Origin of the sequence: Dysgonomonas sp. UBA7710 (assembly GCF_002482385.1) — a bacterium.
Taxonomy (GTDB): Bacteria; Bacteroidota; Bacteroidia; order Bacteroidales; family Dysgonomonadaceae; genus Dysgonomonas.
In genome coordinates this window covers 115,344-230,686 of the sequence record NZ_DLFW01000002.1, presented here as the reverse complement: position 1 = coordinate 230,686, position 115,343 = coordinate 115,344, and the positions used below count along the sequence as shown (strand labels likewise).

107 protein-coding genes and 1 pseudogene (1 of these 108 only partly in view) are annotated in these 115,343 nt (G+C 38.5%); 48 read left to right on the top strand and 60 right to left on the bottom strand.

Annotated elements, in window-relative coordinates; genetic code table 11:
* Positions 1–82 carry the 5' portion of a hypothetical protein gene (locus tag B3317_RS01325; protein WP_291107733.1) on the bottom strand. 926 nt of this gene lie to the left of the window's left edge, so 82 of the gene's 1,008 nt are visible here — the first part of the coding sequence; the start codon lies at positions 80–82; its stop codon lies off the left edge, out of view.
* Positions 83–1,354, bottom strand: coding sequence for a phosphoribosylamine--glycine ligase (gene purD, locus B3317_RS01320; protein ID WP_291107729.1), 1,272 nt, complete (start codon positions 1,352–1,354; stop codon positions 83–85).
* Positions 1,355–1,489: 135 nt separating this feature from the next.
* On the opposite strand from purD, the gene B3317_RS01315 reads away from it, so the two are divergent.
* The 5 genes from B3317_RS01315 (at position 1,490) to B3317_RS01295 (ending at position 8,494) form a co-directional block, all read left to right on the top strand.
* Positions 1,490–2,254 carry a tRNA threonylcarbamoyladenosine dehydratase gene (locus B3317_RS01315; RefSeq protein WP_291107726.1) on the top strand — a complete coding sequence of 255 codons (765 nt, stop codon included), beginning with the start codon at positions 1,490–1,492 and terminating at the stop codon, positions 2,252–2,254.
* Between the two features lie 58 nt (positions 2,255–2,312).
* A complete protein-coding gene (locus tag B3317_RS01310) occupies positions 2,313–2,768 on the top strand; it encodes a hypothetical protein (protein WP_291107724.1) in 456 nt (151 codons plus the stop codon).
* Positions 2,769–3,184: 416 nt separating this feature from the next.
* On the top strand, positions 3,185–5,188 hold the full coding sequence (locus B3317_RS01305) for an OPT family oligopeptide transporter (RefSeq protein ID WP_291107720.1): 2,004 nt from the start codon (positions 3,185–3,187) through the stop codon (positions 5,186–5,188).
* Positions 5,189–5,491: 303 nt separating this feature from the next.
* Positions 5,492–7,456, top strand: coding sequence for a carbohydrate-binding domain-containing protein (locus B3317_RS01300; RefSeq protein WP_291107716.1), 1,965 nt, complete (start codon positions 5,492–5,494; stop codon positions 7,454–7,456).
* 213 nt (positions 7,457–7,669) lie between these two features.
* A complete protein-coding gene (locus B3317_RS01295) occupies positions 7,670–8,494 on the top strand; it encodes a hypothetical protein (RefSeq protein ID WP_291107713.1) in 825 nt (274 codons plus the stop codon).
* 4 nt (positions 8,495–8,498) lie between these two features.
* Here B3317_RS01295 and B3317_RS01290 read toward each other — a convergent pair whose 3' ends face one another.
* From B3317_RS01290 to B3317_RS01280, 3 genes are all read right to left on the bottom strand, one after another.
* Positions 8,499–9,803 carry an NAD(P)-dependent oxidoreductase gene (locus tag B3317_RS01290; protein WP_291107710.1) on the bottom strand — a complete coding sequence of 435 codons (1,305 nt, stop codon included), beginning with the start codon at positions 9,801–9,803 and terminating at the stop codon, positions 8,499–8,501.
* Between the two features lie 453 nt (positions 9,804–10,256).
* Positions 10,257–10,802 (bottom strand): RsmD family RNA methyltransferase, encoded by a 546-nt coding sequence (locus B3317_RS01285; protein WP_291107707.1) that lies wholly within the window; start codon positions 10,800–10,802, stop codon positions 10,257–10,259.
* Positions 10,799–11,608, bottom strand: coding sequence for a DUF3822 family protein (locus B3317_RS01280; RefSeq protein WP_291107704.1), 810 nt, complete (start codon positions 11,606–11,608; stop codon positions 10,799–10,801). Before B3317_RS01280 ends, B3317_RS01285 begins: the two co-directional genes overlap by 4 nt.
* A gap of 196 nt (positions 11,609–11,804) precedes the next feature.
* Between B3317_RS01280 and B3317_RS01275 the strand changes: the two genes are divergently transcribed.
* Positions 11,805–13,217, top strand: coding sequence for an ATP-dependent DNA helicase (locus B3317_RS01275; protein ID WP_291107701.1), 1,413 nt, complete (start codon positions 11,805–11,807; stop codon positions 13,215–13,217).
* Positions 13,218–13,401: 184 nt separating this feature from the next.
* Positions 13,402–14,397: a family 43 glycosylhydrolase gene (locus B3317_RS01270; RefSeq protein WP_291107698.1), complete on the top strand. Its 996-nt coding sequence runs from the start codon at positions 13,402–13,404 to the stop codon at positions 14,395–14,397.
* A gap of 29 nt (positions 14,398–14,426) precedes the next feature.
* On the opposite strand, the gene B3317_RS01265 is transcribed toward B3317_RS01270, so the two are convergent.
* Genes B3317_RS01265 through B3317_RS01255 form a run of 3 tightly spaced genes read right to left on the bottom strand, consistent with a single transcriptional unit; the run spans position 14,427 to position 17,160 of the window.
* Positions 14,427–15,368, bottom strand: coding sequence for an alpha/beta hydrolase family protein (locus B3317_RS01265; RefSeq protein WP_291107695.1), 942 nt, complete (start codon positions 15,366–15,368; stop codon positions 14,427–14,429).
* An 8-nt stretch (positions 15,369–15,376) separates the two neighbouring features.
* Positions 15,377–16,381 carry a DNA polymerase III subunit delta gene (gene holA / locus B3317_RS01260; protein WP_291107692.1) on the bottom strand — a complete coding sequence of 335 codons (1,005 nt, stop codon included), beginning with the start codon at positions 16,379–16,381 and terminating at the stop codon, positions 15,377–15,379.
* 5 nt (positions 16,382–16,386) lie between these two features.
* Complete coding sequence (locus tag B3317_RS01255; protein WP_291107690.1) at positions 16,387–17,160, bottom strand: AMP nucleosidase; 774 nt, start codon at positions 17,158–17,160, stop codon at positions 16,387–16,389.
* A 75-nt stretch (positions 17,161–17,235) separates the two neighbouring features.
* Here B3317_RS01255 and B3317_RS01250 point away from each other — a divergent pair, with 75 nt between their 5' ends.
* Entirely contained in the window at positions 17,236–17,685 is a 450-nt protein-coding gene (locus tag B3317_RS01250; protein WP_291107687.1) for a type I restriction enzyme HsdR N-terminal domain-containing protein, read from the top strand.
* Positions 17,686–18,033: 348 nt separating this feature from the next.
* Here B3317_RS01250 and secG read toward each other — a convergent pair whose 3' ends face one another.
* The 4 genes from secG to B3317_RS01230 all read right to left on the bottom strand — a co-directional run bounded on the left by secG (position 18,034) and on the right by B3317_RS01230 (position 21,072).
* Positions 18,034–18,402, bottom strand: coding sequence for a preprotein translocase subunit SecG (gene secG, locus B3317_RS01245; RefSeq protein ID WP_291107684.1), 369 nt, complete (start codon positions 18,400–18,402; stop codon positions 18,034–18,036).
* Entirely contained in the window at positions 18,399–19,175 is a 777-nt protein-coding gene (locus B3317_RS01240) for a hypothetical protein (RefSeq protein ID WP_291107681.1), read from the bottom strand. The genes secG and B3317_RS01240 overlap by 4 nt, the downstream gene beginning before the upstream one ends.
* A gap of 119 nt (positions 19,176–19,294) precedes the next feature.
* A complete protein-coding gene (lptE, locus tag B3317_RS01235; protein ID WP_291107678.1) occupies positions 19,295–19,801 on the bottom strand; it encodes an LPS assembly lipoprotein LptE in 507 nt (168 codons plus the stop codon).
* Positions 19,798–21,072, bottom strand: coding sequence for a sigma-54 interaction domain-containing protein (locus B3317_RS01230; RefSeq protein ID WP_291107675.1), 1,275 nt, complete (start codon positions 21,070–21,072; stop codon positions 19,798–19,800). Before B3317_RS01230 ends, lptE begins: the two co-directional genes overlap by 4 nt.
* A 403-nt stretch (positions 21,073–21,475) precedes the next feature.
* On the opposite strand from B3317_RS01230, the gene B3317_RS01225 reads away from it, so the two are divergent.
* Positions 21,476–23,305, top strand: coding sequence for an SLC13 family permease (locus tag B3317_RS01225; RefSeq protein ID WP_291108468.1), 1,830 nt, complete (start codon positions 21,476–21,478; stop codon positions 23,303–23,305).
* 15 nt (positions 23,306–23,320) lie between these two features.
* On the opposite strand, the gene B3317_RS01220 is transcribed toward B3317_RS01225, so the two are convergent.
* From B3317_RS01220 to B3317_RS01115, 22 genes are all read right to left on the bottom strand, one after another.
* Positions 23,321–23,797, bottom strand: a complete 477-nt coding sequence (locus B3317_RS01220; RefSeq protein WP_291107672.1) for a GAF domain-containing protein — start codon at positions 23,795–23,797, stop codon at positions 23,321–23,323.
* A gap of 21 nt (positions 23,798–23,818) precedes the next feature.
* Positions 23,819–24,883 carry a dTDP-glucose 4,6-dehydratase gene (gene rfbB / locus B3317_RS01215; protein WP_291107669.1) on the bottom strand — a complete coding sequence of 355 codons (1,065 nt, stop codon included), beginning with the start codon at positions 24,881–24,883 and terminating at the stop codon, positions 23,819–23,821.
* Entirely contained in the window at positions 24,873–25,742 is an 870-nt protein-coding gene (gene rfbD / locus B3317_RS01210) for a dTDP-4-dehydrorhamnose reductase (RefSeq protein WP_291108466.1), read from the bottom strand. Before rfbD ends, rfbB begins: the two co-directional genes overlap by 11 nt.
* Positions 25,743–25,744: 2 nt before the next feature.
* On the bottom strand, positions 25,745–26,314 hold the full coding sequence (rfbC, locus tag B3317_RS01205) for a dTDP-4-dehydrorhamnose 3,5-epimerase (protein ID WP_291107666.1): 570 nt from the start codon (positions 26,312–26,314) through the stop codon (positions 25,745–25,747).
* A complete protein-coding gene (gene rfbA, locus B3317_RS01200) occupies positions 26,311–27,192 on the bottom strand; it encodes a glucose-1-phosphate thymidylyltransferase RfbA (RefSeq protein ID WP_291107663.1) in 882 nt (293 codons plus the stop codon). The genes rfbC and rfbA overlap by 4 nt, the downstream gene beginning before the upstream one ends.
* A gap of 2 nt (positions 27,193–27,194) precedes the next feature.
* Complete coding sequence (locus tag B3317_RS01195) at positions 27,195–28,010, bottom strand: glycosyltransferase family 2 protein (protein WP_291107660.1); 816 nt, start codon at positions 28,008–28,010, stop codon at positions 27,195–27,197.
* Entirely contained in the window at positions 28,003–29,130 is a 1,128-nt protein-coding gene (locus tag B3317_RS01190) for a glycosyltransferase family 4 protein (protein WP_291107657.1), read from the bottom strand. Before B3317_RS01190 ends, B3317_RS01195 begins: the two co-directional genes overlap by 8 nt.
* Before the next feature lie 56 nt (positions 29,131–29,186).
* Positions 29,187–30,425, bottom strand: a complete 1,239-nt coding sequence (locus B3317_RS01185; RefSeq protein WP_291107654.1) for a WcaI family glycosyltransferase — start codon at positions 30,423–30,425, stop codon at positions 29,187–29,189.
* Positions 30,410–31,363: an NAD-dependent epimerase/dehydratase family protein gene (locus B3317_RS01180; RefSeq protein ID WP_291107651.1), complete on the bottom strand. Its 954-nt coding sequence runs from the start codon at positions 31,361–31,363 to the stop codon at positions 30,410–30,412. Before B3317_RS01180 ends, B3317_RS01185 begins: the two co-directional genes overlap by 16 nt.
* Complete coding sequence (locus B3317_RS01175; protein WP_291107648.1) at positions 31,356–32,492, bottom strand: glycosyltransferase family 4 protein; 1,137 nt, start codon at positions 32,490–32,492, stop codon at positions 31,356–31,358. The genes B3317_RS01180 and B3317_RS01175 overlap by 8 nt, the downstream gene beginning before the upstream one ends.
* Position 32,493: 1 nt before the next feature.
* Positions 32,494–33,660 (bottom strand): hypothetical protein, encoded by a 1,167-nt coding sequence (locus tag B3317_RS01170; protein ID WP_291107645.1) that lies wholly within the window; start codon positions 33,658–33,660, stop codon positions 32,494–32,496.
* 14 nt (positions 33,661–33,674) lie between these two features.
* Positions 33,675–34,517, bottom strand: coding sequence for a glycosyltransferase family 2 protein (locus tag B3317_RS01165; protein ID WP_291107642.1), 843 nt, complete (start codon positions 34,515–34,517; stop codon positions 33,675–33,677).
* Positions 34,518–34,590: 73 nt separating this feature from the next.
* Positions 34,591–35,355, bottom strand: coding sequence for a hypothetical protein (locus tag B3317_RS01160; protein WP_291107640.1), 765 nt, complete (start codon positions 35,353–35,355; stop codon positions 34,591–34,593).
* A 23-nt stretch (positions 35,356–35,378) separates the two neighbouring features.
* Complete coding sequence (locus B3317_RS01155; RefSeq protein WP_291107637.1) at positions 35,379–35,993, bottom strand: CatB-related O-acetyltransferase; 615 nt, start codon at positions 35,991–35,993, stop codon at positions 35,379–35,381.
* Positions 35,986–37,257, bottom strand: a complete 1,272-nt coding sequence (locus B3317_RS01150) for a hypothetical protein (protein ID WP_291107634.1) — start codon at positions 37,255–37,257, stop codon at positions 35,986–35,988. Before B3317_RS01150 ends, B3317_RS01155 begins: the two co-directional genes overlap by 8 nt.
* Positions 37,250–38,560, bottom strand: a complete 1,311-nt coding sequence (locus tag B3317_RS01145; RefSeq protein ID WP_291107631.1) for a lipopolysaccharide biosynthesis protein — start codon at positions 38,558–38,560, stop codon at positions 37,250–37,252. Before B3317_RS01145 ends, B3317_RS01150 begins: the two co-directional genes overlap by 8 nt.
* A gap of 4 nt (positions 38,561–38,564) precedes the next feature.
* Positions 38,565–39,749: a hypothetical protein gene (locus tag B3317_RS01140; RefSeq protein ID WP_291107628.1), complete on the bottom strand. Its 1,185-nt coding sequence runs from the start codon at positions 39,747–39,749 to the stop codon at positions 38,565–38,567.
* A 79-nt stretch (positions 39,750–39,828) separates the two neighbouring features.
* Positions 39,829–40,566 (bottom strand): 3-deoxy-manno-octulosonate cytidylyltransferase, encoded by a 738-nt coding sequence (locus tag B3317_RS01135; RefSeq protein ID WP_291107625.1) that lies wholly within the window; start codon positions 40,564–40,566, stop codon positions 39,829–39,831.
* A 4-nt stretch (positions 40,567–40,570) separates the two neighbouring features.
* A complete protein-coding gene (locus B3317_RS01130; protein WP_291107622.1) occupies positions 40,571–42,106 on the bottom strand; it encodes an aldolase catalytic domain-containing protein in 1,536 nt (511 codons plus the stop codon).
* A 4-nt stretch (positions 42,107–42,110) separates the two neighbouring features.
* Complete coding sequence (locus B3317_RS01125; RefSeq protein ID WP_291107619.1) at positions 42,111–43,184, bottom strand: Wzz/FepE/Etk N-terminal domain-containing protein; 1,074 nt, start codon at positions 43,182–43,184, stop codon at positions 42,111–42,113.
* A 3-nt stretch (positions 43,185–43,187) separates the two neighbouring features.
* On the bottom strand, positions 43,188–45,587 hold the full coding sequence (locus tag B3317_RS01120) for an SLBB domain-containing protein (protein WP_291107616.1): 2,400 nt from the start codon (positions 45,585–45,587) through the stop codon (positions 43,188–43,190).
* A 301-nt stretch (positions 45,588–45,888) separates the two neighbouring features.
* Complete coding sequence (locus tag B3317_RS01115; protein WP_291107613.1) at positions 45,889–46,485, bottom strand: D-sedoheptulose 7-phosphate isomerase; 597 nt, start codon at positions 46,483–46,485, stop codon at positions 45,889–45,891.
* 196 nt (positions 46,486–46,681) lie between these two features.
* Between B3317_RS01115 and B3317_RS01110 the strand changes: the two genes are divergently transcribed.
* Positions 46,682–47,617, top strand: coding sequence for an SPOR domain-containing protein (locus B3317_RS01110; protein WP_291107610.1), 936 nt, complete (start codon positions 46,682–46,684; stop codon positions 47,615–47,617).
* Between the two features lie 67 nt (positions 47,618–47,684).
* On the opposite strand, the gene upp is transcribed toward B3317_RS01110, so the two are convergent.
* The 3 genes from upp to B3317_RS01095 form a co-directional block, all read right to left on the bottom strand.
* Positions 47,685–48,341, bottom strand: a complete 657-nt coding sequence (gene upp, locus B3317_RS01105; RefSeq protein ID WP_291107607.1) for a uracil phosphoribosyltransferase — start codon at positions 48,339–48,341, stop codon at positions 47,685–47,687.
* Positions 48,342–48,403: 62 nt separating this feature from the next.
* Positions 48,404–49,147 (bottom strand): shikimate dehydrogenase family protein, encoded by a 744-nt coding sequence (locus tag B3317_RS01100; protein ID WP_291107604.1) that lies wholly within the window; start codon positions 49,145–49,147, stop codon positions 48,404–48,406.
* 94 nt (positions 49,148–49,241) lie between these two features.
* Positions 49,242–49,859: an OmpH family outer membrane protein gene (locus B3317_RS01095; RefSeq protein ID WP_291107602.1), complete on the bottom strand. Its 618-nt coding sequence runs from the start codon at positions 49,857–49,859 to the stop codon at positions 49,242–49,244.
* A gap of 230 nt (positions 49,860–50,089) precedes the next feature.
* Here B3317_RS01095 and B3317_RS01090 point away from each other — a divergent pair, with 230 nt between their 5' ends.
* The 7 genes from B3317_RS01090 (at position 50,090) to B3317_RS01060 (ending at position 57,669) form a co-directional block, all read left to right on the top strand.
* Entirely contained in the window at positions 50,090–51,547 is a 1,458-nt protein-coding gene (locus tag B3317_RS01090; RefSeq protein ID WP_291107598.1) for an aminoacyl-histidine dipeptidase, read from the top strand.
* 573 nt (positions 51,548–52,120) lie between these two features.
* Entirely contained in the window at positions 52,121–52,837 is a 717-nt protein-coding gene (locus tag B3317_RS01085) for a DsbA family oxidoreductase (RefSeq protein ID WP_291107595.1), read from the top strand.
* Between the two features lie 171 nt (positions 52,838–53,008).
* Entirely contained in the window at positions 53,009–53,422 is a 414-nt protein-coding gene (locus B3317_RS01080) for an EamA family transporter (RefSeq protein WP_291107592.1), read from the top strand.
* Between the two features lie 36 nt (positions 53,423–53,458).
* Positions 53,459–54,214, top strand: coding sequence for a methyltransferase family protein (locus tag B3317_RS01075; RefSeq protein WP_291107589.1), 756 nt, complete (start codon positions 53,459–53,461; stop codon positions 54,212–54,214).
* 72 nt (positions 54,215–54,286) lie between these two features.
* On the top strand, positions 54,287–55,744 hold the full coding sequence (locus B3317_RS01070) for a choice-of-anchor Q domain-containing protein (RefSeq protein ID WP_291107586.1): 1,458 nt from the start codon (positions 54,287–54,289) through the stop codon (positions 55,742–55,744).
* A complete protein-coding gene (locus tag B3317_RS01065; protein ID WP_291107583.1) occupies positions 55,728–56,777 on the top strand; it encodes a hypothetical protein in 1,050 nt (349 codons plus the stop codon). Before B3317_RS01070 ends, B3317_RS01065 begins: the two co-directional genes overlap by 17 nt.
* 4 nt (positions 56,778–56,781) lie before the next feature.
* Positions 56,782–57,669, top strand: a complete 888-nt coding sequence (locus tag B3317_RS01060) for a beta-1,6-N-acetylglucosaminyltransferase (protein ID WP_291107580.1) — start codon at positions 56,782–56,784, stop codon at positions 57,667–57,669.
* On the opposite strand, the gene B3317_RS01055 is transcribed toward B3317_RS01060, so the two are convergent.
* A complete protein-coding gene (locus B3317_RS01055) occupies positions 57,656–58,138 on the bottom strand; it encodes a MarR family winged helix-turn-helix transcriptional regulator (protein WP_291107577.1) in 483 nt (160 codons plus the stop codon). The genes B3317_RS01060 and B3317_RS01055 overlap by 14 nt on opposite strands.
* A 153-nt stretch (positions 58,139–58,291) precedes the next feature.
* Between B3317_RS01055 and rpsF the strand changes: the two genes are divergently transcribed.
* From rpsF to pgl, 7 genes are all read left to right on the top strand, one after another.
* The gene (gene rpsF, locus B3317_RS01050) at positions 58,292–58,648 is read left to right on the top strand and encodes a 30S ribosomal protein S6 (protein WP_006798739.1); all 357 of its coding nucleotides are present in this window, start codon (positions 58,292–58,294) and stop codon (positions 58,646–58,648) included.
* On the top strand, positions 58,649–58,918 hold the full coding sequence (rpsR, locus tag B3317_RS01045) for a 30S ribosomal protein S18 (protein WP_183305946.1): 270 nt from the start codon (positions 58,649–58,651) through the stop codon (positions 58,916–58,918).
* Positions 58,919–58,937: 19 nt separating this feature from the next.
* The gene (gene rplI / locus B3317_RS01040; protein WP_291107574.1) at positions 58,938–59,381 is read left to right on the top strand and encodes a 50S ribosomal protein L9; all 444 of its coding nucleotides are present in this window, start codon (positions 58,938–58,940) and stop codon (positions 59,379–59,381) included.
* Positions 59,382–59,513: 132 nt separating this feature from the next.
* Complete coding sequence (locus B3317_RS01035) at positions 59,514–59,912, top strand: hypothetical protein (RefSeq protein ID WP_291107571.1); 399 nt, start codon at positions 59,514–59,516, stop codon at positions 59,910–59,912.
* Between the two features lie 494 nt (positions 59,913–60,406).
* Positions 60,407–61,330 carry a phosphogluconate dehydrogenase (NAD(+)-dependent, decarboxylating) gene (gnd, locus tag B3317_RS01030; RefSeq protein ID WP_349680488.1) on the top strand — a complete coding sequence of 308 codons (924 nt, stop codon included), beginning with the start codon at positions 60,407–60,409 and terminating at the stop codon, positions 61,328–61,330.
* Between the two features lie 113 nt (positions 61,331–61,443).
* Positions 61,444–62,979 carry a glucose-6-phosphate dehydrogenase gene (gene zwf / locus B3317_RS01025; protein WP_291107568.1) on the top strand — a complete coding sequence of 512 codons (1,536 nt, stop codon included), beginning with the start codon at positions 61,444–61,446 and terminating at the stop codon, positions 62,977–62,979.
* On the top strand, positions 62,976–63,701 hold the full coding sequence (pgl, locus tag B3317_RS01020) for a 6-phosphogluconolactonase (RefSeq protein WP_291107565.1): 726 nt from the start codon (positions 62,976–62,978) through the stop codon (positions 63,699–63,701). Before zwf ends, pgl begins: the two co-directional genes overlap by 4 nt.
* Positions 63,702–63,750: 49 nt before the next feature.
* Here the strand turns inward: pgl and B3317_RS01015 are convergent, their stop codons facing one another.
* Both B3317_RS01015 and B3317_RS01010 read right to left on the bottom strand, forming a co-directional pair.
* A complete protein-coding gene (locus B3317_RS01015) occupies positions 63,751–65,262 on the bottom strand; it encodes a GH3 auxin-responsive promoter family protein (RefSeq protein ID WP_291107563.1) in 1,512 nt (503 codons plus the stop codon).
* A complete protein-coding gene (locus B3317_RS01010; protein ID WP_291107561.1) occupies positions 65,259–65,960 on the bottom strand; it encodes a Crp/Fnr family transcriptional regulator in 702 nt (233 codons plus the stop codon). The genes B3317_RS01015 and B3317_RS01010 overlap by 4 nt, the downstream gene beginning before the upstream one ends.
* A gap of 270 nt (positions 65,961–66,230) precedes the next feature.
* Here B3317_RS01010 and tig point away from each other — a divergent pair, with 270 nt between their 5' ends.
* The 6 genes from tig (at position 66,231) to B3317_RS00980 (ending at position 74,237) form a co-directional block, all read left to right on the top strand.
* Positions 66,231–67,613, top strand: a complete 1,383-nt coding sequence (tig, locus tag B3317_RS01005; RefSeq protein WP_291107559.1) for a trigger factor — start codon at positions 66,231–66,233, stop codon at positions 67,611–67,613.
* Between the two features lie 236 nt (positions 67,614–67,849).
* On the top strand, positions 67,850–68,518 hold the full coding sequence (clpP, locus tag B3317_RS01000) for an ATP-dependent Clp endopeptidase proteolytic subunit ClpP (RefSeq protein WP_291107557.1): 669 nt from the start codon (positions 67,850–67,852) through the stop codon (positions 68,516–68,518).
* Between the two features lie 54 nt (positions 68,519–68,572).
* A complete protein-coding gene (clpX, locus tag B3317_RS00995; protein WP_291107555.1) occupies positions 68,573–69,808 on the top strand; it encodes an ATP-dependent Clp protease ATP-binding subunit ClpX in 1,236 nt (411 codons plus the stop codon).
* 97 nt (positions 69,809–69,905) lie between these two features.
* Positions 69,906–72,101, top strand: coding sequence for a DNA helicase RecQ (gene recQ, locus B3317_RS00990; RefSeq protein ID WP_291107553.1), 2,196 nt, complete (start codon positions 69,906–69,908; stop codon positions 72,099–72,101).
* A gap of 4 nt (positions 72,102–72,105) precedes the next feature.
* Positions 72,106–72,573 (top strand): pantetheine-phosphate adenylyltransferase, encoded by a 468-nt coding sequence (gene coaD / locus B3317_RS00985; RefSeq protein WP_291107551.1) that lies wholly within the window; start codon positions 72,106–72,108, stop codon positions 72,571–72,573.
* Between the two features lie 65 nt (positions 72,574–72,638).
* Complete coding sequence (locus tag B3317_RS00980) at positions 72,639–74,237, top strand: S41 family peptidase (RefSeq protein ID WP_291107549.1); 1,599 nt, start codon at positions 72,639–72,641, stop codon at positions 74,235–74,237.
* A 65-nt stretch (positions 74,238–74,302) separates the two neighbouring features.
* Here B3317_RS00980 and B3317_RS00975 read toward each other — a convergent pair whose 3' ends face one another.
* The 7 genes from B3317_RS00975 to lon form a co-directional block, all read right to left on the bottom strand.
* Positions 74,303–75,325, bottom strand: a complete 1,023-nt coding sequence (locus tag B3317_RS00975) for a galactofuranosyltransferase (RefSeq protein ID WP_291107547.1) — start codon at positions 75,323–75,325, stop codon at positions 74,303–74,305.
* Between the two features lie 157 nt (positions 75,326–75,482).
* Positions 75,483–75,743: a DUF4834 family protein gene (locus B3317_RS00970; protein ID WP_291107545.1), complete on the bottom strand. Its 261-nt coding sequence runs from the start codon at positions 75,741–75,743 to the stop codon at positions 75,483–75,485.
* A gap of 218 nt (positions 75,744–75,961) precedes the next feature.
* Positions 75,962–76,537 carry a manganese efflux pump MntP family protein gene (locus B3317_RS00965; RefSeq protein WP_291107543.1) on the bottom strand — a complete coding sequence of 192 codons (576 nt, stop codon included), beginning with the start codon at positions 76,535–76,537 and terminating at the stop codon, positions 75,962–75,964.
* Complete coding sequence (locus tag B3317_RS00960; RefSeq protein WP_291107541.1) at positions 76,534–77,052, bottom strand: nitroreductase family protein; 519 nt, start codon at positions 77,050–77,052, stop codon at positions 76,534–76,536. Before B3317_RS00960 ends, B3317_RS00965 begins: the two co-directional genes overlap by 4 nt.
* A gap of 54 nt (positions 77,053–77,106) precedes the next feature.
* Positions 77,107–78,057 (bottom strand): glycosyltransferase family 2 protein, encoded by a 951-nt coding sequence (locus B3317_RS00955; RefSeq protein ID WP_291107538.1) that lies wholly within the window; start codon positions 78,055–78,057, stop codon positions 77,107–77,109.
* Between the two features lie 27 nt (positions 78,058–78,084).
* The gene (locus B3317_RS00950; protein ID WP_291107536.1) at positions 78,085–78,633 is read right to left on the bottom strand and encodes a DUF4199 domain-containing protein; all 549 of its coding nucleotides are present in this window, start codon (positions 78,631–78,633) and stop codon (positions 78,085–78,087) included.
* Between the two features lie 72 nt (positions 78,634–78,705).
* Positions 78,706–81,186 (bottom strand): endopeptidase La, encoded by a 2,481-nt coding sequence (lon, locus tag B3317_RS00945; RefSeq protein ID WP_291107534.1) that lies wholly within the window; start codon positions 81,184–81,186, stop codon positions 78,706–78,708.
* A gap of 158 nt (positions 81,187–81,344) precedes the next feature.
* Here lon and B3317_RS00940 point away from each other — a divergent pair, with 158 nt between their 5' ends.
* Positions 81,345–82,055: a tRNA1(Val) (adenine(37)-N6)-methyltransferase gene (locus tag B3317_RS00940; RefSeq protein WP_291107532.1), complete on the top strand. Its 711-nt coding sequence runs from the start codon at positions 81,345–81,347 to the stop codon at positions 82,053–82,055.
* 24 nt (positions 82,056–82,079) lie between these two features.
* Here the strand turns inward: B3317_RS00940 and B3317_RS00935 are convergent, their stop codons facing one another.
* The 3 genes from B3317_RS00935 to panC are packed head-to-tail and all read right to left on the bottom strand — an operon-like array spanning position 82,080 to position 84,683.
* A complete protein-coding gene (locus tag B3317_RS00935) occupies positions 82,080–83,405 on the bottom strand; it encodes an MATE family efflux transporter (protein ID WP_291107530.1) in 1,326 nt (441 codons plus the stop codon).
* 55 nt (positions 83,406–83,460) lie between these two features.
* Positions 83,461–83,814 (bottom strand): aspartate 1-decarboxylase, encoded by a 354-nt coding sequence (gene panD, locus B3317_RS00930; RefSeq protein WP_291107527.1) that lies wholly within the window; start codon positions 83,812–83,814, stop codon positions 83,461–83,463.
* An 11-nt stretch (positions 83,815–83,825) separates the two neighbouring features.
* A complete protein-coding gene (panC, locus tag B3317_RS00925; protein WP_291107523.1) occupies positions 83,826–84,683 on the bottom strand; it encodes a pantoate--beta-alanine ligase in 858 nt (285 codons plus the stop codon).
* A gap of 225 nt (positions 84,684–84,908) precedes the next feature.
* Between panC and B3317_RS00920 the strand changes: the two genes are divergently transcribed.
* The 5 genes from B3317_RS00920 (at position 84,909) to B3317_RS00900 (ending at position 91,074) form a co-directional block, all read left to right on the top strand.
* A complete protein-coding gene (locus B3317_RS00920) occupies positions 84,909–85,715 on the top strand; it encodes a glycogen/starch synthase (RefSeq protein WP_291107520.1) in 807 nt (268 codons plus the stop codon).
* Between the two features lie 97 nt (positions 85,716–85,812).
* Entirely contained in the window at positions 85,813–87,234 is a 1,422-nt protein-coding gene (locus B3317_RS00915) for a DUF4270 domain-containing protein (protein ID WP_291107517.1), read from the top strand.
* Positions 87,235–87,263: 29 nt separating this feature from the next.
* Positions 87,264–87,644: a hypothetical protein gene (locus tag B3317_RS00910; RefSeq protein ID WP_291107514.1), complete on the top strand. Its 381-nt coding sequence runs from the start codon at positions 87,264–87,266 to the stop codon at positions 87,642–87,644.
* A gap of 313 nt (positions 87,645–87,957) precedes the next feature.
* Positions 87,958–90,246: a TonB-dependent receptor gene (locus B3317_RS00905; RefSeq protein WP_291107512.1), complete on the top strand. Its 2,289-nt coding sequence runs from the start codon at positions 87,958–87,960 to the stop codon at positions 90,244–90,246.
* A 180-nt stretch (positions 90,247–90,426) separates the two neighbouring features.
* Positions 90,427–91,074 carry a LysE family translocator gene (locus tag B3317_RS00900; protein WP_291107509.1) on the top strand — a complete coding sequence of 216 codons (648 nt, stop codon included), beginning with the start codon at positions 90,427–90,429 and terminating at the stop codon, positions 91,072–91,074.
* Here B3317_RS00900 and B3317_RS00895 read toward each other — a convergent pair.
* The gene (locus tag B3317_RS00895) at positions 91,071–92,456 is read right to left on the bottom strand and encodes a DUF3329 domain-containing protein (protein WP_291107506.1); all 1,386 of its coding nucleotides are present in this window, start codon (positions 92,454–92,456) and stop codon (positions 91,071–91,073) included. The two genes, B3317_RS00900 and B3317_RS00895, sit on opposite strands and share 4 nt — an antisense overlap.
* A 697-nt stretch (positions 92,457–93,153) precedes the next feature.
* Between B3317_RS00895 and B3317_RS00890 the strand changes: the two genes are divergently transcribed.
* Complete coding sequence (locus tag B3317_RS00890) at positions 93,154–94,134, top strand: Gfo/Idh/MocA family protein (RefSeq protein WP_291107503.1); 981 nt, start codon at positions 93,154–93,156, stop codon at positions 94,132–94,134.
* Positions 94,135–94,145: 11 nt separating this feature from the next.
* Here the strand turns inward: B3317_RS00890 and B3317_RS00885 are convergent, their stop codons facing one another.
* The 9 genes from B3317_RS00885 to B3317_RS00845 form a co-directional block, all read right to left on the bottom strand.
* Positions 94,146–95,327, bottom strand: coding sequence for an MFS transporter (locus B3317_RS00885; protein WP_291107500.1), 1,182 nt, complete (start codon positions 95,325–95,327; stop codon positions 94,146–94,148).
* A gap of 12 nt (positions 95,328–95,339) precedes the next feature.
* Positions 95,340–97,217, bottom strand: coding sequence for an ABC-F family ATP-binding cassette domain-containing protein (locus tag B3317_RS00880; protein ID WP_291107497.1), 1,878 nt, complete (start codon positions 97,215–97,217; stop codon positions 95,340–95,342).
* A gap of 173 nt (positions 97,218–97,390) precedes the next feature.
* Positions 97,391–98,083, bottom strand: a complete 693-nt coding sequence (locus B3317_RS00875) for an LrgB family protein (protein ID WP_291107494.1) — start codon at positions 98,081–98,083, stop codon at positions 97,391–97,393.
* Complete coding sequence (locus B3317_RS00870) at positions 98,080–98,427, bottom strand: CidA/LrgA family protein (RefSeq protein WP_291107491.1); 348 nt, start codon at positions 98,425–98,427, stop codon at positions 98,080–98,082. Before B3317_RS00870 ends, B3317_RS00875 begins: the two co-directional genes overlap by 4 nt.
* Positions 98,428–98,514: 87 nt before the next feature.
* Positions 98,515–99,333: a UDP-2,3-diacylglucosamine diphosphatase gene (locus tag B3317_RS00865; protein WP_291107489.1), complete on the bottom strand. Its 819-nt coding sequence runs from the start codon at positions 99,331–99,333 to the stop codon at positions 98,515–98,517.
* Positions 99,334–99,343: 10 nt separating this feature from the next.
* Positions 99,344–99,658, bottom strand: coding sequence for a metal-sulfur cluster assembly factor (locus tag B3317_RS00860; protein ID WP_291107487.1), 315 nt, complete (start codon positions 99,656–99,658; stop codon positions 99,344–99,346).
* A gap of 316 nt (positions 99,659–99,974) precedes the next feature.
* Positions 99,975–100,673 (bottom strand): RadC family protein, encoded by a 699-nt coding sequence (gene radC, locus B3317_RS00855; RefSeq protein WP_291107484.1) that lies wholly within the window; start codon positions 100,671–100,673, stop codon positions 99,975–99,977.
* A gap of 424 nt (positions 100,674–101,097) precedes the next feature.
* Positions 101,098–101,664 carry an elongation factor P gene (efp, locus tag B3317_RS00850; RefSeq protein ID WP_291107481.1) on the bottom strand — a complete coding sequence of 189 codons (567 nt, stop codon included), beginning with the start codon at positions 101,662–101,664 and terminating at the stop codon, positions 101,098–101,100.
* A gap of 136 nt (positions 101,665–101,800) precedes the next feature.
* Positions 101,801–103,942, bottom strand: coding sequence for a M3 family metallopeptidase (locus B3317_RS00845; protein ID WP_291107478.1), 2,142 nt, complete (start codon positions 103,940–103,942; stop codon positions 101,801–101,803).
* A 157-nt stretch (positions 103,943–104,099) separates the two neighbouring features.
* On the opposite strand from B3317_RS00845, the gene B3317_RS00840 reads away from it, so the two are divergent.
* The 11 genes and pseudogenes from B3317_RS00840 to B3317_RS00790 form a co-directional block, all read left to right on the top strand.
* Positions 104,100–104,501 (top strand): hypothetical protein, encoded by a 402-nt coding sequence (locus B3317_RS00840; protein WP_291107475.1) that lies wholly within the window; start codon positions 104,100–104,102, stop codon positions 104,499–104,501.
* A 30-nt stretch (positions 104,502–104,531) separates the two neighbouring features.
* Positions 104,532–104,927, top strand: a complete 396-nt coding sequence (locus B3317_RS00835; protein WP_291107472.1) for a DUF805 domain-containing protein — start codon at positions 104,532–104,534, stop codon at positions 104,925–104,927.
* 15 nt (positions 104,928–104,942) lie between these two features.
* Positions 104,943–105,389, top strand: a complete 447-nt coding sequence (locus B3317_RS00830) for a YhcH/YjgK/YiaL family protein (RefSeq protein WP_291107469.1) — start codon at positions 104,943–104,945, stop codon at positions 105,387–105,389.
* A gap of 67 nt (positions 105,390–105,456) precedes the next feature.
* Positions 105,457–107,463 carry an alpha amylase C-terminal domain-containing protein gene (locus B3317_RS00825; RefSeq protein WP_291107466.1) on the top strand — a complete coding sequence of 669 codons (2,007 nt, stop codon included), beginning with the start codon at positions 105,457–105,459 and terminating at the stop codon, positions 107,461–107,463.
* Between the two features lie 183 nt (positions 107,464–107,646).
* On the top strand, positions 107,647–108,621 hold the full coding sequence (locus B3317_RS00820; RefSeq protein WP_291107463.1) for a type I phosphomannose isomerase catalytic subunit: 975 nt from the start codon (positions 107,647–107,649) through the stop codon (positions 108,619–108,621).
* Positions 108,622–108,704: 83 nt separating this feature from the next.
* Positions 108,705–109,664, top strand: a complete 960-nt coding sequence (hemH, locus tag B3317_RS00815) for a ferrochelatase (protein WP_291107460.1) — start codon at positions 108,705–108,707, stop codon at positions 109,662–109,664.
* Positions 109,665–109,685: 21 nt separating this feature from the next.
* Positions 109,686–110,840: a glycosyltransferase gene (locus tag B3317_RS00810; RefSeq protein ID WP_291107457.1), complete on the top strand. Its 1,155-nt coding sequence runs from the start codon at positions 109,686–109,688 to the stop codon at positions 110,838–110,840.
* A gap of 176 nt (positions 110,841–111,016) precedes the next feature.
* Positions 111,017–111,781: a ParA family protein gene (locus tag B3317_RS00805; RefSeq protein ID WP_291107454.1), complete on the top strand. Its 765-nt coding sequence runs from the start codon at positions 111,017–111,019 to the stop codon at positions 111,779–111,781.
* 35 nt (positions 111,782–111,816) lie between these two features.
* On the top strand, positions 111,817–112,725 hold the full coding sequence (locus B3317_RS00800; protein ID WP_291107452.1) for a ParB/RepB/Spo0J family partition protein: 909 nt from the start codon (positions 111,817–111,819) through the stop codon (positions 112,723–112,725).
* Between the two features lie 27 nt (positions 112,726–112,752).
* The gene (locus B3317_RS00795) at positions 112,753–113,436 is read left to right on the top strand and encodes a DUF5683 domain-containing protein (RefSeq protein ID WP_291107450.1); all 684 of its coding nucleotides are present in this window, start codon (positions 112,753–112,755) and stop codon (positions 113,434–113,436) included.
* 58 nt (positions 113,437–113,494) lie between these two features.
* Positions 113,495–114,748 (top strand): annotated as a pseudogene (locus B3317_RS00790) (transglycosylase SLT domain-containing protein); the annotation flags it as partial.
* Between the last annotated feature and the right edge of the window lie 595 nt (positions 114,749–115,343).

The following is a 115,343-nucleotide window of genomic DNA, read 5'->3' as shown; positions in this document are numbered from 1 at the left end:
TAATAGCAAATACGATGGAAAAAATAAGCATTCCATTCCCCTCTGCAACATTCCTTTTATATGATTTGGGTACTGTCGCCATTTATTTTAAGTCAAAACCTATATCTTTTCTATAATATTTTTTGTCGAAAGCTACTTTCTCAGCATTGTTGTATGATTTAGCCAGTGCCTCATCTTTCGTATCCCCATATGAACTGACGGCAATAACCCGTCCGCCACTGGTCAGTACTTTATCACCTGCTGATTTTGTCCCTGCATGAAAGAGGATACTATCCGAAACAGATTCTAACCCTGTCATTTCTTTGTTCTTCTCATAATCTCCGGGATATCCGCCCGAAACAAGCATAACTGTGACAGCATAACGACTGTCTATCTCCAGTGTCTTTTCTCCGAGTGTGTTTGTAGCCACGCCTTCCAGCAATGATACAAAATCCGATTTGATGCGTAACATCACGGCTTCCGTCTCAGGATCTCCCATACGCACATTGTATTCAATGACCACCGGTTCGCCTTTTACTTCTATTAGTCCGAGAAATATGAACCCTTTGTAAACGATATTATCCTTCTTCAATCCCTCAACCGTAGGGATGACAATACGCTCTTCAACCTTCTTCATAAAAACGTCGTCGGCAAAAGAAACAGGAGAAACTGCACCCATACCACCTGTATTCAATCCGGTATCTCCTTCTCCAATACGTTTGTAATCTTTAGCCACAGGGAGTATCTTGTATGAATCTCCATCTGTAAGAACAAATACCGAACATTCTATACCCGACAGGAATTCTTCGATAACAACCGTTTTACTGGCCTCACCGAACATACCTCCAAGCATTTCTTTCAGTTCCTTCTTAGCTTCACCCAGATCATTGAGAATAAGAACACCTTTGCCGGCGGCCAGCCCGTCAGCTTTCAGTACATAAGGAGCTTCCAGTTCTTCCAGAAAAGAATAAGCTTCATCGAGCTGCTCCAATGTAAAACTCCAGTAGCGGGCGGTAGGGATATTGTGGCGCATCATAAACTGCTTTCCGAAATCCTTACTACCTTCGAGTTTAGCGCCTTCTTCCGAAGGGCCGATTACAGGGATGTGCCTGATCCCGGCATCGCTTACAAAGTAATCATAGATCCCGCGCACCAAAGGTTCTTCCGGTCCTACCACAACCATATCTATATTATTATCCAACACGAACTGCTTTATTGCCGGGAAATCGGTAATAGACATATCTACATTTTTTGCAATCAGATGTGTGCCCGCATTACCGGGTGCTACATACAGATTGTCGACTTTTGTACTTTGTACTATCTTCCATGCAAGTGCATTTTCGCGTCCTCCGCTCCCTAACAATAAAATGTTCATAGTTGTTATTAATAAGTGGTATCTCAAAACTTTGGACTGCAAAGATACATGATTATTTTCTTAACAGAATAATCAGAAATAATTATTGTAAATTTGCACGCTGAAAAATTAAGGAAAAACTAGTAGCTAAGATATATGCAAGAGGAAAAAGGAATATTTAAAAGAGCCGAATTACTACTCGGTGATGCATTGATGAACCAGATTGCCGATACCCGGATTATATTATTCGGAATAGGCGGAGTCGGTAGCTGGTGTGCCGAAAGTCTCATACGCACCGGAGTAAAGCACCTAACGATAGTAGATTCGGATTTTGTCTGTGAAACGAATATCAACCGCCAGCTAATGGCCACGACCAAAACCGTAGGACTAAGAAAAGTAGATGTACTGAAAGCCCGCCTGCTCGACATAAATCCCGATGCTGAAATAACAACAATCGCGGGAGTATACAGTGAGGAAACTTCGCCCTCCTTCGATCTTGAAAGCTATGATTATATTATCGACGCCATAGACAGTCTCAAACACAAAGTAAACTTAATACTGACCGCCACCCGTACCAGAGCTAAAGTCTTTTCGTCGATGGGAGCCGCCCTGAAAATGGACCCTTCCCGCATAAAAACTGCTGAATTCTGGAAAGTGAAGGGCTGCCCGTTGGCTGCCGCCATCCGACGGAAGATGAAACAAAGTGGAAAGCCTTCTAAAAAAGTAATGTGCGTTTATAGTGATGAAGTTCTCGACAATAAAGGGTTGAAATATGAGAATGACGAATCGAAAAGTTCTCAGTTACTTAAACAGAATAACCCCAGTGTAAAAGCACAGACAAATGGTACATTGGTACACATAACGGCTATATTCGGGTTTACGCTTGCCGGATTGATAATAAAAGATATTTGCAAAGATTAAAGCTGTCTTCAGTTTTATTTTGCATTTTTGTATTAACAAATTAAACAATATAAAAATTATGAACGAGCTGAATATCAATTACGAAGGAATATCGTCAACCAAAAAGATCGCGAATATAGTCACAGGTGTATATCTAGCTGCTTTTACGCTGTATTTTACAGTTACAGAAGGAATTGCAGGCCGATTCGGGCTGTTCTTCTTTTGCGCTATCATCGGGTTTATACTGGCGGCTATATTAATTTTAAGCAATACTGTGTGGTTACAGGGTTCAATTCTAAAGATTGATACCGGTTCCATTATATCCGCTTTACCCAAACAAAGTAAAGTGACAATTGACTGGACGAGTGTAAGCCGTGTAAATATCGGTATGAGCTATATCGTTTTTCTGATAAACGGGGAGAAAAAACAAAGAAGGCTCGACCTTGTTACACTCCGGTATGAAGATGTACTGGCCACTAAAGCTAAAATAGTGGAAATATGCGAATACAAAAATATCCCATATCAGAATGATTAATTGAAATTAAATTTATCTATATAAAGAGCCTTTAGCTTTTAGCTCTTTGGAGTATTGATATGAGGATTTAGAGATTGAGAAAAAGTGTCAAGTTTGTAAAGTTTTTGAAAAAAGTTGCGAGTAAACAAGATACGAAAAACAAGTTGTTAACTGCTCGCCGACGGGATGCTTCGCTTCTCTCTATATGACAAGCCGCGATATTGTTAATTGTTAACTGCTAACTGTTTACTGTTAACTGAAAAGTTGTCAGATATGTCAGATTTTAACAAGTAGTAAGTTGAGAAAGTTGTATTTCTGTTCACTGAAAGATATCCGCTTCCGCTTTTTTCTTTCCGAGAAAAAAATGTAGTTTTGTATTGTCCAAAATTTAAGACGTTCTGTCTTGAATCTTTTGTAACCGATAAAACAGCTAACGCGTGAAAACAGAACATGAAGAGAAGGTGACCGGGCTACCTGAAAATGCCTTCCGAGAACTGAAATCCGGCGAAGAATACAGACCGGTAATGTCTCCCGACAAACAGTATAAAGAAGTAACTCCATGGTCGGTACTATGGGGGTTGGTAATGGCTGTACTCTTTAGTGCCGCCGCTGCTTACCTCGGCCTGAAGGTGGGACAGGTCTTTGAAGCAGCTATCCCGATAGCGATTATTGCTGTGGGGTTGTCGACAGCTACCAAGAGAAAGAATGCTCTGGGTGAAAATATAATTATCCAATCCATTGGAGCCAGCAGTGGGGTTATTGTGGCAGGTGCGATATTTACGCTTCCGGCTTTATACATACTGCAATCCAAATACCCCGAAATTAGTGTCGACTTTTTTCAGGTATTCCTTAGTTCCTTACTGGGTGGTATACTGGGTATTCTCTTCCTGATTCCGTTCCGTAAATATTTTGTATCCGATATGCATGGAAAATATCCTTTCCCCGAAGCTACAGCAACTACACAGGTGCTTGTATCGGGTGAAAAAGGTGGCAGTCAGGCCAAACCGCTTATATTCGCCGGAATTATCGGTGGTGTTTACGATTTTGTCATTGCCACATTCGGCGCATGGTCAGAAACATTCACGACGCGTGTTTTACCTTTTGGCGAAGAAATTGCCGATAAAGCCAAAGTGGTCTTCAAAGTAAATATAGGCGCCGCCGTTTTAGGGCTGGGCTATATAATAGGATTAAAATACGCCGCAATAATCTGTGCCGGTTCTGCATTAGTATGGTTCGTTATCGTTCCGCTTCTTCCGTTCCTGGGAGATACTATGCTGACGACTTTGAATCCTACCTTTGCAGGAGTTATTTCTACTATGACGCCGGAAGCAATATTTACTACTTTTGCGCGCCATATTGGTATCGGTGGTATTGCAATGGCCGGAGTTATCGGTATTATAAAATCGTGGGGAATTATAAAGAGCGCCGTCGGTCTGGCATCCAAAGAGCTTAAAGGAGGAGCATCCGAGACAAAACAGATAGACAAACGCACACAACGAGACCTGCCGATGAAAATTATCTCTATCGGTATCATTATTGCGCTGATTGTGACATTCCTTTTCTTCTATTTCGGAGTGATTCACAATCTATTGTATGCAATAGTAGGTATTCTTGTTGTTGCCATTATAGCTTTCTTGTTTACCACGGTTGCTGCTAACGCGATCGCGATTGTAGGCACAAATCCGGTTTCGGGTATGACGTTGATGACTCTTATCTTGGCCTCAGTGGTTATGGTAGCGGTAGGATTGAAAGGAACATCGGGTATGGTTGCCGCTCTTATTATAGGGGGTGTGGTTTGTACCGCGTTGTCTATGGCCGGAGGTTTCATTACCGACCTGAAAATAGGTTACTGGCTGGGATCAACACCCGCGAAGCAACAGTCATGGAAGTTTTTAGGCACACTGGTTTCCGCAGCAACAGTAGGCGGTGTAATACTGATATTGAATAAAACATATGGATTTACAGGAGCTAATGCTCTGGTAGCACCGCAGGCTAATGCCATGGCTGCAGTTATAGAGCCGCTGATGATGGGAGCCGGGGCACCGTGGGTATTATACGCCGTAGGTGCTTTGATCGCCATTTTACTCACTTTATTACGGGTACCTGCTCTGGCATTTGCTTTGGGGATGTTTATTCCGATGGAACTGAACGCTCCTCTCTTAATCGGTGGCGCAGTCAACTGGTACGTTGGCAGCCGTAGTAAGGATGAAGCCCTGAATGCCGCACGGCTGGAGAAAGGTACATTATTAGCCTCCGGATTTATAGCGGGAGGTGCATTGATGGGTGTAGTCAGCGCTGCTATGCGTTTCGGAGGAGTGAATCTGGTTAATGAAGAATGGTTGGCAAACAGCGGTTCCGAATTACTGGCTCTGGCTATGTATCTGGTTATAATCGGTTATCTGGGATATTCTTCCATGAAGGCAAAGAAAGAAATGTTGTAATAATCTGTATTCTTAAATATAGGGAAAAGGATGGGGCAATTGTTCCATCCTTTTCTTTTATTAAAACAAAGCCGTTATGTTTTGTAGAAAACTTTATCTATGTTATAGATTATCTATAAATAAGCATTCTTTGACTTTCTGGAGAAACTTATTTGTTTCTGTTTGCAATTAAATGGAATTTGACAAAAAAAATTATCAGACAAACCAAACTATTCGTCGATAAAATTATCCCATCTGTCGAACATTCTTGCCGGATTCTTTGAATGGTAGTAATATTGAATGCTTAAATAAACCTATCGAAGTATGAGGATTAGTAAATTCGTTTTTAGTTTATTCTGTAGTATATGTTTGTTTATCGTTTCATCATGCAGCGATAGTACGGACGATATTATTACTGATGAAGATGGGGTTGACGATAATACTGAAGTTGTTATTGATGACGATTTTGAGACCAACTCCCGGGATTCTGTGTTTTCGAATGCAGTAACTATTACCTTTTCTGATAATACAGCTATAATTACGAACCCATATGAAAATGATGGAGTAAGTATTACCCAAAGCAATGGCAATGTGGTTGTTACCTCTACAAATCTGGTAACAGAAATTAATTACGTCTTGTCAGGGAGCATACAAAGCGGTTCATTTAAGATTTATAGCGATTATAAATTCGGACTTATGATGAACGGGGTGGATATTACCAGTGGCGATGGCCCTGCTCTCAATGTTCAATCCGGGAAAAAAGTGACTGTAACTCTCGTAAACGGAACAAACAGCAGACTTATCGACAGTAGTACTTATACGGCTTACGCTGATGAAGATATGAAAGGTACATTCTTTAGTGAAGGACAATTGAACTTCGAAGGAGAAGGAAGCCTGCTTGTTTATGGAAGATATAAACATGCTATTTGCAGTGATGATTATATAAGAGTGAAAACAGGAAATATCACAATAGCCACGGCCGTCAGTGATGGTATCCACGCCAAAGATTATTTCCGTATGGATGGCGGAACCCTGAATATTAAAGCTTTAAGCGATGGCATCGATTGCGACGAAGGATATATTCGGATAGATGCCGGAGATATTACAATAAACAGTAGTGATGATGGCATTGTAGCTTCATATGAAGATGCCGATACGACCATCGATCCATATATAACTATCGGTAATGCGACCATAAATATTACTACCACAGGCCAAAAGGCTCAGGGTATAAAAAGTGACTTAGGCTCTTTATCGGTTACTGCCGGAACAATCAACATAACCACTAAAGGGACTGCTGCCAAGGCCTTCAAGACAGGGGGCGATATGAACATAAGCGGAGGCAATATGACATTGATTACAACCGGAGATGCTTTTTATGATACGGATGATAAAGATATATCATCTGCGGCAGGTATAAAGTGTGACGGCAATCTGACCATTGATAAAGGAACAATCACTATAGAAAGTTCCGGCGCAGGAGGGAAAGGTATCAGTGTAGACGGCGAACTTGTCGTTAATGGAGGAACTATAAAGGTCACAACAACAGGAGGCCAGTTTAAATACGGTTCGGACGATACTGCCGCCAAAGCTATAAAAAGCGATGGAAACCTGACTGTCAATAGTGGAAACATCACGATCAAGACCTCCGGCGTGGAAGCTGAAGGACTGGAAAGTAAAAAGACCCTGACTATCAATGACGGCACAATAGAGATAGAGGCATATGATGACTGTATCAATGCATCCAATCACATAGGAATCAATGGCGGAAATATATACTGTTATAGTGAAAGTAATGACGGGATCGACTCTAACGGTACATTGACCGTTACGGGGGGAGTTGTCGTTTCGTCGGGTACAAAATCTCCCGAAGAGGGTTTCGACTGTGATAACAACACGTTCAAGATTACTGGCGGAATACTTGTAGGTACCGGCGGGGCAACCAGCAACCCAACAGCGAGTGTCAGTACCCAACGGTCGGTTGTTTATGGAACCACAGGTACAGCCAACCAGATTATACATATAGAATCTGCGGACGGAAAGAGTGTACTGACTTATAAAATACCACGTACATATTCACCGCTGACGCTATTGTTCAGTAGCCCCGATCTGGCAGCAAATACAAGTTACACCATATATACAGGCGGAAGCGTTTCGGGCGGAAGCGATTTCCACGGACTATATACAGGAACGACATATACAAAAGGTACGGCAGCTACGACTTTTACAACAAGTTCTATGCTGACAACTATCGGAACATCTTCAGGAGGGCCGGGAGGACGGCCCTGATTAATACGTTTTTTAGGTTAATTGTAGAGAGCTATTCCGGGATGGAATGGCTCTTTATCTTTTTCAGATAACTTTATCTATATATAAAAACAGTACTATATACTGATTTCCGGAGAGAATTATTACTGAGATTAATCTAAAATGATAATTTGTATATATCGGATTTTAATAATATACTTGTATAAGAATAAACCGTTTATAAAATTTAGCTGTATGAAACAAGCTATTTGTTATATCTTGATTTTATTGACTGCCACATCCTGCAGTTCTACTTACTTCTTTTCTACATTGAATACGAATAATGAATATGTAGAAAAAGTAGACAACGGAGATTTTCTTCTTGAAACGGATAGTTTATGGATTGCCTATTGTTTCAAGGGAGAAAGCGCTCCCATACAGATTACGGTTTTCAACAAGCTGTCTGTTCCGTTGTATGTAGATTGGCTACGCTCTGCTCTTATATTGGATGGCACAGCATATTCATATGCCAAAGACAAACTTAATTTCTCAGGAAATGCTGAAGTATTCATGGATAATTACAATCTTTCGCCTGATAAGACATACAGTTTTGCAGACGGAAGTTTTGCCGGAGATATAGAATCGCCTCAAAATATCAGTTTCATACCTCCCAAGACCATGATTAGCTATATTCCGTTAAGGCTGAATATGAATTTCGATAAATTGGACAAGAAGCTTTATCGAAATTCTTATCTGGGAGATAAAGACAGTAATGCTATAAAAGTAAAGAGGATAGATTACTCCGAATCTGACAGCCCATTACACTTCGAAAGTTATCTGACTGTTTATGCCCGGCCTGAACATCCTATGACATTCCAGCAAAGCTTCTATATGTCGAATTTAATTAAAACCCAGTCTATAAAGCCATCTAACCTTCCGGGAGATATGGCTGAGAGAGGAGATTTCTTTTATATAGAAAAACCTGCTAACAATACTTTCTGGGAGATACTGTTGGGCACAACCCTCGTTGTTGGAGCAGTCGCAATTGAAGTTGCTGTTGACGCAAATACCAGATATTAGAAAATCACCCCTCCAACAGTTTAACAGCATCAATGTAGCGGGCTATTCCCCGCGCCACTTGCTTAGCTTCACGCATAGCTAAAACAACAGTCTGTGGCGTATGCACGACATCCCCTCCGGCAAAGACTCCTTTACGGGTGGTCATACCGTATGGATGTTCTTTAGTTATTACATAGCCGCTATCATTCACTTCAATACCCAAGGATGTAGACACTATACGGTTGGCTGGCTTTGAGCCGATAGCAATGAAAACACGTTCCATAGGCATTATCTTTTCCCCTTTTGGAGTTTCAACACGGATAGCTTTTAATGTATTATTCTCACCAATACACTCCACAGTTCTGCTCTCCCATAAGAACTTCACACCCTCTTCCACCGCTTCGTTATATTCGGTCTTTAGCGCAGGCAATTCATCTTCTGTCTTGCGATAAATGATATTTACCGAATTCGCTCCCATCCTCAAGGCCGTGCGGGCAGCATCCATAGCTACATTTCCGGCGCCGATAATCGCCACATTCTCTCCCTCTACCAAAGGAACTGCATTTCTGCTTATATCGCCGTTATTATATAGATTGACCATCCTGAGAAAATAAGAAGACTGCAATACCTTATACAGATTAATTCCGGGGATATTCAGTCTATTGGGGACAGAGGTTCCCGAGCCTATAAAAACAGCATCAAATTCATGTGACAGCATTTCATCGACAGTCATTTTTTCTCCAACAAGGAAGTCATTTATGAAAGTAACACCTAAAGCCTCTATTTTCTTGATCTCTCTTCGAACAATATCCTTAGGGAGCCGGTATTCCGGTATGCCATACATCAATACTCCTCCGGGTTCCTTTTGTCCTTCAAACACAACTACATTAAATCCTTCCCGGGCCAGGTCTCCGGCAACAGTCAGTCCTGCCGGTCCGGAACCTATCACTGCCACTTTCCCTCTTGTCTTGGGTTTCAAACGCTCTTTTATGAGATTCATGTCACTGTCGAAGTCTGCGATAAACCGCTCCAATTTGCCTACTCTTACGGGATTGTCTTTTTTATTAAGGATACAATGACCTTCGCATTGTTTCTCATGAGGACATACCCTCCCGCATATAGCCGGAAGATTGCTCTTCTCATTTATTATTTGCATTGCCGCACCAATATTTCCCATTGACAGCTGATTCACAAAACCCGGAATATTATGTTCTATAGGGCAACCCTGTATGCATAACGGATTTTTACAGTTAAGGCATCGTTTGGCCTCATCAATAGCTTCCTTAGCTGTATAACTTACATTTATTTCAGCAAATTTATTACTTCTCATTTTCTCTTATATTATCAATTTAATCTATTTTGCAATATATACATTACAAATATATATACTTTTTTGTCATGCATAGATTGCAAAATAAACTTTTTTTTTAAAAAAAAGGAATAATAAAAGAGAATTACGGAGATAGAATTTTACTTATTAAAAAGTAAAATCCGGAATCAGTCATTCCTACATCCTTCATCCTTTCTATACAGATAATTTTTTTAGAAAAAAATAATAAATGAGAGTGGTAAAGTTGGTAAAATATTAATTTCAAGGCTTAAATCGGTCAACTTAACTAAGGCCTACATCGAAAAAAGGTTAAACAAAGTTAACAAACATAAGAAAAACACCAAAACATGTTTTATAACATAAAAATCGATTATCTTTGTACTGTGTTTTTCATGGTATTAGATTTAAGGTTAACAATGAAGATTGGTTGTCGGGATGACAACCTTTTCTTTTTTATGGAAGTTCCTTTCTGAAAATACTGAAATTCACGCTTCCATATACTCTCTTTTCCTCAAATAATGGTAACCCGGAAAAATCATAATCTTTCGGATGCTCCAGTATAAATATGCCTCCCGGCTTTATTAAATCCTTTTCAAACACAATACGCGGAACATCCAAAAAGTTTTTCATATCATAAGGAGGGTCTGCAAAAATAAGATCGAATTGCTCCCTGCATCTTTCCAAATAACTGAAAACATCCATTTTAAGCAATAACAATTCTGATTTTATCTTCAATTCCTCTTTTGTTTTTTCGACGAATGATGCGTGGTTGAAGTTTTTTTCAACACATGTGACCTGCGGGCATCCTCTCGATACCAATTCGAAACTTATCCCTCCTGTCCCTCCGAATAAATCGAGAGCAATGGTATCTTCCCAATCTACCGTATTATTCAGCACATTAAAAAGATTCTCTTTTGCAAAGTCCGTCGTAGGCCGCGCTTTAAAACTCTTAGGCGGGTCGAATCTACGCCCCTTATATTTTCCGCTGATGATTCTCATAATGCTAATGCCAATAAATCGAGTGGAGCCTTTTGAGCATCCTCATTCCATAAATATATTTCGCTTGGAGCATTTATCCTTTCTATATTCTTAATATACTCCTGTAGCCGGATAACAACCAGTTCGTCAGGTTTCCCGCTGATATATATATAATCTTCCTGTTGATTAAAACCACAATTTTCCCATAATTTAAGAATATAATATACCTGATTGGCTGCCGGTTCGTTTTCATAAGTCAAACAATGGACAAGCTTTGAGCCTGAAAAACAAATAATATCCATAAAGTTACCGTGAAAATTCAAATACACCCTCGACCTTAAGTTTATTACTCCCCCCCTGCCCTCTAATAGATTAATAAGCAGATTGGAATGATGAAAAAAGTGAGGATTCCATAAATTACGCGAAAGAAACTCAAAAATATCTTTCTCTACATTAAACAAGCTTATAACATCCTGTTTTTCAATCAATCCTGACATCAATTGTCCGGCTTCCTGATTATGTGTAAAATTATATAATCGATCTTTCTCCTTTATGTTGAAATAAGATGCAGGAACCAGTTCATAGTCAGGAGAAACAATAATAACATTTGACTGTTTAAATTCCTGAGTAAGAAAATTCAGATCAAAAATAATCCGCTGAATATTACCTAATAATTCATCATTAGCCGAAAATGTAGTTTCACGAAGACAATATCCTTTCCCATTCTCCGGATCGGAAATAGAAAACATAAATTCATCCGTTTTTATACGGATGGATAAAACGTATTTTTCTGACTGTCCAAGATCTATATTTTCCGGTAAAAACATATTTTAATTTTATATTGCAAAGTAAACAGAATAATATTCATTCATACATATTACCCAATACTTATTACTCTTTCTCCAATCTATAGATAAATCTTTTTATAAAGATTGATATATTTCCCTGATTTAATATGTACAAAGTTAGAAAAAGAAATTTTTATCCACTATTTTTGAACTTCAATTCACTTAACCCTCCATTATGATCAATAGATTCTTTCTGGATAAGATAAAGCAGAATTTTCCATTCGAACCTACTTCCGAACAAGCTACCGCTTTGGTAAAGATCGTGGATTTTCTTTTTTTACAAAAAGAAGAATCTTTATTCTTATTGAGAGGTTACGCGGGTACGGGTAAATCTTCCCTTTTAGGAGCATTGGTAAAAACAATGACCGAATTTAAGCAAAAAACCGTCTTACTCGCCCCTACGGGACGTGCAGCCAAAGTTTTCTCCTCATACTCCAGCCACCCTGCATTCACTATTCATAAGAAAATATACCGCCAACAAAAGTATTCCGGTGACTTCGGCAGTTTCGGAATAATGGACAATCTGCATAAAGATACTTTATTTATTGTCGATGAAGCTTCTATGATAAGCAACAATGGGCTTGATTCATCCGTTTTCGGTACGGGGCGATTACTCGATGATCTGATTCATTACATTTATTCGGGAGAAAATTGCCGGTTATTATTGATTGGCGACTCTGCCCAGCTACCGCCTGTAGGAGAAGACGGCAGCCCGGCATTACAAACCGATGTACTTACCGGATACGGACTGGAAGTGCGTGAAGCTATGTTATCACAAATCGTCCGTCAGGCCGAAAGTTCCGGTATATTATATAATGCTACCAATATCCGGAATGCGCTTAACAAAGGGAAAACAGAAGCTTATCCTAAGCTAAAGCTAAAAAAGTTCACAGACATTGTCCGTATATCGGGGGAAGACCTTATAGATGAAATATCGGCGGCCTATGATCGTGACGGATTGGAGAATACTATGATTATTTCCCGTTCTAATAAACGTTCCAACATCTACAATCAAGGTGTAAGAAACCGCATACTCTACCGGGAAGAAGAACTCTCTGCTGGCGATATGCTGATGATTACCAAGAACAATTACTTCTGGACTGAGAACACTGAAGGCATAGACTTTCTTGCCAATGGCGAAATAGTAGAAGTATTGCGTGTCCGCGGCGAACAGGAGTTGTATGGTTTCCGTTTCCGGGATGTATTGGTAAAGAGCATTGATTACGATATAGAACTGGAGCTAAAAATACTGATGGATACGCTTCATTCCGATGTGGCAGGACTTACACGCGAACGTTCCGAAGAACTATTCGTGAATGTAATGGAAGACTATGCCGATATATCTACCCGTGCAGGCAAGATGAAGAAGCTGAAAGTAGATCCCTATTATAATGCGGTACAGGTTAAATTTGCTTACGCCGTAACCTGTCATAAAGCTCAAGGGGGAGAATGGTCTAATGTATTTCTCGACTTAGGCTATATCTCGGAAGAGCATCTTGGTGTAAACTTTTACCGGTGGCTATATACTGCAATTACCCGGGCCAGCGCAAAATTATATCTGGTTAATCTGCCCGATGAATTTGTATAGGATAAAATGATATGAGTAGCCATTTATAGCAAATTTCAGCCAGCGAAAGGTAATTTCCGGTCAATCTTAATCACTCATATTCATTTGTGCACAGATGGCTTCTATTCTTCAAAATATATGCATTATATTTGAAACGTCCGGAACATTTATCCGTTCCTATCTGAAGAAATCCAATTTATATATTATGAAGAAAACAGAACCATTATTGCTTTCCATTATCCTTTTTCTAATACAGTCTATCTGTATTAATATATCAGCTCAGAACCCCAATACATATCAGAATCCGGTAATCAATACCAGCTTACCCGATCCTACTATCATCAAGACTAAAGATGGTAGCTTTTACTTATATGCAACCGAAAATACCCGCAATATACCTATCTACAAGTCAGATAATCTCACCGACTGGACATTCACCGGCACTGCCTTTACAAATGATACCCGCCCTAATTTCGAACCGAAAGGCGGATTATGGGCACCCGATATCAACTACATCAAAGGGAAATATGTCCTATACTATTCCATGTCGGTATGGGGCGGCGAATGGACATGCGGCATCGGTGTTGCCGTATCCGATAAACCGGAAGGGCCGTTCCTCGATAAAGGAAAGCTTTTCCAAAGTAAGGATATAGACGTCCAGAACTCCATCGACCAGTTCTATATAGAAGACAAAGGCAAGAAATACCTTTTCTGGGGCAGCTTCAGAGGTATTTATGCCATTGAACTTGACAAGGATGGCCTCAACCTGAAACCGGACGCCACCAAAAAGCGGATAGCGGGAACTGCTTTCGAAGGAACATATATTTACAAGAAAGGAAAGTACTATTATATGTTCGCGTCCATTGGCAGTTGTTGCGAAGGAATAAAGAGTACCTATCAACTTGTTGTAGGACGATCCAAATCTCTATTTGGCCCATATGTGGATAAATCGGGAAAAGACATGATGGACAACGGATATTCAGTTGTCATAGGCTCCAATTCCCGGTTCGTAGGCAATGGCCATTGTTCCGAGATAGTACAGGACAAGAAAGGAAACGACTGGATTTTCTATCATGGAGTAGATGTGGAAAATCCTAAAGGCCGTGTATTATTGCTGGACCAGGTAAAATGGGATAAAGAAGGATGGCCATATATAGAAGGTGGCAGTCCATCACTATCTGCCGACAAGCCTGTATTTTAAAAGAGAAGCTCCTTTAGAAAAGGGATCTGTCACTTAAAATTGGTCTTTATATAGTCTGTCATCTCAAAGTCTTTCTTCATTTCCGGTTTACCGATCTGCTGTACTTCCGTATGAATCATAAGTGGCTGCCTGCCAGCCACATATTTTTCCAGGAAGCTGTCTATTTCCTGTAAGTTGGAAGTCATCGGACTCTCTGATATTTCGTGCGCCGCATTTTTCACATCAAAGAAATAATAAGGCGAAGCTATCTTATTTAGCTGTCCTGCAATATATTTCGATCCGTAAAAGCCGTAGTTATAGAGCTCTATCTTATCATAAGGTACATTACTATCGGCATCGCCATGGAATAACTGTATCGGAGCCGGAGGCGTCTGCCACTGCAACTCCCCGTCGATACTGAATATTGCGCCGGCAAAAGAGATAATCCCGGCATAATTAAACCCAACAGGAAGTTTCCCTGTTACTTTTGCCCGGGTACAGATAGCATATTCGCCGTGTAAAACAGATACGGCACCTGCGCTGGAACCATTGGCAACAATCATATCCTTATCAATATTCCAATCTCCGGCATTATCCACTACAAAAGCCGTGGCATCGAAGAGGTCTTCCACTGCCATAGATATACTTTTATTAAGAGCGGCTACGATACGCATCGGGTCCTGGGTATTCAGGCTCTTCATTCCCAGCCTGTAATCAATAGAAACTACGGTAAAGCCTTTATTCGCCAAATGATTGAAATACCCAATGTAATTCTTATTATCACGAACCCCTCCGACAAAACCTCCTCCAAACATAAAAACAATGCATGGCTTTTCTTTTTCCGGCCCGGGCAAATCATATTTATCGAGACGAAGGGTGTCTGTCCCTTTTATGGAATAGATATATGTCTCCTTCCTTAGCGGGTCATTTGCTCTAATAGTAATACTTAGTAATAATAAAGCCGACAAAATGGATATAAGGCTCTTTCTCATAAGGCTGACTAATGTGTTATTTTATACAGTAACTCTTTTAGCAATTCCCCATCGGGCGTAGATACATTATCCACCCCTTTGCATTTAGCGTCGTATGTTCTCAGCAGGCTAAGTATCTCCATACATTTAAAAGCATTGTAGTTGCGTATTGCCGCAACATAATCTTTTGCCTGATATGGATTCCTGAATCCCAGTTCGGCGGCGATACCCTGCTCTGTTTTATTCTTTGCCCAGTAGCATATCATCAGGTTGCTGAAGAAGTTGAAAAGAACTACCAATGTCACAATCAAAGGATTGTTCTTGGGATTCTTTTCAAAATAATCCGCTATCTGGTTTACTTTGAACGTATTCTTTTCTATAACAGCCTTTAGCAACTCGAAGTTGTTAAAATCCTTACTTATACCAATATTCTCTTCTATCAGATTAGGAGTAACCTGTGTCTGGCCTCCCGGTATGGCAATCAGCAACTTCGCTATCTCATTTGTCAGTTTGCTCAGATCGTTTCCCAGATAATCGGATAGCATCTGTGCCGATTTCGCATCTATAGCCAGCCCTTTTTGTTGCATGTAAGAAGAAATGAAGGCCGGTATTTTATATTCCGGTATCTTCTTCGACTCGAACACTATACCGTTCTTATCTATTTCCGCATACAGCTTCTTACGTTTATCCAGCGTCCCGTTCTTGTAGTTGAGTACAAGGACGGTTGTATGAAGCGGATTCTTTGCATAAACCTCCAGTTCCTCTATTTTAGTCAGATTTTGAGCTTCTTTTATAACAATCAACTGATAATCGGACATCATCGGAAAACTACGCGCCATAGTAATAACAGAAGCCACATCGGTCTCCATTCCATAGCGGATAGTTTGGTTAAAGTCCTTTTCTTCCTCGGGCAGTACCGTACTTACCAGCATATCTGTTATCTCGTCGATGTAATACGGCTCGTCACCCATCAATAAGTAAACAGGCTTAAATTTACGGGCTTTTATATCGGCTATAATTTGCTCAAAAGTCATAGTCCTTATTCAAATTTCAGGTGTTTAACGGTTTGCCCGTTGTTTATCAGTGTTGTAAGAGATTCTATGCCTATAAGGACATGTTCATCCACAAAACTTTTAGTGACCAGGCTGTCACTTTTTTCAGTTTTCACACCATCCGAAATCATTGGCTGGTCAGATACCAACAGCAACGCTCCGGTCGGAATCTGGTTAGCAAACCCGCAGGTAAACAATGTCGCCGTTTCCATATCCACAGCCATTGTACGAATCCGCCTTAGATAGTCTTTGAATACATCGTCATATTCCCACACCCGGCGATTGGTGGTATATACTGTCCCCGTCCAGTAATCGCGGTTGTGATTACGGATAGTGGACGATACCGACCTCAACAGGCTGAAAGCGGGTAAAGACGGCACTTCGGGCGGAAAATAATCGTTCGATGTCCCTTCTCCCCGGATAGCCGCGATGGGCAATATATAATCTCCCAGATTGTTATGTTTCTTTATCCCTCCGCATTTGCCTAAAAACAATACGGCTTCGGGCTCAACGGCACTTAGTAAGTCCATTATGGTGGCCGCATTGGCGCTTCCCATACCAAAATTAATAATGGTAATACCATTAGCCGATGCATTCGGCATATTGCCGTCGAGCCCTACAATAGGCACGTTGAAATGACCGGCAAACACCTCTACATACTTTGCAAAATTGGTTAGTAATATATGTTTGGTAAACTGTTCTAACGGCCTTTTGGTATACCTTGGAAGCCAATTGTCTACAATTTCTTGTTTTGTTTTCATATTAACTTTACTTTTGTTTTAAGATACAACAAGTATCTTTTATTTTTTGTTGTACAGGATTAACAAAGGTAACAAATGTTGGATTTAAATCTGCCCCCTTTCAATATAAATGTAAAAAAAACGGACGGAAGACTTAGCGTTTTCGACAGGCTACGTCGTAAGTTTGTGACACTTACACCTGAAGAATGGGTACGCCAGCACTTCATTAATTACCTGATAACGGAGAAGGGGTATCCGCAGGCCTTAATAGCTAACGAGATACAAATCAACCTGAACAATCAGAAACGCAGGTGTGATTCCATCGTTTACGATAAAACTATTTCCCCTCTGGTCATAGTCGAATATAAATCACCGGATGTGGAAATCACTCAGGCTGTTTTCGACCAGATAGTAAGATACAACATCGTACTGAAAGTAAAATACCTGATTGTATCCAACGGGCTTAGCCATTACTGTTGCCGGATGGATTACAGCACACAAACATTCGAATATCTTGCCGATATACCAACATATACAGAATTATAGCTTTCCGGAAAATTACATATTTTAACCATATATAGTTAAAAAGTAACAAAGGTAACAGAAATATCAGTTAACAGTTAGCAGTAAACAGTATTTCACGCAGAGACGCTAAGGCGCAAAAGGTTACAAAGGTTACAGGTTTTATAGCTATTTCGCCCCTACAGTTTCCCAAAAAGTAACAAAGGTTACACCTTTTCATTCATTTGCTAATTTACCAATCTGCCAATCAATCTTTCAAAGAACTCACAAAACATATAGATAAATATATCCGGCAAATACGCGCAATTACACCACAAAAAAGGCTTCTCATACGAGAAGCCTTCACATATCTTAATTATATTTAGTCCGAGATTATTCAGCAGGAGGTGTCGCCGGCTGCTCTGTAGCAGGTGCAGGTGCACTATTGCTTGGTATAGCAGGCAGTGTTGTCGACATATCAGGAGCACCTGTATTAACAGGAGCAGGAGCGCCTACTTCCGGTTGAAGAGTAGTTGTCGCTTTCGGTCTAATCATAACACAAACGATACTCATCACCATGATGAAACCAGCTAGTCCCCAAGTTGCTTTTTCAAGGAAATCGGTAGTTTTACGAACACCCATAATGGCGTTTGATGATGAGAAACCTGATGAAAGGCCACCACCTTTAGAATTTTGAACAAGAACTATCAGTACTAAGGCAATCGCTGCAATTACAATTAATACAGTAATAAGTGTAATCATTTTGTATCTTTAAATTTCGAATTTATAATCAGTTTTTCCAAAAAACTCAATTGGTCTGCAAAGTAAATATTTTTTTTCGGATAATTCAAGCTTAAGTGTTTAATAATTTTGTATGCTTTCTCATACTTCTTCTGTTTTATATAGATTTTCGCCAATGTCTCGGTAAAAAATACATCTTCGTCCAGTTCATCATCTTTTTCTTCGGCTTTTTCCACATCATCCGATAGGGGCTCGTCGTCTCCGCTTATTTGTATGCGGATACCTCCTTCCATCTCCGAACGGGTAATAAATGTATCTATGATGTTCTGATGTTTCAGACCTGAAGATTCTTCCTGAACCGGAATATCTTCATCCGGCACAGAAGTCACCTGCATATAAGTAAAATAATCTGTAGTAGCGAGACTTGAATGCGAAATGCTATACTCCAGATCAGCATCCGTATCATTATTTCCTTTCAATTCAAAAAAAGCATTCAATAACAGACTGGTTTTATCTTCACTCACCTCATTTTTTCCCGTCTGACGGAAAAACGAGTCGTACTCATCGCTCAAAATATAATAAAATAAAGCCTTGCGGTCGTTTACGAAAATACTGAACTTACCAAGTTCTTCCTGAAAATTTTCAGGCTCGAATAGATACACTGACTTCAGATAAGTAAATATACCCGTCTGTGAATATGGATATTCTTCAATAAAAGCCTTTAGGGGCTGTATATCCTCTTGCGAAGGATTTACGCCTTTTCCGGTCAGTTTATAGAATTGTTGAATATCCACTTTTATTAAATTAATTAGCTAATATGCCGATATGCCAATGTGTAATATATAAATAATGACCTATTTATCGCTTCGCGCCAATTAGCATATTTCCTCATTGACATATTGGCACATTGTTTTTACCAATTAGACATTGTCGCGTTAAAAATCTGGTCTACAATATCTTTCGTCAACTCGTCAATTAATCCGTCCTGTACATCGGTAAGCATCAGGCTACTGGAGAAATCACGGTAAGCGGTAATAGTTTCCTCTTTATCTTCATTCGGATTTTTATTGTTCCTGAAGCGCATCTTCACTCCTAATGTCAAACGGGTTTCGGCGGAGAAGTTATCTTCCTTTACAGACAAAGGTGTCAATTCATATGTAACAATCTCCCCTTCAATCTCAAGCGATGGATTGATAGAGGTGAATTGCAGTTTCGTATTACGGGTAAATACGTCCTTCATTCGCTCGTTGAATACCTGGGTCAATGGAGGATATACATAAGGGGCCTGATTCTGGAAATCGCGTATATCGATCGTAGGTGTCTCGGCGTAATTGATAGATGCCCCATTGAATTTATAAGACACCGTACAGCCGGCAAACAATACGATAAAGAATAGTGATAATAATATTATCTTTTTCATAAATTTTCCAGATTATATTCTTTTATTTTTCTATACAATGTACGTTCCGATATTTTTAGATCCTGAGCTGCATTTTTACGTTTTCCATTATGCCGCTCAAGGGCTTTTATAATCATATCTTTCTCTACATCCTGTAATGATAGTGTCTCTTCCTCATATTCAGGTGCATCGATCACATCGGCATCGGCAATCGTAGATGCAGGTATTATCGTATGACCGTCATCTTTAATAGGCAAAGCGGATGCTCTGTCCGCCTGATTTACAACCATTGGCGTAAGGGGCTTCTCACTGCTGTTTACTACAGGAGAAGATATAATGTCTCCGGGCTTCATATTTCCGGCTACGATATCATGAACTATCTTCTTGAGCTCATTCATATCTTTCTTCATATCGAACAATACCTGATATAATATTTCACGCTCGTTATTGAAATTCTTCTGTTCACCGGCGCTTATTATTCCTACAGGTATAAGTCCGACCTCATTAGCCGGAAGATATAATTTCAGTATATCAGGAGTTATATCCCTCGTCTGCTCAATTATCGAAATCTGTTCTGTAATATTCTTTAACTGGCGGATATTGCCGGGCCAGTAATATTCTTTTAGCATCTGCCTTGCAGAATCGGTCAGCACGATCGGAGGCATACTGTACTTTTCGGCACAATCGCTTGCAAACTTTCTGAATAATAACGGTATATCATCTTTCCGGTCCCTAAGTGCCGGAATACGGATAGGTACCGTGTTAAGGCGATAGTATAAATCTTCACGAAAACGTCCGTTGCGGGTAGCGGTCACCATATCCAGATTGGTAGCGGCAACAACACGTACATCGGTTTTCTCAACTTTCGACGAACCTACTTTTATAAATTCGCCTGTTTCCAGTACACGTAATAAGCGCGCCTGAGTAGACAAAGGCAGCTCCCCTACCTCATCGAGAAACAGAGTACCTCCGTTAGCTACTTCGAAATATCCTTTTCGCTCGCCTGTCGCCCCCGTAAAAGATCCTTTTTCGTGTCCGAAGAGTTCGGAATCGATTGTTCCTTCGGGAATAGAGCCGCAATTGACTGCGATATATGTCCCGTGTTTACGATGGCTGAACTGATGAATAATCTGAGGAAAATTCTCTTTCCCCACCCCGCTCTCCCCGGTCACCAATACCGACATATCGGTAGGAGCCACCTGGAGGGCAATATCTATAGCCCGGTTCAGGTCGGGACTATTCCCGATGATACCGAAGCGTTGCTTTACTTGTTGAATGTCCGGTTTTGCCATTATAATTACAAGTTAATAGATTATATATCATAAGTATCCAACACATTAGTCCATAAATACGGCTAATAGTTGCCTGCTATCAACTGTTAAACAGTAAATAAAACCTGACAAAATTACATATTAATTCCCATTTTGTCAGTCTTTTTTAGTGAAGATTTGCAAAGAATAAAAATTAGAAGCCATATCCATAAGGCATATTCCAAATTGGTTTCCCGAAAAAATAATAGCCTGATTAACGAACGTGAAAAAAGATAAACAATTCTTATCTTTTTAATGTTCTTATTTAAAAGTATTCGCTTTGAACTAAAGGTTTCTTTATCTTTGTGTACATTCGAGAAAACAAGCTGCTTATATATCATATAATATATATTTAAATATGGAATTATCCACCTTGCTATCCCCTATCAATATCACATTAGCAATTCTTATTACGGCATCCATTTTCTTTATGCAGGGAAAGGTCCGCTCCGATCTCGTAGCTATATGTGCCCTACTGGCATTGGTTCTTTTCGGAATACTGGATACATCGGAAGCATTAGCCGGATTTTCGAATCCTGTCGTCATAATGATGATCGGACTCTTCATTGTAGGCGCCGGAATCTTCCGTACAGGACTGGCCAAGGTAATCAGTAGTAAAATATTGCAGACAGCCGGAAGCAGCGAAAATAAACTTTTCATACTGGTAATGCTCGTTACCGCATCCATCGGCGCATTTGTAAGCAATACCGGAACTGTAGCTGTAATGATGCCTATCATTGTCAGCATGGCTACTAGTGCCAATATCAGCCCCCGGAGATATCTTATGCCACTAGCCTTTGCCAGTAGTATGGGTATGTTTACACTAATCAGTACACCTCCCAATCTGGTAATTAACAATGCTTTGGTAGAAGCGGGATATAAAGCGTTATCGTTCTTTTCTTTTGCTCCTATCGGCTTTGTCGCACTAAGTGTCGGAATCGTCATCCTGTTTTTCCTCAGTAAATTACTTATTTCCAAGAGCGATGCGTCCACTGCAAAAAAGAAACAGGGTAAATCGCTGGTTGAACTGGCCATGGAGTATGAACTGCAAAACCAGTCATACAGGATAGAAGTAAAAAATGACACTCCATTATCCAATAAAACCCTCGCCGAACTAAGAATAGCAACACATTACAACGTCAGCATTAGTAAGATTGTACGAAAAACCGGTAATTCCAGATTCAGAAAGAATGTAATAGAAGAAGTTGCCGGCCCTAAATCGACAATACAGAAAGGTGATATATTGTATTGTCATGGAAGTCTGGAAGATATAGAGAGATTCGTTTCCGAAAATCATCTGCATCTGGAGGAGACAAACGGTGATTATCCCTTTGCCGGTTTTCAGGAATCAGGTATTGCCGAGATATTTATCATGCCTAATTCCAAACTTATAAACCGGACAATCTCGGAGATTCAGTTCAGGGAGGAATATAATGTAAATGTACTGGGTATCCAGCGACAGAACGAGTATCGCATGCATGATATAAAGGATGCGAAATTGCATTCCGGCGACGCGTTATTAATACAAGGTACATGGAAAGACCTCGCAAACCTCGATGACAGGCAGGACGACCTCGTACTAGTGGGACAGCCCCTGAAAGAAGCAGCAAAGGTAACACTGGACCAGAAAGCTCCTATCGCTGCCGGTATTATGATACTGATGGTGATAGCCATGGTATTTGAGCTTGTACCGTCTGTGATAGCAATCTTACTAGCGGCAGTGGCAATGGTGGTTACCGGATGCCTGCGTAATGTGGAGGAAGCTTATACGAGTATCAACTGGGAGAGTGTGGTTCTAATCGGAGCCATGTTGCCCATGGCTACAGCATTTCAAAACACAGGAGTAGATACATTGATTTCCGGCGGACTGGTTAGTAAACTGGGTGACTTCGGCCCTTATGCCTTGTTAGCGGGGATATACTTCTGTACATCATTACTCACCATGTTTATAAGCAATACGGCAACAGCCGTACTGTTCACCCCGATAGCCCTTAAAGCTGCTATTGGCATGGGAATCAGTCCTTATCCGTTCTTATTTGCTGTGGCTGTGGCTGCCAGCATGTGTTTTGCTTCGCCATTCTCAACTCCTCCAAATGCATTGGTGATGAGCGCCGGACGTTATACCTTTATGGATTATATAAAGGTGGGATTACCTCTACAATTAATTATGGGAATAGTGATGATACTGGTATTGCCACTATTGTTCCCGTTCTGATAAAGTAATCGGAGTTTAAGATTCCAACAGTTTAATTATTTGTTGAAGATAGTGGGCATCTGTTTCATCGAAGTGATTCAGATGCTCACTGTCTATATCGAGTACCGCGATGACTTCATCATTCCGGAATAAGGGCACTACTATTTCGGATTGGGAAGCGGCATCGCAGGCAATATGCCCGGGAAACTGATTTACATCTTCAACTATCACTGTTCTCTTTTCCTTCCATGCTGTCCCGCAGACTCCTTTACCGTATCCAATACGGGTACAGGCTATTGTTCCCTGGAATGGCCCGAGAACAAGTTCGTCCCTTTTCACGATATAAAAGCCTACCCAGAAGAAGCCGAAAGTCATCTTCAATGCTGCTGATATATTGGCAAAATTGGCAATGGCGTCGGTCTCTCCTTCTATTAATGCTTTTAGTTGGGGGAGAAGGGATTGGTAGGTTTCTTCTTTGGAAGAGGTGGGGGTGAGGTGGAGAGTGTGGGACATAAAAAATTTAATTATATAGTTTTATCTACATTTATACATTTCGTTATAGTACTTCTCGTATTCTCCGGAAGTTATATTATCCATCCATTGCTGATTATCCAAATACCATTGAACTGTCTTTTCAATCCCTTCTTCGAACTGTAACGACGGCTCCCATCCCAATTCATTTTTCAACTTTGAAGAATCAATAGCATAACGAAGATCATGTCCGGCCCTGTCTGTGACATAAGTTATCAAATATTGGGATGTACCATCTGGATTACCTAATAATTTATCTACTGTTTTGATAATAACTTTAATTAAATCTATATTTTTCCATTCGTTGAATCCTCCGATATTGTATGTATCAGCAACCTTACCATTGTGAAAAATTGTATCAATTGCACGTGCATGATCAACTACATAAAGCCAGTCTCTGACATTTTCTCCTTTACCATATACAGGAAGTGGTTTTCCTTGACGAATATTATTGATAAACAGAGGTATCAATTTCTCGGGGAACTGGTATGGTCCGTAATTATTCGAGCAATTAGTTACAATTACAGGCATACCATAAGTATCATGATATGCTCTTACAAAATGATCGGAAGAAGCTTTACTTGCTGAATAAGGAGAATGAGGATCGTATTTGGTTGTCTCAGTAAAGTACGTTCCATCAAAGTCTAAACTGCCATACACTTCATCGGTTGAGATATGATAGAAAAGTTTATCTTTCCAATTTTCATCCCAATATAGTCTGGCTACCTGAAGCAGAGATAAAGTTCCCATCACATTAGTTTGAGCAAAAGTGAATGGATCTTTGATGCTACGGTCAACATGACTTTCAGCCGCCAGATGAATTATATTGTCGACTTTATAAGTTTCAAGAATATCTTTCATTCTTTCAAAGTCACAGATATCCGCCTTAACAAAAGTATAGTTAGAAGCTCCCTCTATATCTTTAAGATTTTCCAGATTTCCCGCATAAGTCAGTTTATCGAGATTAATGATATGATATTCGGGATATTTATTTACAAATAATCTTACAACATGAGATCCTATAAACCCGGCTCCCCCTGTGATTAGTATATTCTTTTTAAAATTCATTTATTTGTGCTTTTAATTCTTTTATACATTGTATCAAGGACTCTTCCCAATACGGAATCTTTATACCAAATGTTTCTTTAACTTTAGTTTTATCTAAAACAGAAAAACTAGGACGTTTGACTTTACTCGGAAATTCATCACTATGACAAGGCTGAATATCACAGATATTCCCCGAAAGATCACATATTTTTTTTGCAAAATCATACCAAGAACATACGCCTTCATTACTAAAATGATAAATACCTTGTTTATGATGCATATCATCTTCAATTATTTTATATATAAAAGATGCCAGATCTGCGGCACAGGTAGGAGTTCCAACCTGATCAAACACAACATTCAGAATATCTCGTTCTGAAGTCAGTCGTTGCATTGTTTTCACAAAGTTGCTACCATATTGGGAATAGAGCCATGACGTGCGAAGTATTAAATATTTACAATCGACCTCTTGTATACTCAATTCTCCTGCTAATTTAGTCTTTCCATATACCCCGATCGGGTTCGTTTCGCAAGTTTCCTGATAAGGGATACAAGACTCTCCGTTAAATACATAATCTGTAGATACATGAATCAGGGTAACTCCGGTCTCTTTAGCAATGATAGCAAGATTTCTTACAGCCTTATTATTTATAAGATCTGACATATTATAATCATCTTCTGCCTTATCTACATTGGTATATGCCGCGCAATTGACTATAACACTTAGTTTTTCTTCCATTGCCAGCTGACGAATAGCATCTAAATCTGTAATATCTAATTCTGCAACATCTGTAAAAATATAGCGATTATGACTATCTCCTGTTATCCGGCGAATCTCATTACCGAGCTGCCCATTAGCACCTGTGATCAGTATATTCATCATTAGTATAAATTTTCTTTATAATCAAATAGCCATTCAGCTTCTTTCAATAGTTTATTTTGTTTATCTTTTTCGGATAAAATAACTTCATCCTTAGATATTCTCCAATCAATACTTAGCTCCGGATCGTCCCAAGCAATAGCGCCTTCACTTTGTGGTGCATAATAATTATCACATTTATACTGAAAAATAACGTTTTCGCTCAACACAACAAAGCCATGAGCAAATCCACGCGGAACGAATAATTGTAGATGGTTTTCTTCTGATAACTCAACAGAAACATAATGTCTAAAAGTGGGGGAATTTTTCCGGATATCAACAGCAATATCAAGAACTTTCCCTTTTATAACCCGGACTAATTTACTTTGAGCATAGGGTGGCTTCTGAAAATGTAATCCTCGTAGGACGCCAAAAGTAGATTTACTCTCATTATCTTGGACAAAGGTAGTTTTACAGACTTTTTCTTCGAATATCTGCTGACTGAAAGATTCAAAGAAATAACCTCGTGCATCTTCAAAAATACGAGGTTCGATAATAACAACCTCTTCAATATCTGTTCTGATTATGTTCATTTTTTCTCGTTAGCTAGTTTATTTAAGTATTGCCCATATTGATTTTTAATCATCGGCTTTGCTATTTCCAACAATTTTTCTTCTGATATCCACTTTTGATTAAACGCAATCGCCTCCAGACAAGCTATTTTTAAGCCCTGACGTTTTTCTATTACCTCAACAAAAGTAGAGGCTTCACTCAATGAATCATACGTTCCTGTATCCAACCAGGCAAACCCACGCCCAAGTGTCTGAACTTTTAGTTCCTTATCAGAAAGAAACTGCTGATTTACTGTTGTTATCTCCAGTTCTCCTCTTTTAGACGGCTTTATATTTTTTGCGATTTCAACAACCTTATTAGGATAAAAATATAAACCAACGACAGCATAGTGCGACTTTGGCACATCTGGCTTTTCCTCTATTGAAAGGCAATTACCATCCCTATCAAATTCGGCAACCCCATAACGCTCAGGATCACTAACCCAATACCCAAAGATAGTGGCCTTGTCTTCATTGTCAGCATTATGTACAGCTTCTTTAAGCATCGCAGTAAATCCCTGACCATGAAATATATTGTCACCTAATACAAGGCAAACAGGATCGTCTCCGATAAAATTTTCACCAATAATAAAAGCCTGAGCTAAGCCATCGGGGGAAGGCTGTACCGCATATTCTAACCTTATCCCATAATCGGAACCATCTCCTAACAGTCGTTGGAAAGACGGCAGATCATCAGGAGTTGAGATTATCAATATATCTCTGATTCCTGCAAGCATCAATACGGAAATCGGGTAATAAACCATCGGTTTATCGTATACAGGCAACAATTGTTTGCTTACTCCTTTAGTAATAGGATAAAGACGAGTACCGGAGCCTCCGGCTAGGACTATTCCTTTCATTTTTAGTATTTATTTCTTCTAGGATTTAACCCATTCTTTAAAAAAAATTTGCACATGCTTTGAATGTGAATTAGAGTTTTTTTGTTTATTTTAGAGCTTGCCCTTAAATGATTATGAATCATCTGTGAAGCAGGCACATATATAACAGGCATATTTTTTAACCAAGAAGAAAGACATAAATCTTCATCTTCCATATATAAAAAATATCTTTCATCAAAACCTTTAAGTTGATTAAAAAAATCTCTCGACATAAACATTGCAGCGCCTATTGCCCAATCAACATCCTGTATTTTAGTTATATCCAGATCTTTTTGAAGATATTTGTCTATATATTTATTCTTACAACTGTCATTCCCTTTGGACAGAATACGTGAAAATAATATTTTAATAGAAATAAAGGATCTTACGGAGTATTGAATGGACATATCTGGATTTAACAATTTAGGAACTAATATTCCTGTTTCGGGATATAGATTCATATAGTTGAACAAGGATTCTATACTGTCCTTTAGTATCACTATATCGGGATTAATAATTGCAATATATTTTCCCTTAGCATGAGAGACACCATAATTATTATTCTCACCAAATCCTTTAATCGTCGTATTTTCATATATTCTAACCATAGGATAATTAGCTCTTATATATTCTATAGTGCCATCTGAAGAACAATTGTCAATATATATCATCTCAAATGGTATAGCAAGCGAATTATCTTTAAACAATGATAAGAGTAACCCTTTTAAATAGGATAGATGATTCATACCAACAGTTATTATGGATACAGCAGGAATTTCTATACTCTGTAAATTATTCATTTATAATCTTTGCTATGAACTCTTCAATATTATTATAATAAGTTTCTTTTGAGAACGTATTTTGAGCGTATGATAAAGCTTTTTGCCTGATATTATTGTAATTATCATTGGATAATAACTCTGACAAAGCAATTGAGAAATTATCTTTATCAGAAAAAAGATATCCTGTTTCTCCGCTTGTGACGAGTGCCGTAGTACCGGCATTATCATATCCAATTACAGGAACACCTCTTAACATTGCTTCTATAGTAACTAAGCCAAAAGCCTCGGCTTCCGAAAAGACCAGAAGAATATCTATTTCATCATATATTTTGTTTGTATCATGAATAAAACCATGAAAGATAATATTATCTTTTAAATTGAGATTTTCAACTATTTTCAAAAGATGCTTTTTATAAGCTCCTTTTTTATCTCCTATCAAATGTAATTTTGCTTGTGGGTAATATGGTAATATTATATCATTAAAATACTCAACTGCCATATGTTGTCTCTTACCAGGACTAAATACCCCAATTATTCCGAAATTAATAATCTTTGATAAGTGTTTATCTTTGATATTTACATTAGGGATTTCTAATCCATTGGCAATAACTGTATAGTTAGTTTTAGGGAAAATGGAAAAAACATGCTTCATAACAGAAGCTGATACAAAAATTACAGCGTCACTTTTTTCTAAATATTTTTCTTTACATTTTCTTGTACCCAAAAATAAAGCTTTATGATCTAGTGACATGAATTCATGAACATGGGATATATGTTTTATTTTTAGAATCTTTGCAGCCCAGATTCCAATATTTTCAGCAGAAGTATTAGAATATATTATATCAGGCTTAAATTTATTTATTTTATATATAATATATGGGAATACAATTATATTAAGCATTACTAATAATGGATATATTAAATATTGGGGCATAAGTTTAATATACATAAACTGAGGAAAGCAAGGTATAACGGTATAATTTATATTCTCTTTTTTCAATATTTCCGCTAAACCTTTCTTCGTAGGAAGAAGAACAGATATATCATGACCTTTTCCTATTAATCCTTTGATTAATGTCAATAAGACTTGATTTGCCCCATATAATTGCCCATTATGAGCTATAAATTGGATTCTCATTTTAATCTACAAAAGTATGTATTATATCCACAATATACTATCTCGCCCATAAAATATTAATTCTTATTTATTAGTGACATAAAAGACGTAAGTATCTTATCTTTGTTCAAATATCTTTCAGCATATTTTCGGGCATTTTTTTTAATTTGAGTTGTGTCTCTCAATAAAGCTATATTTATAGCTTCTTTTAACGCTTGTTCTGATTCTGGTTCACACAATATACCCATATCATGATTTCTTATATCCTCATATAAGGAGGATCCCAATACAGCTGTCACAATTGCACATCCACCTGCTGATAAAATCCCTGTTAACTTACTGGGCATAACTAAATCTGACGCATCCTTTTTCTGTAAAACTAAATGAATATCTGCAGTAGCCAATAGGGTTGGCAATTTCTCATATGGCTGTAATGGATAAAACTTCATATTACTAAGTCCCTTTTCTCTAGCCATATTTTCTAAATTATCTTTTTCGGCTCCTGCCCCAACCATTATAAAATGAACATCAGATCTATATTTATATTGTCCAGCAACATTTATCAATAAATCTAAACCTTGTTTCTTTCCCATATTTCCAGAATACAAGATAACGGTATCATTTATAGGAATATTAAATTGGTTTCTTAAAGATTGATCTTTTGGTATAGGTTTTATAAAATCAGTATCTACCCAATTAGGGAGCATTATAATCTTGCTCTCTCCTATTCCTTTTTTGATTATCCGTTCTTTCATACCTAAAGTTAATGTGGATATAAAGTCACTTTTTCTTAGAAGAAATTTCTCTAGCTTAAACATAATATTTAATGCTTCTTGATTAGATAGCATCTCTAAATTCTTAGCAGCATCTATCTGTAAATCTTGAACATGTGTAATTAAGACAGTCTTCTTAAATATAGAATAAATATAAGAGAAAAATCCTATATAAAACGGAGGATTAATTGTTATTACTAAATCAAATCTTTTCTTGAACAATGCAGGAAGCCAACGAAAGGAACTACTCCACAAAAAAGAAAATTCATGTAATATTCTTTTTTTCGAATTTATTCTTTTGGGCACGTAAAAAGGACAACGATAAATCTTCACATTATCAATGACTTCTTTATACCATAATTTGCCTCTGTATTGCTTATGAATTTCCCATTCTGGATAATACGGCATCGCTGTAAAAACACTTACATCATGCCCTTGCTGTGCAAACCAAGAGGCCATTTCTCCTGTATATTTACCAATGCCTGTAAGCTCTGGATAATAGTTTATTCCATAGATTAGAATCCGCATCAATTTTTTATCCATTTTATAGTACGTTTAACACCTTCAGCCCTTTCTACTGGTAAGTTAGGTGCTATTTCCCTAATTGGTTCAAGATTATGTATATTATCAGTAGTCATATTTTGAAGGCGAAAACTCGTCATTGGAAATTTTACACCAAAGAGTTTAACAAAATCACCAAACAATCCTCCACATTTGAACAAAAAATATGGTATCCTTGAAATTTTAAATCCAGCTTCAGAAGCAATTTCGTTCGCCCATTCTGTTATATTATAAGGAATATAATCACCTAAATAAAAGACTTTCTTATTTACAATTTCCTCATTAGCCATCAATATTGACTCAATCTGATAGATAGTATTATCTATATATCCATATGTTTTAGAACAAGCCTTATCTCCCATATGAAAATATTTTCGACTTAATACTATATTAAAGAATAAATTATATGGTTCTCCAAAATATGGTCCCCAAATAGAGGTAGGCCTAATAATAGACCAACAATATTCCGGATCACTTTCTTTAATAATTTTTTCGGTCAATACTTTACTTTCTCCGTATACTGTATGAGGATGATAATCATTATCTCCATCAGGTATATATCCAGGATTACACACATACATAGAAGAAGTAAAAATTACTCTTTTTAGAGTCTCTACTTTTTTTAACACCTTTATCAGATTCTCGACTCCTAAGATATTAGCATTATAATCCTCTAATGTTTTTCCATTCAAATCAGTTCGTGCTGCCAGATGAATTACATAATCAGGAGTAAAATCCAATATAGCCGACTCTAACTCATAATAATTGCATATATCTATTTTTCTAAAAAAAGGTATGTGTTCAGTTTTCTTTGGCTCGAACATATCAAGACTCAGAATTGTACTACCCTTTTTCAAGAAATTATCAATAAGATTGGTCCCAATAAAGCCTGAACCTCCTGTAATAATGATTTTACTCATTGTTTGCTATTTGATTTATAAAATTCTCAATATTGATACAAAAATTCTTGTCGCTAAATAATAATTGCGCTCTTTCAAATGCATTTTCTCTTATATTATTATATTTAACTGGTGACTGCAATTGTTTTACGGCATCAATAAAACTATCAATATCTTTGAATAAATATCCGGAATTTTCATTTCCTATTAATTCTAATGTTCCTGCGCTATCATATCCAATTACAGGAATCTTTCGCAGCATTGCTTCAAGTGTTACCAAACCGAAACCTTCAGATTTTGAAAACATCAATAAAATATCTATATCTCGATATATTTTCTCAATATCTTTTTCAAAACCATGAAAAATAATATCCGAATCAAGGCCTAATCCTTTCACCAAATTTATCAAGTGAGTTTTGTATGCTCCTTCTTTGTCACCATACAGATGTAATTTTGACTGCGGATAAATTTCTTTTATTTTTTTAAAATATTTAATTGCAATATCCTGTCTCTTGCCACGAGAGAATATACCCACAATCCCATAATTAACCGGAGGAGCATTAAATTTAGGTATGTTATCATATTGGACTTTTGGCATAGATAATCCATTGTATATTATCCTATGTTTCCCCTGCAAATATCCTCCCCCTAGTATATGTGATGCAACAGCTTTCGTAACAAAAATAAGGCCATCACTTTTGTCTAAAAACTTTGCCTTTAGCTTCTGTCCTCCCATGAATAATGCACCATGATCTATGGACATAAACTCATGAACATGTGTAATATGTTTTTTACCCAATAATTTGGCAACTAATATTCCGATATTTTCAGCAGAGGTGTTTGAGTATATCAGATCCGGGTCTTGTTTTTTTATATGATAATATATCCTTGGAAAATTTACTATATTTATCAATAAAAGTAATGGGTATGCAATAAATTTTATAGTCTTTTTGAAATACAAAAATGATGAATAATAAAAAATAACTTCATATTTTATATCCTCTTTTTCTAATTCATGAACTAAGTCTCCATTAGATGGCACTAAAATAGATATGTCATAGCCTTCTGACTTTAAATATTTCAACAAGTCTAAAAGAATCTTATTTGCACCATATAATTTGCTATAATTGGTTATAAACTGAATTTTCATCTTATTTATTTTTTGATATAAAGCTATATTCTTTCATAAAATATGAAAGAAATACAGCAATAATAATATTCATAGGAAACATTTCCACTATGATTATAGATACACCAGATGTTATTGATATAAGAAATATCAAGACAAAAGGGATATCAATCTTCTTTCTTACAAATAAATATAATAGTAGATATAATATAGCACTAATAAACAAAAAGAAAAAGATAACCCCATAATTTGTCAGAACAGAAGTATATAAGGAATCAGCAATATATGCATTAGATTGAATTCCAAAACTGGACATCAAATTAATAGCTGTATTGGTCGCCAGCCCAAAATTTGTAGATATAGGCTCTGCTGAATCCACAATTTCTTGCAGTATCTGTATTCTTGTCCCCCCAGAAACGGCTGATGACCCTTCTCCCCGTCCAGTCAAGAAATCCAAATTAGTCACAACTAAGAATAGAAACAAAACGGCTATAATAGATAATATTCCCTTATGCTTACTCTTTAAGTACCAAGGCATAAATATCAATAAAAACAATAACATCACTCCGGTAGAAGACATGGATAGAAATACAGACAAGATAGCTATTACTAAGCCTAAAAGCCGTATTTTACCTTCCTGAAAATACCGGATAACATAGAAACAAAAAGCGGCGAACGTACCGCTTGCGCTTGGATGTACAAAGATGCCTGGAAGTCTTCCTGGAAACCCAAAAATGTTCAGGCCCTTACGTGGAGGGAAGAATAGCATTTCCAGAAGTTGTACTGCCGCATGCAATATCAGTAAACAAAAGAGTATCTTTGTTACTTTTTTTAATAAATCAATATCAACAACATCGTATAAAAGGATTAGCAAAAAAAAAGGTATAGCCCAGCGAACGCCCGCCATTGCTATTTGTAATCCATTTAATGAATATGAAAAAGCAAAGCATATTATTGTAAATGAAAATAGCAATAACAAGCAAATATAATAATTATGAGGATGTTTATATCTGAACGAGAATATAGTACACATAAGCAATAAAAATATCATTAAGATATCTTTGGGTAGTTTTATGAAAAACATATCAAAAGACAATCCAAGACCTAAATATTCAAAGATCTCAGAAAGACAAAAAAGAGGTGTCAGTATAAACAGCAATAAAATTACCTTTTGTATTTTAGCTTTCATTAAAGATCATCCTTTCATTTTTTTTCTATTGTTCCATGTAATTCTTTTGCTTCATATATATACATATCTTTTGTCTTATTCAGGCGCCTAATCAATAGCTTGTGAGATATATAATGAGGTAAAGATGCAACAATTAATGCGCGTATCCTGTTTCTTAAGAACAATTTATAATACGCCAGCCCTTGAATACCATTTATTTTACATTCTTCTTTAAGTACCCGAAGACGATTTATTGAAGACAAACCTTCCTCAGCTTCATATATCGAAATACACATAGATAGATAATAAAACTGATATCCGGATTCAAATATTTTATAAAAAAGATTATAATCGGCACATACCCGATAAGAACAGTCAAATGGATGGAGAACTAGTATATTTCGACGGACAAAGCTAGATTGATGGCAAAATGCCATCCTCTTTTTTAGCATTTCGAGAGGGAAAGCTTTAATTACAAAATTTCCATAAGAGAAGCATTGTACGGTATCACCATAAATGACGGCACAGTTATCTTTAATCTGGCTATCAATAAAGATATCTTGAAGAACAGTATTATTGAAAAAGCAATCTCCGGCATTCATAAAATTGACCCACTCCCCCGTCGCCTTCTCAATTCCCTTATTCATTGCATCATAGATCCCTTTATCAGGCTCACTCACCCAATATGTAATTCTATACTGATATTTTTTAATTATATCGACTGTTCCATCAGTACTACCACCGTCGATAATAATGTATTCAATATTTTCATATTCTTGACTTATAACTGATAATATAGTTTTTTCAATATCTGAGATACCATTATATACTATAGTTATAATACTCACTATTGATTTATTATCTAATTTTTTATCCATACTGGGGAGAGTTTACCTCGTTAATAAATAACTAAAAACATAGAACCTAAAAAATCGCATAACTTATAGTAGACTATTTTTTTATTAGTAGTTTCTTTTTTATGAAATTAAATAAACTAGACCAAATACTATTCACGGCATAGAACCCAAGATAATTAAAAAGAGATAATACTTTCTTGTTTGTCTTTAAATAAGGTTCTCCTGTGGAACCGGACAAACTATAGATATATGGATAAGGATTAAAACTCCGTACTTTTTCTTTAATAAGAACATCATAATAGATAATTTCCAAATATTTACCGACAGAATCATTTACATTTATATACTCTTTAATCAATTTTTCTTTAAAAAATCTAACTTGTACCTTAAAGAAAAAAGTTCCGACATATAGAGCTTTAAAGCCTAACCGGTAAAAATAATTCTCATCTTTAGAACTATTCTTCAGTATATCATTAATGTTTTCAATAAAAAGTCGTCCTGTCACTTTATAAAAACAGACTGAGTCATCCTGTAGATATTTGCTATGATTAATTGCATATTCAATACACTCTCCATCACCAAAACCTTTTCCCTGTCTATTTATACTGCTTACATTACCTAAGAAGAAAATAAATTCAATTTGCTTTCCATATTCGTCAGCTAAATTCTGACATTCTTCCACAGAAAAATCAGACTTTGTATTTTCACAAAAAATTATAGTATCGAAATCAGATTCTTTGATATACCTTTTTATGGTATTAAGATATTGATTACGCCTATCCTCTATATTGACTATTTTGGTCATAACCGGAGATGCCAGTTTCGCATTAATACTTCCTGTAAGCAACAATATCCTCATATATTATTTTAGATTAAATCTTATTATTTTAAAATGGTCTCTTTTATATCCTCTACAGTGGATATTGATTTGTATAAATCATCAATTTTTACTTTGTTAAAATCTATACTATTAAAATCTTGTTGTAAAAGGAATTCAATCACCTCATCTCTAAATCTTTTCCTTAATACTCTAACAGGGTTTCCAACGGCTATTGAATATGGAGGTATATCTTTCGCAACAACGGATCCAGCCCCAATAACAGATCCTTTGCCAATTTTTACACCAGACAGAATGATCGTATAAAGGCCGATCCAAACATCATCTTCGATAATAATAGGTCCTTTTGATATCGCCTCTGCGTCCTGAATATTAAATTTTTTCACTTTAAAAGGATAAGTAGAGAATGTATCTAATCTATGATTACCGCCTAATATGAATTTGACCTCATCAGCTATAGAACAATAACTTCCTATTTTTAAGCCTTCATTGGCTACTCCCCAACTTGAAACGGTGAGATTTCCATAAGTTTCTCGTCCAACTTGAATAAGCTCTGTAGAACATAAACTATTCAGTGTAGTAAAATTATGTCTATTTAATAGACGCCATTTCCTATTATTTCTGAATATCTTCAATCTATTATAGATCTTCTCAATCATGGTTTATAAAATTAACATTTTTCTCAAAGTTCAATAAAATCTCTCTATACTTGTCCTCACCGATACCTAATACATAGTTTAATAGTAAGTTTACTTCTTGTTGAAATTCTGAAAGGGGCTGGGCTTTTAGCCGATCAAGAATTTCTAACATTTGATTTTTTGATGTGAAAATATCATTTAATCCATACATTTTGTCAAAGACTCCATTATCGTAACGTAAGCAAGGAATTCCTTTAGCTAACACCTCATAATATGCACTTGTATTAACAGCAATAGAAAAATCGAATAACTCATTATCGGCCAATGACATTAAAGTTTGACCATTCTCAATGATTGTTAGATTACTGGCATTAGATACCCGTTTTTTATATCTTTCAATATCCAAAGAGGGGTGCAACTTCAAAAAGAATTCTATTTCTCTAATTTCTCCACATATATTTAATAGTTCGAGATTTGCATTATCATAGATATGTCTAGAGCAAAGCACCAAGCATTTGCGATAAGCATTATTAACCTTAAGATTTATACACTCTGAAGTTTTAGGATATCCTGCTACTAATAATCTTTCCGATGAAATTCCGAATCTATGATATTCATCAACTGTGTATTTTCCCCAACATAAGAGGATGTCTGACTGAAAATTCTCATAACACAAGGCATCAATAGATATATCCTTCTCCAATAAAAAAGTTACTCCATGTTGTAAAGAATATGTTTTAATATTCTTATTGGATAAATATTGAGTAAACAGATTCTCTAAAGGATGAACTCCACTAAATGCTAAGTATTTGGATATATTTGTAAGGTCAACTTTCTGCATATCCTCAATTATATTGGCATAGTGTACAAATCGCGCGGATATTATCATTTTTTGAATAAAACTAAAATTCGTATATTTTAATCTCTTCAATACATCTTTTGTACATTTAAAAATTAAGTTAGGATAAACTCTAATAATTCTATTATATTCCTTTAGGTCATTTATTGATATTTGCTTCTCCAATTTTTCAATAACATTTTGATACAATTCAGTGTGATCATTTCTGTTATATACTCCCATTGTAGACAAAATTGGTCTTTCTGTCTTTATTTTTTTTAAATTCAGAGAAATAAAAAAATAAAATATTCTCTTAAAAGAAAATGATTTCTTATCATTCACAAAAGTCCAAAGTTCAATAGCCATCACCCTATTTAGATTGATGCCTTTATATTGAATATTCAGTTGATCTTTGAGCTGTTTATATTTTTGAAATTTATTATTCATTTTTTTTATTAATAAAGAATAACCATGGTAATTGATAAATTTTCATTGCAAATATAGCGACAAAGAAAAATGTGAGGAAAGATACAACAGCAGATGCTATTGCAACACCGGTAGAATCAATCCACTTAATAAATAAATATGACATCGCAATCTGTAACATACTCAACAGAAACGTTATTGTTCCTAAAAGTTTTGTCCTGAATGTATGATGAAAGTAACATACAAACATTAAGTATCCCCCATAGAAAAATTGCCCGATCATTACATAGGGTAAAAACTTAATGGAATCTGAATATGATATATCATATACATATTTTATAATAAACCAAGATATCCAATATGCAAAGAAAACCAAAACTAATGCTAATATTACGATACTATATGTCAATTTTACTAATTTAACCTTATCTTTCTCCATACCAATATTATTTTTATTATCATCAAAATATGTCAGCTTCTTATATAAGTATGGAGCATAAGCGTTATTAAAGGCAAGAAGCACCATAGTCACAATACTTCCTAATGTCATTGCAACTGAATATAACCCGTTCTCGGTGAGGCTACACATATCAGTCAATAATATTTTATCCACACCGCTTTTCAACCAGAAAGAAAGTGCATGAGGCACCAAGGGTAATGCAAAAAATAATGCATGCGTCATATACTTCTTTGATACCGATAACTCCAAAAATCCCCTTATTTTTAATACATAAAGACTTACTAACCCAAAAACCACAGCAGAAATCAAATAACTGTAAACCCTACCTTGCCATCCCATTAGAAGGACTATCACCAGCAAAATAGTTGATAAAGCACTAAATATAGATTGAGAAATTTGATATTTTCCAAATGATAAAGGTCTTTCCTCACACCGCCACAAAACTAGATTAACATAAGTCAACGAACTGAACCACACCACAATAAGACTAACCAACTGGTATAACAAGGATAACTGCAATGAACCATATATCAAACCGTTAAATATAATCAAAAGAACCGAAACAACTACTGTAATAGCCGTATTAAGTATGATTATATTAGAAACATATAATCGCAGTTCATCTTTATTCAATTTATAGTACATGACAGGTAGTGCAGCTACGGTGCAACTATAACAAAAGACAGATAATATCTGGATTATTACGTTAAAATTTGTAATCACCCCATAATCTTCCGGCAACAGATAATGAGTCAAGAAAGGTAGCAACAGGAACGGAATTGCCTTATTTAAGGCATCTGTAACTATATAAATAGATGTATTTTTAAAAAGAGAAGATTTATATATTCTTTGTAACGACATCATTATCTCAAAGATCTAATTTTAAAAAAACTATATCCGATGCATGTAAATTCAACTTTCTTCTATCTTCCGAGTAAGTCATATAAAGGCCATTGTCAAATTGGCTGACGCTAAAGTAGTGAAATCCATATTCATTCTGGATGGTAAACTTGGTAACTAAATCCAAAGAGGAAAGATTTACTTCACTTATTGTTGCAGAATTCCGAGGGATTACGCCCCATCCGAAGTTAATAGGATTATTTATATTATAAATAGTATATAAGCGATTATTGAAGAAAAATATTTCGGGGCGAGAGCCAATACTTTTTGGAATTTCGATTAAATCAGTCCATCGATTGTATAACATCTCATATTTTCCAATAAAACATTTATTATATGCAGAACGCGCAACATAATAAATAACATCATCAACGATCTCTATTTGAGATTCTATGTCAAGAATATCCTTCGGTTGGATTGTTACCACATCCCAAACAATTCCATCTGAAGATTTAAGGAGTATACCTCTTGATGTCCCTGAATATGGCGTAAGTGCCATATATGTATATCCTTTATACTCTATAAAACGGGTTATGATTAGATGGGTTATTCCCTTACCCTGATAACCAAAATCTTTAAGACATTGAGCAACACCATCATCATCTAAATTATAAACTTGTTCCTTCCCATCCACGTTATTATATCTCAACTTCGAAATTTGCAATTCTTCTTTAAACTGCAACTTATTCTTATCAAACTCCCGATAAACAATACTAGTTTTTCCATTGATTAAAGCCTGAAAATAAACTTGTATATTAGTTTCATTAACCCGTAAATTTGGGTCATATAGAGCCCTATTTCCTATCCTGATGTCTTTAAATATAGAATTTGCCTTTATGATAGGCCAACGCAAAAGGGAATCCTTATATTTCTTTCTTATATTTAGTCTGCATAAGACAGGATATATTGTTGTATGAAGGGGATTTTCAATAGATTGGGTTTCGTCACAATAATAAGATATCCAAAAAGTTCCATCATTTAAGAATCTATCGCTGTATAAAAGGGAGCAATGAGCGAGTTTTTCTTTGGTTGTATCAGAAACTACTATACCAACCTGATCGGATATATTAGATACATTAATAATATTTAAATCATCTTCTTTTGTACAAGATAATAAAAATAATACAAGAAAACAATAAATATACCTATTCATTAAAAGCGTTTGATTTATATTCTTGAAAATTACAAACAAATATTCTCATTATATTTTGTTAAATGCTTATATTCTTCTATTAATTCATATCTAGTATTCTTTCAACAGCCAGGATATCTTCCGGATTATCAACTGCAATGGTTGACCCTGTAGTTTCAACCATTTTAATAGGGATATTGAGATCAAAAAAACGAAGTATTTCTATATCTTCAAATTGCTCATAATATGCCTTTTCTGTCTCACTTCCAAAAGCTTTTAATTCTTCGTAACTAAAAGCATAAATACAAACTTGCTTTTTATAAATCGGCTTTATACTCAAGGACTCAGACTTTATACCTGGAATTGCCAATCTGGACATATAAATAAGATTTTTATCCTTATCGGTTAAAACTTTCGGTATATTAATATTTTTAGGATCTTCATCATCCAATACTGAACACATTCCATTTATGACATAGTTGGGATATTTGAGCTTTTCATTAACTATAGACTTTATATCATCCGGGTTTAGCAAAGGCTCATCTCCTTGTATATTCACATATATATCGGCTTCTATCTGCTGAGCAAAATCCCATAACCTATCAGTCCCGGTTAGACATGACTCCGACGTCATTATCACATTAAATCCAAATGAAGTTACACTATCAAAAATGCGTTGATCATCTGTTGCTACATAAGTATTCTCTATACCCAAAGCTTTTGCGGTTAATTCTGCAACATAGATAATCATAGGTTTACCATTAATTAATGCTAAAGGTTTACCTGGAAAACGAGATGATTTATACCGGGCGGGAATCACTCCTATTATTTTTTTCATAAAATTAGATTTTTTGATAAATAGATTCTACAATCAAGTCTGTATATAATGATGGTGTTAATGAAGTTAATTTTATGTTACAAGTTTCAGTAAAAACGTTAAATAAATATTCATTCTCATTAGATAATTCTCTTTCTCTTTGAGTCAATCCGTTCGGATAACCATCATAACCTACTATATAAATATTCTTAGGCGTCATTTGTAAAGCCACTTCCAAGGCTAAAGATGTACAAGAATCTTTGTATAAGTCTGTAAATGTTATAGATTCCAGTTCAAAGGTTCGATCCTCTACACTCAAAGGTACATCTGTGCCCATTATACGGGGATAAGGTGGTAAAACACACTTTCTTATAGAACTTATATCGCAATTAAATATTTTTTTTAAACGTTCTCCTTCACTTCCAACCAAACAAAAATATTGTGGTGCTTCTATATTTTTATAATATAGTGCATTCCTGGATGTCGCATGTATAATTGCTATATTTGGTCTTGTCTTAATAAATTGAATGATTCCATCTAAATGTTCGACTGAGCCACTTCCACCTCCAATTATCAGGACATCAGAATAGGCTATATCCTTAAAAATAGGATACTTCTTATTATCAATCTGACACTCTTTCTTATTATCCAAAGCCCTTATTATACTATTAAACGAATAAATTCTATTTCCAACCCATTCCATTACTTCCTTTTGGGGTATAGAATTTGCTCCTGAAATCATATAAGGCAGATTTGTTCCCCATCTGTATCTTTCATGTAATGGACCAAATGTCGTTATCAAAGAACCCATCACATTGAAATCAACAGTGAGGTTATAATATTTCGATAAATAGGTTAATAATAGCTCTGTTTTAAGATTACCGGCACCCCTTCCCATTCCTAAAATAGTAGAATCTACAAAATCAACCCCTTTTTCTATTGCAGTCAACGTATTTACCAATGCCAATTCTAAATTATTATGCCCATGAAAACCCAATGGAATATCAATTCTTGCTTTTATTCGATCTATAGATTCTGCAACTTCTACTGGTGTTATTCCTCCAAAAGAATCAACCATACATAAAAGGTCAATAGTATCTCGATTTAAATTAAAAAGATTGCTATAAAAATTTTCTATCTGTCCCCATCTAGACATATACATTACATTAAAACCAACCTCGTATCCTTGCAATTTTATCGCTTCTGCTAGTTTTACTGCTCTTTCAATATTTACCGGGTCAACAGCAATTCTTATCATGTCAACTAAGCCTTTTATAGGTTCCGTTAGATGAAAAAGATCTCCAAGTTTTGTATCTTTTTCGTTTAACATTATAGCTAGTTTCTTTTGACTTTTAGATCTTAACCTCTCCAGTTCGTAAATTGGAGAATATGCATATTTTCCCAAATAGGATTTTGAGATATTATTTCTGTAACCAACTTCTAAATAATCAATAGGCAATATATTTGCCGCGTGTATATATTGATCAACTAAAGAATTTTCAAAATCCCAATTAGTATAATATCCCCCATCCCGCAAAGTGCAATCTAATATATTAATCATGTTTTCAGTTTATTAAAAAACGTTTCATATCCTCTCTCAGCACCCAAACAATAGCACTAATAGTACCAATAAATATAAATCCCACCAAAATTATCTTCTTCGACGGTTTCGACGGAAACAAAGGCTCCACCGCCGGCTGTATCACTGTAAACACCGGAGTAGTATCCTGCACTTTTACTTTAGCCAGTTGCAATTGTTGAGCCATCTGATTGTAGACTGTATATGCTAAACTAGCTTCATTTTGAAGCCTTTCCTGAGTTGTCCTATATTTGGCAGATACAACATTCATATTCCCATCGATATATGCGGCCAGAGTTGCTTGTGTCTTATAATAATCAGCTTTAGATTCCTCGTATAACTTTTCTGAATATGCTAAATCTTTCCTTGCTTTCTGAGTTCGGTAATCAATTATATAAGACTGAAGATAAGACGTTATCGTATCGGCTAAATATGCTGAAATCTCAGGGCTTTGCATCATTACCTCAATTGTCGTTACTCCTGTCTTTTTATCTGAACCTATAATAATCCTATCAGCCAAATTACTTAATACCCCTTGATCTTCTTCGGAAATGAAACGACTATTAGATTTATTTCCATCATTTAAACCTTTCTTTTCCGATGCAAATAATCCCTTCAGTAATCCGGGCGCCTTTAGGATATAACCCCACCATGCCGCAGATTGATAATCACTCATATAGCTATACAAAGTCATATCAATATTCTTCTTTGAATCAGTTACCTTTATATCCAGCAGGCCTCTTAAAAAAGGAGTGGAATTAATAACGCTAGGATATAATTCCGGAGAAGCTAAAGCATCCTCTCCAACAGCACTATTCAGATTTATCCCAGCCAATGCAGCTAATGATCCCATATTTCCGGATGTTGTAGATTTAGATTCCGGAGTTAAAATTACCGTCGTTGTATATTCCTTCGGAATACTAAATGCAACTATAAGCCCTATAAATAATCCAACACCTAAGGCCTTTAATATAAACGTCTTATTTACCCATATCTTATTGGCTAATGCCAGCAGATCAATTTCTTTCTCCTCTGCTATATTGTTTTGCTTCTCTTCCATCCCTTATTTAGTCAATGCATTAATCAATAAAGCCACAACCGAGGCCATCGAAGTTATACTTGTACCAATGCTGATCGTTTCTGCCAAAGTCATTTTTTGTTTCTGCTCTTTAGATGGGACTATTATCTCACAACCCGGTTGAATCGCATCTCGACTCGAACCTTTAACCTTTGCTACCGTGCCATTCATATAAACAATATAAGCCCTTTTCTTCTGAGCTATATCATTATAGCCTCCCGCCTGATTAATATAGTATGAAACCTTTTCACCTTTTTTATATAATATAGTATTCGGATACATGACAGCTCCATTAATCTTCACAGTGTTATCGTATTCCGGTATCAGCAGCATATCTCCGGGCTGTAATACCAAGTCATATTCAGATCTCGGATTTGCAATTGCTTTATCTAACTCAATTCCTATAGTATAATACTTATCAATTTCCATTAAATCGCTGGATATAGAATCTTTTGCCCCGCTTTCAGAAAGCATTTTTAACGATTTTCTCTGGTTTTCAATCTCTCTCTGGGACTTTTCCCTCACCAATTTCGCACCCCGAGAATAAGCATGCGGTGTCAGATCTCCTGCTCGTTTTATCACATCCGAAAGCCTCTCGGTCTTCTCTTTAAGAGCATATGTTCCGGGAAATAATACTTCACCCTGAAGCTCAATATTACGCTGTTCAATATACCCCGGACTTCTACGCACATATACCTGGTCATAAGGCTTCAACGTAAAATTAGAAATACCATCCGCAATTAAACCATCTTTTATGCTAAAGGTAAATGTCTCTGCAATTATAGACTGACTTTCTGTACTCATCGGGTCTACAATCCTACGGGCAACATCAACTTTAGCTGTAGAAGCAGAGCCTAACAATCCTCCCGCCTTGATTATTAAATCTTCGATAGTTGTATTATCTGCATAATTATACGAACCGGGTGAAACCACATTTCCATAAATTGCAAAATCTCCTAAGTCGGAAACAACATCTTTTGTCGGAATAAACAGAATATCATTCTTTCTCAAAGCTATATCACTAATACTACCTGTAAGAAGTGAATTCAGATTAATTGAAATATTTTCAATCGTCAGGTCATCCTTTTCTCTTGTTAATATCGCCCTATATTGAAATGCATTATCTCTCAAGCCGCCCGCCATCTCTATCAGGTTCTTTACCGTCTTTATATCTTTCCCTATTTCATAATAACCAGGTCTGTAAGCTGCTCCTTGAATTTCAACTCTATTTTCATACAAGTTTAATCCTGAACGAACTTCTATCTGATCCCCGTCATCCAATATAAAATTGACATAGTTTGCAGAAGTCAGGGTAAATACTTTATCATAAGCCCCTGTTTTACGTACCAGACTGATTTCGTCTCTATAGGCATCTCCAGTGAATCCTCCCGAATATTTAATCAGATCGGCTAAAGTTTCCTGAGCAGTCACCTCATAATACATCGGGCGTTTTACCTTCCCTGATATTTCCACTAATGAAATATACGGAGGAACAATAATTATATCTCCGTCGCTTAAACGTATGTCACTACTGGAATCTCCATCCAACAAATATTTATATATATCTACTGTTTTTATTAATTTCCCTTTACGATATAACTGTATTGATCTCAAAGTCCCTATATCATTTATACCTCCGGCATTATACAATGCATGGAAAACCGATGATAATGATGATACAGAATATGTACCGGGAGCAATCACCTCTCCCATTATATTTATTTGGATAGTACGAATTTGTCCTAATGTTAATTTAATTTGGGAAGACCCTTCATAATCTCCTATTCCTGAATAGAGTCCTGCAAATTTCTGTTGAACATAATTATTTGCTTCTTTAATTGTCATCCCATTCAGAAAAACCGGTCCTAATCTATCTACAGTAATATTTCCCTCTGGAGATATCGTTTGTCTGACAGAAGTTTGAGATGCTCCCCAAATATCAATTACAACCTCATCTCCAGGCCCCAGCTTATAATCCTCCGGAGTAGGAATATTGACATTAGGCGTAAATGAAAGATTTTTTTGATTAAATATATTTTTTCCAAATATATCTAATTTATTTTTCGTCACAGATTGATCTAACGTATCAGCTAAAGTTTTCGCAGTCAATACAGACTCTGTCTTATTAGTTCTTAATACACTCTCAGTCTTATTATTAGAGGATGTTGAGACCGACTGGCTTTGTTGATTTACCTGATTTTTTACCCTCTCCACCTGCGCTTGAGTCACTCCTCTTTTTAACAATTCCGCACCTATTGCTTGTTGAGATGTACCTTTATCCATTTCCGTTTTCACAAAACTAAGCACCTGCTCATCTGACATTTGCGCAAACAGCAAACTAGTAGAAATTAGGAAGGCAAAGAAATAAAGAATAAGTCTTTTCATATATCTGAGTTAATTTGTCCGGGAATTTATGATTCTCTAATTGAATTATAATAACCTATTACTGTTTTTTTATTTTGTATAAGGTAATCATCTGCCAACAACCGCAGAGGTATTCTATCTTCATTTAATAAATACATAAAACACAGAAAGCCAAAGAGTTGCAATAGCCTCATCAACTATACTACCCTCTTGTTTTTTTCGCGTTACAAATGTAGACATTTTTTAGCTGAAAGCAAGCGTATTATCAATAAACATTTTGCTTTTTGCCCAGCTATCTTAAATACAATTAATGATAAAATAGTTATTCTTTATTTAAATATCCGAATAACTCTTCTTCTACAATACAACATATTATATGTCCTACAAGTATATGTGATTCTTGTATTCGTGGAGTCTCATCAGAAGGAATTTTTATACATATATCACAAATGTCCACAACACGACCGCCTCCTTTTCCTGTAAATACAATTGTCTTAACGCCTTTCTCCCGGCATGCTATCAAGGCCTTATATATATTCTCGGAATTACCAGAAGTAGTGATTCCAATAAAAACATCCCCAACCTGAGCATGAGCCTGCACCTGACGTTCAAACAACCGGTCAAATCCATAATCGTTACCTATAGCCGTCAGAATAGACGTATCTGTAGATAAAGCGATAGAAGGTATGCCGGGTCTGTCGAAATAGAATCGGCTTACAAATTCCCCTGCAATATGCTGGGCATCAGCAGCACTTCCGCCATTGCCCGCCAATAAGGTTTTAAATCCACTGCGATATGCATCTGTAACCATTTCGGCGGCATCCTGAATATTCTTCAATAAAGCAGCATCTGTTAATATTGCTTCTTTTACAGAAATTGAATTCTCAATTTGATTTTTAATTATACTTTCAGTATCCATATTCCTTTTTTGCACAAAATTAATGCTTTTATATCAAACTACACTTTTTTACGAATGGTCTTTCCCTTAAACCTTATCATCAACTATAAATACTAAAAAATCCTTTACACTTTGAGCATAACCACAATGCCATAAATTGAAAAATAAAATTCCTTTTTTACTATAAAATTATTCTGCTTATGATTATATTTGCATTATGGAAAAAACAATATTCAAATACTTAGAATTTTCACTTCCTATACACAATTGTGTTATTATACCCGATTTTGGCGGCTTCATATTAAATATGGAACCGGCTGGATTCTTATCCAACGGCGAAATAAAACCGCCTAAACACAGTATTGTTTTCAATCCGGAACTAAATCATAATGATGGCATTATTGCATCATATATAACAAAAGATGAGAAGATATCCTATAACGCTGCATGCAAAAAGATAAAAGAGTTTGTGACAGCAACTAAAATGAACCTGAAAGACGGCAGAACAGTTCCGTTTGGTAACCTTGGTTCATTCACAACTGATAATGAGGGAAACATTCTTTTCGCACAGAACAGGTCGATTATACATCCCGGTCTATTTGGGTTATGCCCTACAAGCATAAAACAACTGTCCGAAATAGATAAAATAATTGTAAGAAATAAAAGGAATCTGTCCTTAAAGTATACAATTGGGGCTGTAGCTGCCGGTGTAGCTGCAATTACACTTTTTATGACACCTGTTAATATCAAAGACAGCAATAATAAAACTTCTCAAAAAGCTGATTTTATATCAACAATTACAAGTTCGTTATCACACTATCAAGATAAAGGAATTGAAGATTTGAGCAATCAGACATACAATACGGAACAAGCCGGCAACACGACAGAAGAGAGTTCTGCCAAACCTAAATCCGGCCGTATTTATTATATTATTGTCGGAGGAGAAGACACAATGGATAGAGCTAATAATCTGCTCTCCAAAATTAAGAATAATGGATTTAACAATGCAAACATTGTAGAAGGAGACGACAGATACAGGATATATATATCTTCGTTTGAAGATAAGACTCAGGCCGAATCATTCCTTGACACTTTCAGGAAGGAGAATCCCAAATTTGAAACGGCATGGCTTTATTCCAAAAGAAATAACTAAACTCATCATATAACAGAAAGCAAAAAGTCCGGAAACCCCGGACTTTTCTTATTTTAATATTATCTTTTTATTCCTTCTCTCCATATGCTAAATCGCCGGCATCTCCCAATCCCGGGATAATATATGCATACTCATTCAATTCGGGATCTATCGCTGCCGCCCAGATAGTAGTTCTATCCTTCGGAAAATTCCGCTCACAATATTCTATCGCCTGTTTACTTGCTATAATAGTTGCAATATGAATATGCTTAGGCTGTCCCTTCGTCAACAACGCCTGGTATGACAAATCCATGCTCCCGCCTGTCGCTAACATCGGGTCCGTGAGAATTAATATTTTATCCTCAATCCGGGGGGATGCTATATATTCAATATGCACATGAAAGCTCTGATGATTTTCCCGGTATTTCCTGTACGCTGAAACGAATGCATTCTCTGCCTGATCGAAACAGTTCAGAAAGCCGTGATGATATACCAATCCGGCACGCAAGATAGTTCCTATTACAATAGGATCGGAGGGAACATTTGTAACCGAAGTACCTAATGGAGTCACAGTTTCTAAAGGAAAATAGTTCAATGTCTTACTTATCTCATAAGCCATAATCTCCCCTATCCTTTCTATATTACGCCTGAAGCGCATACTGTCTTTTTGGATGTCTACATCGCGCAGTTCACTGACAAAACGATTCAATACAGTGTTTTGTTCCGATAAATTTATTGTTTTCATTATTATATTTTGAGCCAAATTTAATTGTTTTCTTTCAATTTCACAGAATTGATAATAAAAATTTATCTATTCCATATATCCCAGGCTGCCAAAGCCTGCAATTTGAGCATCTCCGCACCGTTTTTCACTTTAGCACCTCTTTCTTTTCCCAGTCTCAGAAATTTCGTTTCGGCAGGATTATAGACCAGATCATACAACAAGCAATCCGGAGTCAGGTACTGATAGGGGATATCCGGCGCTTCATCTACATTGGGGAATGTACCTAGTGGCGATGCATTCACAATTACCGTATATTCATTAAATATATCTTTATCCAAATCCTGATATTGCAATTGTCCTGCTTTGGGTGTACGGGAAACATAAGTAAAATCCAAGCCGAGGTTTTTCAACCCTCCGGCTACTGCTTTGGATGCTCCACCTGTTCCCAGAATCAATGCTTTTTTATGAATATCTTTATTGATAAGGGGAGCAATAGAATTCCGGAAACCTATAATATCTGAATTATACCCTATCAGCTTGACCCCCGATTGGTCTTTTACGACTTTTATCACATTTACCGCACCGAGCTCTCTGGTCTGAGGATCCAGATCGTCTAAATATTGAATCACCTTTTCCTTATAGGGAATAGTTACATTCAATCCCCTGAGATTCGGATGTGAACTTATAATATCCGGGAATAAGGAAATTTCAGGAATTTCAAATTTCACATATTCTGCATCAATACTTTCCTTCGAAAATTTCTCTGTAAAAAATCGGGGAGAAAAAGACTGAGCTAAAGGGTTCCCCACAATTCCATATAAATCCATAATATCAATAAATTTAATTTTAAGGGATGAGAAGGTATAAAAAAATAGGATAATACCAACTGGCAATTATCCTATTTCTATATCTTTAAATCTTCTATTTAGCTGCTTCGGGTTTGTAGCGGCTATTGAGGAGTTGTATCACATCTTTTGTTATATCATATGAATCTTTCGCCAACAGGATATTGTCTAATCCTGTATTACTAAAGATCACCTGATAATTAGCCTTTTTATTATAATCTTTCAGGCAAACGCGAACCGAATCGGTTATCTCCGCATTTACTTTAGCCTGTTTTTTCATATAATCTTCTCTCAACCGTTCTGCTGTAGCATGAAGGTCAGCCTCCATCTTCTGTATACGTACCTGTTCCTGCTGAGCACGTTCCTGACTTAAAAATACATTGTTATCGATTTTCTTACGGAAATCGGCTACCTCATTTTCAAATTGACGTTGTTTGTTGTTCAATGTTGCATTAGAACTGTTATATTCTTTCATCAACACTTCATTTGCATCTTTGGCGTAATTGTAATTGATAAGTAAAGAGTCAACATTGACGTAAGCTATAGGCAAAACGCCTGTAGAATCACCTTCTGCAAATTTCAGGGATGCAGATCCACCTTCTGTGCTTTTCTTATTAGATGTAAAAAATAAAATAAACAATACGATTATTGCAACTGCAAGTACACCGTTAATAACATAAGAGATATTCTTCATTTATTTAAATGCATTAGTTAATCCTTTTTTAAACAGAAAATCCGTGGGTACGGGACTCATTTCCATACCTGTTTTTGAGAACGATTTGGCAAAGATATATCTTTATGTTAAAACAACGCTATATTGAAACCTTTAAAAGATGTAAAAAAATTGCTTTTTATATGTTATCTATCTAATTTTAGATGTTATTACTAAATAGAGTAGTCATCTACTAAAAAATTTAACGGAATATGACAATAAAAGATTTAAAGCCGAGCGCAGTATGGAACTATTTTTATGAAATAAGCCAAATCCCGCGTCCATCAAAAAAAGAAGGTAAAATAATAGCTTATCTGCTCGATTTTGCAAAAAAGCATAATCTTGAGGTAAAAAAAGATGATGCCGGAAATGTGCTTATCACCAAGCCTGCGACTAAAGGCAAAGAAAATCTTCCGACTGTAATACTTCAGGGACATGTAGATATGGTATGTGAAAAAAACAGCGGTACTGTCCATGATTTTGACAACGACCCGATAGAGACTGTTGTAGAAAACAACTGGCTAAAGGCTAAAGGTACAACTCTGGGTGCGGATAATGGCATCGGAGTAGCAGCAGCTTTGGCTATACTTTCATCGGATACAATAGAACACGGAAAATTGGAATGCCTGTTCACAGTGGATGAAGAAACAGGTCTGACAGGTGCTTATGCATTAAGTAAAGATTTTCTGAAAGGGGATATTCTTATCAATCTGGATACAGAAGAAGAAGGTGAAGTATATATAGGATGCGCAGGGGGGAAGATAACCACCGCCACATTTACATACAAGCCGGAAAACATTCCTTCAAACTATTTCTGGTTTAAAGCTCAGGTAAAAGGGTTGAACGGAGGGCACTCCGGTTCGGAAATCCATAAAGGGCTGGGTAATGCAAACAAAATACTAAACCGTTACCTATGGACACTCAGCAGGCAATATGACCTGTCCCTTGCCGAATTTAACGGAGGAAACCTGCATAACGCCATTGCCCGCGAAGCATATGCCATAGCAGGAGTGCCTTACAATAAAAAGGAAGAGGTAATCGTGGCATTGAATACTCTGGCTCCGGAAATCGAAGCTGAGTTGAAAAGCATAGATCCGAACCTGAAAATGACTGTGGAATCCACCGATATTCCGTCTTTTGTTATAGATAAGGACACAACAAACAACTTGTTGAACGCACTATATGCTTGCCCTCATGGCGTACTGGGTATGAGCTTTGAAATACCCGACCTGGTGGAAACATCTACAAATCTGGCTTCGGTGAAAATGAAAGAGGGAAATACAATCCTGATAACTACAAGCCAGAGAAGTTCTACCAATTCATTGAAGGATGATGCAGGAAATATAGTCAACGCCGTATTCACACTGGCGAAAGCAGATGTGGCACACTCGGCTGGATATCCGGGATGGAGACCCAATCCGGATTCCAGGGTATTAGGCGTAGCAAAAGACGCCTATAAGAAGTTATTTGACAAAGAGCCAGAGATAATGGCAATCCATGCCGGTCTCGAATGCGGGCTATTTCTTGAAAAATATCCGCATCTGGATATGATTTCGTGCGGACCGACAATCCGGAATGCTCATTCACCGGAAGAACAGGTAGAAATTCCCTCCGTTGAAAAATGGTGGGTTTTCTTACTGGAAATATTGAAAAACATTCCAGCTAAATAATATATCAGATACGAGTACAAGTTACGAGTACCTGCCGGCATAGGATAAGATAAAGCCTCTTATAAGGACTTTGATGTATGCCGGTAGACTTGTAGCTTGTATTAAATATATGGTAGTTTATATAGTATATTCGTAATAAAAAAACTGTTAGACTTTATATATAACAAATATATTTATCTATATGATAAGATATTGTCATATAGCTTTTTGAAAGATTGAACCGGCCCCCTCAATCCCCCAAGGGGGACTTACAATGAAGGTAAAAAGTAATAAGTAAAAAAGTGTAACCTTTGTTACCTTTTTTAAGAGTTACAAGTTACTGCGCCCTGCGGGCAGTTACGAGTTACGAGTTGGCAGACTGTTTACTGCTTACTGTTTACTGAAACAAGTGTAACCTTTGTTACCTCTTAACAAGTAGTAAGTTTTAAGTAATAAGTGGTAAGTCAAGTCTTTTAAGTTACGAGCTGACGACTGCTAACTGTTTACTGTTAACTGATATTTCTGTTACCTTTGTTACCTTTTAGGAATTACAAAACTAGTTATCAACGAAATAGAGATAAAAAGATGGATAAAATGAAAATAGACATATGGTCGGATATAGCCTGCCCGTATTGCTACATAGGAAAACGAAAATTAGAGATGGCTTTGAGCCGTTTCCCGCACAAAGACAATATAGAACTTGTCTGGCACAGCTATGAATTAGACCCCGGACTTCCAAAAGAAGCTCTGGAATCGAAAATCTACGGATATTTCGCGGATAAATATCAGATAAGCGTAAATGAAGCTCATGAAACAATGATAAATACGGCTAAACTGGCAAAAGAAGTCGGATTAAATTATGATTACGACAATCTTATCGTAGCTAATACGTCCAATGCCCTCCGTCTGGTGAAGCTGGCAAATGAATCGGAACTGGCAACCGAAGCCGAAGAGGCGCTTTTCGATGCCTATTTTGTGAAAGGAGAAGACATAAGCGACAACAGCATTCTGGTGAAATTGGGGACACAAATAGGACTGACAGAAAAATCCATTGTGGAAATGCTGGACAGCGACAAATATCTGGACAAGATAAAAGAGGATATCGAATATAGCGAAAACGAGCTTAATCTCGAATATATCCCTTTCTATGTATTCAACAACAAGCAAATAGTACAGGGCTCTATTCCTGTTGAAGATTATCTGGAGGTGCTGACCAAAGCATATGCCGAATGGGAACAAAACGGCATATCTACCGGAAAAGGAGAAATCATAAGCGGGCAATCCTGTTCTATAGACGGCGTTTGCAGTTGAATCGCAAACCACCCGGTGACTTTGGCAAAGGGAAATGTCTTCCATAAAAATGAAAATAGGTTGATAGTGGAATAATAAGGACCCTATGAAATTCGTTATAATGGTTGTAAAAATAATATCCACCGAATTTACTTTCTGGTTCGGCGAATATATATAAGAAAGAAGAAGAATATGTGGAAATACTACGCTCTTTTATCAGCCATATTTGCTGCGCTCACAGCCATTTTAGCCAAAGTTGGCGTAAAAGATATCAATGGAAATCTGGCTACTGCTGTCCGAACATCAGTTGTACTCTTCTTAGCTTGGGGCATTGTCTTTTTCAGCGGCCATCTGAAAGATGTAAAGGAATTAAGTAAAGTCAACCTTGTTTTTTTGATTTTGTCGGGATTAGCCACAGGACTTTCATGGATATTTTATTTTAAGGCTCTGGAGACAGGCGATGTATCGAAAGTTGCGCCGATTGATAAATTGAGCATCGTTTTTGTAATGATATTGGCATTTATTTTCCTGAAAGAACCAATAGATATAAAAACTATTGCTGGCGGAACATTGATACTCGCCGGGACAATAGTGCTAATCTGGTAGTAAAATTATGTTTAATTACATCAATAGAAAAGTGATATGGCATTGAAAGAAGAATTTGAGCGGCAAGGAAATTGGCTTTTCCGCTATAGGGGTGTATTACCCATTATTATCCTGTTTATAGGTGCATACTTATATTTGCAAACGGAAATATACCCCGAAACATTTATATTCGAAGGAACTCTTTACGAAGTATATTACGAGGCTGTATGTCTGGTTATAAGCCTATTAGGGTTAGGCATCCGGATTTATACTGTAGGATATACACCGGAAAATACGTCGGGCAGGAACACTGCCAACGGGCAAGTTGCGGATACACTCAATACCACCGGCGTGTATTCTGTTGTAAGACATCCGCTTTATCTGGGAAATTTCTTAATGTGGTTAGGAGTATGCCTGCTGACCGGCAACCTGTGGTTTATTATTGCCTTTTGCCTTCTATACTGGGTTTACTACGAAAGGATCATGTTTGCGGAAGAACAATTCCTGAGCAGGAAATTCGGAACAGTTTACAGTGAATGGGCAGACAAAACTCCGGCTTTTTTACCGGACTTCGGACTGTTTATAAAACCTTTATTGTCGTTTAGCTGGAAAAAAGTATTGAAAAAAGAGAAGAACGGGTTACTCGCCTTGTTTCTGATATTCTGTGCTTTCGATTTGTCCGGAGAATGGGTGGAACATCAGAATTCCTATAATTACTTTCTCATTATAGCGTGCCTGATAAGTATAATCTCTTATTGCGTATTGAAGTATTTGAAAAAGAAAACCGGAGTTTTAAATGAAGCTGGCCGATAGAATATATCTTTTACATTCATCTGAAATTTGGTATGGCGAGATAAAAATGACAGAGTACTGGAATCATTAATTATGAGTTATAAAATAACGGGAACTAATTGTAAATTAAAGAAACTGCTTTATCTGTTGTTTCCTTTGAAAAGGCTGATAAGGGGGATTATTCTATTCTCCGTTTTCCTTTCGATATTCAGTTCCTGTCAAGATGGAGATGATTTTTCGGATGACAAGAGCCTGATCCTCTCATTCTCGAGCGATACAATCAGATTCGATACCGTATTTACTACTATCGGCTCAGCAACCCGCCAGTTTAAAATATACAATAAGAACAGCAGATCGCTCGTGATAGGCTCAGTAGAATTGATGAACCCGGCAAAAAGCGGATTCAGAATGAATATCGACGGAGAAAAAGGGACGAAACTCTCAAATGTAGAAATACTGAAAAAGGACAGTCTTTTTGGATTTATAGAAGTTATTGTGAATCCTACGAATAATGAAAATCCGCTGTTAATACGCGATTCTATCAGATTCGAAACAAACGGAAATATCCAGTACCTGCAACTGGAAGCTGTAGGACAGGATGTCTATATATGGAAAGGCGGACGGATTACCCAAGACTCTGTAATTACAGGCAAAAAACCGCTTCTTGTATATGATTCCATCGTGATCGACAAAGGGGTTACGGCTACAATGGCTGAAGGCACCAAAGTCTTTTTGAGGAATAATGCCTCTATCCGGATACACGGTACGCTGATAGCCAGCGGGACAATAGAAAAGCCTGTCATTTTCAGGGGAGACCGCTTTGATAAGATCGAAGCGGATATACCTTACGACAATGTTCCGGGACAATGGGACGGCGTGTATTTCTATTCCGAAAGTTACAACAACCAACTCGAAAATATAAATATACGAAATGCCACAAAAGGTATAACATTCTATGCATCAGACATACAATATAAAAAAGCGACCTTATTGAACGTAATTGTACAAAACACATTGGAATACGGGATATCGGCTACAAACAGTAATATTGACGGGGGAAACTGCCTGCTTGTCAACTCGAAAGGCGCCGTACTTAATCTCAATGGAGGAAAATATTCATTCCTGCATTGTACTATCGCCAATTATTTCAGATGGTCGGCAAGGACGATAGAAAGTCTGGTAATAAGCAACAGTAAGGAGATGCCGTTAGTTCAATGTGATTTTATGAACTCTATCGTTTACGGTTCATTGAACAGAGAATTCTTAATGAATAGAAACGCTGATGCAGTCTACAATCATCAGTTCATAAACTGCCTGATAAAAGGCACGGAGATTTCAGACTCACACTTTGAAAATATAATATGGAATAAAGATCCTCTATTCAAAGACTTAAATACGGAAGGTATCTATTCATACAACTTTGAGTTACAGGAATCATCTCCGGCCATAGATAAAGCCGATAAAACATATTCAATGAGCTTGCCTTTCGACTTGCGGGGTAAATCCCGTCAGGATTCCCCCGATATTGGTTGTTATGAGCGGGTTAAGTAAACGTTGGAAGATATTACAGGGCATTATACTGCTACTGATAATCAGCATACAGGCAAATGCCCAGGAAAGTTTCCGTATCATGTTCTACAATGTAGAGAACATGTACGATATAAAAGACAATCCGGAAACAAACGATGACGATCTCACTCCAAACGGTCAATTGCGCTGGACAAGCTACCGGTATTGGAAAAAGCTAAATGATATAAGTACGGTTATATCATCTGCCGGTGACGGTAAATACCCGCCTGCACTAGTCGGCATATGCGAAGTAGAAAACGACTCTGTACTGTTCGACCTTACCAAAAGAGCCGGATTAAGGGAGCATAAGTATGAATATATAATCACCAACTCCAAAGACAACAGAGGTTCGAACACTGCCCTGCTCTATCAAAGGGACCGGATAAAGATAATAAGTAAAAGGTCTTATACTCCTACCTTGCAATCGGACCCACTGAAAACAACACGGGACATACTTCATGTTACAGGGAAAGTCATCAATGATGAAATACTGGATATATTCGTTTGCCACTTCCCTTCACGCCGTGAAGGGATCAAAAGGACAAGACCCGACCGCATCCGGTGTGCAGAACTATTGAAACAGAAGGCCGACAGCCTTTTCCGCATACGAAAGAAAGCGAATATCATTATTATGGGCGACTTCAATGACTATCCTAATGATATAAGTCTAACAGAGAGCCTTGGTGCGCGTAGCATCAAATCCCGGGTTTCGGATAAAAACTTATATAATATGTTTTATCATTATTCTGACAAGACAAATACAGGCTCCTATAAATACAAAGGGAAATGGAATTTTATAGACCAGTTTATTATAAGCGGGAACCTGCTAAACCTTTCTTCCAAGATTTCGATAAAAGGAAAAGAGGCACATGTTTACTCCGAACCTTTCCTTTTGCATGACGATAATAAAAAATATGGCGGGCAAAAGCCGTTCCGTACTTATTCAGGATTTAAATATCTGGGCGGGTACAGCGACCACCTCCCTATTTATATGGATTTGATTATTAAAGACTAAAGAAATGAAACACGCCATACTGGTAACAGCATATAAGAATCCGCAGCAGTTAAATGAACTGGCAGACTTTTTTAATGAAGACTATTCATTCTATATCCATATAGATAAGAAAAGCCGGATTACCGATTCAGAGATCAAAACATTAGAATCGAAGCCTGCCGTTAAGCTCATATCCCGGGAATACAGAGTCAACTGGGGTAGTGTCGACCACCTCAAAGCTATCCTTCTTTTATCGAAGGAATGCGCGAAAGACAAAAGCATAGATTACGTCCACCTGATTACAGGACAGGATTTTCCTGTGAAGTCGCCGCAACAGATATCCGATTATCTGAAAGAAAATTATGGAACGGAGTTTCTTTCGGCCAGACCTCTACCTATTAAAACATGGATAGAAGGAGGATTTAACCGGGTTATATATTATAATATATATGAAGTCTTTAATGCAAAAAGCTGGCAACGTTTTTTTATCAAAGCATTTGTGCAGATGCAAAAGATGGTGGGATATAAGAGGGAGTTGCCATCCGAATTAAACAGCCTCTATGGAGGTTCAACCTATTGGACTCTGACACTTCCGGCAGTTGAATACTTCCTCGACTTTCTCGATAAGTATCCGAATGTTCTCGAAACTTATAAATATACATTTTGTGCCGAAGAAATCTTATTGCATTCCATCCTGATGAACTCTCCTTTCAAAGAAAAGATAGCAAAAAAGAACCTGAGATTCATGCTGTGGGAAAACCGGGACGGAGTATATCCGGCCAATCTGGACGAAAGGGATTTCGAAGACATTATCCGTTCAGATGCGTTCTTTGCGAGAAAATTTGACTATCCTGTCTCCGGAAAGCTGCGAGACAGATTAATAAGATATTTATCAGGATCTAATAGCGATTAGAATCCTCCAGGGCCTCCCGTATATTGCCGAAAACAGCCGCCAACAGGAAGCGCACCTGCTTAAGCCCGTCTTCGTCAATTCCCGCCAAAGCAGCATCCATGGTCTGATACACTGCTTTATTGGCCTTGTCTTTTATTGATTTACCAAGATCAGTGAGAAATATATAATTGGAGCGCCGGTCTGTAGTGGAAGCATTACGGTAGACAAGATTTTGCTTGGCAAGGTTATCGATCAGGCGGGTCATACTCGGCTTATCTTTAAATGTGGAGTTACATAAGGTCTGCTGAGTGACACCATCTTCACGCCAAAGAAAAGCTAATACCGTCCATTGTTCGGGTGTAATATCGAGTCCCTCTTTACGAAGGTTGCGATACATCATCCGGTTAATTGCCATCGACACTTTTCCGTTGATGATAGGGAAGATAAGATCCTGATCTCCATCTAAACTGAGTATTTCTTCATTTTTCATTGACGGTTCCTCTTATATTGCATACAAATGTAAGATAAGAAGTCCGCTTATCAAAGATTTTTTAAAGCTTTAGCATTTGTTATATAAATAAAAAGCTCTATCTTTGCACCTCATTTGCAAAAATGACATGTTTAATTTATAATTATTTAATTTATGAACAATTACGAAACCGTTTTCATTTTGACTCCCGTTTTGTCTGATGTACAGATGAAGGAAGCGGTAGAAAAATTCAAAACTATTTTGACCAATGAAGGGGCGAAAATAGTAAATGAAGAAAACTGGGGACTTCGCAAACTGGCTTATCCGATCCAGAAGAAATCCACCGGTTTTTATGCGATGTTAGAATTTGAAGCTGATCCGGCTGTTATCGCTAAACTAGAAATCAACTTCCGCCGCGACGAACGTGTTATCCGCTTCCTGACTTTCCGCCAGGATAAGTTTGCACACCAGTACGCAGAAAAGAGAAGAAATCTAAAATCACCTAAAAAAGAAGAAGTAAAGGAGAACTAAATTATGGCACAGCAATCAGAAATCAGATATTTGACTCCGCCTTCAGTTGACGTCAAGAAAAAGAAGTACTGCCGTTTCAAAAAGAACGGCATCAAGTATATTGACTACAAAGACCCTGAGTTTTTGAAGAAATTCCTTAACGAACAGGGAAAAATCCTTCCTCGCCGTATTACCGGAACATCTCTGAAATTCCAACGTCGTGTTGCACAAGCTGTAAAAAGAGCTCGTCACTTAGCTTTGCTTCCTTACGTTACAGACTTAATGAAATAATAAAAAGGAGGAAAAAGAAATGCAAGTTATATTAAAAGAAGACATCCTTAACTTAGGATATAAAGATGAAATCGTAACTGTAAAAGACGGTTATGGACGTAATTACCTTATACCTCAAGGTAAAGCTGTGATAGCATCAGAGTCTGCAAAGAAAGTTTTGGCTGAAAACATGAAGCAACGCGCTCACAAACTTGAGAAAATCAAGAAAGACGCTGAAGCTTTGGCTGCCAAACTTGACGGCGTGTCACTTACTATCGGAGCAAAAACAAGCTCTACCGGTACTATCTTCGGTTCGGTAACTAATATTCAAATAGCTGAGGCTCTTGAGAAATTAGGATACAACGTAGATCGTAAGGTAATCATTATCAAAGATGCCGTAAAAGAAATAGGTACTTACAAAGCAACAGCCAAGCTTCACAAGGAAGTTTCTGTAGAAATTCCTTTCGAAGTAATTTCTGAATAAGATAAGATACCGCTAAATATAGGAAAGAGAGTTGTCTATTAACAACTCTCTTTCTATTTTTACCAAACCTTAACAAAAAATAAAAGATAAATATTATCTTTACATCCTTACTATTATAAATAAATACAACTTATGAAAAATTTAACAAAAACTACCCTTAGCATCATTGCTATTGTATTCATTTCAACACTCTTTATCCAATGTAAAGATGCTGCAGTTACTAAATTCATGGAATTGGAAGCCGAACAGATGAACAAGCAATGTCCAATGAATATGGGCAATGGTCTGACCCTAACTAAGTGTTCTATCGAAGAAGACAAAACAATCAAAATGCATATATCTGTACCAGAAGAGATCGCAAGCCAATTAACTATAAACGATGAGCTGAAAGCTGCATTTACTCAAGGCATTAAAGCTCAGCCTCAATTAGATAAAATAAAAGAATTTGGGATAACCTACGCATACGCTTTTTATGATGCAAATGAAAAATTATTGGGAGAAGTAAAGATTACTCCAGACGATTATAAATAAGCAAAAAGAAATATCAGAAAAATGTCCAAAACTTAAATTAGTTTTGGACATTTTTTGTATAAATAAGTGCAATATACTTATTTTCAATTATCTATATAAAACAATTAATAATCTGAAAAGAACGATATAAAGAATTTAAACAAGCAGTTTCAAATAAAATTTATTACTTTTTATGAGTAAATTCCACTCGCATTAAAATATTGACATTTAAAATATAAGAACAAAATAAATAGATAATATTTATAAAACATTTTACACATATAAATTATTGATAACCAATATTGACTATCAATCTACTGAATAATATAACATTCTATTTTAACTTAACATCATAAAAAAGTATTAACTTCGTGTGATTTAAAAGATTAATTATCAAAATCTTTTAAGAGACTAAATAACAGATAGGATTTGATGATATATTCTATAATCATAACTAACTATTGTTGTTTTACTTACCGAAGTAATAAATAGGTCTGCGGCCTTAACTTGTTTATATTATAAAAATCAAAAATAGAACTAATATGAAAATCGGATTTGTAGGATTAGGAAAAATGGGCGGTAAAATGGTAGAGCGCCTGTTAAATCATGGACACGAAGTAGTTGCTTACAACTTAACCCAAAAAGAAATAGATGAAGTAGCTGCAAAAGGAGCTATACCGGCTTCCAGCCTGAAAGACCTTGTTAATAAATTGGATGGACGCAAATTAGTATGGTTAATGGTTCCTGCAGGTAAGCCTGTGGACGGAAACATTGCCGAGCTGCTTACGTTACTTAAACCAAACGATATAATTGTAGATGGCGGTAATAGTTACTGGAGAGAGACTGTAGAACGTGGAAAGAAAGTAAAAGAACACGGAATTCATTACCTCGATTGTGGTACAAGTGGCGGCGTATGGGGACTTCAGAACGGATACTGCCTGATGTACGGCGGTGATAAGGAAGCCTGTGATTTTGCCGAACCTGTCTTTAAAAGCCTTGCTCCTGAAAACGGCTACATGCGCTGTGGCGAAAGCGGCTCCGGTCATATGGTGAAAATGGTACACAATGGTATCGAATATGGCATGATGCAGGCATACGCAGAAGGATTTGAGATAATGAAAAATTCGCCATACAATGTAGACTTAGAAAAAGTTTCCCGTGTATGGATGCAGGGTTCGGTTGTTCGCTCCTGGTTGCTGGAACTGATCGGCAATGCACTTGAAGGAAACGAGAATCTGGACGGCATCAAAGATTATGTAGCCGATAGCGGCGAAGGCCGCTGGACAGTACAGACAGCGATGGATTTTGATGTACCGGCACACGTCATTACAGCTTCACTCTTTACCCGTTTCGAATCGAGACAGGAATCGTCTTATGCAATGAAACTACTAGCAGCCATGAGAAATCAGTTTGGCGGCCACGAAATAAAAAAAGACTAACTTAGTTACTTCGCCCTACGGGCAGTTACAAGTTACGAGTTGCAAGTCGGACACACAATAAGTCGCTTCTACAAACTCGTAACTTGTAACTCGTAACTCGTAACTAAAATACGATGAAACCAAAAATTATAAAAGATCAGGCACTGGTCATATTCGGTGCATCAGGAGATCTTACATACAGGAAACTGGTTCCTGCCATATTCGATTTGCATAAACAAAATTCACTTCCTAAAAACTTTGCAGTATTGGGAGTGGCACGCAGTCCTTTTACGGATGATTCTTTCCGTGAAAAGATGAAGGATGGTATTAAGCAATTCGCTACGGCTAAGGACGTTTCTGAAGAAGAATTAAATACATTCTGCCAGAAACTTCATTATCTGTCTATCAATACAGATGACGGTAAAGAATACTCGAAGTTGAAAGACCGTTTAGACCTGTTGGACAAAGAAGAAAATACTGCGGGAAATTATATTTTCTATTTATCTACTCCGCCCGCACTTTATCCTCTTATTCCTAAATTCCTGGCAGATCAGGGATTAAACAAAGAAGATGATAATTTCAGACGGATTATTATAGAAAAGCCTTTCGGTACAGATTTGAAATCTGCCATTTCACTAAATGCTTCTTTACGCGAAGATTACGATGAAGAGCAGATATACCGCATCGACCATTATCTGGGCAAGGAAACTGTACAGAATATGCTCGTTACCCGTTTTGCAAATGGTATCTATGAACCCTTGTGGAACAGGAATTATATTCATCATGTCGAAATCACGGCTGCCGAAAGTATTGGCGTGGAAAATCGCGGAGGATATTACGATCATTCAGGTGCATTACGCGACATGGTACAAAATCACCTGTTGCAATTAGTAGCCCTTGTTGCGATGGAGCCTCCGATGTCTATAGACTCGGTTTCGATACGGAACGAAAAGCTGAAAGTATTTCAGGCTTTCCGCCCTATGTCAAATGACGATTTGTTCAAAAATGTCATTCGCGGACAATATACTGCTGCCAACATAAAAGGTAAATACGCCAAAGGCTACCGGGAAGAAAAAGATGTGGACAAGGACTCACGCACCGAAACCTATGTGGCTATGAAGCTGTTTATTGACAACTGGCGCTGGGGAGATGTACCTTTTTATATCCGCACCGGAAAACGTTTACCGACACGGGTATCGGAAGTAGTTATACATTTCAAGCCGGCTCCGCAACGATTGTTTCCGGAAACTACGGACCTGAACAATGACGACAACCAACTGGTAATAAGAATTCAGCCGGATGAAGGCATTCTGCTGAAAACGAAGATGAAAGTGCCGGGAAGCGGTTATCAGGTAAAGAATGTGAATATGGATTTCCATTACTCACAACTGCAAGACACCTATCTGCCCGAAGCATACGAACGTCTGCTGCTCGACTGTATGGTAGGCGATTCTACGTTATATATCCGGGGCGATGCCTTGGAAGCCACATGGAAATTTGTGCAACCCCTGCTCGATTTTTGGGAGAAGAATCCGGATGCGCCGCTACATGGTTATCCTGCCGGCTCATGGGGACCTAATTGTGCCGATGACCTGATTGAAGAAAAAAATCTGACATGGAGATATCCTTGTAAGAATCTGTCTGACGATGGTATATATTGCGAACTATGATAAAAGAAGAGATTAAAGTTTATGAAGATCCTAAGGCTTTAAGCAAAGGATTCACCGAGTTTGTACTAAAGTTGCTGGATGTATATCCGCACATCAACCTGGCCCTGTCGGGGGGAACCACGCCTAAAGTCATTTTCGACTATTGGGCCGAAAACTGTAAAGAGTCTATCGACTGGAACCGTATCTCATTTTTCTGGGGGGATGAACGTTGCGTACCACCGGAGAATGTGATGAATAATTTCGGGATGACAAAAGACCACTTGTTCGACAAGGTGCCCGGCATTCCGAATAACAACATCTACCGTATACACGGAGAGAACGAACCGGAAGAAGAAGCGTTATGGTACGGCACAGTTCTGAAATCGAAACTAATGCAAAAGCAGGACATGCCGAGCTTCGAGATAGTTATGCTTGGACTGGGTGATGACGGGCATACCGTATCTATTTTTCCTAACCAGATCGAACTATGGGACAGTAAAGATATCTGTGTTATCGGAGAGCATCCTGAAACAGGTATGCAGCGGGTAACTATCAGCGGTAAAGTGGTGAACAACTCACAGCATGTCGTATTCCTTGCTACAGGAAAGAACAAGGCTGAAAAAGTCAGAGACATAATAAAGAACAAGAAAGAATACCTGAATAAATACCCTGCGGCGAAAGTAAATCCGAAAAGGGGCTATTTGTATTGGTTTTTAGATGCAGAGGCGGCGAGCCTTCTGTAGTAACGTATAGGAATAAAAAAGGATGGTTGTACAACCATCCTTTTTCATCTTATCTTGTCTGTTCTATAAACAGCCTTAGTCTATCTATATAGTCTCTGTTATTCGATAACCGGGGAACTTTATTCTGCCCGCCCAGTTTTCCTATCGATTTCAGCCACTCATTAAATGTTCCTTTTGGCAAACTTCTTACAATCGGTAAACCTAAGGAAAGATTATAGGAACGCTTGGCTTCATAGTCCGAGTTTACCCTCTTCAGGTTATCATCCAAAGATTTGACAAACTTATCCAAATCGTCAGGCCCGACGGAAAACTCGATAAACCACTCATGAGCACCGGTATTTTCGTCTCCAAAATAAACGGGAGCGGCTGTATATTCTGTTATCTGTGCACCGGTATCTTTACAAGCTTCGGATAAAGCCCTTTCGGCATTATCTATAATGACCTCCTCACCGAAAGCATTGATAAAGTTCTTCGTACGGCCTGTTATCCGGAACAGATAGGGACTGGTAGAAGTAAATTCGATAGTATCGCCTATCATATAGCGCCAAAGTCCGCCATTAGTAGAGATAAGGAGTGCATAATTCTGCCCGGTTTCCACTTCGTCCAATGTCAGTGTCTTGGGATTCTCACTATCCCATTCACTCATCGGTACAAATTCGTAGTAGATACCGCTATCCAGCATCAGGAGCATATCTTTCGATTTATCTGAGAACTGTACTCCGAAGAATCCTTCCGAAGCATTATACGTTTCCCAATAACGCATCTCAGGCTTTTGTATGATCTTCTTATATTGCTCTTCGAATGGGGTAAAACTGACTCCCCCGTGAAAAAAGACTTCCAGATTAGGCCAGATATCAGTCAGTTCGCGTCCTGTATCAGCCTTTATCTTTCTCAAAAGGACAAGCAGCCATGAAGGTACGCCCATAAATGCCCTGATATCATTCTTCACTGCATAGTCCGCTAATGCCTGCAATTTCACTTCCCAATCGGGTAAAAGCGAGATACTCTCAGGTGTGCGGCTTCTCTTAGCCCAGAAATACAGATTCTTAATCAAGATGGCGGATATATCCCCGGTAAAGATCCCGTCCCCTATGTTATTTATCTGCTTACTCCCTCCCAGAACTAATGTCTTTCCCAAAAAGAATCCGGCCTTATGATTCGCCTGCCCATATATAGCGAGCATCTGCTCTCCACATTTGTAGTGACCTTTTGTCAGGGATTCCTGAGTTACCGGAATGTATTTGCTCTTATCCTCGGTAGTACCGGACGACATGGCAAACCATTTTACAGGTTTGTTCCACAACACGTTCTGTTGTTTATCTATCAGTATCTTATCAAGATACGGGCGTAAATCTTCGTAATGGAAAACAGGAACCTGCTTTCTGAAATCGTCCTTATTCTTAATTGAGGAAAAGTTGTATTGCCGGCCTATTGATGTTTGAGCTCCGTTACGAAGCAGATAGGATAGTATTTTTTCCTGGGTACAGATTGGTCTGTTGATGAATCCGGCAACCTCTTTATATTTGAAGTCCAGATATTTATGAGCAATATTGGTAATCATCCGATTTTGCTTATTCGTCGTAGCTTTTCTTCGTCTATTATCTTGATTTTTCGACCGTCGAGCGTAATTATATGCTCATCAACAAATGTAGACAGTGTCCTGATGGCATTTGAGGTTGTCATATTCGACAAATTGGCAAGGTCCTCACGAGACAGATAGATACTGATAGTAGCACCGTCTTCTTCCAGTCCGTAGTTTTCAATAAGGAAGATTAGTGATTCTGCCAAACGTCCCCGGATATGTTTCTGGGTAAGATTAACGACTCTCTCATCTGCAATTCCCAGATCTGTCGACAACTCACGGATAAAGAACATACCTAATTTGGGGTTTACAGAAACTATCTCTTCAATAATCTGCATCGATATAAAACAGATAGTGGAAGCTTCAAAAGCCGAAGCAGCTGTTACATACGGCTGATTTGCAAAATAGGCCCGGTAACCGAAATACTGGGTTGGACGTATCATTCTGATTATCTGGCTACGTCCACCTACCCCATCTTTATATATCTTGACTTTGCCTTTACACAGACACATCAACTCCTGAGGCGCTTCTTCTTCTCTGTAGATTACCTCATTCTTCTTATAGTCAAGAATCTTCGCGTTTGCCGAAATTAAGTCACGTTCCTTATTATTCAACAAATCCCAAATCTCCGGGATACATTCCGATATACTTACAACATTGCTGCTATCTGCTACCATAGAGAAAAGCTTGATATATAAATAAAGTCAGGTTCAATAATTAACTTAAAAACAAAGTTAGTATTTTTTTATATAAAACATGTTACAAAACATATTTTTAACGCATTATGCCTTATTTTTATAAAAAGGGCTTTGAGATTAATTATTATTTCTCTTTGAATATTACAATAATAAGACTATTTTTGCACCACCAAAAAAGAGAGCTGTGAAAGCTAACTTTTTCTTATACATTTGAATAAACTTGTAATAATTTAAAATAGACCCGTTAAGATGAATGTATCTCTAACAAATGTTGATAGTGTAAACGCTATTCTACAGATCAGTGTTGCCAAAGCTGACTATCAGGAAAAACTTGACAGCGCACTGAAAACTTTCCGCAAAAAAGCAAATGTACCGGGATTCCGTCCGGGAACCGTGCCTGTAGGTATGGTAAAAAAAATGTATGGTAAATCCATAATGGCCGAAGAAATAAACAAAATAGTAGGTGAAAGCCTATATAACTATATTCAGGAGAACAAATTGAATGTGCTTGGTGAACCGCTTCCTAACGAAGAAAAACAACAGGCAATCGATTTTGCAACAGAAGGCGACTATGATTTCTATTTCGATATCGCCCTTGCTCCTGAAATTAAACTGTCGCTGACCAAGAAAGATAAAGTAACTTACTACAAAATCGATGTAAACGAAGAGCTTGTTGACAAGCAAATCGAATCTTACAAAGCAAACTATGGTAAGTACGATAAGATCGAAGATGGCGCAATTGCAACCGACCTTATCAGAGGTACTATCTCTGAACTGGAAGATGGGAAAGTAAAAGAAGGCGGCATCAATGTAGAAGCCGGCGTAGTAATGCCATCTTACATGAAAGATGCCGACGAACAAGCCAAATTTGTAGGTGCAAAAGCCGGAGATGTAATCACATTCAATCCGGGCAAAGCATATGAAGGAAACGAAACGGAAATAGCTTCATTACTTCACATCGAAAAAGATGCAGTAGAGGCCATCGCTCCTGAATTTAAATTCGAAATCACCGAAATCACCCGTTACAAAGAAGCTGAATTAGATAAAGATCTGTTCGACAAAGTATTCGGCGCAGATACAGTAAAAGATGCAGCTGAGTTCAAGGCTAAAGTAAAAGAAACTATCGAAGACCAGTTTGCTCCGGATAGTGATTACAAATTCCTCTTGGATGCAAAAGAACTGCTGGAGAAAAAAGTCGGAGACCTTCAATTTCCGGATGCTTTCCTGAAAAGATGGCTGCTAGCATCAGGTGAAGAAAGAACTGCAGAATCTATTGAAGCTGATTATCCGAAAATCGTTGCCGACCTGAAATTCCACCTTATTAAGGAACAAATCGCAAAAGATTACGATATCAAGATTGAAAATGAAGATATGAAAACTATTGCGATGCAGGCAGCAAGAGCACAATTCGCTCAATATGGCATGATGAACCTGCCGGACGAAATGGTTGAAAATTATGCGAATGACATGTTGAAAAACAAAGACAATGCCCGCAACCTGCTCGAACGCGCAATGGAGAACAAGATAATCGATGCATTGAAAACAAAATTAGGTATAGAAGAAAAATCCATTTCACTGGATGACTTCCGCAAATTCTTCGAAAAAGAAGATGACAAACAGGAAGAAGCTTAAACCTGAATGAAATTATATAGCGGGCAGAAGAATAATTACTCTTTCTGCCCGTTTTCCGTGAAATAATAGAAGAAATACAGTGAATAATATCTTAGCTTTTCAATTTTTTATTTATAACTTTGTTTATAAGAAATGGGGCTGAATATTAGCCTCTTTTTTGTGCCGGTTACAATGGCATGATAATTGTTTATAAGACTTATAGTATTTAATTATTCACTTATTGAAAGGAAAATGTTATGAACAATGAATTTAAGAAATATGCTACCAAGCATTTAGGACTGAACGGACTTGCTCTAGATAAATATGTAGATATTACAAGCAGCTATATTTCACCCACTATCATAGAAGAACGTCAGCTGAATGTGGCACAAATGGATGTATTTTCCCGTCTGATGATGGACCGGATCATCTTTTTAGGCACTCAGATAGACGATTATACCGCTAATGTAATCCAGGCACAGCTGCTTTATCTTGATTCCGCCGATTCCGGTAAAGATATATCTATCTACATCAATTCTCCCGGCGGTTCTGTTTATGCAGGATACGGTATCTATGACACCATGCAGTTTATAAACAGCAATGTCTCTACCATCTGTACAGGTATTGCAGCGTCTATGGCAGCCGTACTACTTGTAGCAGGAGAAAAAGGCAAACGTTTTGCACTGAAACATTCACGCGTAATGATTCACCAACCACTAGGAGGCGCACAAGGACAGGCATCCGATATTGAAATCACTGCCCGTGAGATAGGTAAAATAAAAAAAGAACTATACACCATTATAGCCGATCACTCAGGACAACCATTCGACAGGGTTGAAAAAGATTCTGACCGTGATTATTGGATGACCTCGGCCGAAGCCAAAGATTATGGTATGGTAGACGAAGTTTTAACAAGAAATAAGTAATAGTAAGTAATGGGTTCAGATAAAGCTTAGAACCCACTACTTATAATTCAATTTATGGCAAAAAAAGAAATAAACCAATGCAGTTTTTGCGGACGAAGCGATAAGGATGTGAACATGCTTATATCCGGTTTGTCCGCAGATATCTGCGACAGTTGCGCCGAACAGGCCTACCAAATCGTAAAAGAAAGCATCGAAGCTAAACAAAAATCTTCGATAGGCATTGATAAGACACAACTCCCTGACCCCAAAAAGATAAAAGAATACCTCGATGGATATATTATCGGACAAGATAACGCCAAACGCTATCTGGCTGTTGCCGTTTATAATCACTACAAACGGATATTACAGGAAAAGAACGATGATATAGAAATAGAAAAATCGAATATTATCCTTGTAGGCCCTACCGGCACCGGAAAGACACTTCTGGCCCGTACAATAGCAAAGATGCTGCATGTACCTTTCGCCATTGTAGACGCAACCGTACTTACCGAAGCCGGATATGTAGGAGAAGACATAGAAAGTATCCTTACACGGCTACTTCAGGCTTCGGACTATGATGTAGCATCAGCCGAGAGAGGAATCGTATTCATTGACGAGATAGATAAGATAGCACGTAAAAGCGACAACCCATCCATTACCCGTGATGTAAGTGGTGAAGGAGTACAACAAGGACTACTAAAATTATTGGAAGGGTCAATCGTAAATGTACCGCCACAAGGAGGCCGTAAGCACCCTGACCAAAAAATGATCGCTGTCGACACCAAAAACATTCTCTTTATTTGCGGAGGAGCGTTTGACGGTATAGAACGGAAAATTGCCCAACGCCTGAATACTAAAGTAGTAGGATATGCCTCTTCTCTGAAAAATGCAGAAGTAGACAGAGAAAACCTGTTGCAATATGTAGCTCCTCAGGATTTAAAATCTTACGGACTGATTCCCGAAATTATCGGACGTCTACCAATACTGACATATCTGGATGCATTGGACCGGAGTGCTTTGCGCAGAATTCTTACCGAGCCTAAAAACTCTATAATAAAACAATATATCAAGCTCTTCAAGATGGATGACGTAGATCTCACATTCGACGAAGATGTATACGAATTTATTGTAGACAAGGCTATAGAATACAAATTAGGAGCAAGAGGATTGCGCTCCATTGTAGAAAATATAATGATGGACGCAATGTTTACCATACCATCTACAAAACAAACGCAATTACACATCACTAAAGACTATGCCGAAGAACAACTCGCGAAGTCGCAAATGATAAAACTCAAAAATTCACAATAAAGTTTGTTTTTTTCATAAAAAATAGCCTATTTTAAGTTGGAGATTTAAAATTAGGACTTTATCTTCGTATAACATAATAGCCTATTTTTTTACAAATATGCCTGACCGAAACGATAAACTGACCGTTGCTTTAAAAAAGCATTTTGGCTTTGATAAATTCAAAGGAAACCAAGAGGCAATCATCCAGAATCTTCTGGACGAGAAGGATACTTTTGTCCTGATGCCTACAGGGGGAGGGAAGTCGCTTTGCTACCAGTTGCCGGCCCTGTTGATGGAGGGAACGGCCGTTATCATATCACCGCTTATAGCGCTGATGAAGAATCAGGTAGATGCTATGCGCAATTTCAGCGAGGAAGATGGAGTTGCCCATTTCATCAATTCATCACTAAACAAAGCTGCCATAGAACAGGTGAAAGGCGATATCCTTTCAGGTAAAACCAAGTTACTGTATGTAGCGCCCGAATCCTTGACAAAAGAAGAAAACATAGATTTTCTCCGGCAAATAAAGATTTCGTTTTACGCTATAGATGAAGCACACTGTATATCGGAATGGGGACATGATTTCCGTCCGGAATACAGGCGGATACGTCCTATAGTTACCGAGATAGGTAAACATCCGATCATCGCGCTCACAGCGACAGCTACTCCAAAAGTACAACTCGACATCCAGAAGAATCTGGGAATGGTCGAAGCCGATGTTTTCAAAGCCTCATTCAACAGAGAAAATCTTTTCTATGAAGTGCGTTCCAAAACGAACAATGTAGACAAGGATATTATAAAATATATCAAATCGCAGGGACATAAATCGGGTATTATATATTGCCTGAGCCGCAAGAAAGTAGAAGAATTTGCAGAAATACTGCAAACAAATAATATCAATGCATTACCATATCACGCAGGATTGGATGCAAATACGCGCTCTGCAAATCAGGATGCATTCCTGATGGAACAGGTCGATGTTATCGTAGCGACTATTGCCTTCGGGATGGGGATAGACAAGCCGGATGTAAGGTATGTAATACATTACGACATGCCAAAGAGCCTTGAAGGATATTATCAGGAAACAGGCCGTGCCGGACGAGACGGAGGCGAAGGAAAATGCATTGCCTTCTACTCCTTTAAAGACTTACAGAAACTAGAGAAGTTCATGCAGGGAAAACCTGTTGCCGAACAAGAAATAGGAAAACAACTGCTCCTTGAAACAGCGGCATACGCAGAGACTGCATTATGCAGAAAAAAGGTGCTCCTTCATTATTTCGGTGAAGAATATAAAGTGAGAAATTGTGGAAATTGTGACAATTGTGTAAATCCAAAAAAACAGGTGGAAGCTAAAGATTTATTATTAACAGCTCTGGAAGCTGTAGTTGCGTTAAAAGAAAAATTCAAGACGGATTATGTTATCAATATCCTCAGAGGTAAAGAAACATCCGAAATTGAAACATACGAGCATCAGGATCTGGAAGTGTTCGGTTCCGGAGATGATGCCGATGAAGATACATGGAATGCAGTGATTCGTCAGGCCATTATCGCAGGATATTTTGATAAGGATATCGAAAATTACGGGCTATTAAAGATTACAAAAAAAGGAAAAGACTTCCTTAAAAAGCCTGTATCTTTCAAAATCACAACTGCCGATGAAGAAGATCTGGAAGACGATGACAACATAGACGATGTAGTAGTGAAAGGCGGTGGCGGTGGTTCGGCCGTAGACCCGGTATTATTTTCCATAATGAAGGACCTTCGCAAAAAAATGGCTAAGAACAATAACGTTCCGCCATATGTGATTTTCCAGGACCCTTCATTGGAAGCGATGGCAACCATCTATCCTATCACAATGGAGGAATTACAGAATATTCCGGGTGTAGGTGCGGGTAAGGCTAAAAGATACGGAGCCGAATTCCTGCAAATTATAAAGAAACATGTTGAAGAAAACGAGATTGAACGTCCTGAAGATTTACGTGTAAGAACCGTAGCCAACAAGTCTAAACTAAAGGTTGCCATCGTACAGGCCATCGACAGAAAAGTAGCCTTGGACGATCTGGCGGAATCGAAAGGAATTGATTTTACAGAATTGCTCAATGAAGTTGAAGCAATTGTATATTCAGGCACCAAAATCAATATTGATTATTTCTTGCGTGAGGTAATCGACGAAGATCATCTGGATGATATTTTTCAATATTTCCAGGAAGCCGAATCGGACGATCTGGAAGAAGCAATCAACGAGTTAGGTGAATATTCAGAAGATGAAATCCGTTTGGTCCGTATCAAATTCATATCTGATATGGCAAACTAGAATAATGAAGAAAAAAGCAATCTTTCCGGGAACATTCGATCCCTTTACGATAGGGCATCATTCATTGGTAAAACGGTCTCTCGAATTAGTCGATGAGATCGTTATTGCCATTGGGAAGAATGATGCAAAAAAAAGCTATTTCTCTCTCGAACACCGCATCGAGATGATACGCTCACTCTATAAAAACGAGTCTCGCATTTCCGTAGAAACTTATGATAGCCTGACCGTAGATTTTGCTAAAGCAGTTGAAGCCCATTTTATAGTAAGAGGTATACGCTCGGTAAATGACTTCGAATACGAAAAAACAATTGCCGATATGAACCGGAAGATTTCAGGAATCGAAACTTTTATACTTTTCACTGAACCAGAACTCACACATATTAGTTCTACCATAGTACGCGAGTTATTAAGATTCGGACATGATGTCAGCGAATTTATACCCGAAGGCATGAATCTGAAAACCTGGCAATAGATCTGAATTACACAGAACAATATTCGTATTTTGCAGAAACATAAATATAATCAAGATAAATATATATGAAAAGAGTTATTATCGCGGCTCTGTGCTTTCTTACCATTGTAGCTTCTGCCTCTGCCCAGTTCAAAATGAGTGAAGGGTCTAAAAAAGTAGCGACAACAATGGCAATTATCGAAAATCTGTATGTAGATGATGTAAATGACCAAAAGCTTGCTGAAGATGCTATTAAATCACTTCTGGAGAAGCTGGACCCTCACTCTACCTACATCAGCACAGATGAAGTACAAGATATGAATGAACCTCTTGAGGGTAACTTCGACGGAATCGGAATCTCGTTCAACATGTTAACCGATACGCTTTACGTCATCGAAGCATTACCCGGAGGCCCTTCTGAAAAAGCCGGATTGATGGCCGGGGATAAAATTCTCTATGTAAATGATACGCTTATAGCAGGAGTAAAAAGGTCGACAAAATATGTCATGTCGCGTCTCAAAGGCCCCAAAGGAACAAAAGTGGATATAAAGGTTCTGCGCCGCGGCGTGCCGGAACTGCTGGAATTCAAAATAACCCGCGCAAAAATACCTGTATATAGCATAGATGCTTCCTATATGGTAGATAATAATACGGGGTATATACGCATCATTCGCTTCGGGGCTACAACAACAAAAGAATTTCAGGATGCTTTAGCAAAATTAAAAAAGGAAGGGATGAAAAACCTCATACTCGACCTTGAAGGTAATGGCGGGGGATATATGGCTCCTGCAATCGACCTGTCAGACGAGTTTCTCAGTAAAGGTAAACTTATTGTTTACACAGAGGGATTGCGTCAACCGAGAAGGGATGAAGTATCGACTGAAAAAGGAAATTTCGAAGATGGAAAAGTGGTAATTATGATTAATGAAGGCTCGGCCTCAGCGAGTGAAATTTTGTCAGGTGCAGTTCAGGATTGGGACAGAGGTGTAATTGTTGGCCGCCGCAGCTTCGGCAAAGGACTTGTACAAAGACAAATCCCGCTCCCTGACGAATCAATGATAAGGTTGACTGTAGCCCGTTACTATACTCCGACAGGACGTTCTATACAAAAGCCATACACAAGCGGAGATCTTACATCCTATAATATGGACGTAATAGAAAGATATAATAAAGGGGAAATGATGCACGCCGACAGTATCCACTTTCCTGACTCGCTAAAATACACAACCCTGATGAATCACAGGACTGTATATGGTGGCGGAGGTATTATGCCGGACTACTTTGTTCCACTGGACACGACAAATTATACACCCTATTTCAGAAATATTGCAAACAGGGGACTTATCTATAAAGTTGCGTATAGTGAAGTAGATAATCATCGTAAAGATATTCTGGATGAATATCCTACAAAAGAAGCTTTTCTGAAGAAATATATTGTTCCGCAAAGCCTGTTGGAGAAGATTGTAGCTGCCGGAGAAGAAGAGAAAATTACATATAACGAGGATGAATTCAATAAAGCTTCAGACTTAATCAGAATGCAGCTGAAAATGCTTCTGGCGCGGGATGTGTATGATACGGAAACATCTCTCAAAATATATAACGGGTATAGTGAGACATTCAAAAAGGCCTATGAGATTATACACAATGACAATCTGTATAATAGCTTGCTTAAAGGAAAGAACTAATACTCTATAATAGTTACAGAAAAGGGTTGCATCTATTATGATGCAACCCTTTTTATTTATGACATTCAAATATCGAACTTATCTATTGCTTGTTTCAGGTAAAAGCCGGACTGGAGTTTCTTACTCATTTCAATAACATTCCGTTTCATCTCATTATAATATCCGGGAGTCACGGACGAAAGAATACCATTTATCTCGGTTAGGGAATCAATCGCCATCCCTATTTTATTTTCTTCTACAAAAGGGGCTAATGCCGCCTGTCTCCATATAATTACAGGCAAATGGCTTTTGATATAGAACGATACCTTATGTGGAGTATTATATTTGAGATAAGCGCCGAAACTTCCGGAGCATTCATTCATCGAATCACCATCCCAAACAAGACCGAAATCGTCATTATTTGTAAGAATAAAAGTATCGCTATCGATATATCCTCTGCAATGGAAATCATCAGTATCGGCAATATCGAATCTATCACCATAGATGTTTAATACAAAGTTTCTTGGATAAGAGATAAATTCATATAAAAATGCATTTTTTCTCCGGTTCAAAGCCCCGGCATAGCAAATTGCATATGGATAATTATCTTCTGATCTGAACTCAGGTTTACGTTCTTCTTTAGATAAAAAATGCCATACTCCCAGTGCATCGATCTCAGCTTTTACATTATTAGCGATTAGCCAATCTTTCATTTTCTGATTTGTTGCAATAATATAATCCGAGTTATTTAAACGGCCGATTTCCTGTGCCACAGATATTTTTTTTCGTCGGAAGGAGCCTAAATCGTGTATCAGAGAAATTACTTTAGTGTGTTTCAGATGAGCGATTTTGCACAACAATATATAATATTTCTTTGTAGGATACTGAATAAAAAGAATTCCATTGAAGGGCATTAATATGAGTCCTTTAATGGTTCCAGCCAGATTGCGTATAAAATCAGTTACCTTACTTTGGCTAAGGCTTTGCTTTAATCCAATATTCCGATAACCAAAATCATCTAAGAGAGCCTCAGTGTCTGTACGGGCATCATTCCCGGCTGAGACCCCTTTGTAGTTTCGTGAAATATAAACTAATTTCCTTTTATTCATTCTCTAAATACTCTATGACTCTTATCTCAGAGAATATGCATATTCCCTAGGATAAAGGTAAGATATATTTTTATAACCCGAAAAGAATGCCTAAAAAGTCTGAACCAGTAACCTGTACAGAAAGTTTGAATACTTAATGGAGTAGAAAAAACTTAGGTTAGTCTTTTATTTCTTCATACTTTACATATTCCCCCTCATCTTTAGAGAATATCTTTTTATTTGACCCCGAAGATGTATGTTCCGACCGACCGGATGAAGAAGTTTTATTATTAGAAGTATATCTATTATTGGACGCATATCCGCTATGTGATGTGGAAGGTTTTCCAAAAATAAAAGACGACACTCCTCTAACCACTGATAGCAGGACCATCACTCCGAATATAATTATAGCAAATATTAGAAAAAGCAGAAATGTCATTTTATATAAATTATTAGTTAAGGTCGCAGACCTATTTATTACTCTGGTAAGCAAAAGAAACAAGAACGCGTTATGATTCGATAATATACTATCAAATACTTTCTTTCATCTGCTACCTTGACAAATATAATACACTGATATTAAATAAAACTATGAAACAACCTGTTAGTTCAATTGTTTCAATTTATTTAACATGAGTTTATTGTCTTAAACAATAATCAAAGAAGGACTGTATGAGTTTCGGACAGAACTGTATGCTGGAACAATATACTACAACCAATAAGAATAAGAATGATCCCTCCGGCTATATTTATACGCAGATTACATTTTTGCCCTGCCTTACAGCCAAATATAATCCCGAACGAAGACATCATAAAAGTTACTACACCAATAATTAACGCGGGAAGCAGTATCTGTACATTAACCAAAGACAAAGATAATCCCACAGCTGTGGCATCTATACTGGTGGCTATCGCCAAACCAAACATAACTTTAAAACTAAGCGGATTGAATGGGGTACTTTCCTCGTCTTTCAGACTGGCAACTATTACCCTGACTCCCAGAAAACATAAAATACCAAATGCCAGCCAATGATCGAACTGTTCTATATAACGTGCAAATGTGGACCCCACAAACCATCCGAAAACAGTAAGGCTCATCTGTATAAAAGCCAGCATACCTGCTATTTTGAGAACATTGATTGTTTTATGATTTCCTATAACAGCCCCACTCGTAAGAGCAACAACTAAACTATCCATTGAAAGGCCTACCGCCAACGCAACAATCTGAATCATATCCATTCGGTTATATCAGACAAGGGCTTACGTTTCTTTTCTGGGGATATACTTTTATCCTTATCGATGTAGCCAAGCGGAAATATGACAATAGGTTCGAGGTTAGGGGATAAGTTCAGTACCTCTGTCAATACATCAGGTTTAAAATTACATACCCAGCATGTACCTAAACCGATCTCCGCTGCTGCAAGGCAAATATGTTCTGCTGCAATAGCAGCATCTACATCTCCGAAATCTTTGTTGTCCGATCCTGTCCTTTTCCACGACACGGAAGAGTCTTTACACACTACAATATGTACCGGAGCGGATTTAAACCACTCTCTGTTGTATGACTCCTGTATGCAGGATATCACGGATTGATTACGGATAACGAAAAATTTCCATGGCTGATTATTACAGGCAGAAGGTGCCAACCTTGCACATTCGAGAATGTAATTGATCTTATCTTCCTCTACAGCCTGAGAAAGATAAGCCCTGACCGAATAGCGACTTTCGATGAGTTCTTTTAGTTTCATTAGTGATCTTATAGTTGCAAAAAATGCCGGTATTCTTACATCGGCATTTTAGATTTATAGTTCTTCTGTTATCTTATAATCGTTCCTGACAGTCGAATTTCGGGAGACAATTTCACCTAAAAATCCGGCGAGGAATAATTGCGTACCCAATAACATCATAGTCAGGGCAATATAAAAATACGGGGAATTTGTAACCAACGGATGTGGAATACCATTACTGATGGCGTATAACTTATTCGCGCCAACAATAATTACGGCTATAAAGCCCAACAGGAACATAACTGTTCCCCACAGTCCGAAAAAATGCATCGGTTTACGTCCGAATACGGAAAGGAACCAAAGTGTAAGCAAATCCAGATAACCGTTTACGAAGCGGCTAAGACCTACAAATTTACTCTTACCGTATTTACGGGCCTGATGATGCACAGCTTTCTCCCCTATTTTATTAAATCCGGCTATCTTAGCCAGATAAGGAATATAACGATGCATATCGTTGTATACTTCTATACTTTTCACGACTTCTTTCCGGTACGATTTCAATCCGCAATTAAAGTCATGCAACTTCACTCCCGATACTTTACGGGCAGTCGCATTGAATAATTTGGTAGGCAGAGTCTTTGACAACGGGTCGTAACGCTTCTTTTTCCAGCCCGATACCAAATCATAGCCATCCTCCTTTATCATTTTATATAGTGAGGGAACCTCGTCCGGACTATCCTGCATATCAGCATCCATAGTGATAACAACATCTCCCTCCGCTTTATGAAATGCACAATGAAGTGCGGGAGACTTGCCATAATTACGTCTGAAACGTATCGCTTTTATTTCCGGAGAAGTTTTCTTCAGGGCACTTATAACATCCCATGACCGATCGGTACTACCATCATCTACAAAGATTACTTCATATGAATACCCGTTCTCATCCATTACCCGCTTTATCCACGCGTAAAGTTCCGGAAGAGATTCTTCTTCATTCAGTAACGGTATTACAACAGATATGTCCATCGGAATAATATATAATTAATCAGAGGCTTAAGGCCTATTATTATTCATATTACTTGTACTATTTACAAGAAAGCTCATAAGAAAACCCAGAACTACCCCCAATATCACATTACCAATAAATCCGGAGATAATATATAATGGTTTTCCTGTAACAATATAAAGGTATATTTCTTTCTGATCCGGCTGAAGATTGGGCATTTTATCTACCATTGCTATAAAAGGTGCGGTCATCTTCATAAAAAATCCGGGGTCAATAAATTTATAATGAGCGTACATAATCACAGCTTCGAAAAAGGAGGCAAAGAAACAGATCAGTACAACGAAAAAGACACACGACCATATACCCTTCGGCTTATCCGGTTCTGAAGCTTTATATTTAAAAGTAAAAATATATATAAGCAGGAATGTGCCGACATTCAATAAATAGAATATATAAATAAACACATGATCTGAAAATCCGGCGCCTATCTTAAACATATATTTAAACATCCAGAACAGCCCCAGAATAGCGCCATAATGCATGGCATATCTGAGTAACGACGTTCCTCTCTCCTTTATATCCGTACTATCGATCATTGTGCTACAAATGTAAGAAAATTGTTTAAAACAAATAAGTGTAAATCGGAGGATTTACACTTATTTGTTTTATCAGTTTGCGGTCTTTTCTTCTTTTACTGTCAAATCCAGCGGCTCTTTTACTTTCTCTTTTAGCAAAGCTATATCCAGAACCTGCTTTATATCATCCACATAGTGGAAAGTTAATCCTTTCAGATAAAGCGGCTTAATTTCATCGATATCTTTCTTATTTTCTTTACAAAGAATTATATCTTTTATTCCGGCACGTTTGGCTGCCAGTATCTTTTCGCGGATACCTCCTACAGGCAATACTTTGCCTCGTAAAGTAATTTCTCCTGTCATAGCAAGATTTGCTTTCACCCTACGTTGGGTAAAGGCCGAAGCTAAAGACGTTACCATAGTGATACCGGCCGACGGACCATCTTTTGGAATAGCTCCTTCCGGTACATGGACATGAACATTCCAGTTATCAAAAACCTTTTCGTCGATACCGAAATGCTGGGAATGGGAATGAAGATACTCCAGTGCCAATACGGCAGATTCTTTCATCACATCACCCAGATTTCCGGTAAGAGTGAGCTTTCCACCTTTACCTTTACTCAAGGATGTCTCAATAAAGAGTATTTCACCTCCAACCGATGTCCAGGCGAGGCCTGTAACCACTCCGGCATAACCATTACCCTGATACTGATCCCGGGTATATTCTATAGCACCGAGGTATTCGTGTAAATCTTCAGGTTCGATAATCTTCTTGTATTCTTCTTCCGAAGCTACCTTACGGGCAACTTTACGCATCACTTTGGCTATCTTCTTATCCAGTTCGCGTACTCCGGATTCACGTGTATAGTTCTCAACGATTTTCTCTATTGTCTTTTTCGGAATATCAATTACATCCTTAGCCAAACCGTGATTTTCCATTTGTTTGGGAATCAGGTGACGGCGGGCTATCTCTACTTTTTCTTCAATGATATAACCACTTACATCAATTAATTCCATACGGTCGAGCAACGGTTGGGAAATAGTAGACAGGTTATTGGCCGTAGCAATAAACATTACTTTCGACAGATCATAATCTATATTCAGATAATTGTCATGGAAAGCAGAATTCTGCTCCGGATCGAGTACTTCAAGCAAAGCAGAAGAAGGGTCCCCTTTAAAATCGCTTCCGATCTTATCCACTTCATCCAAGACAAACACGGGGTTTGACGAACCGGCCTTCAATATATTCTGAATAATACGCCCCGGCATAGCTCCGATATATGTACGACGGTGACCGCGTATTTCCGATTCATCGTGCAATCCACCGAACGAAACACGCACGTAATTACGGTTCAGGGCTTTTGCGATAGATTTACCCAATGATGTCTTACCTACTCCGGGAGGTCCGTAAAGACAAATTATCGGCGATTTCAGATCTCCTTTTAGCTTCAATACTGCCAGGTGCTCGATTATACGCTCCTTTACCTTCTCCAGACCGAAATGATCCTGATCAAGTACTTTCTGCGCATTTTTAAGATTGAAATTGTCTTTCGTATATTCGCCCCAAGGCAAATCGAGCAATGTTTCTATATATGTGAATTGAGTAGAATAATCAGGTGACTGTGGATGTAGACGTTCCAATTTACTCATTTCCTTTTCGAATGTCTGAGCAGCTTCTTTGTTCCACTTCTTCTTTTGCCCGCGTTGTCTGAATTCGTCCAGATCGACCTGTTGAGGATTTCCTCCGAGCTCATCCTGAATAGTCTTGATTTGCTGTTGCAAGAAATATTCTTTTTGCTGCTGATTCAGTTCCTCACGTGTCTTCATCTGAATATTGAGCTTCATCTCCATCATCTGAGTCTCACGATTGAGAATTACAAGCAAGCGGTAAGCACGCTCCTTATCGTCGTCAATATCCAGCAAACTTTGTTTTTCCGTTCCGGATACCGGCAAGTTGGCACAACAATAGTTTACCAAAAGCGGAGATACCACATCCGACTTCAGGCGTTGTATAAATTCTTTCGGTGGTTCGCCATACATACGCAGCATCTGTATTGTCATATCCCTTATAGAGTCTAACAATGCTTTATATTCTGTATCGTTTTTAAGGACAGCTACAGTTTCACGTATTTCATAATGCCCTTTAAGAAAAGGTTCGGTTTGCGTCAGTTCTGTCAGCCGGAAACGTTTTTTCCCTTGAAAAATGACAGTTACATTTTCGTCGTCCGGCAACTCTATCACACGTATAATTTCGCCGATCACACCCATAGAGTATAAGTCGGCAATTTCCGGATCATCATTTTCTGCGTCCTTTTGGCAGACTAATCCGACATATTTTCCTTTCAGGCGGTTTACGCTCTTTATAAGTTTCAACGATTTTTTACGGGCAACTGCAATCGGCATGCTCGTTCCCGGAAAAATCACCGTATTACGAAGAGGTAAAATAGGTAATTCTTCTTTCAGGTCTTTCTCGTTTATATAGCAGTCCCCATCATCGAAGTCGTTGGCTATGATTGAAATAACCTGTTCATTACTTTCGTTTAGATGAAGAAAATCTCTCTTTTTATTAGACATATTATCCTTTTATTTAAATTGGATTTACCCCCTCCTCTGCAAGGGGCTGTAAAAATACAGAATTATAATTAACTTTGTTTTAATATATAACAAAATTTGTGCCATAATGGATTTCAACATTTGGCTTTGCAGTATTTCAAGATAAAAGCAGACAAAACATGCCAAATCCCTATTTCAAGTTTAAACGATTCACTGTATACCACGACTTATGTGCCATGAAAGTAGGTACGGACGGGGTATTGCTTGGTGCATGGATAAATATTACAGAGGCAGAGAAAGCTCTCGACATAGGCACAGGAACAGGCCTGATAGCCTTAATGCTTGCTCAAAGGAAAGACAGCCTTCGCATAGATGCTATCGATATCGACCACAATGCAATAGAGCAGACAAAAGAAAATATAAAACATTCACCCTTCTCCGGTCAAATACAGGCTTTCGAATCTTCTTTACAGCATTTCAGGGAGTCCGGACAACAATATGACCTAATCGTTTCTAATCCACCATTCTTTATTCAATCATTAAAATCACCACATAAAGAACGGACATTAGCCCGCCATACCGACAGCTTATCTCTGGAAGAATTACTAGGGATTTCCTCTGTCTTATTAACAAGCAAAGGAAAGCTGTCTATTATATATCCCTTTGATTATAAAGGAACTCTATCCTCTTTATCTAAAAAGCTCGGGCTGTATCCGTCGCGCATCACGAACGTATATCCTACTCCGGTATCCTTACCTAAACGGGTCCTGATCGAATTTTCAAAAACAGAACTCCCGTTAATCGAAACCAACTTGATTATTGAAAAAGAAAGGCATGTATATTCTGATGAATTTATAAGACTGGTTAAGAATTTTTATCTGAAGATGTAACCTATAATAAGCAGGTTATATCTCTTACACAATCTTATGCTGCCATTTGGCATATTTCAGATACAAGAATGAGAACAACAGCAAGCCTCCCCAATATACGTATTCCACCGTCCAGCACACCGCTACTGATGCCGATTTATATATCACTATCCAATACATATAAAGGACATATGACACCAATGTTATTATTTCGAGTTGCAAAGCGGCACGTGTATTCCCCGTACCCGAAATTGAATTAAATATCACAGTACTCAAACTACAAATAGGCAAAGCAAATACTACAACCAGCAAAGGTGTAACCGACTCGGGTATCAATGATATATCTTCGTGCGAGGCTATTAATGATATCCAGAATTCAGCACCAAGGCCAGTCACCAACATTACAATAAGAATAACTCCGAGACTAAGCGAGCAAATTCTTTTGATAAGAGGTATTACATCTTTTATCTTGCCTGCACCCATCGTATTACCAACAAGCGTATTCGCCGTCGTTGCAAAAGCATTCATCGGGATAAAGAAAAGCATATAGAAACTACGGACAATATTTGTGACAGCCAATGCCCGTGAAGAATGCTGCTCCATCGCCATAAAGAATATGAACCATGTAGACATGGAAATTAAATACTGAACCATCGTAAAAGATGAAATATTCAGGATACTCTTTACAATAGAGAATCTGAATCGCATTTTCATAAACCCGTATTTCTTGAGGTCTACTGTCTTCAATGTATATATTACAAAGAAGAGCACCGATGCTATTTCAGATATCACGGCAGCAATACCGGCCCCTTCTATTCCAAGTTCGGGGAAACCAAATTTACCGAATATAAGAACGTAGTCTCCTATAAAGTTGACCACAGCCATTACTACCGCATTCATTGTCAGCACAGGCGTACGGGCTATACCGACATAGAAAGCCCGGAACATAACATTTATGGAAGCAAAGAAAAAGCCATATATACGCCACGAGAGGTAAGAATGCACAGCCTCATAAACCTTTTCCGATTCCATGAAACGGGGAAGGACATATTCGCTCAGGAGGGAAGACCCAACAAAGAGTATTAAAGCTATAAGTTCCAGAAAAATCATACCCTGAATGACAATACTCCCAATCTTGTTATAATTCTTCTCTCCATTACGGCGACTTATCATGATCTGGCCTCCGATACTGAATCCGAAGCAAAGCGTAAAAAAGGCGATATAGTAGATACCGGCCAATCCGGACGCACTTTGCTCAACCTCTCCTACTCTTCCAAGAAAAATAGTAGCTGTAATCTGAACAATATTCTGAGCAAGCAAGCCTAACATAATAGGCAAACTTACTTTCCATATATCTTTGTATGAATACATAATCCGGGCCGATAGCTATTAGCACATAGCTATTAGCATCTTTAAAATGTCAGTTTTATTTAATTAGTTTGTTTGTTTTTGTATCGGGAAATGCAACCCATGGCTTGAAAGTCTTAGCTTCCTCAAAATCCATGTATGCATATGACATGATGATAACAATATCTCCGGGCTGAACCTTTCGGGCAGCTGCGCCATTCAGACAGATAGCCCCCGAGCCTCGCTTTCCCTTTATAATATAAGTCTCAAGACGCTCACCGTTATTATTATTTACAATCTGAACTTTCTCACCTTCAATCAGGTTTACAGCATCCATCAGATCTTCATCTATCGTGATACTTCCTATATAATTCAAGTTGGCTTCGGTTACAGTAACACGATGTAACTTCGATTTTACAACCTCTATAATCATTTTTCGTTCCCTTAATTTTGGCTATCCGCCTTATATATAATATTATCTATCAATCGCACTTCGCCACAAAATATAGCAATGCAACCCACTATATAATCACTATCCTTCCAATCTGCTACCGACTGTAAAGTATAGCCATCCACAATTTCGTAATATTCAACTTTCAGTTCGGTAAAAGAGTCCAGTGTAGTTGTTACCGCCTTTATCACCTCCTCTACAGAACTAGTTTTCATCCACTCCTTACTTTCCGCCAGAACCTTGGATATATTCACTGCAACCTCTTTCTGAGTAGCAGTCAATCGTTCGTTACGGCTGCTTAGAGCAAGTCCGCTGACTTCCCTAACAATAGGCATCGGGACGATATTTATATCCAACTTCAGCTGTTTCACCATCTCACGTATGATAGCCAGTTGCTGAAAATCTTTTTCCCCGAAATATGCCCTGTCCGGCTTCACTATATCGAACAGGCGGCTTACCACCTGGGCAACTCCGTTAAAATGGCCCGGACGATGCTCGCCCTCCATCACTTTATCAAGTTGTCCGAAATCGAATTGACGGGTATCCGGCTCCGGATAAACCTCATCTACAGAGGGAGCAAAAATTACACCAACCCCCACCGATTTCAGATATTCACAGTCCCGTTCCAGATTTCTCGGATATTTTTTAAGATCTTCCTTATTATTAAACTGGGTAGGGTTTACAAAGATGCTCACAATGCAAACATCGTTGTCGGCAATACATTTTTTCACAAGGGAGAGATGCCCCTCGTGCAAAGCCCCCATAGTGGGAACCAAACCAATCGTTTTACCTTCCGAACGCAAGGCTGTAACTTTGTTACGCACACCCTGAGTTGTTTTAATCAAATCCATTTATTTACATCAATAAAAACGGATACAAAGCAAGTAAATATTTATGGATTGGCGAAACAATCCTGTATTTTTGTTCTGTAATTTAACGTATAAAACAGATCAAAACACAACTCATCCCCCGTAAAAAGAGAGAATTCAATATTTTGTGAAGCAAAGTTTGCAAAAAAGAAGATTTTTTTTTATTATCTTTGTACTCTCAATCGAATTCAGAAGAGAGTAAATTAAATGGGTACAAAAAAAGTTTTATACATCACACAGGAGATAACGCCTTATCTTCCTGATTCACCAATTGCGACAAATTGTAGATACTTACCTCAAGCTATACAAGAAAAAGGACAGGAAATCAGGACATTTATGCCTAAATTCGGAAATATAAATGAAAGACGGAATCAGCTTCATGAAGTAATACGGCTTTCGGGCATGAATCTTATCATCGATGATACCGATCATCCCCTAATCATCAAGGTGGCGTCTATACAGGCTGCCCGGATGCAAATCTATTTCATAGATAACGACGACTATTTTAAGCGTAAGCATACAATAGCCGACGATAAGGATGTAGAATTCAGCGATAATGATGAACGCAGCATTTTCTATGTAAGAGGCGTGCTGGAAACAATAAAAAAACTGCGTTGGATACCTGATGTAATAGATTGTCACGGATGGATGACAGCACTGACAGGGCTATACATAAAAACAGCCTACGCAGACGATCCTTGCTTCAAGAACTCGAAAATTGTATATTCTTTATACAATGATGACTTTAAACAACCATTCAGCAATAAATTCATTGACAAGCTAAAATTTGACGGAATAAAAGATAAAGACGTGGAAGCATTAAAAGGTGTTGTAGATTACGAAACACTTTCTAACTTTGCCGTAAAATATGCAGATGGTGTTATACAAAGTGAAGAAAATGTGAACAATAACGTACTCGATAACATAAATAAATCAGAAAAAAAATTCCTGCCTTATCCGGGCAATTTAGACGTTTCTGTAGATGCCATCAATAATTTTTACGAGAATCTTTAAAGTATCTAAAATAAATATAGAAAAATGCTGTTTTATTTCTTGAGAACAGCATTTTTTTGGATATTTGAACCCCAAATTGAATTTAACAATAGTTTGAATGAAAATTAAAACATTATTGATTCTGGCGATCACTCTTTCCACGATAACATTTGTGGCTTGTGATGACGACCTGACCTCTCTCGGTAGCAGTATACAACCAGGCGGTGACGATATATTCGTAGGATCCGACACCCTTAACCTCACTGCCGTAACCCGTTCGTTTAACGATTCAGTATATGCGCGCACTGTGTACGGCTTACTTGGAGAATATACCGATCCTGTATTCGGAAAGATAAAATCCGATTACTTATGTGAGTTCTACTGTGCAGAAAATTCAGCATTTGCGGATCCGAATAAAATGGGCATAACCATTGATTCAGTCAGGTTGAACACAGAGTTCACATATTTTACAGGAGACACTGTATCGCCTATGGGATTATCAGTATACGAAGTAACAAAATCGCTGAAAGCATTCTTCTTCACAAGCATAGATCCTGAGAATTACTGCGACATGCAAAAATTACTGGGACAAAGCATTTTCTCTATACAGGATGTACCCGACACTGTCATCAGCAGTACCAGAATCAGAACTATTTCGACTAATCTCAATTTGGAATTAGGTAAGCGTTTTTATGAAAAATGGAAAACGGATAGCACTACTTTCAAAAACTCCAACGCCCTGAAAGAATTCTTCAAAGGCGTATATGTAACTACTAATTTCGGTTCTGGAAGTATTATCAATGTAGACTATACAGAATTTGACATCCATTATACATATCAGATTAAAAACGCGGCAAATACAGCCGACTCTGCCGTAGCCGGTATATTCAGGCTTCCGGTTACACCTGAAGTTATACAGATGAATCATGTGAAAAACTCACCTCCGGCTGATATGAATATCCTAGACAACAAATTGGAAAAGCCTATCAATAACGAATGGCCTACCAAAACATATATGAGTACTCCTGCCGGACTGTATACGGAAGTAACGATTCCATTGGATGCTATCGTGAACGCAGCTGTCGCAGGTGCAGGTAAAGATGCTGTTATCAATGCTGCTAACTTTAAAATACTGGGAAATACAGAAAAGGAAGCAGAATCGGGTCTGAGCAGACCTTCGGATGTTCTGTTTATAAACAAAGACTCATTACCGAATTTCTTCTTTAACAGAAAATTACACGATGCGCAAACCAGCTTTGTAACCACCCGTTCCTCGACCAACAATTCATATGACTTTGGGAATCTGGCGAGTGTCATCAATCACTATGCAAAATATTACAAGGAGAAGGGGGTATCGCCTCTTCCCGACTTGAAATATCTTATTATTCCGGTATCAGCTACATATACGCAAACGACAAACTCGAGCGGATATACTGTCAATGTGATAACGGATCTGTACAATCAGATGTTTCCGACATCGGCCATATTAAGAACAGAGCCGAAGGATATGAAAATGTCTATTATATACAGTAAATACTAATAGTACGAAACAGATAACATAATATAACCGTGTCTGCAAAACAGATAAGAAATACAGCTAAAGCACTGCTCTTATTATATATAGGATACTTTAGCTGTGTTTCTTATTTTATTCATACACACGTCTACAACGGGGTTATATATGTGCATTCCCACCCCTATAATAAGTTTGCAAAAGATGCAGACGACAGCCAGACACCACCTTTCGAAACCCATCATCATACATCGGCGGGCTTCTTTACTTTCAATCAGTTATCAAACCTTGCCTCATTCGAAGCATTAGAGAATAATAATATAGGCGAAATAATTCAGCCTGTACAAATTGTTACATATAAACAACTCTCTCCACAAATAGTTACACCTCCTGTTGTAGCTTACTTCAGTCTCAGGGCACCACCTAGATTATCGTAATTCTTAATAACAATATTTCTTCGATTCAAGAAACATAATTTAGGATTGATACACTTCTGTATTCAATCCCAATCTTGTATAAACATACGGTCGATCTATTCTCGATAAAATTTCGGAAAAGATTAAAATAGAGGTGTAAACAATAACTGTTTACCCCGAATTTATAACCTAAGGCTACAGACCTATTTATTTCAAATGCAATAAGTAGCTAGCTTAAAAAATGTATTATCAACACTATCTTTCACTTATATCGATAATCTGTAGCGGCATTTTTTATTCATGCAGCCGGATTATCGACTCTAAATAATTCAATATGAAAAAGATTATACTCTTATCATTCTATATATTTTATGTTGTTGGGATTATAGCTCAACAGACAAACAGATCATCTCTCAAAGGCCATGTACTGGACGGACAGACAGATGAACATTTACCGGGTGTAACAATCTCAATAGAAGGCACCCAAATAACTACGGTAACAGATGAATCGGGACATTTCTCCATAGAAGATATTCCGGCAGGAACGTACATCGTAGCGACACAGTATATTGGATATTCACCGCTGAAACAAGGAGTCACAATAGAGAAAAACTCTGTCAAAAACATTTCCCTTTATATAGAACCCGAAAATCAATTGCTCGGCGAAATAATGATTACAGCTTCTGCCCGAAGTCTCAACAGGCAAATGTCGCCCATAGTTGTAAACCAGCTGACAACCAAGACATTTGAAGCGACCAATTCCAATTCTCTTTCGCAAGGGTTGAACTATATGCCGGGACTGAGAGTAGAAACAAACTGCCAGAATTGCGGAACACAGGAAGTACGGATTAACGGACTAGAGGGACAATATTCTCAGATGTTAATTGACGGACAACCTGTATTCAGTTCATTATCTACAATGTATGGACTGGAACAATTACCGGCCAACATGATAGAACAGGTCGAAGTTGTGCGTGGGGGAGGCTCTGTGCTATATGGAGCTAATGCAATCGGCGGAGTTATAAATATTATAACAAAAGAACCCGAAAAAAATTCATATCAGGCAAAATATAATATGTCACTCATAGATGGAAAATCGGTGGATAATATCCTCTCCCTCAATTCATCTTTTGTAGACCGCTCTAAGAAGTCGGGTATATCCCTGTTTGCAAATATGCGTAACCGCAACCCCTGGGACGCTAATGGAGACGGTTTTTCGGAGATAGGAAAGAACAGGGCTTCATCTATCGGTTTCCGTTCTTTCTCCAAACCGAACTTACATGATAAGTTTACACTGGAGTATCATTATATTTCCGAATATCGCCGTGGCGGGGACAATATGAGCCGTCCCCCCCATGAAGCACTGATTGCCGAAACAACTGATTACAGGATACATTCGGGTAGCGCCGGATATACTCATTCAAGCGAAGACAACAAAAAGAAGCTTACTATCAACCTGTCAGCCCAAAAGACCGGACGGGATAGCTACTATGGGGGAGGATACGACCCTGATGGATATGGAAATACTTCGGAACTGGCATTGACCGGCACAGTCCGTTATGAAATAAATATGGATAAATTCCTCTTTATGCCGGCTAAGTTCACAGCCGGATTCACTCAGGAATATACAAACCTCCACGACACGATACATAGCCGCAATGTGAAGCAAATAAAAAACATAAGCAGCCTCTACGTTCAGAATGAATGGAGAGACGACAACCTGACTTTCATTGTCGGTCTGCGGGGAGATAAACACAATAAGCTGGACAATATCAATATCATTCCCAGAAGCAGCATCCGTTACCGTATTGGAGAAAATACCAATCTGAGAGCAGCGTATTCGATGGGGTACCGTGCCCCTGAGATCATTGCCTCGGATCTGGATATACCCGTTATAGGAGGTAGTGCAACCATTACCCAACTGGGAGAAAACCTGAAAAGGGAATATTCGAACTCCGTAAACGGAGGTATTGATTTCAGCCTTTACAACGAAAAGATATATTCCTATTTTCTTCTGGAAGGATTTTATACCAAAATAAACAGGGTATTCATTGTCGAAGAAACAGGAACAGATGCTGCCGGAAATACAATAATGACGCGGCGGAACGGTGATGGGGCATATGTATACGGATTGAATCTGGAAAGCACCATACAACCAATAAACTGGCTCGAGTTGCAAGGTGGCTTCACTTGGCAGAAAAGCCGGTATACAGAACCTGTAAGCTGGTCGGGAGAAGACTATGTAGCACCCGTAAAAAGAATGCTGCGTTCGCCGGATACATACGGATTCCTTTCTGCAACAGCGACTCCGAAGAAGAGTTATGCCATATCCCTGTCAGGAGTATATACAGGCTCTATGCTCACACCCCACTTTGCCGGAGCAGAGGGTGTAACAAGGGATGAAACGGTAAAGACAAAGAGTTTCTTTGATACAACAATCAAATTATCTTACTTCTTCAATATCAACTCAACAAATAAAATCGAGATCAACGGAGGGATACAGAACATGTTTAACCAGATACAGAAAGATTATGACAGAGGACCAAACAGGGACTCGGAATATATCTACGGGCCGTCACTGCCCCGCACATTCTTTATCGGACTGAAAATTAGCTCCATATAATTAACATAGACAAGCCGTTAGATTAAAAATGCTTAACGGCTTGCCTGCTTTTAGTCATTTATGTGATATTTTCTAAGATTTTGATACTATCTTTGTGCCATAGCGTAGTCAGATCGGCGGGAAATATAGCTTTCGTACATTACTTTACAAGGGCGAAACGACTGACATAAAAGGTAGTTAATGGTATATATCATTATAAAAGGTTTGTTTATCGGATTCTTATCTTCAGCTCCTATGGGGCCTGTGGGTATGCTTTGTATACAGCGCACCCTGAATGAAGGCAGGAAAAACGGTTTAATAACGGGTTTAGGTGCTGTAGTCGGCGATATGCTGATAGCATTGTTAGCCATCATTGCCGCTTTGGGATTGGGTTTCAGTACGGAATTTATCCAACAGCACGAAGGCCCTCTCAAAGTCGTAGGCAGTATTATCCTCATTGTTTTCGGATATATCGTATTTAACAAAAACCCATCGAAAAGTCTCACGAAACTAAAAGAGAAATCGGTTTCTACCTGGACAGTGTTCATTTCTTCTCTTATCCTTACCGTTTCCAACATTGCCACCTTATTCCTTTATATAGCACTCTTTGCCCGGTTTAATGTTATTGATGCCGATAAACCTTTCGGTTATGACCTCATAACGATTCTGTTTATTGGAATAGGAGCATTTCTGTGGTGGCTGCTGGTCACTTACTTCGTAAATAAACTCCGCAGCCGCTTCAATCCGAGAGGATTACAGATATTTAACCGAATAATAGGACTGTTACTCATCGGATTAGGTGTTGCCGGTATCATTACCGGAACCCTGATAGGTATAGATTTTTTCTAATCACGCCCTTTCAGGAAGATTTTTATTCCATAGTGGCGTGTCATTAATTCTTCCGAAAATGGATCTTCGCCGTGAATATATGTACTTCCTTCATATCTTTCAAATTCACAAGAAGTAACGCCTTTCCGTTTGGCCTCTTCTATTTTAATTTCCCTTTCTTCCGTTATATTCCTGAAGGCATTAATATCTTTAGCCGCCAGATAGAACGTGAAAATAAAGCTGACGAATCCTATTGTTATGACCGACAAACGTAACTGACGCAGGAATTTCTGACTGAAATCGAGATTACAATATAAAATCCCCGCCCCGACAATAAGAAAAGTGACAACACCGAACAACGCCCTGCGGGGAAAAGTAGGCGAAAATAACATAGCATATACCGCAGCTATAGCAGCTATGGAATAGATAATACTCAGTTTCAATTTATCGTTTCTCTCTCCTCCGGGAAAACGATAGTATAATATATATATCAGCAGACAACTCAAGATTAATGTACCTGAATAAAAGAAAAATGTAAGTGTACTGTTGAATAGCCTGTAGGCAATGACAGAGAAGCCAAAAGCAGACTCTCCTGCCCTCTCGAAATTACCGGGAGCCAGAATCAAAACCACGTAACCTATAATGCCACCCAGCAATCCCCAAACAGCCCATACGGGTATTTTCCATTTACGCGACCTGTAATAGATAAAGAAAAAAACTATAATAAGGATCATCGCGCCTGCTGTATTCTCATTGGTCCATCCGGCGATAATACCGAAAAGAAAAAGCCCTGTCGATGCCAGTATCTTCCCTGCAACGTTTAATTCGCCCCCTTTATAAAAACGGTATGGAAGCAGAAATAAAAGAATAATGAACGTACACCATAGATAATTAGCCGAACCCGTAAGCCATAGCACTGTATCACCAAATACAGGTTGCATAAACCAGATGGCTAAGTTGATGAATATGAACAGGGATAAACTTCCCTTACCTCGTCCTGTAACATGAAAATAGATAAGAAGAGCATAGCCCAGATACACCAATGTGTTCAATACATCGGCAAAATAAGCAGGCAATAATAACAGTGCCTGTGCTATAAAATGCGCTACGCTGCGTCCTCCCCACTGATAATAGTGATTAATCTGGGACTGGACAATATCTCCTACAGACGCGACACGTATGTTTTCTCCATAGATAAACAGATAGGCAAAATCATCGGATATAAGCGGGGTAAGTATATTCAGAAAGAGTAAAGCAGAAAGGCAGAAAAGAACTGTCAGAGTCCACAGGAATGACTTTTTCAGCTTGCTATCGCTTATCCTGTCAATCACATGCTCTGCCTTAATATATATACCTTTTAGTGAGGTAAGAGTACGTTCAAATGTATTTGATTGTATATTCATCTGTTACACGTTATATCTATGCAAAAGTAGTATAAAAAACAAAAGCTGCAAGCTTTGCGGCTTGAGCCATTAGCACATTGTCACATCAGGGCATTGTTAAAACTGCTAATTTGTTTATTGATTTACTTTTCGGGACAAACGCACCAAATTTAATCTTTTTGAAGAAGTTTATCTATGTATATAGCTGATAACTTTTAGCTGTTGGCTGATCGTTCTTTGAAAAAATGTAGTAAGTGAAAAGTGAAAAACGAATTGAAAATCGGCGGAGCCAAAAGTGAAGTGCCAAAAGTAGAAAATGATAAAGACTGTTACCTTTGTTACCTTTTGAAGAAAGGTACAAGTAGACAAGATACGAGATACGAGTTGTTGACTGATGACTGTTAACTGTTGACTGAAATAGGTGTTACTTTTGTTACCTTTTTTTGAGATACGAGTAGACAGGACACGAGATACGAGTTGTTTACTGCTAACTGTTGACTGTTAACTGTAAATAGTGTTACCTTTGTTACTTTTTAACTATATACAGTTAAAAAACACAAATATAGCAGATGCCAATTTTCGCATGTTTGCCTTGGTCACTTTCAGATAAAGAAGAATATATCCGGAATATTTCTTAAATTAGTACTCTATACGTTCAATGAAAAACGAAAAGCAGAGTTAGAGCCTCTGCTGCATAGGATACTAAAACCAAATAATTATGGATAAAATAAAATGGGGTATAATTGGTGCGGGTGACGTCTGTGAAAAGAAAAGCGGCCCTGCCTTTTACAAAACAGAACATTCTGAACTCGCTGCCGTAATGCGCCGGGATGAAAACAAAGTAAAAGATTTTGCCGCCCGTCATGGCGTGAGTAAATATTATACAGATGCAGAGCAATTAATAAATGACGCCGATGTAAATATGATATATGTAGCCACCCCGCCCGCATCACATAAGGAATACGCCATCAAAGCCCTGAAGGCGGGAAAACCTGTATATGTGGAAAAACCGATGGCTATGAGCTATGCCGAATGTATGGAAATAGTGGATGCTGCTAAAAATGCGAACCAGAAACTATTCGTAGCTTTTTACCGTCGTGCCCTACCCTATTTCCTGAAAGTAAAAGAATTGATAGACAATAACAGAATCGGAAAAATTCTGACTGCCGAGGTAAAGTATTTCCGCCCGGCCAGTGAATCCGATATGGATATCCGGAATCAAACATGGCGTGTGAACAGGGAGATTGCAGGAGACGGCTATTTCTTCGACCTGGCTCCGCATACGCTCGATATACTCGATTTCCTGCTCGGTGAGATAGAAGAAGCTAAAGGATATACACAGACTCTCGGAGGTTATTATTCCGTTTCGGACACTATATCTGCGATCATGCAGTTCAAATCAGGAGTAACAGGTACAGGGCAGTGGTGTTTCGTTTCATCCGAACAGGCGCGGCAGGATACAATCATAATCAACGGAACTGAGGGATATATCCGCTTCAATACATTCGACTTCCGTCCCATTTGCCTGACTACGACAAAAGGAACCGAACTATTCGAAACCGAACATCCCGAACATATCCAGCAGCCGCTTATTCAAACCATTGTCGATGAATTGCGGGGTGCAGGAACTTGTCCGTCTACGGGGATATCAGGCGCAAGGACGTCAAGGGTGATGGATATGATAGCTAAAAAAATATAAAAGGAAGATATTTATCTTAACCGGTTTCTTTCGAACACAACCCTCGAGCATGTCCAGTATATAAGGACACTGAATAAGCAAAGCCCGGAAGCAACGAGATACAAAGTCTCGAATGAAAAGAAGCCTGTAATATATCCGCCTAATAACATGCCTATTGCCAGCCCGAGATCGAAACCGATAAGGTACGTGGAATTGGCTGTTCCCCGCTGACTGTTTTCGGCAAGGTTGATATACAGCGTCTGTAAAGCCGGAAACATCATCCCGAAACCGACACCGATAAACAGCCCCGATATACAGAATGCATAAATATTGTGTATAGTGGCAAAAGCGAAGAATGCAATAGCCACAATGGCCATTGCCGATACATTCACCTCATGTATTTTGCCTCTGTCTACCAGCTTACCCGCGAATACCCGAGATGTGATGATACCACCCGCCCAGAACAGAAAAAAGATACCGGCATTAAATATCCCGATCTGTTTCCCGTATTGCGCTACAAAAGGGCCTATTGTACCCCAGGCAAAACACGGCAGCAACTGATTGAGGAATATAGGCCAGCCTTTCAGTAGGAAAAAACGGTCCAGCGAAAGTTTTTGGGCTTGTTCTACTTTGGGTCTTTCCGGAGCTTTAATCATCGCAGTGGCTACAATGCCGAGAGTTCCCATTACAATGGCGCACCAAAGTAATATCTGAAAGCCCCAATTATTGTATATATGTATGGCTACGAATGGCCCTATGGCCATTGCCACATTCATAAAAGTGCCGTAATAACCTATACCTTCGGCTCGCCGTTCGGTTGGTACTACGTCTATCGCCAGCGTACTGGACGATACGGTGGAAAGCCCCCATGTAATGCCGTGCAGGAAACGCACAAGGATAAACAGCATGACTGTTGTAGCCCAGAAGTAACCGAAAAAGATAAGGACATAGCAGGAAAAGGCTATCAGAAGAACTTTCTTCCGGGAATACAAATCGACTATATAACCGGAGAATGGGCGTACAAACATAAGGGCGATAGCATACGATGCCAGTACAATCCCCGTTTTAGACTGGGCAACCCCCATCTGCTCTGTTATATAAAGAGGGATAGAAGGCATCAGCAAATTGAATGAACAGGCCATCAGAAAGTTTGCAATACAAACATTCAGATAGCTTAACGACCATAGTTTCGGTTTCGCAATTTGAATCTCCATAACACATTAACGTTACAGGAGGTCACTAAGTTCCATCCAACGCATTGTTTTTTCATCTATCTCATCGATTAATTCACTGATACGGCTCGATTTGGATAGCAATTCGTCAGTGGAAAGAGTTCCGCTCGACAATTCGTTTTCAAGTTTCTCTTTCTCCTCTTCCAGTTTCGGAATCAGTAAATCAAGTTCTTCAAATTCTCGCTTCTCCTTGAATGACAGCTTCTTCTTATCATCATTTTTTGGTGATGCGATCTGAGGTTTATCTTCTTTTGGTTTTGCTGCCTGCTCTTTTTCCTTCTCAATGGCTTCCTGTATCTCTTTCCACTCCCTGTATTCGGTATAATTACCCGGGAAGTCTTTTATCTTCGCGTTCCCCTGAAAAGCAAGCAGATGGTCTACCACTTTGTCCATGAAATAACGATCGTGAGAAACCACTATCACGCAACCTTTAAACTGTTGCAGGTATTCTTCCAATATATTGAGCGTAACGATATCCAGATCATTGGTAGGTTCGTCCAATACCAGAAAATTAGGATTGGTTATAAGTACCGTACACAAATACAGGCGGCGTTTCTCTCCTCCCGATAGCTTATAGACAAAATTATGCTGCTTTTCGGGCGGGAACAGAAAATGTTGCAGGAATTGCGATGCTGTCAGACGATTACCATTACCTAAATCGATAACCTCAGCTATATTTTGTATCACATCCAGCACTTTCATTTGTTCATCAAACTTTAGTCCGTCCTGACTGTAATAACCGAATTTCACCGTCTCGCCGATATCGAAGTTTCCTTTATCGGGAGCAACTTCACCCATCAGCATTTTTATGAAAGTGGATTTCCCGGTCCCGTTATTACCGACAATTCCCAGTTTTTCGTAACGGGCAAATACATAATTAAAATCCTCTACAATCTTAATATCACCAAAAGCCTTATATACATGCTGTGCCTCAAATATCTTGTTACCAATATAGGAGCCTTTCATTTGCAACTGTACATTTCCGGCATCACGCACCTGTTGCGCTTTTTTCTCCAGGTCGTAGAAAGCATCGATTCGTGATTTTGCCTTTGTTCCCCGTGCCTGCGGCTGGCGGCGCATCCATTCCAGTTCCTTACGCATAAGATTATTGGCCCGGTCTATCTCCGCATTCTGAGCACTGATCCGTTCATCCCTTTTTTCAAGATAATAGGAATAATTTCCTTTATATTGGTAGAGCTGCTGCTGATCTATCTCTATAATCTCGTTGCAAACCCGGTCGAGGAAATAACGGTCATGCGTAACCATCAACAAGCTAAGGCGCGAACGTTGAAGATATTCCTCCAGCCATTCCACCATATCCAGATCGAGGTGGTTGGTAGGCTCATCCAGTATAATAAGGTCAGGTTCGGTAATCAGCACATTGGCAAGGGCTACCCGCTTAAGTTGTCCTCCTGATAATTCTGAAATTTTCTGTTCGAAATCCGTAATCTTGAGTTGTGCCAGAATCTGCTTTGCCCTATGCTCATAGTCCCATGCCTGCAACACATCCATCTTTTGCAGGATATTATCGAGATTAGAATGGTCCTTTGAATTTATCACTTTCTCGTATTCCGCAATCAGGTCCGTTATCTCATTTCCGGAACTAAAACAAGCCTGTAAAACGGTCAGATTTTCGGGATATACAGGGTCTTGCTCGAGATATGCGACTCGCAAATCACGCCGAAAAACAACCGCACCGTTATCGTACGATTCCTTACCCGTAAGTATATTAAGCAAAGTAGTTTTGCCCGAACCATTTTTTGCTATAAGACCGATGCGTTCACCCTCGGCAATACCGAAGGATATTTCGCGAAACAGAACTAAGTCTCCAAAGCTTTTTGTGAGTCCGTCTACCTGTAAAATAGATGCCATAAGAATAATTTTGTGCAAAGGTAAGCAAAAAGAGAGAGTTTACAGTCCTTAATGTCTATTCTGTAAAAACCAGTTTATATTCTAAAGATATATCTATACAAAGAATATTCAATCAGAATCAATGTATCTATGCCTAAAGTGATATATTGGCGATAAGCATTCAATAGTTCTTTCTAAGAGAATAATCGATGCACAATAGGAATCAGCAAGGCTGTCATAACCCCCATCAATCCGATAGCCAGACCGCTAAGCGCACCTTCTATCACTCCCATTTCCATAGCTTTGGCTGTACCAACGCCATGAGCAGACGCACCCATTGCAAGGCCCTTGGCAACACTGCTTTTTATTCCCAGCACACGTAATATCGGGGGTCCAACGATACTGCCGAAAATACCACAAAACAATACAATAACGGCAGTAAGCGAGACATTACCACCGGATTGTTCGGCTATACTCATAGCAATAGGCGTAGTTACCGACTTTGGTTCAAGACTATGTATCAATACCTGATCTGCACCTGTTAGTTTAGCCAGTATAATAACGCTCATAATACCAACAACACTGCCAATGAAGACAGATGTAAGTATAGATACGACATTCCCTCTCAGGTAAGCAAGTTGCTCATACAATACATATCCCAATGCTACAACCGAAGGTCCCAGCATGAAGCTTACAAATTCGCTTCCCTTCTCAAAGGTCTGATAACTGATGCCCGATATCTTCAGAAAGGCGATGATAATGGCAATGGATATAATTAATGGATGTAACAATCCTATCCTTGTCTTCTTGAACACCCATTGTCCAAAAAGATAACTCCCGAAAACAAGCAGGAGCATGAATTCTGTGGATTCAAATAATGCTCTCATTTTCTCTTCTTCTCCATTTGTTGTTGAATAACCGCAACTACGGCAATAACCAGTACAGTACTTACAGAACATACAATAAGAATCGACATCCAGAATTTACTGATTAGCCCGTAAGAGCCTAATAATCCTGCACCGGCCGGTATAAAGAAGATAGCCATATTGCGGGTAAAGGCATTGGCAACATCTTTTACATAGTCGGGTTTAAGGGCTTTGAAGTAGAGACTGAGGAATAATAAAATCATTCCGATAATATTTCCGGGAACAAGCCCATCTATCAGATAACTAACACCTTGTCCAAGGAAATAGAACAGAAGAATGATAAAGATACCTTTTACCATTTTCATAACGATAACCTCCTAAATTAACTCGGATACAAAGGTAGTATTAAGTTATAAGTTATGAGTATAAGTTATGAGTTTTTTGATAACCGATTAGTTTTCTTCCGACTCTTCAAATATCTCCAGTGAGAAATTCTCTCCATCGAAAACGCCATAAGAGAAGTATTTAATCCAATCACCCAATATTACAACCCGGCTTTGCATCGAGAGCATCAGGTCGAGCATAATATGCCGGTGCCCGAAGATAAAATAATTGACATTGGGGGCAAGTTTCAGATGGTTCTTTGCAAAAAGAACAAGATGCTCCTTATCCTCTCCGAAATAATCAGGCATCTCATCATTCTCTCGATTATGATTAGACCACCATTGAGCAAAACCCACCGTCCACCGCGGATGGATGGCTGCATAGAGTTTACGGCAAAACTTATTATGGAAAAGGGCACGTAAGAGTTTGAATGATGTAGAGTTATCCCCTAGTCCGTCTCCATGTGCCAGAAAGAATTTCTTACCGTGAATATCCCGCACCAGAGGTTGGGTATGGACTATCATTCCACACTCTTTTTGCAAGTAATCGGTTACCCAAATATCATGATTACCGATAAAGAAATGCACCTCAATGCCCATATCTGTCAGTTCTGCAATCTTCCCCAGAAACCGGACAAAACCGCGGGGTACTACATTGCGGTATTCGAACCAGTAATCGAATATATCACCAAGCAGATAGATTGTTTGAGCATCTTCTTTGACCATATCGAGCCACCGGCAAAGCTTTCTCTCCACTTCGTGCTGTGGAAAATAATGGCTGTCGACTTTGACCGAAGGCAGGGTCATTTGCTGATGCTTATCCACATTCTTCTTGTGAAAAGCTGAGCCTAAATGCACATCTGATAAGAAATAGACCTTTTTTCCCACCTTATCCTGTTTATAGAAACCCTAATTCCAGCTTCGCTTCCTCACTCAGCATATCCTTATTCCATTGAGGCTCGAATGTCAGATTAACTATCACATTGTTCACTTCCTTGATAGATTCTACCTTGTACCTCACATCTTCCAATATAAAGTCGGCAGCAGGACAATTAGGCGCAGTCAGCGTCATTGTAATAGTTACATTCTTATCGTCGTCTACCTCCACCTCATAAATAAGGCCAAGATCGTATATATTGACAGGTATTTCGGGATCGTAAACAGTTTTCAACATGTTTACTATTTTTACTTCCAAGTTTAATAATTCGCTCATATCTCTAATTTAAGGTCTCAGACCTATTTATTACTTCCCTATTCGAAACTGCAATAGTTAGCATGACTAACATAACATTGCATTCAATACATTCTTTTACTTATATTTGTTATAAACAATTTTACAGAATCATTAGTTTATAACCATTCTAAGGTCACAGACCTCTTTATTAACTATTCGAGTATAATAACGACTGACTATCATCGCTTTAAATCATATCGCCAAATACTCTCTTTTACTCATTTTGCACTACAAAGGTAATATTAAGTTGCAAGTTATGAGTTATAAGTCATGAGTTTTTTGAATACTCAATACCTCACATCCTTCCCCTATCCATATAACTATAGTAGGAATGATCGCAAACTATAATATGATCGAGGAGCCTGATATCCATTATCTGCCCTGCTTCTTTCAGCCGGCGGGTAATATTATCGTCGTCATCGCTCGGGTTGGAGTTGCCTGAAGGATGATTGTGGCAAAGCACCATAGCCGAAGCCAGTGAATCTATCGCTTCCTTCATTATCATACGGATATCAACTACTGTCCCGGTAACGCCGCCTTTACTGACTTGTATTTTCTTCAACACCTTATTAGCCCTATTCAATAATAACACCCAGACTTCCTCATGCCTTAGGTCGGCCAATATGGGATGGAATATCTCAAAGACCGTATCACTTGATGTTATCTGCGGCTGTATAACAACCTCCGATAATTTCCTTCGTTTACCCAGTTCCATTGCAGCGGCTATGGTTATCGCCTTGGCTTCCCCTATACCGTTGAAGTTCCTGATAAGTTCTTTTATTTCCTGCTTACCCAATATATTCAGATTATTGGACACACTGTGGAGAATGCGTTGTGCCAGTTCGACTGCTGTCTCGTTCTTATTTCCCGAACCAATAAGGATACCCAGCAATTCGGCATCAGATAATGCGCCCACTCCTTTCAGAAGCATCTTTTCCCGAGGCCGGTCTTCCTCCGCCCAATCCTTGATATTCAGTTTGGTTTTGTTTTCCATAGTTTAGAAAGTAAAGTTGGTTTTAGGTTTCATTAACTACATATAGTTAAAAAGTAACAAAAGTAACAGGTTTTTCAGTTAACAGTCATCAGTCAACAACTCGTATCTCGTATCTTGTCTACTTGTACCTTTCTTCAAAAGGTAACAAAGGTAACAGAAATCAATGTGCCGATGTGCCAATGTTTTTAACGAAAAATGAAAAACGAAAAATATTTTCACTTTTCACTCTTCACTTTTAGTTTAAAACATTTACTAATCTGCTGATTTACCAATTTGCTAATTAATTCTTTCAAAGAGCTATCAGCTAAAAGCTAAAAGCTGGAAACTATACATATAGATAAAGTTCCTTTAAAAATTTATACTAAAACATTTCGGGCCCTCTATTTTTAAACAGAGGGCCCGATTTTATTCTTAACCGAAAGACTTAGGCTTTCACCCGTTCCACATACGAACCATCTTTCGTACTGATTTTGATCTTATCCCCTTCGTTGATGAAAAGTGGCACACGTACCTCCGCACCGGTTTCCACAGTTGCGGGTTTCAATGTGTTGGTAGCTGTATCACCTTTCATTCCCGGCTCGGTATATGTAACCTCAAGGATAACATTAGTCGGCATTTCGGCTGTCAGTATCGCTTCTGTTTCTGCATGTACCTGTACCTCTACCTTGTCACCTTCTTTCAGGAATGCCACTCCTTCAATCATATCTCCGGCAATGGAAATCTGCTCGAAAGTCTCGGTATTCATGAAATTATAACCCATATCGTCCTGATAAAGATATTGATAAGGACGTCTTTCGATACGCACTTCGTCGAGTTTCACCCCGGCATTGAATGTCCTTTCCAGAACACGGCCGGTAGTAACGCTACGCATTTTTGTACGGACAAAAGCTGCACCTTTACCCGGTTTTACGTGAAGAAATTCAATAATAACATAGTATTGCCCATCGATGTCGATGCACATACCATTTCTTATATCTGCTGTTGTTGCCATTAATTGTATTTTATGTTTAGATTAAAAAATTTCGAGTTGCAAAGATAATCAAAAACAGTTATGAGTTATGAGTTATAAGTTATGAATTAGGGGTTTTCGCCCAAAAACTCATAACTTATAATCCATAATTTATAACTTATTTTACAAAACCCCTGTTTTTTAACAAGTAAATAGGATTTGGTTCTGCCCCTCTGAAATTTTTGTATAAAGTCATAGGCTCATCTGTTCCGCCTTTCGACAATACATTCTCACGGAACGACTTAGCTGTTGCCTGATCGAAGATATTACCCTTTTCCACAAACGCCTGGAACGCGTCCGAATCCAGCACTTCCGACCATAGGTAACTGTAATATCCTGCAGAATAACCACCACTGAATACATGTTGGAAATATGTACTTCTGTATCGAGGTATAATTTCCGGTATCAGTCCTATTTCAGCCATTGCATCAGCTTCAAATTTGTCTACATCCAGCTTCTCAACACCCTCTGTCTGCTTAGGGTTAAAGTTTGGAGTAGCGGTTATTGTATACCATTTCATATCCAGAATGGCCGCAGCTACAAGTTCTGTAGTTCTGAATCCCTGATTGAAGTATCCTGCATTCTGGATTTTCTGTATCAATTCGTCAGGAATCACCTTACCCGTTTCATAATGTTTTGCATACATTTTCAACACTTCCGGCTCAAAAGCCCAGTGTTCCATCACCTGCGAAGGCAACTCCACAAAATCACGGTACACTGAAGTTCCCGAAAGCCCGTTATATGTACATTTAGACAAAAGCCCGTGCAATCCGTGACCAAATTCATGGAACATAGTTTCTACCTGATCCAGAGTAAGAAGTGCCGGTTTGCCATCTGTCGGTGGATTATAGTTTCCTACATTGTATATCAACGGGTGAACAAATTCTCCCTTGAATATTTCCTGCTTGCGGAAACTGCTCATCCATGCACCCGGACGTTTACCCTGACGCGCAAAGTCATCAAAGTATATCATACCGATAAAAGAACCATCAGCGTCATTTACCTCATATGCTTTTACATCTTGCTGATAAACCGGCACATCCGTTTTTTGCTTGAATGTAATGCCATACAATTTATTCGCAACGGCAAATACTCCTTCACGTACATTATCGGCTTTGAAATATGGTTTCAATGCATCTTCGTCCAAAGCATATTTTTCTTTACGCAGTTTTTCCGCATAATACGCCCAGTCCCAAGACTCGATCTTAATGTCCTTTCCTTCTTTTTTAGCTATTGCCTGCAATTCTGTCGCTTCTTTCTTTGCTTGCGGCAATGCATATTTCCAAATGCCGTTCAGCAGGTTCATCACATTATCCGGAGTCTTAGCCATTGTTTCTTCGAGAACGTAATCGGCATGCGTATTATAACCAAGCACATTAGCCTTTTCCAGACGAAGACTTACTATTTTCTTTATATTCTCTTTATTATCGAACTCGTTATTATTGTCGCCGCGCATATACATGGCTTTGTACAATTTCTCACGCAGTTCGCGGTTGTCGGCATATTGAAGGAATGGCTCCCAGCTGGGCTTGCTCAGACCGAACATCCATTTGCCTTCCATCCCTTTATCTTTAGCCATTTTGGCTGCCGCCGCGATTATATCTTCCGGCAATCCGGCGAGGTCTTCTTTTTTATCTATTACCAGCTGATAATTATCTGTTTCTTTCAACAGGTTCTGATTGAAACTTAAAGCCGTAGAGCTTAATTCTTTATTTATCTCACGCAAACGGTCCTGTTTAGACCCGTCAAGCAATATACCTGAACGAACAAAACCTTTATAGGTTTTATCCAGCAACATTCTCTGTTCAGTGGTCAGATTAGCCGGTGCCGCGTCATATACAGTCTTGATACGGGCAAAAAGCTTTTCGTTAAAATTGATGTTATCATAATGCTCTGTCCGCTTAGGAGTAATTTCCTTCTCAATACTTTGGTAAGTAGAATCGGACATTGTCCCTGTCATTACCGACAACACTGCTCCTACCCTATCCAACATCCTGCCGGATTCATCGAGCGCCACAATCGTATTTTCGAAAGTCGGGGCATCCGAGTTGTTTACGATGGAATCTATTTCGGCATTGTGCCTTTTCATTCCCTCTTCGAACGCAGGCAGGTAATGCTCTGCTTTTATCTTGTCGAAAGGAGGCACACCATTAGGAGTATTAAACTCTGAAAAGAAAGGATTATCCGTATCCTTGGTACTTGTAGTATTACAAGAGTAAACCATAATTAAAAAACTAATAATAAATAGAAACTTCTTCATACAGTAGTATTTATGTGAATGAATTGATTTTTAGCAAAAATAGGTAAAAATTACTGTACGCTAAAACATAGAGATAAATATGAGAGATAAAAATCGGGAATATTAACAGATAATCCGATTAAAATCCTTAAACTTGTAAGAATATTTTTTCAAAACCATGAATAAACTGTTTATGAAACAAGGTTTACTCTATATCATACTACTTGCCGGTATCATTATATCCCCCGGATGCACAGAAAGCGTTGACAGTCAGTTGAAAAAGTTGTCAGAGGAGGCAAATACCAAATGTCCGAAAGTGCTGGATCAGTGGACAAGACTGGACAGTTGTGCCGCTTTCCCGAATCAGACGATAAGGTATTACCATACACTGAGCGAAGTAACCATTACCGATACTACCCTTTTTAAATCGCAGTTACAGCCCCAGATAATAAGTTCGGTGAAAACAAATCCCGACATGAAGTTTTTCAGGGAAAACAATGTCACTATGCAATACGAATACAGGGATCAAACAGGCAAATATCTTTTCTCTGTAATCATAGAGCCAAAAGAGTATAAGTAGTATAAAAACTTTCATAACACTTGGGAAATTATGGATAATCAACGTATGTTTCAAAACCCTTTTTCTATCAAAGGCCGTATACGCAGACTCGAATATGGCCTTAGCTACCTTATTTATCTTGCTTATTATTTCACTATTTCCACCGTTATCGCCTTTTTAGATACATCTGGCATATCAGAAGATGTGTTTTGGATTCTTTTGTTTCCAATGCTTCCTGCCTATTGGTTTCTTATCGCTCAGGGAACCAAAAGATGCCATGACAGAGAGAATAGTGGATGGTACCAAATAATACCTTTTTATGCGTTATGGATGCTTTTTGGAGCCAGTGACTATGGAGAGAACTATTATGGTCCCAATCCAAAAGGGGACGGTAATGAAGATATGGAAAAGATAATCGATGAAATAGGATTACAGGATCAGGAATAACAATAAAAAAATAATATGATACTAGACAGTTTAAAAAATGCAGAGGCGTACTACAAACTCCACCCTTTGTTTAAAAAAGCGTTTGAATACCTGAAATCGGTTGATTTCACCAATACGGAAACAGGCAAAACAGAAATTGAAGGCAAAGATCTTTTCTTAATGGTCAGCGATAGCGATATGAAAACCGAAGAAGATGCCAAAATGGAAGTACATAACAAATATATAGACATACAACTCCCGGTAAGCAAACCCGAAACATACGGATGGAAAGCCCGTGCGGAACTCAAAGATGAACGAGACGCGTTTAATGAAGAAAAAGATATTCAATTCTTCTTCGATAAAGGTACGACTCTCGTTACGGCAGTACCGGGCGATTTCACTGTTTTCTTTCCCGAAGACGGGCATGCTCCTTGTATCGGTGAAGGGAAAATAAGAAAAGTTGTCGTAAAAATAAGATTATAAACAAATTATGAGTTATATATTACGAATAATTTGTAACTTATAACTCATAACTCATAATTAAAAGACCATGCTTAAACTGATAAAAAACGATCCGTGGTTAGAGCCTTATGCGGAAGCAATAGAAGGACGATACGACTATGTGTTGAAAAGAGAAGCGGCTATAACCAATAATGGGAAAATAACCCTTTCCGATTTTGCATCGGGACATCTTTATTTCGGTTTGCATAAAACTGCCCGTATGTGGATATTCAGGGAATGGGCCCCGAATGCTACGGCCATATATATGGTAGGTGATTTCAACAACTGGCAGAAACAGGATGATTATAAACTCAACCGTAAAGATGGCGGTGAATGGGAACTGAAACTGCCTTTGAGTAAAATAAAGCATGGCGACCTGTTCAAACTTATCATGTGTTGGGATGGTGGCGAAGCCGAAAGAATCCCGGCTTGGGCTACACGGGTTGTACAGGACGACTATACCAAGATATTCAGTGCACAGGTCTGGTTTCCAGAAGTACCATATGAGTTCAAGAAAAAAACATTTAAGCCAAAAACCGACCCGCTGCTGATTTACGAATGCCATATAGGTATGGCCGCTGAATCGGAAAAGGTCGGCACATACGAAGAGTTCAGGCTGAATATCCTGCCCCGCATAAAGGAAGACGGTTATAATACCATCCAGATAATGGCTATTCAGGAGCATCCATACTACGGTTCGTTCGGATACCATGTCTCCAGTTTCTTCGCAGCATCCTCCCGCTTCGGCACTCCCGACGAGTTGAAACATCTGATAGATGATGCGCACGGAATGGGTATTGCAGTCATTATGGACATCGTACATTCCCATGCCGTAAAGAATGAAGTGGAAGGTCTCGGGCGTTTCGACGGATCATACTCCCAATACTTCCACGAAGGGGACAGGCGGGAGCATCCGGCCTGGGATTCGCTGAATTTCAATTACAGTAAGGATGAAGTCATGCACTTCCTGCTTTCGAACTGTAAATACTGGCTGGAGGAATACAAGTTCGACGGATTCCGGTTCGACGGAGTAACCTCGATGCTATATTACAGCCACGGACTAGGAGATAATTTCACCGGTTATCAGGATTACTTCAATGGCAATGAGGACGGGGATGCAATCTGCTATCTCACATTAGCCAACAAACTGATACATGAAGTAAATCCCAAAGCGATTACTATAGCCGAAGAAGTTAGCGGAATGCCCGGACTAGCAGCCAAAATCAAAGACGGCGGTTACGGATTCGACTACCGTATGGCGATGAACATACCCGACTACTGGATTAAAATAATCAAAGAAAGGAAAGACGAAGACTGGCATCCGACAGGCATCTTCTGGGAATTGACCAACAGGCGGGAAGACGAAAAGACAATCTCATACGCCGAAAGCCATGACCAGGCCCTGGTAGGAGACAAAACGATAATTTTCAGACTAATAGATGCAGACATGTACTGGTATATGTCGAAGCATTACGGCAGCTCGTATCAGACAGACAGAGGTATTGCGCTGCACAAGATAATCCGTCTCGTTACAGCATCGACTATCAACGGCGGCTATCTCAATTTCATGGGAAATGAATTCGGACACCCCGAGTGGATAGACTTCCCCCGTGAAGGCAACGGATGGTCTTATAAATATGCACGCAGGCAATGGTGGCTGGCTGATAATCACGACCTCAAATATCATTACCTGGGCGACTTCGACAAAGCAATGCTCGCCCTGATTAGTGGTATTAAAGGATTCCAGAAAACGCCTGTTATCAGGTTGTGGGACAAGGACGAAGATCAGATATTGGCCTTTATGCGCGAAGATTATATATTTGTATTCAACTTTAACCCGGGCCAATCGTTTGTCGATTACGGATTTCTTGCTCCTGAAGGAAAATATAAGGTAGTATTGGATACAGATTCGCCCGCTTTCGGAGGCAATGGCCTGACTGATGACTCCATCGAGCATTTCACTGTTTCCGACGAACTATATCATAAAGATGGTAAAGGCTGGCTGAAATTATATATCCCGGCACGGACCGCATTTGTGTTAAAGAAAATAAATTAACGGATAAATAATAAACGGACTGGATAATGAAAATTACCGGTCCGTTTTTGTTCGGCACAGAGCGATTTTAATCTTTTATAAACATTCAGGGCCGTTCGCTGTTCAATAGAAGAAACGAAACGCTTCGAAATAGACAAAGTTTGATTACTTTTGTATAAGAATTTTAATATAACGTGTAATAAGATGAATTTATATCCATTAAAGTTTAAACCCATCCTTAAATCCATTATCTGGGGTGGAGATGAAATATGTAAGTTTAAAGGAATAACGCCCGAACAAGACGGCATCGGCGAAAGTTGGGAAATATCCAGTGTAAAAGGCAATGTTTCTGTCGTTGCTAACGGTGAACTGGAGAATAAAAACCTGAGCGAAATAATAGACACTTACAAAGCTCAGTTGGTAGGGAAAAAGAATTTCGAGACTTTCGGCAATACATTCCCTTTGCTTATCAAATTTATTGATGCCCGCGACAATCTTTCCATACAAGTGCATCCCGACGATGAACTGGCAAAGAAAAGACACGATTCGTTCGGCAAAACGGAAATGTGGTATGTTATAAACGCTACGCCATCGGCATTCCTGTATTCAGGTTTCGAAAAACAAATGACTCCGGAATCATACGTTAAGAGCATCGAAGACAATACATTTGTAGACTCATTAGCAAAACACGATGTAAAAGCCGGAGATGTATTCTTCCTCCCCGCAGGACGCGTACATGCTATCGGTGCCGGAACATTTATTGCAGAAATACAGCAAACATCGAATATCACATACCGTATCTACGACTACAACCGTAAAGACGCGAACGGCAACGGGCGCGAACTTCATACCGAACTGGCGAAGGACGCGATAGATTTTAAACTTTACGATAATTATAAAAACTCATATACAAGAGCGGAAAACCAACCTGTAAGGTTGGAATCGTGCCGATACTTTACGACGAATCTACTGGAGGTAACTAAAGATATTACCAGAGATTACAGTGATATCGACTCGTTTGTCGCCTATATCTGTATGGGAGGAGCTTGCAGCATCAGGGACGATAAAGGGAACGACCTGTCTGTAAAGCAAGGTGAAACAATCCTCATTCCGGCCGATACCAAAAGCGTTTCAATCAGTCCGGAAGGAAACGTATTGCTTCTCGAAACATATGTCTAAAGGCAATTGAAAATATAAAACAATAGGAATACCACATATTTTCAGACAAACGGGAATCTGTGGTATTTGTATTTAAGGAAATTATGAAGGGAGTATTATTAGTAAACACAGGTAGCCCTAAAACATGTACACGACCGGATGTGAAGTTCTTTATCAGGGCTATGCTTTCCGATCCGTACGTAATGACTGTACCCGACTGGTTCCGTCCTATTCTGGTCAACGGAATTATAATACCTTTGAGGCAATTCAGTTCTACAGCCCATTATAAGATGATCTGGGATCATACAAAGGAAGATTCGCCTCTGCTCGATCATGCTAAATCCCTGGCAAAAAAACTTGAAACCCTAACGGAGATGCCTGTCGAGGTAGCAATGAGATACGGGCAACCCTATGTACAAGTGGCACTGGAAAGACTGATGGCTAAAAACAACAGATTACATGAAGTTGTTGTATTGCCATTATTCCCACAGTATGCAGAATCTTCTTACAAAACGGTAGTTGATGAAGTAGGCAAAATCTTTTTCAAACGGCCATACCCTTTCCGGCTGAAAGTAATAGAACCTTATTTCCGGCATCCGGCATATATATCATCTCTGGCAAAAAGCATCAGGCCATACATAACCGAAGATTTCGACAAACTGATATTCACTTTCCATAGCCTGCCCCTCTCCCATGTAGAAGAAGGCTGGAAAAAAGGGAAAGAATTCGATTACGTTTATCAGACCAAAGAAACTGTCCGCCTTGTATTAAAAGAGCTGGATATGGAAATGAAAAGGACCAGACAGGTATATCATTCGGCAATGGGCAAAAAATGGCTCGGCCCCAGTCTGGACGAAGTCATAGAAGAACAGGCCGCGGAAAAGGCGAAGAAACTGCTGGTAGTAGCGCCCGGTTTTGCTGCCGACAATCTGGAAACACTATACGATATCAATATAAAAGCAAAGGAACTCTTTATTGATAAAGGAGGGGCGCAATTAACCTTTATACCCTGCCTCAACAGTGAAGACTACTGGGTAGAAAGCGTTGCCAAAATAATTTCTTAGAATAAGTAACCCGGAAGACTAATGAAACGTATATTATTTTTCAATGACAGTCTTATAATAGGCGGTACGGAGATACTGCTGGTCGACCTCCTTAATCATCTGGCGGCTAAAGCGCAAATCACCCTTCTTTTACCGGAACCATCCGATAAGGATGTATTGTTGCGCAAGGTATCACCGGCTGTTTCTATAAAATATTTATATCCGGATGGTCTTCCTCACTTTCAAAAAAAAATATGGGAGAATATAATGATTTTCTTCCCTCGCATGTTTGCCAGACAGAAAGGTATTTCCGAAAGTGAGTATGATGAAATTGTTTGTTTTAAGGAAACATTTTTCGCCCGTATTTTTGCAAAAATGAGTATTCCTAAAATACTCTGGATACACAACATCGTTTATAAAAGAAAATATGAAATCCGGTCTTTCAGGGAAAAAATCTCAGTATGGCTGAATAAGAAACAATTAAAACTCGTAGAACGGTCTTACAACAGTTTCGATAAAGTAATATGTGTGTCCGATGCCGCAAAAAATACTTATCTATCCATTTTGTATGATGGGAAAACCCCGAAGCAAGATATCAGCGTGCTATATAACGCAATTGATTTAGCCAAAGTAAAAGAAAAGGCAAAAGAACCAATCATTGATTTACCCCAAAGTGAAACCAACTTTATACTTATAACGAGAATCTCTCCCGAAAAACGGACAGACAGACTTATCAACGCCGTTATACGCCTCAAAGAAGAGGGATACAATTTTCATGTTTATATAATAGGTGATGGGATGGATAACCGGACAATGGGGGAAGAACTTATAGAAAAAGAAATAAACGGAATAATCACTCTCAAAGGCAGGATAGACAATCCTTTCCCTTATATCCTGCAATGCAAATGGTCTTTGTGTGTATCGGAACGCGAGAGTTTCTCCCTCGTCCTGCTGGAATCGATGGCACTAAAGACTCCGGTGATAACAACCGACTGCGGAGGCCCACGCGACATTATAGACGGTGGTAAATACGGCATACTGGTCGACAATAGTGCAGAAGGAGTTTACCGGGGGATGAAATCAGTATTGGATGATCCGGAACTCTCCGTTAAATACAGTGCGCATCTAGACGAAGCAGTGTCGAGATTCGATTATCAGGGATGGCTGAAAAGCGTAGAAAAATTACTGGCCATTTAAAAAATAAAGATGTCTGGATTCCAATATAATTTCGTAAACTTGCAGCAGATTATTCGCTCTTATTTATTAACAATCAGGCAGACTTTTCAACAAGATATACATTGTTACACAAATTTAACATCCACTTCCTGTTTTTTATTATTTAATTTGTCATCAAAAAATATTAATAGCTTTTTATGGGAAAAATAATCGCATTAGCCAATCAAAAAGGCGGCGTAGGAAAAACAACAACTACAATCAATCTGGCGGCATCACTGGCGGCACTCGAAAAAAAAGTATTGGTAGTCGATGCCGATCCGCAAGCCAATGCCTCTTCGGGTTTGGGCATTGATATCAAAAAAGTGAATAAGACTATCTACGAATGCCTGATTGGCACAGCCACTCCGGAAGAAGCGATCGTACCCACAGAGATAGAACGGCTTTATGTATTACCATCCCATATCAATCTGGTAGGGGCAGAACTGGAAATGCTGAATGTGGAAAACAGGGAAAAACAACTGCGGGAAGTTCTTGTTCCGCTCAAACCGGATTATGACTATATTCTGATAGACTGTTCGCCATCATTAGGATTGATAACCGTAAATGCGCTTACTGCAGCAGACTCGATTATTATACCTGTACAATGTGAATATTTTGCACTGGAAGGGATAAGCAAATTACTTAATACAATAAAAATAATTAAAAATAAACTGAACCCGGCCCTCGAAATAGAAGGTTTCCTTCTTACCATGTATGATGCACGTTTGCGTCTGGCGAACCAGATATATGAAGAAGTGAAAAGCCATTTCCAGGAACTGGTTTTCACTACTGTAATACAACGAAATGTGAAGCTTAGCGAATCACAAAGCTTTGCCCAACCTGTGCTTGTTTATGATGCCGCATCGAAAGGTTCTGTAAATCATATGCAGCTGGCACAAGAACTTATTGAGAAAAATTCTTAACTTTGCTTTCCTGATTAAATACTTAATAAATTGTTATGGCTAAGAAAATGGTGTTAGGAAGAGGGTTAGACGCCCTTATTACCATTGATGAAGTAAAAACCGAAGGCTCCTCTTCAATCAACGAAATAGAGTTATCCAAGATACAGGTAAACCCTGATCAGCCCCGACGTGTATTCGATGAAGAAGCATTGCAAGAACTGGCAGTCTCTATTCGTCAGATAGGAGTTATCCAACCCATAACATTGCGTAAGATAGACGAAGATTCATATCAGATCATAGCCGGAGAACGGCGGTATAGAGCCTCTTCAATTGCCGGATTAAGTTCTATCCCTGCATACATCCGTACAGCCGAAGATGAAACTGTAATGGAGATGGCACTGATAGAGAACATTCAGCGTGAAGACCTGAACTCCATAGAAATTGCACTGGCCTACCAGAATCTTATCGAGGCATATAATCTCACTCAGGAACGTCTCAGTGAACGCATTGGTAAAAAGAGAACAACCATAGCCAATTATCTGCGCCTGTTAAAATTACCGGCTGAGATACAAATGGGTATCAGAGACAAGAAAATAGATATGGCTCATGCACGTACTCTGGTCACACTCGAGGATGCAGCTGCACAATTGGAAGTTTACGAACTGATACTCGAAGAAGGTTTATCTGTAAGGAAAGTAGAGGAATATGTAAGGGCAATAGCCAAAGGTGAAAAACTGGAAGACTTGCTCAAAGAAGAAAAAGTAGTAGAAACAGTAAAAAAATCAGGAGTAAAAAAAGCTACTCCCGAAGAATTTGAGATACTAAAAACTCACTTATCGAAATTCTTCTCCACCAAGGTACAGCTTACCTGTAACGATAAGGGTAAAGGCAAAATAAGTATTCCGTTTAAAACAGAAGAAGAGTTGGAGAGAATAATTTCGATATTTGACCAATTGAAAAAATAAAACGAGGTATTTTCCGTAATATTATATATGAGGAGAGGTTTATTTATTTGTTTATGGTGCATATTAGAAGGGATGCTTCTTCCGTTGAATGCACAAGAACCTCAAGTTCAGGATTCCGTGCTTCGTTCAGATGGCAAACGTTTACCTGCCGATACTATAAAACCATTAATAAGCGAAAAAGCTGTGGTTTTAGTGGATTCGGTAATTACAATAAGTAAACATGAATTTAAACCCGATTCGAAAAAAGCAGTCATATATTCTGCTATTTTCCCGGGATTAGGACAATTTTACAATCGTAAGTACTGGAAGCTGCCGATTGTATATGGAGGAGCGCTCGGACTCACTTATGCCATTACATGGAATGGGCGGGTATATAATGATTACAATCAGGCTTTCCGAGATTTGGTAACAGGTTCCGGCACCAGTTATACGAATTATTTAAGACCAGGACAAACTGTCGACGACTATGGTCGCGACAGGCTACAATCAGCTCTGAAGAGCAAAAAGGATTTCTATAGAAGAAACAGGGACTTAGCCATTATTGTGGCCGTGGGGGTGTATGCGCTATGCATGATCGATGCTTATGTAGATGCGCAATTGTACGATTTTGATATGTCACCGGATCTCTCCATGAGAGTTACACCAGTATTCTGGCCACCGACATCTTATTCTAAAGCCTCGGTAGGGCTTCAATGTAGTATAAATTTTTAAACTTGCAGAAACCTCACTTTATGTGAAGTTCTGCAAATACCATAAAGGAACACTTATGCTGAAAAAACTAATAATCACAGGGCTTTTCCTATCCGGTACATTTATCGTATTTGGGCAGTCCGGTCGTAAAGAATTGTCGGCACGTGACACAATTACCGATAGGTCGATAATATATCCGGCAGACATGGAACGCAACTACGATGAACTGCTAAAAAACTGGAGTAATAATGTAAAATATGGTGATGACTGCCGTTCGAATGACGATAGTGCCGTATTGTTCAACGATTCTGTCTATATACACAGACTATATTCTTTGCCAACCAAGATGGAACTGGTTTTTAACCCGGTTGTGCGCGATTATATAGAAATGTATGCAGGCCGCCGTCGTAATCAGGTCAGCTATATGCTGGGACAGGGTAAATACTACTTCCCTCTGTTCGAACAAGCATTGGACAAAGAAGGCTTACCTCTGGAACTCAAATATCTTCCGGTAATTGAATCAGCCCTCAATCCGATAGCACGCTCCACAGTAGGTGCAACAGGCCTATGGCAATTCATGGCTCCCACAGGTAAAATGTACGATCTGGAGATAAACAGCCTTGTAGACGAACGCCGCGACCCGCTAAAATCAACAGATGCAGCAGCCAGATATCTGAAAGACTTATACGGAATCTATGGAGACTGGAATCTGGTAATCGCAGCCTATAACTGTGGTCCGGGTAATGTAAATAAGGCAATTCGCCGTAGTGGCGGGCAAACCGATTACTGGGCCATCTATCCCTATCTGCCACGGGAAACAAGGGGCTATGTTCCGGCTTTTATCGCAGCTACATATATAATGAATTATTATGATGAGCATAATATCTGTCCCACCGAATGCAAAAACCCGGCTTCGATAGACTCTTTAATGATCGATAAGAATGTTCATTTCCAACAGATTGCAGACAACCTGAACGTCTCTGTTGATGACTTACGTCAATTCAACCCACAGTTCAAGAGTGACATTATACCGGGGGATTATAAACATTATTCTTTGAACCTTCCCATCGATAAGCTTTCTTTATTTCTCGATAAGAAAGACGACATCTACACATATAAGGCCGACCAGTATCTGACTCACCGTAAAGTAGCAGGTGTGGATGCTGTGGGAGGTAACAGAGCCGCCGGTAACGCAATCACATACAGGGTAAAAAGAGGAGATACGTTAGCCCGTCTGGCCAGCCGGTATGGAGTTACATCGAGCCAGATAAAACAATGGAATAATCTTGCATCAAACAAATTAACAGTCGGAAGACGCCTGAAAATTTATAAAGCAGAAGAACAATCCGCAGAAGAATTACTGGTATCAAACAATACATCATCCGATACTACGGTCGTTTCTGTATCGGGTCTAACAAGAACTGTTTCCGTTCCGAAAGAAACTACTACTTATTACAAGATACGTAAAGGTGATACATGGGCTGGCATAGCAAAAAAGAACGGAGTATCAGTCACCGAACTAAAAGGCTGGAACCGCTCAAATAAACTAATTGCCGGGAAACAACTAAAAATACAAAAGATAGAATATGTAGAAATTCAAGAAGCTGTAAAACTTCCTGAGCCGGAACTACCGACAGTAATCATTGATTCAACCTACACTGCAGATTTGATTGACGGCTATCTAAAGAAAATTGTGCGTGACGAATCCACGCTGCCACGCGTCAGAATATCTACGACCGACTCTGACGATTCGGACAGAAAAAATGCTGATGATTCCAAAATAATTTATCACAAAGTAAAAATAGGGGAAACCATTACTCAAATAGCTGCCCGTTACAATGTCACAAAAAAAGACATTATAACATGGAACAAGCTATCCTCTAATATGGCTAAGGTAGGGCAACGCCTACTGATACTTCTTCCCGAAC

Excerpts from the sequence above, each read along its gene's own strand:
- B3317_RS01155 (WP_291107637.1), bottom strand. The coding sequence starts at position 35,993 with ATGATTGAGAAGATCTATAATAGATTGAAGATATTCAGAAATAATAGG.
- B3317_RS01100 (WP_291107604.1), bottom strand. The coding sequence starts at position 49,147 with ATGGATTTATATGGAATTGTGGGGAACCCTTTAGCTCAGTCTTTTTCT.
- B3317_RS01190 (WP_291107657.1), bottom strand. The coding sequence starts at position 29,130 with ATGAGAATCCAATTTATAGCTCATAATGGGCAATTATATGGGGCAAAT.
- holA (WP_291107692.1), bottom strand. The coding sequence starts at position 16,381 with ATGACTTTTGAGCAAATTATAGCCGATATAAAAGCCCGTAAATTTAAG.
- zwf (WP_291107568.1), top strand. The coding sequence starts at position 61,444 with ATGAAACCAAAAATTATAAAAGATCAGGCACTGGTCATATTCGGTGCA.
- B3317_RS00960 (WP_291107541.1), bottom strand. The coding sequence starts at position 77,052 with ATGAAACTAAAAGAACTCATCGAAAGTCGCTATTCGGTCAGGGCTTAT.
- B3317_RS01170 (WP_291107645.1), bottom strand. The coding sequence starts at position 33,660 with ATGAAAGCTAAAATACAAAAGGTAATTTTATTGCTGTTTATACTGACA.
- B3317_RS01135 (WP_291107625.1), bottom strand. The coding sequence starts at position 40,566 with ATGAAAAAAATAATAGGAGTGATTCCCGCCCGGTATAAATCATCTCGT.
- recQ (WP_291107553.1), top strand. The coding sequence starts at position 69,906 with ATGCCTGACCGAAACGATAAACTGACCGTTGCTTTAAAAAAGCATTTT.
- B3317_RS00890 (WP_291107503.1), top strand. The coding sequence starts at position 93,154 with ATGGATAAAATAAAATGGGGTATAATTGGTGCGGGTGACGTCTGTGAA.
- B3317_RS01280 (WP_291107704.1), bottom strand. The coding sequence starts at position 11,608 with ATGTTTTTACCGGAAAATATAGATCTTGGACAGTCAGAAAAATACGTT.
- B3317_RS00805 (WP_291107454.1), top strand. The coding sequence starts at position 111,017 with ATGGGAAAAATAATCGCATTAGCCAATCAAAAAGGCGGCGTAGGAAAA.
- B3317_RS01165 (WP_291107642.1), bottom strand. The coding sequence starts at position 34,517 with ATGGATAAAAAATTAGATAATAAATCAATAGTGAGTATTATAACTATA.
- B3317_RS00950 (WP_291107536.1), bottom strand. The coding sequence starts at position 78,633 with ATGATCGATAGTACGGATATAAAGGAGAGAGGAACGTCGTTACTCAGA.
- B3317_RS01070 (WP_291107586.1), top strand. The coding sequence starts at position 54,287 with ATGAGTTATAAAATAACGGGAACTAATTGTAAATTAAAGAAACTGCTT.
- upp (WP_291107607.1), bottom strand. The coding sequence starts at position 48,341 with ATGAAAACAATAAATTTATCGGAACAAAACACTGTATTGAATCGTTTT.
- B3317_RS01180 (WP_291107651.1), bottom strand. The coding sequence starts at position 31,363 with ATGAGTAAAATCATTATTACAGGAGGTTCAGGCTTTATTGGGACCAAT.
- clpX (WP_291107555.1), top strand. The coding sequence starts at position 68,573 with ATGGCAAAAAAAGAAATAAACCAATGCAGTTTTTGCGGACGAAGCGAT.
- B3317_RS01115 (WP_291107613.1), bottom strand. The coding sequence starts at position 46,485 with ATGGATACTGAAAGTATAATTAAAAATCAAATTGAGAATTCAATTTCT.
- B3317_RS01150 (WP_291107634.1), bottom strand. The coding sequence starts at position 37,257 with ATGAATAATAAATTTCAAAAATATAAACAGCTCAAAGATCAACTGAAT.
- B3317_RS00800 (WP_291107452.1), top strand. The coding sequence starts at position 111,817 with ATGGCTAAGAAAATGGTGTTAGGAAGAGGGTTAGACGCCCTTATTACC.
- B3317_RS00870 (WP_291107491.1), bottom strand. The coding sequence starts at position 98,427 with ATGAAAATGGTAAAAGGTATCTTTATCATTCTTCTGTTCTATTTCCTT.
- hemH (WP_291107460.1), top strand. The coding sequence starts at position 108,705 with ATGAAGGGAGTATTATTAGTAAACACAGGTAGCCCTAAAACATGTACA.
- B3317_RS00935 (WP_291107530.1), bottom strand. The coding sequence starts at position 83,405 with ATGTATTCATACAAAGATATATGGAAAGTAAGTTTGCCTATTATGTTA.
- B3317_RS00975 (WP_291107547.1), bottom strand. The coding sequence starts at position 75,325 with ATGAATAAAAGGAAATTAGTTTATATTTCACGAAACTACAAAGGGGTC.
- B3317_RS00895 (WP_291107506.1), bottom strand. The coding sequence starts at position 92,456 with ATGAATATACAATCAAATACATTTGAACGTACTCTTACCTCACTAAAA.
- B3317_RS01075 (WP_291107589.1), top strand. The coding sequence starts at position 53,459 with ATGGCATTGAAAGAAGAATTTGAGCGGCAAGGAAATTGGCTTTTCCGC.
- B3317_RS00970 (WP_291107545.1), bottom strand. The coding sequence starts at position 75,743 with ATGACATTTCTGCTTTTTCTAATATTTGCTATAATTATATTCGGAGTG.
- B3317_RS00905 (WP_291107512.1), top strand. The coding sequence starts at position 87,958 with ATGAAAAAGATTATACTCTTATCATTCTATATATTTTATGTTGTTGGG.
- B3317_RS01060 (WP_291107580.1), top strand. The coding sequence starts at position 56,782 with ATGAAACACGCCATACTGGTAACAGCATATAAGAATCCGCAGCAGTTA.
- B3317_RS00955 (WP_291107538.1), bottom strand. The coding sequence starts at position 78,057 with ATGGACATATCTGTTGTAATACCGTTACTGAATGAAGAAGAATCTCTT.
- B3317_RS00810 (WP_291107457.1), top strand. The coding sequence starts at position 109,686 with ATGAAACGTATATTATTTTTCAATGACAGTCTTATAATAGGCGGTACG.
- B3317_RS01095 (WP_291107602.1), bottom strand. The coding sequence starts at position 49,859 with ATGAAGAATATCTCTTATGTTATTAACGGTGTACTTGCAGTTGCAATA.
- B3317_RS01035 (WP_291107571.1), top strand. The coding sequence starts at position 59,514 with ATGAAAAATTTAACAAAAACTACCCTTAGCATCATTGCTATTGTATTC.
- B3317_RS01295 (WP_291107713.1), top strand. The coding sequence starts at position 7,670 with ATGAAACAAGCTATTTGTTATATCTTGATTTTATTGACTGCCACATCC.
- B3317_RS00940 (WP_291107532.1), top strand. The coding sequence starts at position 81,345 with ATGCCAAATCCCTATTTCAAGTTTAAACGATTCACTGTATACCACGAC.
- lptE (WP_291107678.1), bottom strand. The coding sequence starts at position 19,801 with ATGAAAAAGATAATATTATTATCACTATTCTTTATCGTATTGTTTGCC.
- B3317_RS00875 (WP_291107494.1), bottom strand. The coding sequence starts at position 98,083 with ATGAGAGCATTATTTGAATCCACAGAATTCATGCTCCTGCTTGTTTTC.
- pgl (WP_291107565.1), top strand. The coding sequence starts at position 62,976 with ATGATAAAAGAAGAGATTAAAGTTTATGAAGATCCTAAGGCTTTAAGC.
- B3317_RS01010 (WP_291107561.1), bottom strand. The coding sequence starts at position 65,960 with ATGGTAGCAGATAGCAGCAATGTTGTAAGTATATCGGAATGTATCCCG.
- B3317_RS01250 (WP_291107687.1), top strand. The coding sequence starts at position 17,236 with ATGTTGGATTTAAATCTGCCCCCTTTCAATATAAATGTAAAAAAAACG.
- B3317_RS00860 (WP_291107487.1), bottom strand. The coding sequence starts at position 99,658 with ATGAGCGAATTATTAAACTTGGAAGTAAAAATAGTAAACATGTTGAAA.
- rfbD (WP_291108466.1), bottom strand. The coding sequence starts at position 25,742 with ATGAATATACTGATCACAGGTGCTAATGGGCAGCTCGGTAATGAGATT.
- B3317_RS00965 (WP_291107543.1), bottom strand. The coding sequence starts at position 76,537 with ATGATTCAGATTGTTGCGTTGGCGGTAGGCCTTTCAATGGATAGTTTA.
- B3317_RS01085 (WP_291107595.1), top strand. The coding sequence starts at position 52,121 with ATGAAAATAGACATATGGTCGGATATAGCCTGCCCGTATTGCTACATA.
- B3317_RS01125 (WP_291107619.1), bottom strand. The coding sequence starts at position 43,184 with ATGGAAGAGAAGCAAAACAATATAGCAGAGGAGAAAGAAATTGATCTG.
- B3317_RS01265 (WP_291107695.1), bottom strand. The coding sequence starts at position 15,368 with ATGAGAAAGAGCCTTATATCCATTTTGTCGGCTTTATTATTACTAAGT.
- lon (WP_291107534.1), bottom strand. The coding sequence starts at position 81,186 with ATGTCTAATAAAAAGAGAGATTTTCTTCATCTAAACGAAAGTAATGAA.
- B3317_RS00880 (WP_291107497.1), bottom strand. The coding sequence starts at position 97,217 with ATGGCATCTATTTTACAGGTAGACGGACTCACAAAAAGCTTTGGAGAC.
- B3317_RS00820 (WP_291107463.1), top strand. The coding sequence starts at position 107,647 with ATGAATTTATATCCATTAAAGTTTAAACCCATCCTTAAATCCATTATC.
- rfbA (WP_291107663.1), bottom strand. The coding sequence starts at position 27,192 with ATGAAAGGAATAGTCCTAGCCGGAGGCTCCGGTACTCGTCTTTATCCT.
- B3317_RS01315 (WP_291107726.1), top strand. The coding sequence starts at position 1,490 with ATGCAAGAGGAAAAAGGAATATTTAAAAGAGCCGAATTACTACTCGGT.
- coaD (WP_291107551.1), top strand. The coding sequence starts at position 72,106 with ATGAAGAAAAAAGCAATCTTTCCGGGAACATTCGATCCCTTTACGATA.
- B3317_RS00830 (WP_291107469.1), top strand. The coding sequence starts at position 104,943 with ATGATACTAGACAGTTTAAAAAATGCAGAGGCGTACTACAAACTCCAC.
- B3317_RS01140 (WP_291107628.1), bottom strand. The coding sequence starts at position 39,749 with ATGAATAGGTATATTTATTGTTTTCTTGTATTATTTTTATTATCTTGT.
- B3317_RS01080 (WP_291107592.1), top strand. The coding sequence starts at position 53,009 with ATGTGGAAATACTACGCTCTTTTATCAGCCATATTTGCTGCGCTCACA.
- B3317_RS01300 (WP_291107716.1), top strand. The coding sequence starts at position 5,492 with ATGAGGATTAGTAAATTCGTTTTTAGTTTATTCTGTAGTATATGTTTG.
- purD (WP_291107729.1), bottom strand. The coding sequence starts at position 1,354 with ATGAACATTTTATTGTTAGGGAGCGGAGGACGCGAAAATGCACTTGCA.
- B3317_RS00900 (WP_291107509.1), top strand. The coding sequence starts at position 90,427 with ATGGTATATATCATTATAAAAGGTTTGTTTATCGGATTCTTATCTTCA.
- B3317_RS01230 (WP_291107675.1), bottom strand. The coding sequence starts at position 21,072 with ATGGCAAAACCGGACATTCAACAAGTAAAGCAACGCTTCGGTATCATC.
- B3317_RS00980 (WP_291107549.1), top strand. The coding sequence starts at position 72,639 with ATGAAAAGAGTTATTATCGCGGCTCTGTGCTTTCTTACCATTGTAGCT.
- B3317_RS00835 (WP_291107472.1), top strand. The coding sequence starts at position 104,532 with ATGGATAATCAACGTATGTTTCAAAACCCTTTTTCTATCAAAGGCCGT.
- B3317_RS01285 (WP_291107707.1), bottom strand. The coding sequence starts at position 10,802 with ATGAGAATCATCAGCGGAAAATATAAGGGGCGTAGATTCGACCCGCCT.
- B3317_RS01090 (WP_291107598.1), top strand. The coding sequence starts at position 50,090 with ATGACAATAAAAGATTTAAAGCCGAGCGCAGTATGGAACTATTTTTAT.
- B3317_RS01065 (WP_291107583.1), top strand. The coding sequence starts at position 55,728 with ATGAGCGGGTTAAGTAAACGTTGGAAGATATTACAGGGCATTATACTG.
- B3317_RS01310 (WP_291107724.1), top strand. The coding sequence starts at position 2,313 with ATGAACGAGCTGAATATCAATTACGAAGGAATATCGTCAACCAAAAAG.
- B3317_RS01175 (WP_291107648.1), bottom strand. The coding sequence starts at position 32,492 with ATGAAAATTCAGTTTATAACCAATTATAGCAAATTATATGGTGCAAAT.
- B3317_RS01110 (WP_291107610.1), top strand. The coding sequence starts at position 46,682 with ATGGAAAAAACAATATTCAAATACTTAGAATTTTCACTTCCTATACAC.
- radC (WP_291107484.1), bottom strand. The coding sequence starts at position 100,673 with ATGGAAAACAAAACCAAACTGAATATCAAGGATTGGGCGGAGGAAGAC.
- B3317_RS01290 (WP_291107710.1), bottom strand. The coding sequence starts at position 9,803 with ATGAGAAGTAATAAATTTGCTGAAATAAATGTAAGTTATACAGCTAAG.
- B3317_RS01120 (WP_291107616.1), bottom strand. The coding sequence starts at position 45,587 with ATGAAAAGACTTATTCTTTATTTCTTTGCCTTCCTAATTTCTACTAGT.
- rfbB (WP_291107669.1), bottom strand. The coding sequence starts at position 24,883 with ATGAATTTTAAAAAGAATATACTAATCACAGGGGGAGCCGGGTTTATA.
- B3317_RS01255 (WP_291107690.1), bottom strand. The coding sequence starts at position 17,160 with ATGAAAACAAAACAAGAAATTGTAGACAATTGGCTTCCAAGGTATACC.
- clpP (WP_291107557.1), top strand. The coding sequence starts at position 67,850 with ATGAACAATGAATTTAAGAAATATGCTACCAAGCATTTAGGACTGAAC.
- B3317_RS01015 (WP_291107563.1), bottom strand. The coding sequence starts at position 65,262 with ATGATTACCAATATTGCTCATAAATATCTGGACTTCAAATATAAAGAG.
- panD (WP_291107527.1), bottom strand. The coding sequence starts at position 83,814 with ATGATTATAGAGGTTGTAAAATCGAAGTTACATCGTGTTACTGTAACC.
- B3317_RS01220 (WP_291107672.1), bottom strand. The coding sequence starts at position 23,797 with ATGTCCCACACTCTCCACCTCACCCCCACCTCTTCCAAAGAAGAAACC.
- B3317_RS01160 (WP_291107640.1), bottom strand. The coding sequence starts at position 35,355 with ATGAGGATATTGTTGCTTACAGGAAGTATTAATGCGAAACTGGCATCT.
- B3317_RS01130 (WP_291107622.1), bottom strand. The coding sequence starts at position 42,106 with ATGATTAATATATTAGATTGCACTTTGCGGGATGGGGGATATTATACT.
- B3317_RS00845 (WP_291107478.1), bottom strand. The coding sequence starts at position 103,942 with ATGAAGAAGTTTCTATTTATTATTAGTTTTTTAATTATGGTTTACTCT.
- secG (WP_291107684.1), bottom strand. The coding sequence starts at position 18,402 with ATGATTACACTTATTACTGTATTAATTGTAATTGCAGCGATTGCCTTA.
- rfbC (WP_291107666.1), bottom strand. The coding sequence starts at position 26,314 with ATGAACATAATCAGAACAGATATTGAAGAGGTTGTTATTATCGAACCT.
- B3317_RS01055 (WP_291107577.1), bottom strand. The coding sequence starts at position 58,138 with ATGAAAAATGAAGAAATACTCAGTTTAGATGGAGATCAGGATCTTATC.
- B3317_RS01145 (WP_291107631.1), bottom strand. The coding sequence starts at position 38,560 with ATGATGTCGTTACAAAGAATATATAAATCTTCTCTTTTTAAAAATACA.
- B3317_RS00915 (WP_291107517.1), top strand. The coding sequence starts at position 85,813 with ATGAAAATTAAAACATTATTGATTCTGGCGATCACTCTTTCCACGATA.
- B3317_RS00885 (WP_291107500.1), bottom strand. The coding sequence starts at position 95,327 with ATGGAGATTCAAATTGCGAAACCGAAACTATGGTCGTTAAGCTATCTG.
- B3317_RS01275 (WP_291107701.1), top strand. The coding sequence starts at position 11,805 with ATGATCAATAGATTCTTTCTGGATAAGATAAAGCAGAATTTTCCATTC.
- tig (WP_291107559.1), top strand. The coding sequence starts at position 66,231 with ATGAATGTATCTCTAACAAATGTTGATAGTGTAAACGCTATTCTACAG.
- rplI (WP_291107574.1), top strand. The coding sequence starts at position 58,938 with ATGCAAGTTATATTAAAAGAAGACATCCTTAACTTAGGATATAAAGAT.
- panC (WP_291107523.1), bottom strand. The coding sequence starts at position 84,683 with ATGGATTTGATTAAAACAACTCAGGGTGTGCGTAACAAAGTTACAGCC.
- B3317_RS01185 (WP_291107654.1), bottom strand. The coding sequence starts at position 30,425 with ATGGATAAAAAATTGATGCGGATTCTAATCTATGGAATAAACTATTAT.
- B3317_RS01195 (WP_291107660.1), bottom strand. The coding sequence starts at position 28,010 with ATGAATAATTTACAGAGTATAGAAATTCCTGCTGTATCCATAATAACT.
- B3317_RS00840 (WP_291107475.1), top strand. The coding sequence starts at position 104,100 with ATGAATAAACTGTTTATGAAACAAGGTTTACTCTATATCATACTACTT.
- rpsF (WP_006798739.1), top strand. The coding sequence starts at position 58,292 with ATGAACAATTACGAAACCGTTTTCATTTTGACTCCCGTTTTGTCTGAT.
- B3317_RS00825 (WP_291107466.1), top strand. The coding sequence starts at position 105,457 with ATGCTTAAACTGATAAAAAACGATCCGTGGTTAGAGCCTTATGCGGAA.
- B3317_RS01270 (WP_291107698.1), top strand. The coding sequence starts at position 13,402 with ATGAAGAAAACAGAACCATTATTGCTTTCCATTATCCTTTTTCTAATA.
- B3317_RS00795 (WP_291107450.1), top strand. The coding sequence starts at position 112,753 with ATGAGGAGAGGTTTATTTATTTGTTTATGGTGCATATTAGAAGGGATG.
- efp (WP_291107481.1), bottom strand. The coding sequence starts at position 101,664 with ATGGCAACAACAGCAGATATAAGAAATGGTATGTGCATCGACATCGAT.
- B3317_RS00920 (WP_291107520.1), top strand. The coding sequence starts at position 84,909 with ATGGGTACAAAAAAAGTTTTATACATCACACAGGAGATAACGCCTTAT.